111 protein-coding genes and 3 pseudogenes (1 of these 114 cut by a window edge) are annotated in these 112,744 nt (G+C 63.7%); 43 read left to right on the plus strand and 71 right to left on the minus strand.

What is annotated here, in order from left to right; all coding sequences use genetic code 11:
- Positions 1-177, plus strand: a 177-nt coding sequence (locus CXY91_RS13775) for a transcriptional repressor (RefSeq protein WP_199777439.1), incomplete at its 5' end; no start/stop codon positions are given.
- 116 nt (positions 178-293) lie between these two features.
- Here CXY91_RS13775 and CXY91_RS13780 read toward each other — a convergent pair.
- On the minus strand, positions 294-1,352 hold the full coding sequence (locus CXY91_RS13780; protein ID WP_054211097.1) for a L,D-transpeptidase family protein: 1,059 nt from the start codon (positions 1,350-1,352) through the stop codon (positions 294-296).
- Positions 1,353-1,435: 83 nt separating this feature from the next.
- Positions 1,436-1,681, minus strand: a pseudogene (locus CXY91_RS30935) (hypothetical protein).
- A 172-nt stretch (positions 1,682-1,853) separates the two neighbouring features.
- On the opposite strand from CXY91_RS30935, the gene CXY91_RS13790 reads away from it, so the two are divergent.
- The gene (locus CXY91_RS13790) at positions 1,854-2,489 is read left to right on the plus strand and encodes a DsbA family protein (RefSeq protein ID WP_100961992.1); all 636 of its coding nucleotides are present in this window, start codon (positions 1,854-1,856) and stop codon (positions 2,487-2,489) included.
- Positions 2,490-2,513: 24 nt separating this feature from the next.
- Here CXY91_RS13790 and CXY91_RS13795 read toward each other — a convergent pair whose 3' ends face one another.
- The 8 genes from CXY91_RS13795 to CXY91_RS13825 form a co-directional block, all read right to left on the minus strand.
- The gene (locus CXY91_RS13795) at positions 2,514-3,152 is read right to left on the minus strand and encodes a transglutaminase-like cysteine peptidase (protein ID WP_054211096.1); all 639 of its coding nucleotides are present in this window, start codon (positions 3,150-3,152) and stop codon (positions 2,514-2,516) included.
- An 86-nt stretch (positions 3,153-3,238) separates the two neighbouring features.
- On the minus strand, positions 3,239-3,472 hold the full coding sequence (locus CXY91_RS30175; RefSeq protein ID WP_156330400.1) for a hypothetical protein: 234 nt from the start codon (positions 3,470-3,472) through the stop codon (positions 3,239-3,241).
- A gap of 136 nt (positions 3,473-3,608) precedes the next feature.
- Positions 3,609-4,529, minus strand: coding sequence for a cation diffusion facilitator family transporter (locus tag CXY91_RS13800; RefSeq protein WP_100961993.1), 921 nt, complete (start codon positions 4,527-4,529; stop codon positions 3,609-3,611).
- A gap of 50 nt (positions 4,530-4,579) precedes the next feature.
- The gene (locus tag CXY91_RS13805; RefSeq protein WP_158673401.1) at positions 4,580-5,623 is read right to left on the minus strand and encodes a hypothetical protein; all 1,044 of its coding nucleotides are present in this window, start codon (positions 5,621-5,623) and stop codon (positions 4,580-4,582) included.
- A 188-nt stretch (positions 5,624-5,811) separates the two neighbouring features.
- Positions 5,812-6,366 carry a copper chaperone PCu(A)C gene (locus CXY91_RS13810; RefSeq protein ID WP_054211093.1) on the minus strand — a complete coding sequence of 185 codons (555 nt, stop codon included), beginning with the start codon at positions 6,364-6,366 and terminating at the stop codon, positions 5,812-5,814.
- Positions 6,363-6,902, minus strand: coding sequence for a signal peptidase II (lspA, locus tag CXY91_RS13815; protein ID WP_248307486.1), 540 nt, complete (start codon positions 6,900-6,902; stop codon positions 6,363-6,365). The genes CXY91_RS13810 and lspA overlap by 4 nt, the downstream gene beginning before the upstream one ends.
- Complete coding sequence (locus tag CXY91_RS13820; protein WP_054211092.1) at positions 6,899-7,528, minus strand: methyltransferase family protein; 630 nt, start codon at positions 7,526-7,528, stop codon at positions 6,899-6,901. Before CXY91_RS13820 ends, lspA begins: the two co-directional genes overlap by 4 nt.
- A 13-nt stretch (positions 7,529-7,541) precedes the next feature.
- Entirely contained in the window at positions 7,542-10,100 is a 2,559-nt protein-coding gene (locus CXY91_RS13825; RefSeq protein ID WP_197280852.1) for a heavy metal translocating P-type ATPase, read from the minus strand.
- A gap of 73 nt (positions 10,101-10,173) precedes the next feature.
- Between CXY91_RS13825 and CXY91_RS13830 the strand changes: the two genes are divergently transcribed.
- Positions 10,174-10,623, plus strand: a complete 450-nt coding sequence (locus tag CXY91_RS13830; RefSeq protein ID WP_100961994.1) for a MerR family transcriptional regulator — start codon at positions 10,174-10,176, stop codon at positions 10,621-10,623.
- Positions 10,624-10,681: 58 nt separating this feature from the next.
- Here the strand turns inward: CXY91_RS13830 and CXY91_RS13835 are convergent, their stop codons facing one another.
- The 11 genes and pseudogenes from CXY91_RS13835 to dsbD form a co-directional block, all read right to left on the minus strand.
- Complete coding sequence (locus CXY91_RS13835) at positions 10,682-11,467, minus strand: sulfite exporter TauE/SafE family protein (protein WP_054211091.1); 786 nt, start codon at positions 11,465-11,467, stop codon at positions 10,682-10,684.
- On the minus strand, positions 11,464-11,919 hold the full coding sequence (locus CXY91_RS13840) for a YeeE/YedE family protein (RefSeq protein WP_054211090.1): 456 nt from the start codon (positions 11,917-11,919) through the stop codon (positions 11,464-11,466). Before CXY91_RS13840 ends, CXY91_RS13835 begins: the two co-directional genes overlap by 4 nt.
- The gene (locus tag CXY91_RS13845) at positions 11,916-12,326 is read right to left on the minus strand and encodes a YeeE/YedE family protein (RefSeq protein WP_054211089.1); all 411 of its coding nucleotides are present in this window, start codon (positions 12,324-12,326) and stop codon (positions 11,916-11,918) included. Before CXY91_RS13845 ends, CXY91_RS13840 begins: the two co-directional genes overlap by 4 nt.
- Positions 12,323-12,631, minus strand: a complete 309-nt coding sequence (gene bigR / locus CXY91_RS13850; RefSeq protein ID WP_248307487.1) for a sulfite-sensing transcriptional repressor BigR — start codon at positions 12,629-12,631, stop codon at positions 12,323-12,325. Before bigR ends, CXY91_RS13845 begins: the two co-directional genes overlap by 4 nt.
- A gap of 20 nt (positions 12,632-12,651) precedes the next feature.
- A pseudogene (gene blh / locus CXY91_RS13855) lies at positions 12,652-13,994 on the minus strand (bifunctional sulfur transferase/dioxygenase Blh).
- 263 nt (positions 13,995-14,257) lie between these two features.
- A complete protein-coding gene (locus CXY91_RS13860; RefSeq protein WP_054211087.1) occupies positions 14,258-15,706 on the minus strand; it encodes a bifunctional metallophosphatase/5'-nucleotidase in 1,449 nt (482 codons plus the stop codon).
- A gap of 100 nt (positions 15,707-15,806) precedes the next feature.
- On the minus strand, positions 15,807-16,571 hold the full coding sequence (locus CXY91_RS13865) for a substrate-binding domain-containing protein (RefSeq protein ID WP_100961995.1): 765 nt from the start codon (positions 16,569-16,571) through the stop codon (positions 15,807-15,809).
- Positions 16,568-17,422, minus strand: coding sequence for a TlpA disulfide reductase family protein (locus tag CXY91_RS13870; RefSeq protein ID WP_082365446.1), 855 nt, complete (start codon positions 17,420-17,422; stop codon positions 16,568-16,570). Before CXY91_RS13870 ends, CXY91_RS13865 begins: the two co-directional genes overlap by 4 nt.
- Before the next feature lie 45 nt (positions 17,423-17,467).
- Complete coding sequence (locus CXY91_RS13875) at positions 17,468-18,190, minus strand: L,D-transpeptidase (protein ID WP_465246860.1); 723 nt, start codon at positions 18,188-18,190, stop codon at positions 17,468-17,470.
- Entirely contained in the window at positions 18,180-18,809 is a 630-nt protein-coding gene (locus CXY91_RS13880; protein WP_054211085.1) for a DsbA family protein, read from the minus strand. Before CXY91_RS13880 ends, CXY91_RS13875 begins: the two co-directional genes overlap by 11 nt.
- Positions 18,810-18,859: 50 nt before the next feature.
- Positions 18,860-20,677 (minus strand): protein-disulfide reductase DsbD, encoded by a 1,818-nt coding sequence (gene dsbD / locus CXY91_RS13885; protein ID WP_054211084.1) that lies wholly within the window; start codon positions 20,675-20,677, stop codon positions 18,860-18,862.
- A gap of 97 nt (positions 20,678-20,774) precedes the next feature.
- Here dsbD and CXY91_RS13890 point away from each other — a divergent pair, with 97 nt between their 5' ends.
- Complete coding sequence (locus CXY91_RS13890; RefSeq protein WP_054211083.1) at positions 20,775-21,437, plus strand: response regulator; 663 nt, start codon at positions 20,775-20,777, stop codon at positions 21,435-21,437.
- Entirely contained in the window at positions 21,434-22,804 is a 1,371-nt protein-coding gene (locus CXY91_RS13895; protein WP_054211082.1) for an ATP-binding protein, read from the plus strand. Before CXY91_RS13890 ends, CXY91_RS13895 begins: the two co-directional genes overlap by 4 nt.
- A gap of 187 nt (positions 22,805-22,991) precedes the next feature.
- Here CXY91_RS13895 and CXY91_RS13900 read toward each other — a convergent pair whose 3' ends face one another.
- Positions 22,992-23,687, minus strand: a complete 696-nt coding sequence (locus tag CXY91_RS13900) for a VIT1/CCC1 transporter family protein (RefSeq protein WP_054211081.1) — start codon at positions 23,685-23,687, stop codon at positions 22,992-22,994.
- A 128-nt stretch (positions 23,688-23,815) separates the two neighbouring features.
- On the opposite strand from CXY91_RS13900, the gene CXY91_RS13905 reads away from it, so the two are divergent.
- Positions 23,816-25,315, plus strand: a complete 1,500-nt coding sequence (locus CXY91_RS13905) for a multicopper oxidase family protein (protein ID WP_054211130.1) — start codon at positions 23,816-23,818, stop codon at positions 25,313-25,315.
- 124 nt (positions 25,316-25,439) lie between these two features.
- On the opposite strand, the gene CXY91_RS13910 is transcribed toward CXY91_RS13905, so the two are convergent.
- Together CXY91_RS13910 and CXY91_RS13915 are read right to left on the minus strand one after the other, a co-directional pair.
- The gene (locus tag CXY91_RS13910) at positions 25,440-25,649 is read right to left on the minus strand and encodes a hypothetical protein (RefSeq protein ID WP_054211080.1); all 210 of its coding nucleotides are present in this window, start codon (positions 25,647-25,649) and stop codon (positions 25,440-25,442) included.
- Positions 25,649-26,395 (minus strand): COG4280 domain-containing protein, encoded by a 747-nt coding sequence (locus CXY91_RS13915; protein ID WP_054211079.1) that lies wholly within the window; start codon positions 26,393-26,395, stop codon positions 25,649-25,651. The genes CXY91_RS13910 and CXY91_RS13915 overlap by 1 nt, the downstream gene beginning before the upstream one ends.
- A 118-nt stretch (positions 26,396-26,513) precedes the next feature.
- Here CXY91_RS13915 and CXY91_RS13920 point away from each other — a divergent pair, with 118 nt between their 5' ends.
- Entirely contained in the window at positions 26,514-27,080 is a 567-nt protein-coding gene (locus tag CXY91_RS13920; protein ID WP_054211078.1) for a Chromate resistance protein ChrB, read from the plus strand.
- Positions 27,081-27,228: 148 nt separating this feature from the next.
- On the opposite strand, the gene CXY91_RS13925 is transcribed toward CXY91_RS13920, so the two are convergent.
- The 12 genes from CXY91_RS13925 to CXY91_RS13980 all read right to left on the minus strand — a co-directional run bounded on the left by CXY91_RS13925 (position 27,229) and on the right by CXY91_RS13980 (position 38,561).
- Positions 27,229-28,734, minus strand: coding sequence for a Do family serine endopeptidase (locus tag CXY91_RS13925; protein ID WP_054211077.1), 1,506 nt, complete (start codon positions 28,732-28,734; stop codon positions 27,229-27,231).
- Positions 28,735-28,907: 173 nt separating this feature from the next.
- Complete coding sequence (locus tag CXY91_RS13930; RefSeq protein WP_100961996.1) at positions 28,908-30,911, minus strand: bifunctional DedA family/phosphatase PAP2 family protein; 2,004 nt, start codon at positions 30,909-30,911, stop codon at positions 28,908-28,910.
- Positions 30,908-32,281 (minus strand): sensor histidine kinase, encoded by a 1,374-nt coding sequence (locus tag CXY91_RS13935; protein ID WP_100961997.1) that lies wholly within the window; start codon positions 32,279-32,281, stop codon positions 30,908-30,910. Before CXY91_RS13935 ends, CXY91_RS13930 begins: the two co-directional genes overlap by 4 nt.
- A complete protein-coding gene (locus tag CXY91_RS13940; protein ID WP_100961998.1) occupies positions 32,268-32,945 on the minus strand; it encodes a winged helix-turn-helix domain-containing protein in 678 nt (225 codons plus the stop codon). The genes CXY91_RS13935 and CXY91_RS13940 overlap by 14 nt, the downstream gene beginning before the upstream one ends.
- Positions 32,946-32,984: 39 nt before the next feature.
- The gene (locus CXY91_RS13945) at positions 32,985-33,599 is read right to left on the minus strand and encodes a cytochrome b/b6 domain-containing protein (RefSeq protein ID WP_100961999.1); all 615 of its coding nucleotides are present in this window, start codon (positions 33,597-33,599) and stop codon (positions 32,985-32,987) included.
- A 75-nt stretch (positions 33,600-33,674) separates the two neighbouring features.
- A complete protein-coding gene (locus CXY91_RS13950; RefSeq protein WP_199777440.1) occupies positions 33,675-34,229 on the minus strand; it encodes a hypothetical protein in 555 nt (184 codons plus the stop codon).
- Between the two features lie 11 nt (positions 34,230-34,240).
- Complete coding sequence (locus CXY91_RS13955) at positions 34,241-35,056, minus strand: ABC transporter permease (RefSeq protein WP_199777441.1); 816 nt, start codon at positions 35,054-35,056, stop codon at positions 34,241-34,243.
- Positions 35,053-35,967: an ABC transporter ATP-binding protein gene (locus CXY91_RS13960; protein WP_100962000.1), complete on the minus strand. Its 915-nt coding sequence runs from the start codon at positions 35,965-35,967 to the stop codon at positions 35,053-35,055. Before CXY91_RS13960 ends, CXY91_RS13955 begins: the two co-directional genes overlap by 4 nt.
- A gap of 17 nt (positions 35,968-35,984) precedes the next feature.
- Positions 35,985-36,227, minus strand: a complete 243-nt coding sequence (locus CXY91_RS13965; protein WP_100962001.1) for a hypothetical protein — start codon at positions 36,225-36,227, stop codon at positions 35,985-35,987.
- A gap of 228 nt (positions 36,228-36,455) precedes the next feature.
- Complete coding sequence (locus tag CXY91_RS13970) at positions 36,456-37,220, minus strand: COG4705 family protein (protein ID WP_349236593.1); 765 nt, start codon at positions 37,218-37,220, stop codon at positions 36,456-36,458.
- A gap of 272 nt (positions 37,221-37,492) precedes the next feature.
- Entirely contained in the window at positions 37,493-37,846 is a 354-nt protein-coding gene (locus CXY91_RS13975) for a PepSY domain-containing protein (protein WP_100962003.1), read from the minus strand.
- Positions 37,847-37,985: 139 nt separating this feature from the next.
- On the minus strand, positions 37,986-38,561 hold the full coding sequence (locus CXY91_RS13980) for a DUF1003 domain-containing protein (protein ID WP_248307488.1): 576 nt from the start codon (positions 38,559-38,561) through the stop codon (positions 37,986-37,988).
- Positions 38,562-38,755: 194 nt separating this feature from the next.
- Between CXY91_RS13980 and CXY91_RS13985 the strand changes: the two genes are divergently transcribed.
- Entirely contained in the window at positions 38,756-39,427 is a 672-nt protein-coding gene (locus CXY91_RS13985) for an outer membrane protein (RefSeq protein WP_100962004.1), read from the plus strand.
- A 38-nt stretch (positions 39,428-39,465) separates the two neighbouring features.
- Complete coding sequence (locus tag CXY91_RS13990) at positions 39,466-40,095, plus strand: undecaprenyl-diphosphatase (protein WP_158673402.1); 630 nt, start codon at positions 39,466-39,468, stop codon at positions 40,093-40,095.
- A gap of 61 nt (positions 40,096-40,156) precedes the next feature.
- On the opposite strand, the pseudogene CXY91_RS13995 reads toward CXY91_RS13990, so the two are convergent.
- A pseudogene (locus tag CXY91_RS13995) lies at positions 40,157-40,294 on the minus strand (IS110 family transposase); the annotation flags it as partial.
- Between the two features lie 127 nt (positions 40,295-40,421).
- On the opposite strand from CXY91_RS13995, the gene CXY91_RS14000 reads away from it, so the two are divergent.
- A complete protein-coding gene (locus CXY91_RS14000; RefSeq protein WP_100962006.1) occupies positions 40,422-41,210 on the plus strand; it encodes a class I SAM-dependent methyltransferase in 789 nt (262 codons plus the stop codon).
- 63 nt (positions 41,211-41,273) lie between these two features.
- Here CXY91_RS14000 and CXY91_RS14005 read toward each other — a convergent pair whose 3' ends face one another.
- The 22 genes from CXY91_RS14005 to CXY91_RS14110 form a co-directional block, all read right to left on the minus strand.
- Entirely contained in the window at positions 41,274-42,332 is a 1,059-nt protein-coding gene (locus CXY91_RS14005) for a relaxase/mobilization nuclease domain-containing protein (protein ID WP_100962007.1), read from the minus strand.
- Positions 42,332-42,841, minus strand: a complete 510-nt coding sequence (locus CXY91_RS14010) for a plasmid mobilization protein (protein WP_100962008.1) — start codon at positions 42,839-42,841, stop codon at positions 42,332-42,334. Before CXY91_RS14010 ends, CXY91_RS14005 begins: the two co-directional genes overlap by 1 nt.
- Before the next feature lie 310 nt (positions 42,842-43,151).
- Entirely contained in the window at positions 43,152-44,075 is a 924-nt protein-coding gene (locus tag CXY91_RS14015; RefSeq protein WP_158673403.1) for a TniQ family protein, read from the minus strand.
- Positions 44,062-44,964, minus strand: coding sequence for a TniB family NTP-binding protein (locus CXY91_RS14020; protein ID WP_100962010.1), 903 nt, complete (start codon positions 44,962-44,964; stop codon positions 44,062-44,064). The genes CXY91_RS14015 and CXY91_RS14020 overlap by 14 nt, the downstream gene beginning before the upstream one ends.
- Positions 44,955-46,622: a Mu transposase C-terminal domain-containing protein gene (locus CXY91_RS14025; RefSeq protein ID WP_100962011.1), complete on the minus strand. Its 1,668-nt coding sequence runs from the start codon at positions 46,620-46,622 to the stop codon at positions 44,955-44,957. The genes CXY91_RS14020 and CXY91_RS14025 overlap by 10 nt, the downstream gene beginning before the upstream one ends.
- Positions 46,623-47,068: 446 nt before the next feature.
- Positions 47,069-48,019, minus strand: coding sequence for a ParB/RepB/Spo0J family partition protein (locus CXY91_RS14030; protein ID WP_100962012.1), 951 nt, complete (start codon positions 48,017-48,019; stop codon positions 47,069-47,071).
- 4 nt (positions 48,020-48,023) lie between these two features.
- Positions 48,024-48,767, minus strand: a complete 744-nt coding sequence (locus CXY91_RS14035) for a ParA family protein (protein WP_100962013.1) — start codon at positions 48,765-48,767, stop codon at positions 48,024-48,026.
- A 213-nt stretch (positions 48,768-48,980) separates the two neighbouring features.
- The gene (locus CXY91_RS14040) at positions 48,981-49,187 is read right to left on the minus strand and encodes a hypothetical protein (RefSeq protein ID WP_100962014.1); all 207 of its coding nucleotides are present in this window, start codon (positions 49,185-49,187) and stop codon (positions 48,981-48,983) included.
- Between the two features lie 478 nt (positions 49,188-49,665).
- A complete protein-coding gene (locus CXY91_RS14045) occupies positions 49,666-49,974 on the minus strand; it encodes a DUF736 domain-containing protein (RefSeq protein WP_100962015.1) in 309 nt (102 codons plus the stop codon).
- Between the two features lie 353 nt (positions 49,975-50,327).
- Positions 50,328-51,254, minus strand: a complete 927-nt coding sequence (locus CXY91_RS14050; RefSeq protein ID WP_100962016.1) for an ArdC family protein — start codon at positions 51,252-51,254, stop codon at positions 50,328-50,330.
- Positions 51,255-51,516: 262 nt separating this feature from the next.
- The gene (locus CXY91_RS14055) at positions 51,517-52,104 is read right to left on the minus strand and encodes a hypothetical protein (RefSeq protein WP_100962017.1); all 588 of its coding nucleotides are present in this window, start codon (positions 52,102-52,104) and stop codon (positions 51,517-51,519) included.
- A 400-nt stretch (positions 52,105-52,504) separates the two neighbouring features.
- Positions 52,505-52,828, minus strand: a complete 324-nt coding sequence (locus CXY91_RS14060) for a hypothetical protein (RefSeq protein ID WP_100962018.1) — start codon at positions 52,826-52,828, stop codon at positions 52,505-52,507.
- Positions 52,825-53,718 (minus strand): DUF7007 domain-containing protein, encoded by an 894-nt coding sequence (locus CXY91_RS14065; protein WP_100962019.1) that lies wholly within the window; start codon positions 53,716-53,718, stop codon positions 52,825-52,827. The genes CXY91_RS14060 and CXY91_RS14065 overlap by 4 nt, the downstream gene beginning before the upstream one ends.
- A complete protein-coding gene (locus CXY91_RS14070; protein ID WP_100962020.1) occupies positions 53,715-54,188 on the minus strand; it encodes a hypothetical protein in 474 nt (157 codons plus the stop codon). The genes CXY91_RS14065 and CXY91_RS14070 overlap by 4 nt, the downstream gene beginning before the upstream one ends.
- Before the next feature lie 95 nt (positions 54,189-54,283).
- Positions 54,284-55,972 carry a ParB/RepB/Spo0J family partition protein gene (locus CXY91_RS14075; protein WP_100962021.1) on the minus strand — a complete coding sequence of 563 codons (1,689 nt, stop codon included), beginning with the start codon at positions 55,970-55,972 and terminating at the stop codon, positions 54,284-54,286.
- A 279-nt stretch (positions 55,973-56,251) separates the two neighbouring features.
- On the minus strand, positions 56,252-56,836 hold the full coding sequence (locus CXY91_RS14080; protein ID WP_100962022.1) for an RES family NAD+ phosphorylase: 585 nt from the start codon (positions 56,834-56,836) through the stop codon (positions 56,252-56,254).
- A gap of 3 nt (positions 56,837-56,839) precedes the next feature.
- Complete coding sequence (locus CXY91_RS14085) at positions 56,840-57,556, minus strand: antitoxin Xre/MbcA/ParS-like domain-containing protein (protein WP_100962023.1); 717 nt, start codon at positions 57,554-57,556, stop codon at positions 56,840-56,842.
- 118 nt (positions 57,557-57,674) lie between these two features.
- Positions 57,675-62,780 (minus strand): N-6 DNA methylase, encoded by a 5,106-nt coding sequence (locus CXY91_RS14090; protein ID WP_100962024.1) that lies wholly within the window; start codon positions 62,778-62,780, stop codon positions 57,675-57,677.
- 112 nt (positions 62,781-62,892) lie between these two features.
- Complete coding sequence (locus CXY91_RS14095; RefSeq protein ID WP_100962025.1) at positions 62,893-63,288, minus strand: DUF3085 domain-containing protein; 396 nt, start codon at positions 63,286-63,288, stop codon at positions 62,893-62,895.
- 12 nt (positions 63,289-63,300) lie between these two features.
- A complete protein-coding gene (locus CXY91_RS14100; RefSeq protein ID WP_100962026.1) occupies positions 63,301-63,903 on the minus strand; it encodes a DUF1419 domain-containing protein in 603 nt (200 codons plus the stop codon).
- A 141-nt stretch (positions 63,904-64,044) separates the two neighbouring features.
- Entirely contained in the window at positions 64,045-65,100 is a 1,056-nt protein-coding gene (locus CXY91_RS14105) for a DUF3991 and toprim domain-containing protein (protein WP_465246861.1), read from the minus strand.
- Positions 65,101-65,196: 96 nt separating this feature from the next.
- Positions 65,197-65,382, minus strand: coding sequence for a hypothetical protein (locus tag CXY91_RS14110; RefSeq protein ID WP_100962027.1), 186 nt, complete (start codon positions 65,380-65,382; stop codon positions 65,197-65,199).
- A gap of 651 nt (positions 65,383-66,033) precedes the next feature.
- Here CXY91_RS14110 and CXY91_RS14115 point away from each other — a divergent pair.
- Positions 66,034-66,888, plus strand: coding sequence for a type IV toxin-antitoxin system AbiEi family antitoxin domain-containing protein (locus CXY91_RS14115; RefSeq protein WP_349236594.1), 855 nt, complete (start codon positions 66,034-66,036; stop codon positions 66,886-66,888).
- Complete coding sequence (locus CXY91_RS14120; protein ID WP_100962028.1) at positions 66,878-67,795, plus strand: nucleotidyl transferase AbiEii/AbiGii toxin family protein; 918 nt, start codon at positions 66,878-66,880, stop codon at positions 67,793-67,795. Before CXY91_RS14115 ends, CXY91_RS14120 begins: the two co-directional genes overlap by 11 nt.
- A gap of 116 nt (positions 67,796-67,911) precedes the next feature.
- Here CXY91_RS14120 and CXY91_RS14125 read toward each other — a convergent pair whose 3' ends face one another.
- The 3 genes from CXY91_RS14125 to CXY91_RS14135 are packed head-to-tail and all read right to left on the minus strand — an operon-like array spanning position 67,912 to position 73,015.
- Positions 67,912-68,211, minus strand: a complete 300-nt coding sequence (locus tag CXY91_RS14125) for a hypothetical protein (RefSeq protein ID WP_100962029.1) — start codon at positions 68,209-68,211, stop codon at positions 67,912-67,914.
- Between the two features lie 41 nt (positions 68,212-68,252).
- Positions 68,253-71,741 (minus strand): AAA family ATPase, encoded by a 3,489-nt coding sequence (locus tag CXY91_RS14130; protein ID WP_100962030.1) that lies wholly within the window; start codon positions 71,739-71,741, stop codon positions 68,253-68,255.
- Complete coding sequence (locus CXY91_RS14135) at positions 71,741-73,015, minus strand: metallophosphoesterase family protein (protein WP_100962031.1); 1,275 nt, start codon at positions 73,013-73,015, stop codon at positions 71,741-71,743. Before CXY91_RS14135 ends, CXY91_RS14130 begins: the two co-directional genes overlap by 1 nt.
- Before the next feature lie 502 nt (positions 73,016-73,517).
- Between CXY91_RS14135 and CXY91_RS14140 the strand changes: the two genes are divergently transcribed.
- The 7 genes from CXY91_RS14140 to CXY91_RS14170 all read left to right on the plus strand — a co-directional run bounded on the left by CXY91_RS14140 (position 73,518) and on the right by CXY91_RS14170 (position 81,313).
- The gene (locus CXY91_RS14140; protein WP_100962032.1) at positions 73,518-74,303 is read left to right on the plus strand and encodes an RNA polymerase sigma factor; all 786 of its coding nucleotides are present in this window, start codon (positions 73,518-73,520) and stop codon (positions 74,301-74,303) included.
- A 2-nt stretch (positions 74,304-74,305) separates the two neighbouring features.
- Positions 74,306-74,935 (plus strand): hypothetical protein, encoded by a 630-nt coding sequence (locus CXY91_RS14145; RefSeq protein ID WP_100962033.1) that lies wholly within the window; start codon positions 74,306-74,308, stop codon positions 74,933-74,935.
- A 7-nt stretch (positions 74,936-74,942) separates the two neighbouring features.
- Positions 74,943-78,359, plus strand: coding sequence for an ATP-dependent helicase (locus CXY91_RS14150; protein ID WP_100962034.1), 3,417 nt, complete (start codon positions 74,943-74,945; stop codon positions 78,357-78,359).
- 111 nt (positions 78,360-78,470) lie between these two features.
- A complete protein-coding gene (locus CXY91_RS14155; protein ID WP_100962035.1) occupies positions 78,471-78,974 on the plus strand; it encodes a hypothetical protein in 504 nt (167 codons plus the stop codon).
- Positions 78,971-79,459, plus strand: coding sequence for a DUF7665 family protein (locus CXY91_RS14160; RefSeq protein WP_100962036.1), 489 nt, complete (start codon positions 78,971-78,973; stop codon positions 79,457-79,459). The genes CXY91_RS14155 and CXY91_RS14160 overlap by 4 nt, the downstream gene beginning before the upstream one ends.
- Positions 79,407-79,928 (plus strand): hypothetical protein, encoded by a 522-nt coding sequence (locus CXY91_RS14165; protein ID WP_158673404.1) that lies wholly within the window; start codon positions 79,407-79,409, stop codon positions 79,926-79,928. Before CXY91_RS14160 ends, CXY91_RS14165 begins: the two co-directional genes overlap by 53 nt.
- 8 nt (positions 79,929-79,936) lie before the next feature.
- Positions 79,937-81,313 carry a thiamine biosynthesis protein ThiF gene (locus CXY91_RS14170; RefSeq protein WP_100962038.1) on the plus strand — a complete coding sequence of 459 codons (1,377 nt, stop codon included), beginning with the start codon at positions 79,937-79,939 and terminating at the stop codon, positions 81,311-81,313.
- Positions 81,314-81,377: 64 nt separating this feature from the next.
- Here CXY91_RS14170 and CXY91_RS14175 read toward each other — a convergent pair whose 3' ends face one another.
- A complete protein-coding gene (locus tag CXY91_RS14175) occupies positions 81,378-82,580 on the minus strand; it encodes an RHE_PE00001 family protein (protein WP_100962039.1) in 1,203 nt (400 codons plus the stop codon).
- 189 nt (positions 82,581-82,769) lie between these two features.
- Here CXY91_RS14175 and CXY91_RS14180 point away from each other — a divergent pair, with 189 nt between their 5' ends.
- Genes CXY91_RS14180 through CXY91_RS14190 form a run of 3 tightly spaced genes read left to right on the plus strand, consistent with a single transcriptional unit; the run spans position 82,770 to position 84,636 of the window.
- Positions 82,770-83,027: a type II toxin-antitoxin system VapB family antitoxin gene (locus tag CXY91_RS14180; protein WP_100962040.1), complete on the plus strand. Its 258-nt coding sequence runs from the start codon at positions 82,770-82,772 to the stop codon at positions 83,025-83,027.
- The gene (locus tag CXY91_RS14185) at positions 83,024-83,440 is read left to right on the plus strand and encodes a type II toxin-antitoxin system VapC family toxin (protein ID WP_100962041.1); all 417 of its coding nucleotides are present in this window, start codon (positions 83,024-83,026) and stop codon (positions 83,438-83,440) included. The genes CXY91_RS14180 and CXY91_RS14185 overlap by 4 nt, the downstream gene beginning before the upstream one ends.
- Before the next feature lie 32 nt (positions 83,441-83,472).
- On the plus strand, positions 83,473-84,636 hold the full coding sequence (locus CXY91_RS14190) for a tyrosine-type recombinase/integrase (RefSeq protein ID WP_100962078.1): 1,164 nt from the start codon (positions 83,473-83,475) through the stop codon (positions 84,634-84,636).
- Positions 84,637-85,275: 639 nt separating this feature from the next.
- On the opposite strand, the gene CXY91_RS14195 is transcribed toward CXY91_RS14190, so the two are convergent.
- The 5 genes from CXY91_RS14195 to CXY91_RS14215 all read right to left on the minus strand — a co-directional run bounded on the left by CXY91_RS14195 (position 85,276) and on the right by CXY91_RS14215 (position 90,364).
- Positions 85,276-85,587: a hypothetical protein gene (locus CXY91_RS14195; protein WP_158673405.1), complete on the minus strand. Its 312-nt coding sequence runs from the start codon at positions 85,585-85,587 to the stop codon at positions 85,276-85,278.
- 85 nt (positions 85,588-85,672) lie between these two features.
- On the minus strand, positions 85,673-86,902 hold the full coding sequence (repC, locus tag CXY91_RS14200; protein WP_100962043.1) for a plasmid replication protein RepC: 1,230 nt from the start codon (positions 86,900-86,902) through the stop codon (positions 85,673-85,675).
- 163 nt (positions 86,903-87,065) lie between these two features.
- Positions 87,066-88,055 carry a plasmid partitioning protein RepB gene (gene repB / locus CXY91_RS14205; RefSeq protein ID WP_100962044.1) on the minus strand — a complete coding sequence of 330 codons (990 nt, stop codon included), beginning with the start codon at positions 88,053-88,055 and terminating at the stop codon, positions 87,066-87,068.
- Positions 88,056-88,127: 72 nt separating this feature from the next.
- A complete protein-coding gene (gene repA, locus CXY91_RS14210) occupies positions 88,128-89,315 on the minus strand; it encodes a plasmid partitioning protein RepA (RefSeq protein WP_100962045.1) in 1,188 nt (395 codons plus the stop codon).
- A 323-nt stretch (positions 89,316-89,638) separates the two neighbouring features.
- On the minus strand, positions 89,639-90,364 hold the full coding sequence (locus tag CXY91_RS14215; RefSeq protein WP_100962046.1) for a LuxR family transcriptional regulator: 726 nt from the start codon (positions 90,362-90,364) through the stop codon (positions 89,639-89,641).
- Positions 90,365-90,573: 209 nt separating this feature from the next.
- Between CXY91_RS14215 and CXY91_RS14220 the strand changes: the two genes are divergently transcribed.
- From CXY91_RS14220 to CXY91_RS14300, 19 genes are all read left to right on the plus strand, one after another.
- Entirely contained in the window at positions 90,574-91,209 is a 636-nt protein-coding gene (locus CXY91_RS14220) for an acyl-homoserine-lactone synthase (protein WP_100962047.1), read from the plus strand.
- Between the two features lie 466 nt (positions 91,210-91,675).
- Positions 91,676-92,239: a lysozyme family protein gene (locus tag CXY91_RS14225; protein WP_100962048.1), complete on the plus strand. Its 564-nt coding sequence runs from the start codon at positions 91,676-91,678 to the stop codon at positions 92,237-92,239.
- A gap of 71 nt (positions 92,240-92,310) precedes the next feature.
- Entirely contained in the window at positions 92,311-92,607 is a 297-nt protein-coding gene (locus CXY91_RS14230; protein ID WP_100962049.1) for a TrbC/VirB2 family protein, read from the plus strand.
- A 12-nt stretch (positions 92,608-92,619) separates the two neighbouring features.
- On the plus strand, positions 92,620-92,961 hold the full coding sequence (locus CXY91_RS14235) for a VirB3 family type IV secretion system protein (protein ID WP_100962050.1): 342 nt from the start codon (positions 92,620-92,622) through the stop codon (positions 92,959-92,961).
- A complete protein-coding gene (locus CXY91_RS14240) occupies positions 92,954-95,323 on the plus strand; it encodes a VirB4 family type IV secretion/conjugal transfer ATPase (RefSeq protein ID WP_100962051.1) in 2,370 nt (789 codons plus the stop codon). The genes CXY91_RS14235 and CXY91_RS14240 overlap by 8 nt, the downstream gene beginning before the upstream one ends.
- Positions 95,320-96,012: a P-type DNA transfer protein VirB5 gene (gene virB5, locus CXY91_RS14245; RefSeq protein ID WP_282569381.1), complete on the plus strand. Its 693-nt coding sequence runs from the start codon at positions 95,320-95,322 to the stop codon at positions 96,010-96,012. Before CXY91_RS14240 ends, virB5 begins: the two co-directional genes overlap by 4 nt.
- Entirely contained in the window at positions 96,009-96,308 is a 300-nt protein-coding gene (locus tag CXY91_RS31305) for an EexN family lipoprotein (protein ID WP_158673406.1), read from the plus strand. Before virB5 ends, CXY91_RS31305 begins: the two co-directional genes overlap by 4 nt.
- Positions 96,309-96,314: 6 nt before the next feature.
- Positions 96,315-97,277, plus strand: a complete 963-nt coding sequence (locus tag CXY91_RS14250) for a TrbL/VirB6 family protein (RefSeq protein WP_100962053.1) — start codon at positions 96,315-96,317, stop codon at positions 97,275-97,277.
- Between the two features lie 63 nt (positions 97,278-97,340).
- Positions 97,341-97,640 (plus strand): hypothetical protein, encoded by a 300-nt coding sequence (locus CXY91_RS30575; RefSeq protein WP_068174523.1) that lies wholly within the window; start codon positions 97,341-97,343, stop codon positions 97,638-97,640.
- Positions 97,633-98,304, plus strand: a complete 672-nt coding sequence (locus CXY91_RS14260; RefSeq protein ID WP_100962054.1) for a VirB8 family type IV secretion system protein — start codon at positions 97,633-97,635, stop codon at positions 98,302-98,304. The genes CXY91_RS30575 and CXY91_RS14260 overlap by 8 nt, the downstream gene beginning before the upstream one ends.
- Complete coding sequence (gene virB9 / locus CXY91_RS14265; protein ID WP_100962055.1) at positions 98,301-99,161, plus strand: P-type conjugative transfer protein VirB9; 861 nt, start codon at positions 98,301-98,303, stop codon at positions 99,159-99,161. The genes CXY91_RS14260 and virB9 overlap by 4 nt, the downstream gene beginning before the upstream one ends.
- 10 nt (positions 99,162-99,171) lie before the next feature.
- A complete protein-coding gene (gene virB10 / locus CXY91_RS14270; protein WP_100962079.1) occupies positions 99,172-100,335 on the plus strand; it encodes a type IV secretion system protein VirB10 in 1,164 nt (387 codons plus the stop codon).
- The gene (virB11, locus tag CXY91_RS14275) at positions 100,332-101,426 is read left to right on the plus strand and encodes a P-type DNA transfer ATPase VirB11 (RefSeq protein WP_100962056.1); all 1,095 of its coding nucleotides are present in this window, start codon (positions 100,332-100,334) and stop codon (positions 101,424-101,426) included. Before virB10 ends, virB11 begins: the two co-directional genes overlap by 4 nt.
- The gene (locus tag CXY91_RS14280) at positions 101,392-103,329 is read left to right on the plus strand and encodes a type IV secretory system conjugative DNA transfer family protein (protein WP_100962057.1); all 1,938 of its coding nucleotides are present in this window, start codon (positions 101,392-101,394) and stop codon (positions 103,327-103,329) included. Before virB11 ends, CXY91_RS14280 begins: the two co-directional genes overlap by 35 nt.
- Positions 103,319-104,437, plus strand: a complete 1,119-nt coding sequence (locus CXY91_RS30185) for an LPD7 domain-containing protein (RefSeq protein ID WP_199777442.1) — start codon at positions 103,319-103,321, stop codon at positions 104,435-104,437. Before CXY91_RS14280 ends, CXY91_RS30185 begins: the two co-directional genes overlap by 11 nt.
- A gap of 185 nt (positions 104,438-104,622) precedes the next feature.
- On the plus strand, positions 104,623-105,213 hold the full coding sequence (locus CXY91_RS14285) for a GbsR/MarR family transcriptional regulator (RefSeq protein ID WP_100962058.1): 591 nt from the start codon (positions 104,623-104,625) through the stop codon (positions 105,211-105,213).
- A gap of 5 nt (positions 105,214-105,218) precedes the next feature.
- Positions 105,219-106,628 carry a cytochrome ubiquinol oxidase subunit I gene (locus CXY91_RS14290; RefSeq protein WP_100962059.1) on the plus strand — a complete coding sequence of 470 codons (1,410 nt, stop codon included), beginning with the start codon at positions 105,219-105,221 and terminating at the stop codon, positions 106,626-106,628.
- Between the two features lie 11 nt (positions 106,629-106,639).
- On the plus strand, positions 106,640-107,644 hold the full coding sequence (locus tag CXY91_RS14295) for a cytochrome d ubiquinol oxidase subunit II (RefSeq protein ID WP_100962060.1): 1,005 nt from the start codon (positions 106,640-106,642) through the stop codon (positions 107,642-107,644).
- Positions 107,645-107,718: 74 nt separating this feature from the next.
- Positions 107,719-107,922, plus strand: a complete 204-nt coding sequence (locus CXY91_RS14300) for a hypothetical protein (protein WP_158673407.1) — start codon at positions 107,719-107,721, stop codon at positions 107,920-107,922.
- A gap of 187 nt (positions 107,923-108,109) precedes the next feature.
- Here the strand turns inward: CXY91_RS14300 and CXY91_RS14305 are convergent, their stop codons facing one another.
- The 3 genes from CXY91_RS14305 to CXY91_RS14315 form a co-directional block, all read right to left on the minus strand.
- Positions 108,110-108,541 carry a DUF411 domain-containing protein gene (locus CXY91_RS14305; protein WP_100962062.1) on the minus strand — a complete coding sequence of 144 codons (432 nt, stop codon included), beginning with the start codon at positions 108,539-108,541 and terminating at the stop codon, positions 108,110-108,112.
- Positions 108,542-108,567: 26 nt separating this feature from the next.
- On the minus strand, positions 108,568-109,704 hold the full coding sequence (locus CXY91_RS14310; RefSeq protein WP_158673408.1) for an ATP-binding protein: 1,137 nt from the start codon (positions 109,702-109,704) through the stop codon (positions 108,568-108,570).
- A 314-nt stretch (positions 109,705-110,018) separates the two neighbouring features.
- Positions 110,019-110,786 carry a response regulator gene (locus CXY91_RS14315; protein WP_100962064.1) on the minus strand — a complete coding sequence of 256 codons (768 nt, stop codon included), beginning with the start codon at positions 110,784-110,786 and terminating at the stop codon, positions 110,019-110,021.
- 392 nt (positions 110,787-111,178) lie between these two features.
- On the opposite strand from CXY91_RS14315, the gene CXY91_RS14320 reads away from it, so the two are divergent.
- Together CXY91_RS14320 and CXY91_RS14325 are read left to right on the plus strand one after the other, a co-directional pair.
- Positions 111,179-112,660, plus strand: coding sequence for a TolC family protein (locus CXY91_RS14320; RefSeq protein ID WP_100962065.1), 1,482 nt, complete (start codon positions 111,179-111,181; stop codon positions 112,658-112,660).
- A gap of 21 nt (positions 112,661-112,681) precedes the next feature.
- Positions 112,682-112,744, plus strand: partial view of a multicopper oxidase family protein gene (locus tag CXY91_RS14325; RefSeq protein ID WP_100962066.1) — the beginning only. Its footprint extends 1,380 nt past the window's final position; the window shows 63 of its 1,443 coding nt (coding positions 1-63); it begins with the start codon at positions 112,682-112,684; its stop codon lies off the right edge, out of view.

Raw genomic sequence — 112,744 nt, forward strand, 5'->3', positions numbered from 1 at the left:
CATCACGACCATCTGATCGACATCGAGAGCGGCGCGGTCATCGAGTTCAGGTCCGACGAGATCGAGCGGCTGCAGGCGCTGGTGGCGAGGGAGTTAGGCTTCGAGCTGACCGCTCATCGCCTCGTCCTCTATGGCCGCCCGCTCGCCAGGAAGGCGCGCCGCACCCGGAAGCCATGAGGCAAGCCCAATCACAGGCGGCCTCCAGCCGCTGCATCGCTCGGCCCGTCAGCTCCGATCCCGCTCCGCAACGCGAAGGCTGGCGTTGGCCTGGCCTAACGCGACCGGGGCAGTGCTCACCGTGGTGCGAGGGAGCCGGTCGTATCGGTTCGGCCGGGCGCGTCGTCTCCGCCGAACGGATCGGCGAGCGCCGCATCCGGACGACTGATCTCGACCTTGCCGGCGACCATGGGTTGCATGCGCTCGGGCCCAAGGCTCTTGAGCATCGTGCGGAAGCTCTGGTGCATGCCGCCGTCCAGATGGGCGTAGCTCATCGCCGGTGTTCCGCTGCCGATCAGTTCGGCGAAGCGGGCCTCGTCACGCGCTTGGCGCTGCGACACCAGGGGCTGCACGTCCGGGTCGATCTCGTAGGGCGGACAGGCCTCGGCCGGCGCGAACGGTCCCGAGCCCTCCCTGGCATTGAAGACGTAGCGGCGACCGCAGGCCGCGAGCTTGGGCGGCTGCTTCGTCGCCTCGAAATGATCCGCGCCCTCCTTCAGGTTCCGCCAGAAGGCGATGTGAGGGCTGTTGCGATGCCGCGCCATGTTCTCCGGCGTCATGCGAAAGGGCAGCGCCTGGACCTGGAAGCTGCGCTGCCCGCCGGCGAAGGCCTCGCGCGCCAGACCGTAGATCTCGGTGACGCCCTCGTCGGTCATGGCGAAACAGCCGGCCGAGGTGCAGGCGCCGTGGACCATCAGCGCCGAGCCTGTAGCGCCTTGCGACTTCTCCAGCGGGTTGGGGTAGCCGAGATTGAACGACAGGTAGAATTGCGAGCGCGGGTTCATCAGGTCGGCGGTGACGCTGTAGAAGCCTTCCGGCGCCTGCCGGTCGCCCTCACGCTTTTTGGGGCCAAGCTGGCCCGACCAGCGGCACATCGGATAGGTTTTGAGCAGGGCGTACTGGCCGCTGCGATCGCGCTTCCAGACCTCGAGCTCGCTTTCCTTCTTGAAGATGCGCACGAGGATGGGATCGCTTTGGCTCATGCCCTTGGCCGACATGTCCGAGACAAGCCGGGCAGGCAGCGGCTGGAGATGACGTGTGTCTCCGTCGCCGGTGACGCAGCCCGAGAGGACCAACGCTCCCAGCATGAGCCCGAGGGCAAGACGCAGGGTCGAGAAGCGGATCTGTGAGAGCATGCGAGAATTTTTGCGCGAACGAAGCTGACAAAGCGTCAAAAAGGACGGTTAACGACTCTCTACAACCTGATGCCACTTGAGGTTCAAGGGGTAATCGTCGGCGTTCGCCCGACGCTCGCACGCTTGGTCCACCAGCGCCGCAGCGCGACGACCGACCAGATCGCCTCGACGACGCCGAAGGGCCAGGCGCCCTGCAGGAAGCCGTAGACCGAGCCGAGCGCGCAGGCGACGGCGAAGCCCAGGACGAATCAGGGACTGCGCTCCTCGAAGGCGTAGGTGACAAGCATGAGCGTCACGGCGACGAGGCCGAAAAGGGTAAGAACGTCCATCAGGCGATCATGTGCGGTTGCGGCGATCGAACGCCGTCATACCCAATTCCGTCCATCGGCGCAGATCCAGCACTGCGACCGCCTGTCGCATCACATTGAAGACGGAATGCCGCCGGAGGCATTGAACCTGAAGTGGCTTCGGGTGCGATCAGTGTTCCGAAGGGAGGATTCCATGTTCGCACGTCGCTCGCTGCTTCGGCTCACGGTCGGGCTCGTCGCCGTTGGTTTAGGCGGCCGATCGGCGACCGCCCAGACCGTCCTTGCTGCGAAGCTGCTGGAGCCCGGCCCGCTTCCCGAGAAGGTCTTCGGCGTCGCCGACGCGCAGGTTACCGTGATCGAGTACGCCTCGCTCACCTGCCATCACTGCATGAATTTTCACATCAAGACCTGGCCGGCGTTCAAGGCGAAGTACGTCGATACCGGCAAGGTCCGCTTCATCGCCCGCGAGTTCCCGCTAGATCCGCTCGCGACGGCGGGATTCATGCTGGCGCGCTGCTCGGACGATGCGAAATGGTATCCGATCGTCGACATGCTCTACAACACGCAGGAGGGCTGGGCGCATTCGCCCAAGCCGCTCGACGCCCTGACGCAGACGATGAAGCAGGCCGGCTTCACGCAGGAGACGGTCGAAGCCTGCCTGCGGCGCGAAGACCTCTTCACGGGCGTCAAACAGGTCCAGGAGCGCGGCTCCAAGGAGTTCGGCGTCAACTCGACGCCGACCTTCTTCATCAACGGCGAGAAAAAGGTCGGCGCGCTGACGATCGAGGAGTTCGACAAGATCCTCACGCCGCTGCTGGCCGGGCGCTGAGCGCGCCGGCCCCAGTCGGCGATGCTAGCGCGAGCCCTTGATCGCGGCGGTGACGACGTCGGGCCGGCCGAGGAAGCGGCCGAGATCCTGCCAGACGTTCTGGTTCTCCGGCGACTGCCGCCGGATGAAGGTCAGGCCGGATTTCGACCAGGGCAGAACCTTGTCGGTCTGGTTGTCGAGGACGAACTCGCCCCGGTCCGTGACGACCGTCAGCACGGCGTGGCCGCCGCCTTCCTTGTCGATCACCACGGTGATGAGCAGCGCCGAGAGGGGCCAGCCGCGCTTCACGAGTTCGCGCCGCTTCTCGAGGACGTAGTCCTCGCAGTCGCCCTTGCCGGTTTTGGCGTAGTCCCAGTTCTCGATGACGCCGAACTGGTCCTGGTCGGTGACCGGCTCGATCGCCTTGTTGAACTTCAGGTTGACTGTCAGGAGTTCGCTCCAGGACCTGTCGTCGAGGCGCATGACGGTTGCCGCCGAGCGCGGGGTCCGGCAGTCAGTGGGATTGTCCACGCAGAACTGCTGCCAGCCGATCGGCGTCCGCGAGGGCTGGCCGGCATGGAGGTGGGCGAGGTCGGTGTAGCCGGCCGCGAGGGCCTGCGTGACTACGCCGGACATCGCGATGCCGAAAACTATCGCTGCGAAGATGCTCTGAACTTTGTTCATGACGCTCCCCTTTTCGTTGAGAGCGTTTCTAGCGAAGACGCGTTGAATTGACGCGAAATCAGACGGCTAAACTGTAAGGCTAAGATTCAGATTTTATTGATATTTCTTGCGGCGCTATCAACCTTAAGAAAGGCTTCCGGGATGCCACGTTTCTCTCTACTCAAAGGATCTTGTACTCCGCTCGCCGCCGCGCCGATGCCGTTCGGTCTGGCATCATGAAGTCGCGCAACGGCGCTCTGGCTGCGGCCCTGATCGCACTGGCTGTCTTGTTCTACGCGGTTACCTTCGTGCGCATGCGCGAGACGGAAGATCGACGCCACCAGACAGACCCAAAGGCGCACTCTCAAGGCGTTTCATCGTCACCGTCTCGACCTTGACAGTCCCAAGCGGGCGCGCTTCCCAAAAAGCCGTTCTTCCCTCGCGCTCCCAAGCCCGCCTCGCTGCGGCGCCGATCGTCTACAGGCGGGTGACGTGGCCTGGGGCGCCTCTGATCGCTTCGTCCTCGATCTGGATCGTCGTGTGGGTCAGCCCGAACTCCGAGCGCATGGCCGCGCTCGCGGCCGTGAGGATGGCCGCCGACTTCGTCATGTCGTCGACGACGAGATGGCAGCTCATCGCGTCCAGCCCCGAGGTGAGTGTCCAGACATGCAGGTCGTCGACCGCCACCACGCCGGGGATATCCGACAGCTTGGCCTTCAGCAGCGCCATGTCGACCTCGGGCGGCGTGCCCTCGAGCAGGATATGGACGGCCTGCTTGAGCAGGCTCCAGGTCCGCGGCACGATGAACAGGCCGATGCCGGCGCCGACGATCGGATCCACGATCGTCCAGCCGGTCAGGAGGACGACGATGGCTGCCACGATGACGCCGAGCGAGCCCAGCATGTCGCTCAGAACCTCGAAATAGGCGCCCTTGACGTTGAGGCTTTCGGACGATCCGCCAGAAAGGAGCTTCATGCTGATGAGGTTGACGCCGAGTCCGACGACCGCGACCGCCAGCATCGGGCCGCCGATGATCTCGGGCGGGTTCTGGAAGCGCCGATAGGCCTCGTAGAGGATGTAGACCGTCAGCACGAGGAGAACGACGGCGTTGGTCAGCGCCGAGAGGACTTCCGCGCGGACGTAGCCATAGGTCTTCTCCGGCGTTGCGGGCCTTTCGGCGAAGCGGATCGCGATCAGCGCCAGAGCGAGGCCGCCGGCGTCCGTGAGCATGTGGGCCGCGTCCGCCAGCAGCGCCAGGCTGCCGGTCCACAGCCCGCCGACGACCTCCGCGACCATGAATGCGGTCGTCAGGCCGAGCGCCATCGCGAGCCGGCTCTTGTGCCTGCCGGCCGCCGTGCCCGCCGGCGCCGCGCCCGTATGGGAATGTCCCGAACCCATGATCTTGCTCCGTGTCGCGGCGCGTTGCCGTCGAGGCCGTTGGCGCGTGGCTAGAAGCCCAGAAAGATGATCCCGACACCGAGAAACATGAGCAGCGAGCCGAGAATGCCGCTCTCGTAGCGTTCCAGAAACTCAAGCCGAAGACGCTCGATCCCCGACATCGTCAGCCAGGTGAAAATGACCATTCCGGATATGGTGGCGACCGAAAGGACCGCGCTCAAGAGGAGGAATCCGGGCCAGCCATACGAGATCCCCGACAGGTAAACCGGCAGGAAGCCTTCGCAGGGCGAAAAGGTCAGGAGCGTGAACAGGCTGACGATGACCGCGCGGTCGGATTTCGGCGCCGCGCCCGTGACGCCGCGCGCCGCATTGGCGGCCGGAGCCGCGTGCGCATGCGCGTGCTCCTTGTAACTCAGCGCATGGCGATGGGCATGGGAGCCGTGCGCAAGGCTGAAGGTGGCGTCGAACTCATGCGGCTCCGGAATCTCCTCGCGGGATTCGAGGAAGCCGTCCCTGGCGACGAACGAGAAGGATTGCCGCGCTCCGTCGGGGCGCAGGGTTTCGAGCGAAACCGCCTCGACGCCGGGCAGGTCCGCGCCCGCCTCGGCCCGCAGGCGGAACCGGGGTGGGACGCCGTCCTCGAAGACCTCGAGCAGCAGCATGCCATGGCCCGTATCGATCCGCTTGGTCTCGTCCTCGTGGCCGTGCGTATGCTGGTTCGGGCCTTGGGCATGCGAATGACCGTGGCTGTGGCCGCCATGACCGCCATGGCTATGACCGCCTGAGCCGAAATGACTGTGGCCGTGGCCCTCGCCGCGCGCCTGCCGGACAAGGTAGTAGAGTCCGAACAGGATCAGTGCGCCGCCGGCGATCCAAGGAAAGACAGTGCCGGTCCACTTGCTCGTCTCGATGCCGAGCCAGACCACCAGGACGCCGAGCATGGTGGTGAACAGGACGTGGCCCGCGCCGCAGAGCGCCACCACCATCAGAGTCTTGCCCTTGCTCCAGCGCTGCCCGCGCCCGGCCATGACGAATGGCAGCCAGTGGGTCGGGATCGCCGCGTGGGCGAAGGCGACGACGAAGCCTGTCGCCATGATCGACAGGAGGAAGGGCTCATTCACCGCGTCGTTCTCCTGCTGGCTCCGCTCTCAGCTTCCGGTTCTCTCGAACAGGAGAGCGGTATCGGGCGCTTGCGCGCCTGTTCAGATCAATCGAATGGTCCGTCGATCGCGCCGATCGCAGCCTTCCCCTGGAAAGGGTAAGACGGTCGATGTCATCGCTCTCAACCATGGTCCTTGTGCTCCGGTTCGCCGAGATTCTCGACGCGGATATGGGCCGGGAGGCGGCCGGCGCGCTCGACGACGAACGTCACCGGGATGGAGCCGCCGGGCTCGACCTTGGCGTTGAGGCCGATCAGCGTGATCTGATGCGTTCCCGGCCTCAGCGACACCCTGCCGTTGCCTGGAACGGCAAGCTCGTCGAGTTCGATGGGACGAACGAGTCCGGTCTTGGTGTCCAGCGCCTTCAGGATGGCGTGATGGGCGGCGGCGGTCTCGATCTTGAGCAGCCGATCGGGATGGGCGCCGCTGTTGCTGAAGGTCGCGTAGAACGGGAACTGGTCGCCCTTGAGGGCCGACCCCTTCGCCCATGGATGGATCACGGCGACGCCGCCGCGCTGCGCCACCGGCTCGGGATGGATCTGGCCCATGGCGAGCAGCCCTGCGCCGACCAGCACGACAAGCCCACCGAGGCGCCAGACGGCAGCCCGCGAGAGCAGTGCGAATGGCTTGATGTCGGCGGAAGCCGCGGTCGCAAGCCATCGCCTGATCCGCTTCACGTCCGCTCCCCCGACTCGCTTTGAGCGGCCTTCGTCTCCGCCAGACCCGCGCCCGATCGGCCACGCCGATAATCGGCCAAAGCGGCCAGCAGCATCAGGCCGACGCCGGCTGAGATGGCGATGTCGGCACCGTTGAAGGTCGGCCAGTGCCAGCCGCCCCAGTGCAGGTCGATGAAGTCCGTCACGGCGCCCTGACTCCAGCGGTCCTTCGCATTGCCGAGCGCGCCGCCGGCGACCAGCGCAAGACCGATGCGTTCCGCCCGGATCGGGCTCCTGACGGCCCAGACCATCAGGCCGAGCGCGACGGCGACCTTGAATGCGGCCAGAAGACCCGGCCATGCCTCCAGCGTGTCGCGGCCGATCCCGAAGCTGACGCCGTAGTTAAAGCCCAGACGCAGGTTGAGGAATGGCGCGATCTCGATCACGCGCGGCGGCTCCATGACATAGGTCAGGATCAGCCATTTCGAGAGCTGATCCAGCGCCGCGGCCGCGACCGCCCAGCCCAGGACGTCTCCGAGCCGCTTTTGCATCGTCATGGCGTTGTGTTCCCCGCGCGGCGGCGCGTTCCGAGCCAGCGCCGGACGCGCTGCCGGTAGTCGCGATAAGGCTCGCCGAGGGTCTGCGAGAGGACGCGCTCCTCAATGCGGACCTGGAGGATGATGGCGATCAGGAGCACGAGCGTCAGGCCCGCCTGGATCAGGCTGGGCAGCACGATGAAAAGGCCCACGAACAGCAGGGCCTGTCCGACGAAGACCGGGTTGCGCGAGATCGCGAAGGGGCCGTCGTCGACGATCGGCCCCAGTTCGCCCTCAGCCGCGCCGATCCGCCAGGACAAGCCCATATGGCGTTGGGACAGGATCGCGACGCAGGCCCCGACCACGACGAGAAGATGCCCGAGCACATCGAGCCAGGGCCCGTCCAGGGCCTCAGAGAGGGGATCCGCCTCGACCGGGTTGCCGACCAGCGCCAGCACGAGCGGCCAGATTACCGCGCCGGCGAAAGCGAGGCGGAACAGCGTGGCGGGCAGCGCCTGTTTTTCGCGCCCCTTGTCGAAGAGCCAGATCGGCCGCCCCGCCTCTTTCGCGAGGATGGCCGACATGGCGAGGAAGCTGATGACGTAGACGACCGTCATCAGGTAGCTGGCGATTTCCATGCCCGACATGGCGCGCTGCCCGTCAGGCCGCTCGGCCGGCGTTGAAGCGCAGCAGCCGCAGGGCGTTGGCCGTCACGATCACGGTCGCGCCGGTGTCGGCCAGGATCGCAACCCAGAGGCCGGTGTAGCCGAACACGGTCGTCACGAGGAATACAGCCTTCAGCCCGAGCGCGATGGCGATGTTGACGCGGATGTTGCCCATCGTCGCGCGCGCCAGGCGGATCATGGCGGGCACGTCGCGGACGCGGCTCTTCAGGATCGCGGCGTCGGCGGTCTCGAGCGCGACGTCGGTGCCCGACCCCATCGCCACGCCGATGCCGGCGGCGGCCAGCGCCGGCGCATCGTTGATGCCGTCGCCGATCATCATGACCGAGGCCTTGGCCGACAGCGCCTTGATGGCCGCGACCTTGTCCTCCGGCATCAATTCGGCTTTGTGTTCCATCCCGAGCGAGCCGGCGATGGCCGCGCCCGTGCGGGCATTGTCGCCGGTCAGCATCAGCGAGCGGATTCCCATCGCCTTCAGCTCGGCGATGCCGGCGGCCGCGTCCTCGCGCGGCTCGTCGCGCATGGCGATCAATCCGATGAGCACGCCGTCGGCAAGAACGGCGGCGACGGTCTTGCCCGCGGTCTCCAAGTGTTCCACGGCGGCTTTCGCCTGGTCATCGAAGCTGACCCGCGAGAGCGCGTGGCGCGGCGCGCCGACGAAGATCGCGGTTTCGTCGAGCGTGCCGGTCACGCCCTGTCCGGGGATCGCCTTGGCCTCCGTCGCGTTGCGCATCGGGATCGCATGCGCCTTGGCGCGCTCGATGATCGCCAGCGCCAGCGGGTGGCTCGACCCGGTCTCGACCGAGGCCGCGAGCTCAATAACCTCCCGCTCGCTCCGTCCCAACGCGACGACCTCGGTCACGCGCGGGCGTCCCTGCGTCAGCGTGCCGGTCTTGTCGAAGGCGACGATGCCGGTCTTCGCGGCGGCCTCGATGACGACACCGCCCTTCATCAAGAGGCCCTGACGTGCGCCTGTCGAGAGCGAAGCCGCGATCGACGCCGGCACCGAGATCACCAGCGCGCAGGGACAGCCGATCAGCAGCAGCGCCAGCGCCCGATAGATCCAGACCGACCATTCGCCGCCGAGCATCAGCGGCGGCACGATGGCCACCAGCACCGCCAGTGCCACGATCGCCGGCATGTAGATGCGCGAGAAGCGGTCGATGAAGCGCTCGGTCGGGGCGCGCGCCTCCTGCGCCTCCTCGACCAGCCGAATGATGCGGGAGATCGTGTTGTCCTCCGCTGCCTTGGTGACGCGCACCCGCAGCGCGGCCTCGCTGTTGACCGAGCCGGCGAAGACCGGTTCGCCGACGCCCTTGGTCTTCGGCACGGATTCGCCCGTCACCGGGCTCTCGTCGATGCCGGAGACGCCGTCGGTGATCTCGCCGTCGGCAGGAATGCGGTCGCCGGGGCGCACCAGCACCGTCTGGCCGATCGTGAGGGCGGCCGCGTCGATCGTGCGGGTTTCGCCGTTCTCCTCGACGATCGCCGTCTTTGGCACGAGGTCCTTGAGCGCGCGGATCGAGGCCCGAGCCCTGTCTGCCGCGACGCCCTCCAGCACCTCGCCGACCGCGAATAGGAAGACGACGAGTGCGGCCTCCTCGGCTGCGCCGATGAAGAGCGCGCCGGTGGCGGCGATGGTCATCAGCATCTCGATGGTGAAGGGCATCCCGGCGCTGGCGGCCGCATAGGCCTTGCGCGCCACCGGGACGATGCCGATCACGCAGGCCGCGATGAAGGCCCAATGCGCGATCGCCGGCCAGACGAGGCTGGACGCCCACGCCCCGCCCAGCAGCACGCCCGTCGTCAGGACCAGTCGGCCCTTGTTGGAATGGTACCAGGATACGCCGTCGGGCGTCGCTTTATGAACGTGGCCCGGTAGGCCGTGGCCGGCATCGATGGGGTGCTTGCCGGCGCCTTCCGCTGTCGTGGGTTTGGACTCGTGGCCATCGTGGTCATGCCCCGCCTGATCACGGGTATGCGTCTTCGACGCGATCGCCGCAGCGGTGAACCCGAGGCTGGTGACCTTCTTCTCGATGGCGTCCTGCTTGGTCTGGCTCTCGTCGAGCGCCAGCGTCAGTGTTTCCGACATCATCGAAAGCTTGACCTCGCTCACGCCGGGCATGCGTTCGACCGCGCCGCGGATCGTCGCCGCGCAGCTTGGGCAGTCCATGCCGCCGATCTTCCAGCTCAGGGGCGCAGGCGCGGGTGCGCTCGTCGTCGCCGTCGCCGCCTCGGCCTGCCCTTGAGCATTGCAGCAGCCGCACGCCGCCGGCTCCGGGGCTGGCGTGGTTTTCGTGGCCATCATCGCCGTCGTGTATCCGAGGCTGGAGATGCGCTTCTCGATCGCCTCGCGTCGGGTCTGGCGCTCGTCGAGCGCCAGCGTCAGGGTTTCTGCGACGACCGACAGCTTCACTTCGCTCACCCCGGGCAGACGCTCGACAGCGCCGCGGATCGTCGCCGCGCAGCCCGCGCAATCCATGCCACCTACCTTCCAGCTCAAGGTCTGGAGCCGGGTGTCCGAGGTCGCTGTCATGGTCGTCTCCGCTTGCAGGCGCTATGAGACACCCCAGATACGACCTCTAGCCACTTCAGCTTCAAGAGGGAAAATGCGGATGGCTGAGAAAAACATCGCGCGCGCCATGCCGATCGGTTCGCTCTCGGACCGGACAGGCGTGAAGGTCGAGACCATCCGTTATTACGAGCAGGTTGGGCTGCTGCCGCAGCCCGAACGCTCTGAGGGCAACCAGCGTCGCTTTGGCCGGGTCCATGTCGAACGCCTGGCCTTCATCAAGCATGCCCGCGACCTCGGTTTTCCCGTCGATGGCATTCGTGCGCTGCTCAGACTGTCTGACAATCCCGGCATGGCCTGCGACGAGGCTCATGCGATTTCCGTCGCCCATCTCGACGACGTGCGCCACAAGATCGCCCGGCTGCGTTCGCTGGAGAAGGAACTGGAGCGGATCGCCGCGACCTGCTCAGGTGGTGTGACAGCGTGCGACTGCAAGATCATTGAGGCTTTGGCCGATCATGGCCAATGTCGCAACCACGCCCATTGACGCCATGGGAGCTGCTTAGGGCCAGTGGCAAACATGAAGGCAAAACGACCGCCCGTTTCTAAGACCCCTGCCAAAAGGCATCGGCGCTTCGATAGAGTACATAAGCAGCGACAATGAAGATGAGCGCCGCGAAGACGCGATTGAGCATATCCTTTTGTCCCGACAGCCGCGTTGCGAGCATCATGCCCAACACGCCGCCTAGAACCCCTCCGCCGATGAACTGGGCCGCGATCGTCCAATCGATCATGCCTGACACTGCATAGTTGAGCGCCGTCGCAAGCCCAAAGGTACCGACTGCGAGCAGTGAGGACCCAACGGCGTCGATGGATCTCATGCCGGTCGCCAAGATCAGGCCGGGGACGATCAGGAACCCGCCGCCGATACCGAAGAACCCCGATGCACCGCCGGCGATGATCGCCACTGAACCCGTGAGCAGGCACATACGCAGATCGACAGGTTTGGGCACGGTGGTGGCATTCTTGCGCGGTCGCAACATCAGGACGCCGACAACAAGCATCAGCAGGCCGAACAGAAACAGCAGGCGCTGCCCGTCCATGGCCTTGCCCAGTGTCGAGCCGATGAGCGCGCCAACCGAGCCCACCAGCGCGAAGACGATCGCGCAGGTCCAACGCACATGGCCCCTGCGGGCGTGCCCGATCAGATTGGCATAGGCATTGACCGAGACGGCAAGCGCGCCGGTTCCGATTGCGATGTGGGGCTGCGCGATGCCGACAGCATAGAGCAGCAGCGGCGTCGCAAGGATGGAACCCCCGCCGCCGACAAGGCCTAGCGCGAAGCCGACCAGGCCGCCCGAACCGACTGCGATGAGAACCTGCTCCGTCATGGCGCCCTCCGGAGCGCGGGTGTATTGGTCCGGCCTGCGATCAAGCGATCATGGATCGTCATGCCGACGAGCATGGCCACGACGAACAGCGCGACTGGAGCGAGGCCCAGCGACAAAGCAGCTAGCGCAGGGCCGGGGCAGAGTCCGGCCAATCCCCAGCCGATCCCGAAGATGGCGGAACCCGTGATCAGGCGAGTGTCGATCGGCATGGTGGCCGGCAGGTGGAATGCGTCGCCGAAGGCCGGGTTTTGCAACCGACGTCGCACAAATATCCCCGACATCACGACCGCAACCGCGCCGCCGAGCACGAAGGCGAGACTGGGGTCCCAATCGCCGGCGACATGGAGGAAGCCGCGCACGCGGACGGGGTCGAGCATGCCCGACAGCGACAGGCCAATGCCGAAGATGGCGCCGGATGCCAGCGCGGTCAGGATTTGTGCATGACGGTTCATGGCGCGACGAGCCTCATCAAGGTGACGGTAGCGACGCCTGCCAGAAGGAAGGTGACAACGGCGGCGACTGAACGCGGCGACAGACGCGCCAGGCCGACCACGCCATGACCGCTCGTGCAGCCCGAGCCCATGCGCGTACCAAAGCCGACCAGCAGGCCTGCCAGCGCGATGACGGGCAGCGAAGCTGTGATCGTCACAGGCGGCCACTGGCCGGCGCCGACCCGATATAGCAGTGGCCCGGAGATCAACCCTATGGCGAAGGCGGCGTTGGTCTCGACCTGTGCGCCTTGTGCCAGCCGGCCGAGAATGCCGCTGATCCCGGCAACGCGGCCATTGAGCAGCAGCAGCATCGCGGCCGAGAGGCCGATCAGCATGCCACCGATGAGGGATGGCCAGTAGGAGGTCATGATCCAGATTCCTCGGCACAGAAGATGGCGTGAAGAGCCTCGACGAGCTGGGCGGCTTTCTGCTCGCTCAGCCGGTAGAAGATCTGCTTGGACTCGCGCCTTGTCTCGACGATCCCGGCCTCGCGCAGCACGGTGAGCTGCTGGGAGAGCGTCGGCTGCTGGATGCCCAGCTCGTTCTCGAGCTGGCTGACGGCATACTCCCGCTCGACGAGGGTGCAGACGATCATCAGCCGGTTGCGGTTGGCGAGCGTCTTCAACAGGCTCGCAACCTCCGTCGCCCGGCCGGAGAGTTCCGCACGGGTCATCGATGGTCGTGATGGCGTCGTCATGCTGGTTCCTCGGCCCAGACCGCGCCCGCCAAGGCGTCGAGCGGAACCTTGAGATAGCGCCGGCCGTTCGACTCAGGTTCGGGCAGGCGTCCGCCACGAATGTTCACCTGCAGCGCCTGCAGCATCAGTTTGGGCATCGACAGCGTCTTGTCGCGTGCTTCGCGCATCGCGGCGAAAGCCGCCTCGTCGAGGCCGACGACATGCGCGTTCGCCTGCTTCTGCTGCGCCACAGTGCTCTCCCAGCGCGGCTCGCGCCCGCCGGGTTGGTAGTCGTGACCGGTGAACAGGCGCGTGTCGTCTGGCAGTGCCAGGATCGCCTGGATCGAGGCCCAGAGAGCCTTCGCGCTGCCGCCGGGAAAGTCAGCACGCGCGGTTCCGCCGTCGGGCATGAACAGCGTGTCGTGTACGAAGGCGGCGTCGCCGATGACATAGGTGATCGAAGCGAGCGTATGTCCGGGCGAGAACAGCACGGAGACGTCCAGCGTGCCGAGCTTGAAGCGTTCGCCATGTGCAAACAGCTTGTCCCATTGCGAACCGTCGGCCGGGAACTTCGGCCAGTTATACAAGCCCTTCCACAGCCGCTGCACAGCGACGACCTGCTCGCCGATCGCGGTCGGGGCCCCAGTCTTTTCCTTCAGGTACTGCGCCGCGGAGAAATGGTCGGCATGGGGATGGGTATCCAGGATCCACGCGACCGTCAGCCCCTTCTCGCGGACATAGGTGAGGATGGCGTCGGCGCTGGTCGTGGCCGTCGAGCCCGACCTCTCGTCGAAATCCAGCACCGGATCGATGACGGCGCAGGTCTTCGTGGCAGGGTCCGAAACGACGTATTGGATGCTGAAGGTCCGGGGGTCGTAGAAGCCTTTTACGTTCGGCCTCGCCGAGGTGGGTGCAGTGACGGTGCTCATGACTGGGCTCCTCGAACCGCCAGCCAGGCGTCAGCCGCTGCGAGATTGTGCCCATGCGCTTCGCCGAACGCCCGCACATCACCGGCCCGCATGCGACCGTCCAGGACTTCACCGAGAACGAACAGGGTCAGCGCACGGGCGCCGCTCTTGCAATGTGCGAGCACCGGACCTTCCGCCGAGGAGAGCGCAGCTTGGAATGCGCGCACATCGCTTTCCCTGATATCCTTCAACGTGACCGGAACATGAGCATAGGCGAGCCCGGCCTGTTGAGCCGAGGAGGCCTCCGCAGCTGACCCGGGCTGCCCGTCCTCCTCGCCGTCGGGGCGGCTATTGATCACAGCGGCAAAACCGGCCGCGGCAATTCCAGCAAAATCAGCGGGCGATGGCTGGCCGGCGATCGACAGCTTGTCGTTGACGTTGGTCGGATTCATGAGTGCTCCTTACGGTAGACGTTATATAATTAAGTAATATGTATAATGTCTAGATTCAAGACGCTCTCCCGACTTTCGTTCGGCGTAGCGCGATCCCATTGGCCGACCGATGACGGCAATTGGGTATGCTCGGGTGGGGGGCGCCATTAATGGTCGCTCCCTGACCAACCTATCCGTCCCCCCAGAGGGATACGATCGATGGTGCCGAGCTGGCTGAAGCCGATCGCCGCGCAGCTCCGACTTGATGCTTCATTGCCCCGGCATCAAACCGCGACAAATCGGCCTAATGTCTCTGGATCGATGTCCTTGCCTGACTGGAAGTATGTTTTCAGGGCATCGATTGCCTTGATCTGCAGGTCGAACCTGTTTGTTCCGAATTTTTGCGGCACGCCCTGCGAGGTTACGAATGAGACGCCGTAAATTTTGGACAGGTCGATCGGCGCGTCCCCGACAAAGATGTGTTCGATCCGCTCGCCCGGTGGGTTTTCCAGCTTTCCATAGATGGTCATGCCGCAGAACCGTTTGAGATAGCCGCCCATCTGCTCGAAAGGATCACTGGCGAAGGTGCGCTGTACGTTGTCCTCCATCAGCTCCCAGATATCGAAGCCCGTCAGATCGACGGTTGAGATTGGCGGGTTGGGAGGAATGATGTTCCAAAGGTCATTGACCGTCACTGGCCCTGGCGGAATCGGCGCGCCGTAGCGCCAACCATTCGAGAAGGCGATCCTGGTGCCGCCGGCCAGCGCGACGGCAGCCAGCAACAAATCGTCCATGGGAGCAGATAGCACGGTATCCCGGTGAAGCCCGATCGAAGTCCGGCCGACGACCTCGTTCAGCATCGTACGATGAGGCCGCATCACGTCATCGACCATACGAGTCATGGCATCGTCTGGCGTGATCGACGCGTCTACGGTGATGAGCTCATGACGCGTATCGACGATTTTGCCCTCAGCGATCCGAAGATCCAGCCGGCCGACGAATGCGCCATGACAACCGGACTGAATTATCGTTGTGCGCCCGACCTTAACGGGGTGCTTCAGCCGATTATGCGTGTGTCCGCTCACGATGACGTCGATGCCCGAGACGACGTCCGCGAGCTTCACATCCTGAGGAAAGCCAAGATGCGACAGCACGATGATTAGATCGGCGGCCTCGGTCTGACGCAGCCGCTCGATCTCAGCTGGCAGTTCTTCGAGCCCGAGCGTAAAGCGCAGGCCCTCGCTGAAATGCGGCGGCATGCTCTTGTCGATGATCGATGCGGCGATGCCGATAATCCCGATCCGTAGCCCAGCCCGTTCCACGACCGTCGATGCGGGAAATGGCCTGGCGCCGGTTATTTGGTCATAGCAATTGATCGCCAGCATAGGATGGTTGAGACGGGTAACGAGCTCACGAAAATGGTCCGGCCCCCAGGCGAACTCCCAATGAGCCGTCATGGCGTCGAGTTTCAAGGCGTTCAGCAATGGAACAAGCGCTTCGCCCTTGCTCACCATGGCAGGGTAAGTGCCATGCATGGTGTCGCCATTGTCGAGCGCAAGCACGCCGTCAGGGTTACCCAGCCTCGCTTGTTTGAAGAGCGATGCGATGCGTGCGTAGCCCCCAATGCGCGGATATGCGGCGTCGCTCCCGGCCCAGACCAACTCGGGATGGGCTTCGAGGTAGCCGTGCGTGTCGTTGATCTGAAAGATCGTCAACTCGTGAACTTTTGACATGTGCTTGGCCTCATGTTCTTCGCAGGGGAGGCTTGATAGCCCGCATCGATCATGCCTCGGCAACTCACGCCAAGCGGGCCGGCTGAGCGCTCCGGCGTCCTTACGGCGCTTTGGTGGCCCATCCCCAGCGCGCAAAAATGGCCGCACCGTCCGCTGATCGCAGAAAACTCACAAAGCGCTCGGCATCCTTGTCCTCACGACCTGTTTTCGAGATCACCACGCCGGTATCGCGGTAGATGCGGTAGGGTTCTTCGACCGGCACGACATCGGCAAGCTTCGGGTTTGCGACTTGCCAGATGTTCCAGATAATCCAGGCCTCAAGCGTCGGATCATCGATCCAGGCCTGACGCGCTTCGGCGCTGTTACGGGCATAGACGACAATGTTCTTTCTGAGCGAGCTAACCTTGTCGATATCGCCCGTCCGTCCAGCCATATCCTCCCAAAGGCCGTTTTGCCCGGCTCCGTTGACGACTAGAATGCGCCGACCCGGCTTGAACAGGTCCTCGAGGCCCTCAAGTTTCAGGGGATTGCCGGGGCGGACGAGGATGGAGGCGGCGCGCAGGTACAGCGGTTCAGCCTGGGACGCCTCGATGCGACCGTCCATAGCCGTGACGAAATCCGTCATCATGGTCTCAGACCCGCTGAAGACGATGTCTGCGTCTTGCTTTGCCTTATCGATCCATTGGGGAGTAGGACCGGCGACGACCGCGACAGCACGGCCCGTCTTCTGTTCGAATGCGGCTGCCGCTTCCCGCATCGCCGGCGCCGGGCCGCCCGGCCCTTTAACCCGCAGCGCGTCAGCTTGGGCAGAAAATGACGCTGCAATACCAGCAAAGACTATAGCTATGAAAAAAGTTTTATTCATTGTACCGCGCCTCTCAATTTCCTGAACAACAAGTGGATATAGCCACCCTGAATTTGAAAAATTCTCGAATCTATAGCCTTAATCTGCATATCAATCTCTTCGGGAGAGATTTCCCCGATATGCGCCTTGAACAACTGGCCGTCGGCGCTCAGGAATAATGTCACGGGAATACCGGGTGTTCCGTAATGACGGGGCAACGCTGAATTCTGGTCGAAAAGAACATGCTTGAGCCGCAGATTCTGGCCCTCGAGATATGCTCGTGCGACCTGCGGGGTTTCGCCTTGATTGACGAACAGAAACCGGACGTCCGGATTGTCCACCTCGGCCGCAGCCAGGACCGGCATCTCGCGCCGACACGGGGGGCACCAGGTCGCCCACAGGTTGATCACGGTTATCCGTCCGGAAGGGACGGCCAAATCGATAGGCTCCCCATCGGCCGACGCTAGCGTCAGCGCAGGAGGACCGATTGGCGCACCAGCGGCAACAAGCTGAAAGGCTACGTTTGCCACGAGAACGCCAGCCACGGTCGGCACGATCGCCCAGGCCATCAAGCGGCGGGTTCGCAAGAGCAGGAGGCTCGCGACAATGATAACGGGCAGAGCGCCGACCCAAACAAATCCCCCTTGCCACACCGCGAAAGCACGAAGTGGATCGTCTTCGAAAAACGACCAGTTCAAGACAACGTGGGTGAGCCGTGCCGCAGCTACGCTGCCGATCAGCACGACCGTGCTCCACAGGTTGAACAAGGTGCTGACGCGCTTGGTCTGAACGCTCGCGACCAGAATGAACGCCAGTAGGCCCAGCAGCATGGCGAGGCGTTCGGGAGACAGAACAAGGGGTCCGATCGTCATCAGATCAGCCCGTGCAGCCGTGTCGGCGGTCTCGTGGAATGAGGTTCAAAGCACCACCACCTTCGAACCCGCCGGAATCCGATTGTAGAGGTCGATGACGTCCTGATTCATCATCCGGATACAGCCGGACGAAACGGCCTCGCCAATCGTACTCGGCTCGTTGGTTCCATGGATCCGGTACAGCGTATCCTTGCCGTTCTTGAAGAGGTAGAGCGCGCGGGCGCCGAGGGGATTGGTGTCGCCGCCAGCCATACCGCCGGCCCATTTGGCGTAGCGGTCCGGTTCGCGCTTGATCATGTCGGTCGTCGGCGTCCAGCGCGGCCATTGCGCCTTGCGTTCGACGGTTGCCGTGCCCTGGAACTCCAGCCCCTCCTTGCCGACGCCGACGCCGTAGCGCAGGGCCTTTCCGTTCTCCTGCACCAGATAGAGAAAGCGCTTGCGCGGATCGACGACGACGGTTCCCGGCTGGTGCGTCGTTTGGTAGTCGACCAATTGCCTGAGATTGCGCGGCCGGAGGTCTTCCAGCGCGACTTCAGGAACGTGAAACTTCTCGTTCGTCAGGGCGGCATAGCGCTCGGCCTCCGCGGGGCTGACCATCGCGACTGGCGCAGCAGCCTGCGGCGGTGGCGCCGCGACGGTGGTGCAAGCGCCGACCGAAAGGGCGAGTGCGAGGAACGCGGCGACCGAACGAGCCGAGGGCAAAGATACTGTCATCGAATTCTCGTTTGAGGTGTTGATCGGCATTTCGTCAGAAGCGTTATCGCGCATTGAGCTTGGCCCGCGCGTCGGCGACGACTTGCTTGAAGCCGTCATAATTCTGGGTCGAAGTGCGGAACGGGCCGATCAGATAGGCAGGCGTGCCATCGATGCCGATCGAGTCGGCCTGAGCGAGGTTTCGCTTCAGCAATGCCGTGATCGCGGCGCCATGCTTGTCGAGGTCGGCCTGCAGACGAGGCATATCGACGCCCGAGGCTTTGACCGCCGCCAGCATCGCTTCCTTGCCGATGCGCATTCCCGGAATGCCCATCAAGGCCTTGTGGGCGACCTCGTAGCGATCCTGGTATTTGGCGGCGAGAGCGAGCTGCGCGCCATAGACCGAGGCTTCGGTCAGAACCGGCCAGTCCTTGTAGACAAGGCGGATTTTGCCGTCGGTCTTGACGATGCGTTCGAGGTCAGGAGCCGACTTCTTGCAGAATGGGCAATTGTAGTCGAGGAACGCGACGATCGTGACGTCGCCCTTGGGGTTGCCCGCCGTTGGCGCTTCGGGATCGTTGAGAATGGCCTTGGTGTCGATGCTTTGCGCGAGAGCGGGCGTGGCGAATGCCAGCGCGTTCACCCCTGACGCGATCACACTTGCAGTAAGCTGGAGGAAATGTCTGCGATTCATGATTGGCTCCTGTGAGACGTGGTGGAAACGAGTGCCGGTGCGCGGCGCGATCACGCGCCCGCGCGATCGAGGGCGCGGTTGAAATCATCGAGAGAGATCGCGCCGATCATTCGGTCGGAGCCGATTTCACGGCCCGACTTCGCGTCGAGGAGAAACATCGTCGGCGGGCCGGCGACCGCGAAGCGCGCCATCAGGCCCCGGCTGTCGCCGTCATTGGCCGTGACATCGGCCTTGATCACCGTGAGCCGCTGAAGCCGCGCCTGTGTGGTGGGATCGAGAAACAGTGTGCGCTCGTTGGTTTTGCAGGTGACGCACCAATCGGCGGAGAAGGCGACAAGCACGGGCTGGCCAGCCGCCTGAGCTCCAGCAACAGCGGCATCGAAGGCGGCCGAAGATGTCACCGAGCGAATGTCGAGCGCAGCCGCCTGCTGCGCCGCGCCGCCTATGAAAGCGAGCGGACGAAGAGGGTCGGATGCGCCTCCCGCAAACCCGATCAGCAAGGCCACGCCATAAACCAGAAGGGCGAAACCGGCCGCCTTTCCGGCTCGGATGACGCCTCCGCTCGCCTGAGAAATCTGGTCGAACGCCCCGATGAAGACGGCCGTGCCAATGGCTAGGGCCGCCCAGAGCGCCAGCGCGGTCGTCTCGGGGATAACACGCGAGATCATCGAGATTGCCAGTCCGATGAAGACGAAGCCGAAGGCTTGCTTGACCTTGACGAGCCAGGGTCCCGAACGGGGCAGCAATCCCGAACCGAAAGTGCCGAAGACGATCAGCGGCAGCCCCATGCCAAGTCCGAGAGAAAACAGCGCGCCGGCGCCACGAGCGAGGTCGCCGGTCTGTGCGACGTAGAGCAGCGCGGCTGCCAGCGGCGGCGTCACGCAGGGGCCGACGATCAGCGCCGAAGCGAAGCCGAGCAAGGCGGCGCCCGCAATCGAGCCTCCGCGCCCTGTCGAGGCGCCTGTCAGACGGGTCGTCCAGGAGGCGGGAAGCTGAAGTTCGTAGAAGCCGAACATCGAGGCTGCGAGACCAACGAAGATCAGGCTCATCAGGCCCAGCGCCAAAGGGGTCTGCAACGCAGCCTGGAGGTTCTGCCCCGACCAGGCCGCGGCCGCTCCCAGCGCCGCATAGGCGAGCGCCATGGCGAGCACATAGGACGACGACAAGGAGAAGCCGCGCCGCGCCGTCAGCGTGCCGCCCGATCGCGCCAGCATGCCCGACAGGATCGGCACCATCGGGAACACGCAAGGCGTGAGGGCCAGCAGCAGTCCGAACCCAAGGAAGCTCGCCAGCATCGCAGCCAGGCCGCCGGTCAGCGCTGGATTGGCTCCGCCGGTCTCTGCCTCGCGCTTCACCGCCGGCGTCGGCGCTTCTGGCGCCTGCGCCCAAAGACTGGTCGCTGCGCCGCGGCCGGCGTCGACCTCCACCGATCTCCGAACGGCCGATGTGGCCAGATCGATCGTCTTCGTCACGGGCGGGTAGCAGATGCCCTTTTCGGCGCAGCCCTGATATACGACGTCGACGGTCGTTGCGGAGCCCGGCAAATCGGCCCGTAAAATCCCGGCTTGCGCCTTGTCGCGGTAGATCTCGGTCGGGCCGAAGGTCGGGTCATCCTTGCGTTCGCCGGCGTCGGTCGTCACCGGCAGGGGCTGTCCATCGGCGGTTCTGACGGCGATCTTGTCGCGGTACAGGTAATAGCCCGGCTTGATAGTCCAATCTAGACGAAGGCCCTTCTCGGCGTCGCGGGACACGCCGAGGCGAAAGGCCTCCCCGACCGGAATCGGCGTCTGCGCGACGCTTGCTGCCGGGATCAAGGCAACGGCCCAGAGAAAAGCCGCGATGATCCTGTTGGAAATGGCGCTCGACATGGAGACCCCTGACCGGTTGATGGGACGGTCAGGTCGGAAACCAACCTTAAGCCAGCCTTAAGCCTCGGCTGCAGTATCGAGGGCGAAGGAGATCAGCATGCGCATTCTCGTCGTCGAAGATGACCCGGTCCTCGCCAATGGTCTGAAAATCGGCCTCGGACTTGCTGGAGCGACCGTCGATCTGGCCGAGACCTGCGCGGACGCGCGGGCCGCCCTCGAAACCACCGCCTATGACGCCGTCGTCCTCGACGTGATGTTGCCCGATGGATCGGGCCTGTCGGTCCTCAAGGCGATGCGATCGGGCAAGGACCGGACGCCAGTCCTGCTCTTGACCGCGCTGGATGAGGTTTCCGATCGTATCGCCGGTCTCGACACCGGCGCCGACGACTATCTGGGCAAGCCCTTCGATCTCGACGAACTGGCTGCGCGGGTGCGCGCGGTCGCGCGCCGGGGAACCGGGCGTGCCGAGCCGTGTCTGAGTGCCGGCGGCATCGTTCTCGACCCGTCGCAGCTCGCAGCGACGGTCGGCGGGACGCCGGTGAACCTGTCACGCCGCGAGTTCGCGGTCCTGTCGGCCTTGATGGAGCGCCCGGGCACGATCCGCTCGAAATCCGAGATCGAGGATCGGCTTTATGGCTGGCAGGAGGAGGTCGAGAGCAACGCGATCGAGGTCCACATTCACAACCTGCGCGCCAAGGTCGGCCGCGACGCGATCGAGACCGTGCGCGGTCTGGGTTACCGCATGAGGCCATCGGCATGACTTCGCTGCGAAAGCGTCTTTTCCTCATTCTCGTCGCCGCAACCGGGGCTATCTGGCTCAGCGCGGTCGTCTGGATCTATGTCGGTGCCAAGGCCGAGGTCGAGCAGGTGCTCGATACGCGGCTGCAGGAGGCCGCGCGCATGGTGAGCTCGCTGGTCGGTTCTGGCGAGGTCGCCGCCTCCCGCGCGATCGCAGCCGTTCCCGGCCTTTCGCCGGAGCCTGCGAGCTATGAACGCCAGCTCTCCTGCCAGGTCTGGTCGCTGGACGGCCGCCTTGTCGCCCGTTCCAGCGGCGCACCGGATGCGCGGCTGGCCGAAAACGCCAGCGGCTTTTCCGATCGCGTGGTCGAGGGCGAAACCTGGCGCGTTTACGCCGTTGAGAACGTCGCCACCGGCGTTCGGGTCATGGTCGGCGATCGGCTCGGTCTGCGTGAGCGGTTGGTTGCAGACCTGATCAAGGGTTTGATCGCGCCCGCCTTCCTGATTGTGCCGTTGCTTGGGTTGCTCATCTGGGTGAGCCTGGGTCGAGGTTTGCGGCCGCTGAACGCGATGGCCGACCAGTTGCAGGTGAGAGCCGCCGACGACATGAGTCCGATTGCCGTTGGCAACGTCCCAGTCGAGGTCATGCCACTCGCTCGCTCGCTAAACGCGCTATTCGCCAAGGTGGAGCTGGCGCGCCGACACGAACGGGATGTGACCGCCTTCGCCGCGCATGAATTGCGTACGCCGCTCGCTGGCCTGAAAACGCAGGCCCAGATCGCGATCGCTGCAACCGACCCGGCCATGAAGGAGGGCGCATTGCGGCAAATCCTCGTCTCGGTCGACCGCACGACCCGCCTCGTGCGGCAGCTGCTCGCGATCGCGAAGCTCGACGCCCATGGCGTCGCGCCAGACGGCGAACAGGTGATCGTCGGCGATCTGCTCGACGAAATTATCGCGGCCCTAAAACCATCGAACACCGCCATCCAAGTCGACGTGGAGCCCGCCCTTCATTCGTTCAGAGTTCGCGCTAACCGCGAGATCCTGTCATTGGCGCTCCGCAACCTCCATGAGAACGCGCTTCAACATATGCCGGGCGGAGGCACCGTCTCATGGCGCCTATCGCTGGACGGACAGGGCGTGATCGTGGAGGACGAGGGGCCTGGAATTCCCGATGACGAGCTTCCGCTCGTGACGCAAAGATTCTTCCGGGGCCGGCACAAGACCGTCGCGGGCACAGGGCTCGGGCTCGCGATCGTCGCCATCGCTATCAACCGTCTCAGCGCGCGGTTCAGCTTGCAAAATCGCGATGGCAGACGCGGCGTCTCCGCTACGATCAGTTTTGAAGAGGCCCGTCGCGCCAAAGAAGACGCTCTGGCAGGGCCATAAAAGTCTTGTCGCTCATTCAAAACGGCCGCGAGCGGTGTTGCACCGATGGCGTCGCCCCGCAGCTGCCTATCATGGCATTTGAGACGCCAATGCCAACCTTACCTCCTGCCAAACCGTCCATGAGCTTGATCGCTGTGCCGTCAAACGCATAACGCCGACGATCGCGGGATCGGCCATATGACGAGCGTCATATGGCTTTTCCAACAAGTGCTCCAACGCCTGCCGTGAGGGCCATTGCGAAGGCCCCCCAGAATGCTACCCGGATGGTAGGCCGCAAAATCGCAGCACCGCCGGCCTTTGCCCCCAATGCGCCAAGCGCAGCCAGAAAGATCAATGACGTCACCGACACGATCGCGACAAGCTGGCTCGGTGAAGCCAGCGTCGCGGCGATGATCGGCAGCAAAGCGCCGACCGAGAATGTCGCCGCGGATGTCAGCGCTGCCTGTATCGGCCTTGCTGTCGTAACGTCGGTAATCCCAAGCTCTTCACGAGCATGAGCGCCGAGCGCATCCTTGGCCATCAGTTGCTCGGCGACCTGACGCGCCAGGCCCTGAGAGACGCCACGTTCGACATAGATTTGCGTAAGTTCTTCGGTCTCCAGTTCGGGCTGACTTGTCAGTTCCATCCGCTCGCGTGCGAGGTCGGCGTTTTCCGTATCGGACTGAGAGCTGACGGAGACGTACTCGCCCGCTGCCATTGACATGGCGCCAGCCACGAGGCCAGCCACGCCGGCAACCATCACCTCTCCCGATGAACTCGCGGCAGAAGCAACGCCGACCATAAGACTGGCCGTTGAGATAATGCCGTCATTAGCGCCCAGAACGGCGGCGCGCAGCCAGCCGATCCGCGCAACGAGATGATTTTCGGCGTGAGTCATTCTCATGAGCGGCGGCCTTCATTACTGGGATCGCGTGGGCAGGGCGTTACAATTTGTCACTGGATCAACGACACAAAAGCAATAAACAAGGGGCGGCAAAGCATCGGCTTTCATGAAATCAGATGGAGTCTATCGTGAACCGCAGAAACTTGCTCGCGAGCGCCGGCATTCTTGCCACGGGCACCATGGCCGCTCGCTACGGCTTTGCCCAGATGTCCAGCATGCCTGGCATGCAACACGGTGGTGCGGTCCCGCCGAAAACCGTGATCCAGCCGATCGAAGGCCAACCCTTGCCGATGCTGAAGGAAGTCGGCACAGGCGCGAATGGGGAGCTGGTCGCAGAACTTCGTGCATCGCCTGCTTCCGCTGAAATCGTTCGCGGGATGAAGACGCCGATCCTGGCCTATAACGGCATGAGCCCGGGGCCCTGCTTCGTTGCCCGGGAAGGCGATCTCGTCCGGATCACCTTGGTGAACGCAATTCCAGGACAGGAGAGCACGATCCACTGGCACGGGATGCCAGTTCCCGCCGAACAGGACGGAAATCCGATGAACCCGGTCACGAGCGGCGAGAGGCGGACCTATGAATTCCGCCTTCCCGAAGGAAGCGCGGGATCCTACTGGTATCATCCGCACCCGCACAAATTCACCGCTGAACAGGTTTATAGGGGCCTCGCCGGCGCCTTCATCGTCAAGCCGCGCGGCGAAGATCCCGTTCCGGCGGCCTTTGGCGACACGCCGCTCTTTTTTACTGACATGCGTCTGGCGTCGGACGCGACCATGCCCGCGAGCACGCCGGTCGATTTGATGAACGGACGGCAGGGCGATTTCGTTCTCGTAAACGGGGCCTACAAGCCAGAGCTCAGCCTCGAAGCTGGGACCCGCCGGCGCTTTCGTCTCTACAATGCATTGAACGCCGGTTATCTGCGCATCAGTTTCGGCGGCATCAAATTCGCGCTCATCGGCTCGGACGGCGGGCTCCTGGAGGCGCCGGTTGCCGATATGACAGAGGTTCTGCTGGCGCCTGCCGAACGTGCCGAGGTGCTCGTTCCATTCGATGGAAGCCAACGATCGGTCACGGTCCAGAGCCTGACCTACGACCGCGGCTGGATGGGACCCGGCGCGCCGTCGGCCGCCGCCGTCGACCTGATGACGATCTCCGTCACCGGCTCCGCTGCGGCCTCCATCCCGCCGCTGCCTTCCAAGCTGCGCGCCATCGCCGACCTCGGCGCCTCAACGATCACCAAACGCTTCGTCTTCGGCGAGACGATAAAGATGGGTGGCCCCGGAGGAATGAGCATGACGTTTTTGATCAACGGCAAGGTCTTCGAACCGGGACGGATCGACGAGACGATGAAGGTCGGCCAGCCTGAGATCTGGGAGATCGTCAATCCGACGGATATGGATCACCCGTTCCATATTCACGGCACCCAGTTCCAGGTCATCGACACGGAGAAATCTGGGACGCGCGTCGCCGCGCCTTTCAAGGCCTGGAAGGACACGGTGAACGTTGCGAGCAAGGAAACCGTCCGCATCAAGATCGTCCAGGACATGCCCGGGGACCGGATGTATCACTGCCACATATTGGAGCACGAACATCTCGGCATGATGGGGACCCTTCGCGCAGGTGCGTAGGGACGAGATCGATCGACCAATTGAGCCAGCCAGCATGGCGTCTGATCGAGAGGCTCGCTCGGGTGGTCCTGTCGGTTTCATGTGCGCGGTAGCGTCGGCAGGCCAAACCTGCTGACACCAAATCTCATGGGGTGCGGCCAGCCCTGATCACGCTCGCAGCCAGAACAGCGACGCAGCCGCCGATGAGGGCGCTGGCGGCCCAGATCATCGGCGCTTGGAGACCGAACGCCAGGATTGCCGCCGCCGCAACGACGGCCAGGATCGCCAGCGCGAGAAATTCGTCGTCGATGAACATGCCGACGAACTCCCGCAGGACAAGGCGGAAGATCTGCATCAGGCGAACTCCTGCCGTTGGCGGCGGATGATGGCGGCGAGCCCCAAGCCCGTCGCAAGGAAGAGCGCCGCGAAGGCCAGGATGGCCAGGTCCCGTCCCGGCCATGCGATCCCGAGGCCCTCGCCGGTCCAGAACAGGCCGAAGGCCGAGAGCATGACGCCCACGCCGAATTTGAGCGTGTTCTCGGGGATGCGCGCGAGCGGCTTGCGAACCACGAGCCCGATCGTCAGCACGAGCAGGCATGCCGCAAGCGCCCCGAGGCTCGCCGGCCACAGCAGGCCTCGGCCTGCGCCGACCGCGATGACGATGAAGACGACTTCGACCCCCTCCAGCACCACTGCCTTGAAGGCCGCCAAGCCAGCGATCCAGTCGAGATGCTTCTCCTGTTGACGGGCCAGGTCGGTCAGTTGCGCCGATTCTCTGGAGAAGGCGAGCGTTTCGTCGTGAAGCGGGATGATGCCGGCCGAACGCAGGATCGCCTTTCGCAGCCAGCGCAAACCGAACAGCAGCAGAAGCACGCCGACGAAAAGCTGCAACGCCTGGATCGGGACCTGATCCAGGACGGGGCCGAGCGTCAAGACGAGGGCAACCAGAAGGGCGAGACCAGCCACGGCCCCCGTCAAGGCAGGCCGCCAGCCGCGAACCGTGCCGACCGCGAGCACGATGGTGAACGCTTCGACGACCTCGACCAAAGAGCCGAGAAAGGCTGCGGAGATCGCGGGAGCGGCAGTGGCCCATGTCGTCATGGTCGCCTACTTTCGGATGGAGATGGCCTTCTGGCCATCGGCCTGTCACGATGGCAAACGCCCGATCCGTGACGATGTCGTTTTTTATATGTTACGACCGTAACAATCAAGAGGTTCAATGCCGACTCTCGAATGGTTGCTGTTGACCTACAAGGTCCCGACAGAGCCTGCCCGCAAACGCGTCTCGATCTGGCGCAAGCTCAAAGGCATGGGCGCGGTCTATCTGCAGGGGGGCGTCTGCGTGCTGCCCAAGACCGACGACCATCTGCGCCGTCTGAAAATGCTCGAAAACGAGATCGCCGAGGCCGAGGGCGAGGCCCTGCTACTGGCAACAATCGGCCTTGACCAGAAGCAGCAGGACAAGATCATCAGTCGTTTCAATGCCGATCGAGACGACGAATACAAGGAATTCATCGAGAAGTGCGTCGCATTCGAGGCGGAGATCGCATATGAGACCACAATTCAGCACTTTACCTATGCGGAACTGGGGGAAAACGAGCAGGAGCTGACCAAGTTCAAAACCTGGATCGCCAAAATCCAGAAGCTCGATTTCTACGGAGCTCCCCTCAACAAGGAGGCAATCGAACGGTTGGTCCGATCGGAGGCCATCCTCGATGCCTACGCGCATAACGTATTTGCCGCTCAAGCCGAGAACAGGCCCGCAGGGGAGCCCGGGCCGCCTTAGCAGCCGGCGATATCTTCGCCATGGCGACTGCCCGACTTCCCGAAAAATGGCGAAGGGATTCCTCCCTCCGCCATTCTCCCCGGCGCGCTATCCTGCGATGGCATTTGGGGGGCTGTCCGCAGAACGACGCTCCAAGCGCGGCCGTTCATCATCCAGCGGCGAATGTCACCGCCATGAACCGTGATCCATCGGCTGTCTTAATTTTCAGCAGTGCGGCCTTCTTTCCGTCCTTGCGAGCCTGCTCCAGCCCCGACTTGACCTGTTCGGGCCTATCGACCGGCTTTCCCGCGACCTCGAGGATGATGCTGCCTTCCGCCAACCCCTTGGCGGCGCCCTGCCCATCGGGATCGACGCCTACGACGACGACACCGACGTCGCCGGCCCCCGGCACGGCCTTCGCAGGCGCGAGCTTCACGCCGAGGATCGACTTGGCGTCGGGGGACGAGGAATCGGCCTTCGCCTGTCGCTCGTCGTTCTGGACTGCGAGGGCCACATTCGCAGTCAGTTCCTTGCCGTCCCGCAAGTAGGTGAACTCGGCCTTGTCGTTCGACTTCATGGCGCCGACTTTGCGGGTCAGTTCCCGAGCGTCCTTGATCGTGACGCCATTCATCTTTGTAATGACGTCGCCCGATTTGAGCCCTGCGGCCGCGGCTGGCGTGCCGGGCTCGGCGGTGTCGATGAGCGCGCCGGCTGCTGTCGGCAATCCGAGACCGTCAGCCAGATCCTGAGTCACCGGCTGCACGCGCACGCCGAGATAGGCGCGATTGACCCTGCCGCCATGCTCGAGCTGGTCCACGACCGAGGTGACGGTGGAAGCGGGGATGGCGAAGGCGAGACCGACGCTGCCCCCCGACGGCGAGAAGATCGCCGTATTCACGCCGACGACCTCGCCCTTGAGATTGAAGGTCGGCCCGCCGGAGTTGCCCTTGTTGATCGGCGCGTCGATCTGGAGATAGTCGTCATAGGGTCCCGAGCCGATGTCGCGGCCATGCGCCGAGACGATCCCCGCGGTGACCGTGCCACCGAGGCCGAACGGATTGCCGATTGCTACAACCCAGTCGCCGACCATCGGGGCCTCGCGAGCGAGCGCGACAAAAGGATAGTCGCCCTTGGTGGCGACCTTCAGCAGCGCAAGATCGGTCTTTGGATCCGTGCCCACGACCTTGGCCGCGAGCTCGGTTCCATCGCTGCGGGTGATCGTCACCTCCTTGGCATTCTCGACGACATGATTGTTGGTCACGACATAGCCGTCCGCCGAGATGAAGAAGCCCGAACTCTGCGCCATAGCCGGCGCCTGCCGCGCGCGAGGAGACGCCGGCGACTGGTCCTGTTGGCCGAAGCGCTTGAAGAATTCCTGGATCTGCGGCGGAAGGTTGTCGAGTTGTTCCGACAGATCGGCGGTTTTGGTGATGCCCGCATCGAGCTTGACCTTCACCGAGACGACAGCGGGTTTCACCCGCTGCACGACCGTCGAGAACGACGGCATAGTCTGAGCTGCGAGGTCGCTGGTGACGACCTGGGCTGCGCGCGCGTCATGCGCACCCGCGAAAGTCATGACGCCATAGGAGCTGCCGGCCAACATGGCCAGTGCGGCGACGGACGCCATCCAGCGTTTACGGGATGACAAGGTTGAGGTGTTCTTCGAGACTGCCATGATGGATCTCCGTGGCGTTGACTGGTCGCCAGCGCGGCCATGAGAAATGGTCTAGTCCCGCCGGGATGAGGCGGGCTTGTCCAGTTCATGACAAATTCCCAACGCAGCTCGCGGTCTCTCCAACCGAGCGGGTCGGGCTGACCCGTCGGGCCAGCATCGATTCGGCAAACGCCTCAATCGGCAACGGCAAGAACGACGGGTTCGGTTCCAGCTCGCTCTCGCACCGCGATTGTCTGTCCGAGACGGTCAAAGAAGTTCGCACCGATGGGTGGCGCCGACACAGAACGTGGCAGCGCCAGCAGGTTCAGCGGCTGCGACAGGGTCTCGGTCACGATGGAGGCCGCCAGTACTGGCGACGCTTTCAAGTCGGAGATTGTCAGCGGCGTCAGCCAGGCGCTGAGCACGCGACGGGTCGCTCCATCCGCGGACATCTGCATCAGGGTGAGGACTGGCGATTGGCCACTGCTGAGGCGTGGCAGCACCGGCATTTCGCCGAGCGCCGGTCGAGGCGACAGAAACGTCGCCACGACATTGATCGACCACGGTTTCGGGACTGACCACCCCTCTTTCTCCAACGCGCTTTGCAGCGTGGCAGGCGACCCAGCCCATTGCAGAACGATCGGCTCTTTGGTGTCCCCCTCGAGGTCGATGCGATGTTGTGGTAAGGTCGCCCAAGTCGATGTTTCCCATTCCGCCTTGGTCGCCGCGACTTGCGGCATTGAACGCACATACCGTTGTTCGGCTGCCGGAAGCGTTCGATAAACGTGCAGCGAACCGACCACGAGGAACGCGCCACACATAGCCAGCCCGAGCCATGCGGGACGCGCCTGCGTCAGGTCGTCCTTCCGGAAGACAAGAGCGATGATCAGTGTCGTGCCGAGACCGAAAATTGTGCCGGCGAGGACGTCGGAAGGCCAGTGTGCTGCCAGATAGATGCGCGATGTTGCGATCAAGCCGACAGTGCCTGCAGCCAAGACAATGGGTAGCCAGCGCCATCGTCCCGGCAGGCCTCTCAGTGTAAGCCAGCCCACAAAACCGAAGAATGTCGTAGCGAAGGTCGCATGCCCGCTGGGGAAGCTATAAGCTTCCGCGCCGCTATACATCGCCAACGGCCGAGCGATCTGTATCGTTGACTTGAGGAGCGGCACAAAGGCGGCGGTCGCGATCAGCAGGATCGCCAGGCCACCAGCCAGGCGCCAACTGCGTCGCCAAGCTAGCCAAGTCAACGTGAGCACCGCCAGCGCCGCGATCACGACCCCGTCCCCGAAGCTTGTCACGACGATCATAATGCGGTCGCCGGCATCGATGCGCAGGCTCTGGATGAGATTGCTGATGGCTAGATCGGCGCGAGCGAGTTCGCCGCGAGCTACAACGTCCTCGACAAGATTGACGAAGCCGAGCAGCACGACTGCAAATCCGGCAACCAGCAACGCCACGGTTCGGTCGTCAGGAATATCGGGGTCCAGCAAGCGTCGAACGGTGTATGCGAACCCGCCGTTTCGGCCTCTGGCCCACGCGAGCAGGCGTTCCTGCCAAACGCTGAGCATAGGCAATACTCTCGACCAGGCCAGCCATGCCAACAGGACCGCGCCTGCAACGGCGAGGCCGACGACCACCAGAACAAGAAGGAGACGGCCGCTGGCATCGCCAAGGACCGCCATCGACGCTCCCAGCGCCGTTGCCGGGAGGACGTGGACGGGAGCCCAGACTAGCGCAGAGGACACATTGGCGGCGTAGAACCGGGCCACGGTCATTCCAGCCATCCCGGCCGAGATCGGCACGACGGCGCGGACACCAGGCAGGAATCGCGCGATGAAGACGCTCTTGCCGCCGTGGCTGTCGAAGTAGGCATCTCCCTTTGCTAGAAGGCCCGGATAGCGACTGAAAGGCCAAATGCGCACGATCCGGTGCTTGTAGTGATGCCCCATCCAATACGAGATGCCGTCACCAACGATTGCTCCGGAAATGGCCGCGATCAGGACCGGCCAGACAGAGAGGTGGCCTGCACCAACGATCGCTGCCGCAGCCAGGATGATGGCTGTCCCGGGAATGATCGCGCCGATCAACACGATCGCTTCCGAAAGGGCAGCGACGAACACGATGAAGGCGACGAGCCAGACGTTCTGGCCCGCGAAAGCCAGCAGAGGCTGGACATAACCGTTCACGAACGAGCTCATGCTTCAGCCTTCAGTGGAAAACGAATTTCGATCCGGAGTCCCGGGTTGTTGTCCTGCGCGGTCACGCTCGCTCCGTGGAGTTCGGCGATCGCGGCGACGAGGCTCAACCCGAGGCCGCTGCCGGTGGTAGTGCGACTCTGTTCCAGGCGATAGAACCGCCGGAAGATCCGCTCTCGCTCCGCGTCCGGAACGCCCGGGCCGTTGTCCCTGACCGTCAGTGTGACGTCGTCCTGGCACTTGGCCAAACCAACCAAGATTCGCGAGCCATCCGACGTATGGCGAATGGCGTTCTCGACGAGATTGACGATCAATTGCGTAAGCAGGTCACGGTCGCCCTCGATCCAGAGCGAGGGCTCTATCGTTGTCGAAATCGTTTGTCTGCGATCCTCGGCGACGGCAGCGTAGTCGCTTGTCAGCAATCTGGTCAGTTCCGATAAATCAACCGGGGAGAACCCCGCGCGGCGGGTGCCAGCTTCGATCTGGGCGATCCGGAGCAAAGCGGAGAATGTAGAGAGGATCTCGTCCACCTGCAGCGTCGCATTCAGGATGCCAGCGCGCATCTCATCGCTTGTGGCAGCGCCGCGCGCAGTCTCATCCAGATTCTGCTTCAAGCGCGAAAGCGGTGTGCGGAGGTCGTGGGCGATGTCGTTCGAGACCTGCTTGAGGCTGTCCATCAAGACGCCAAGCCGGTCGAGCATGCTGTTGAAGGCGCGGCCGAGCTGGTCGAAATCGTCGTTGCGTGTAGAAACCGGCACGCGGCTTGTTAGATCGCCGGCGACGATCGCCGCAGCGGTTCTGATCATCCCATCGAGACCGCGCAGGAAGCGCGCGCTAAGCCACAGTCCGCTTGCAAGTGCGAGGATAAGCGTCGCTCCGAGCGCCCAGGCAAAAGTCGAGAGGATGGCCTCCTGGACATCGTCTATCCAGTCGAGATCATTGGCTACGCCCAGACGGACTCCGCCCTCCAACGTGGTTGTCCGGAGATAGTAGGATGCGGACTCTCCATCAGAGGTCCAAGCCTCTTTGGAGGGCGAGATGGTCGACCAGCCGTCTTTTGGTGGAAGAGCCAACTTTCGTCCAACGACGATGCCCTTGTCGGCCGCAACCAGAGTGTATTCTAGGGCGTCGCGCTCTCGGGCGGTAAGACGAGCCGAGACAGATGCAATTAGATGCTCAAGTCCCTGCGAACGGTATTCCTGGGCAAGGGTCTCGACCTCTGCCTCGATCCGCTGCGCTGTCTGTTCCTCAAGAGCGGACCTAACCGTAACGTAGACGATCGCGCCGAGGATCCCAACGGACGCCATAAAAACGAAGGCGTAGAAAAGTGCGAATCGGAAGCTCGTCGTTCGCAAAAGCCTAGGCAGGGTCACGGATCAAATACCCCGAACCACGAACGGTTTCGATCAGTTCCTTGTCGAAGTCTCGATCGACCTTGGATCGCAGCCGGCTGACATGTGTCTCGACGATGTTGGTCCGGGGGTCGAAATGGTACTCCCAGACATGCTCTAGCAGCATGGTTCGGGTCACCAGTCTGCCTGCATTCTGCATCAGAAATTCAAGCAATCGGAACTCGCGCGGCTGCAGATCGATTTCCTTTCCGGCACGCGAGACCCTTCGCTTCAACAGATCCATTTCCAGATCGGCAACCCTCAGGACGGTTTGAATGTCGCTGATCGGCGGACGGCGCGCCAAGGCATTGATTCTCGCGACCAGCTCGGCGAATGCGAAGGGCTTGACGAGGTAGTCGTCACCGCCAGCCTGGAAGCCATCGACACGGTCATCTATGCCTGAAAGCGCCGTGAGAAACAGGACCGGTGTTCGCACGCCCGCCGCCCGGATCGTCTTGACGATTCCTAGACCATCGAGTCCGGGAAGCATGCGGTCGATGATCATGACGTCATAGGGCTCGCCGGCGGCCAACAACAAGCCGTTGCGGCCGGTCTCAGCGATATCGATCACATGCCCGAGCTCGGCCATGCCCTTCTGGATATAGGCCGCCGTCGTCTTGTCGTCTTCGATGACGAGAATCTTCATGATAGGGACGGTCCGTTTGAAGAGGTGGTCAAACTGTGCTCAGCCATTCTTGCTGAACATTTTTGGAAGAACGCGTTCGCCGATCACCTCATGCAAGACCGCCAATCCGGCATGCGCGATAAGGTACGCCCACATCAGGTTCGCGAAGAGCTTATGTGTCGAGATCAGCAATCTACCGGATTCCGGCGAAACCAAGCCCACTGCCGGCAAAATGCCCGTCAAGGCCATCAGCGTGACAGTCAACAATCCCAGTCCATGGATTGCGCTTGCAAGCGGTCTATCATCCGCTGCGGGCAAGCGCCGACGCCGAAGTTCGAGAGCGTGGAGGCGAAGATCGGTGATGACAGCCTTAACCCGGTCGCTGGAGAACCAGGGAAACAACGCGCCCAATTTCGTTTCTCCGTGCCGCACAATCGACCATATCCAAAATACACAGAGAATGCCAAAGGCGGCGTAGCCGCCATATTCGTGCAAAGTGAAGAATATATCAGCCGATCGACCGGGGCGTGGGCCTTCCATCAGCAGACTGACGGCAAGTTGGTGTACGACCGCGATCAGCAAAAAGGCATGCATGATCTTCGTAAATACGGAACGCCTACTCAAATCAGAGCTGAACATCGGCTGTTTATTAATCTGATTGTCTCGATCCGGCATGGTCGTTCTATCCTATCTTCATGGTAGTCAACGGCGCTCTCACAGCGTGTCTCTGCCCCGGGCAAAACAGCAACGCTATCGGGCATCCCGGCCCCGTCTGCGCCAGCCGATGAAGCTCATGCCGATCAGCAAGGGCAGGCCGAGTGCTACGGGCAGAACACGAGATGACTCCACCACCGGCTTGGAACGCACGACGAAATCGGCAAATGGGCTCGGCGTCAGCGACGACCCCTCTCGACTGACCGCGCTGATGACGACGCGGTAGTGACCCGACTGGATGAGGCGCATCGGCCATTGCGTGCTGATCGTCTCTCCGGGCTTGAGCGATGCGCGACTTATCGCCTTGTGCGCTGACCAGTCTTCCAGATCGATGGGCTGTTCCTTGCCCTGATCGATCTGGACAAGGCTGATCCAGGCGATCAGGCCGTCGATGGATTTGTCGCCGGTGTTGCGGATGACGGTGTTGAAAGCGAGCCGGTCTCCCATCTGTGGCGATGCGACGTTGGCTGTCGCCGGCGAAATCGCGATGCTGATCGTGCTGGTTTCCGCGACGGCCGGCAGTGCGCCTGTCGCGACCAGCAAGAGCCCTGCGAACAAAGCAGAGCATCGCTTTGAGGAACGCATGGTCATTGGAACCTCCTTCAGCGAACGAGACGGTTGGTCTGCCGAACCGCATAGGCGAGGGCAAAGAACAACCAAGCGAGGATAACTACGAGGTGGATGGACTGCGCCGCGACGCCGAGCGTATCGATGATCATGGCGTCGAGCGCGTTGACCGCATGCGAGAACGGGTTGACGGCGTCGAACCAGCGGCCGAGCGTCGACTGGCGCAGGCTCGGCCCGATCAGCAGGGGGCTGGCGGCGAGCAGCAGAACGACGAGCATGGTCATCATGGTGGTCCGCACATTGCCGAGCCGTGCGCCAAGCCCCATGGCGAACAGGCCGAATGTGAGCACGACGGGGGTGCCAAACAGCGCCAGGCCCAGGATCGAGCCCGCCAAATTCTGTCCCGTGCTGCCGACAGCCCAAAGGTAAGGCAGCGAAAGAAGGAACATCACGGCCCAAGCCACCATCTGCCCGCCGATCTTGCCGGCGAGGATGCCGCGCCGGGACACCGGCGCCAGCAGCAGGGGCGTCAGGCTTCCGCGCTCATGTTCGCCCGCAAAGGCGTCCGAACCGACGACGAGCGCCAACAACGCGCCCAGCGCAATGACGATGCCGGCCATGTCGTAGACGACCTGGGCATTGTCGAGCAGGCTGAGTTCGGTGCTGCCGACGAGCAGCAGCGAGAAGCCCGACAGAGCGCCGACCATGGCGAGGAGCCAGCCCCGTCCGCGAGGGCTGACTATGATCTCGCCAGCCTCCTTGCGAGCGATCAGACCGATGGCGTTCAAATTCCCGGGCGAGCGAAAGGGCGGGCTTTCGCTCGCCGCCTTGATGGTCGCGTGAACGGTCATGCCGCCCTCCTGTCGGTCAGATCGAGATAGAGATCCTCGAGGCCGCCGCCTTCGCGCGCGATCTCGGTCACGCGCCATCCGGCGGCGAGAATCTCGCTCCAGGCCGCCTCGGGAGGAACGGACGGGTCGACGGCGACGATCGTCCAATCGCCCTCCTGCGCGAGCACCATGACGTGGCCCTCGCGGTTGCCGGCCTTGGGCGAGACGCCGTCGAGACGCAGGCGGAAATGGCGATGACCGCGCCGCGTCCTGACCAACTCCGCGATCGCGCCCTCGGCAACGGTGCGACCCGCGACGATGATGCCGACGCGCGAACACAGACGTTCAACATCGTCGAGCAAATGCGTGCACAGCAGGATGCTGACGCCGTGATCGCGCGCCAGGCCAATTAGAATGTCGTGGATTTCTCGCCGTCCGCGGGGATCCAGGCCATTGGTCGGCTCGTCGAGGACGAGGACCTCCGGATTGGCGATCAGCGCGCGGGCCAGCCCGAGCCGCTGCCGCATCCCGCGCGAGAACTGCCCGATCGGCTGGCCTAGCTTGGGCTCTAGCCCAACCTGAGACAGGCGCTTCTGGATATCTGAAAGCGAGAGGCGCGCGCCATACAGGCCTGCATAGAAACTCAGGTAGTTTGAGGCCGTCATCCAGTCATAGAAGCCGTTGGGGTCCGGCAGGACCCCAACGCGTCGCCGAAGCTCGACGCCATCCTTGACCGGATCATGGCCGAGTACCCGGATGAGTCCGCTGGTTGCAGGCATCAAGCCCAGAGCGGCCGCGATCGAGGTGGTTTTGCCCGCGCCATTTGGCCCCAGCAAGCCGTAAATTTCGCCGGCCTTAACCGAAATCGAGACGTCATGCAGGATCTCGGTCGAACCGAGCGCCAGCTTGAGATGCTTGATGGTGATCGACATTGTGTTCTCCATCGCAATTACTCCCGGCCTGCTGGACGCATCACGGACATCGGCCGCTCGACCGTGATGGCTTGGGTCAACATGTCGAAATGGATCGCGTGGGTGCCGCGGCTCGTCTTGACGTCGATCGTGATCGTGGCGCGCCCCTGGCGCATTGCCCCATGGACCCGGATCGCACAGCCGCCCACCCGCTGCTCTGATTGGGCGATAAGCGCGCCCAGCGTGAGCCGTTTTGTCGTTTGCCGGGCAAGCGACGTCATCGACGACCGCCTGGTTTCAGACCGATGTAAGGATTTTTGGCGGTCAATCATCACGCGCTCCGATCGACTTTCTGGAGCGATCATCGCTTGGGGCACTATGGCGCGAGGTGGCGCTCGCTATACGGTTTTGTCGGAAATGTGGTCCATCAAAAAGAAGGCGGCCGGCGAGTTGTCTCGCCGGCCGCCTTCGGGGACAGGAAGTCGAGATTAGACCGCGCGCTGGAGCGATCAGGCCTCCGACTCGGCAGCGGCCCCGATCCTGTCGCTTTTGCTGAAGCTCAGATAGGCGACCACGCTCACGATCACGGCCAGAAAGATCAGGCTTGTTCCAACCGTTCCAAGGCCCAGCCCACCTGAAGCGATGGGCTTGGCGAGCAGATCGCCCGTCGAGGCGCCGAGCGGGCGGGTCAGGATATAGGCCAGCCAGAACGACAGGATCGCGTTCATCTTGAAGCGGTAGTGAAGCAGAGCGACAAATCCGATCATCGCTCCGAAGACGAGCGCAGCTGGTCCGTAGCCCAGGCCCATCGCTTCAGCCATCAGGTCACCGACCGAGGTTCCCATCGCAAAGGTGAAAAGAATTGCGGCCCAGTAGAACAGCTCTCGTTTGGTCGTCTGGATCGTGTGCACGGATAGGCTGTGCTCACTGCGCTGCCAAAACATGAAAACGGCAGAGAGGATCAAGGCGAAGCTGATCGATGTCACCGGAAGGCTGATGCCCATGCCATCGACGAGATTGTCGGACACCAGCGTGCCAACCACGCTGATCAGCACGACGACTAACCAGTAGACCGACGGGATGTAGCGCTTGGCTTTGAGCTGAAAGGCGAGTGCCGCGAGAAAGAGGCCTGCCATCACATAGGAGGTGACGGTCAGGCCGAGACCCAGTTTCGTCGCCAGCAGATCTGCAGCGGTTTCGCCGACGGTCGTCGCGAGGATCTTGATGATCCAAAAATAGGCCGTGATCTCGGGCACTTTGTTGAGCATCGTCATCGATCGATCGTCTTGAATGGGGGGCATGATCTGGCTCCTTCCGTTAACTCGTCGGGGCAGCGCGGCAGCAGCGGTTGTTTCACTGACCACGGTCAATCGCAGTCGCGATCGACCAGTTGACCCTGGCGGATGCGGCATCGACGCAAGGTGTCGCGCCCTATACGAATTCGTCGGAAACTGCCCAAACGAGAAAGCGACCGGTGCTGTCGCACCGGCCGCCCTCTCCGTCGCCCCACTATCCGGCGATCGCGCAACAACGCGATCAGCCGAATTCAGTCGTTGTCACCATCGTCGTCGTTGTCGGCGCTGGCCATGACCTGCTTGGTGATTTTGCCGGTCTGGGTGTCGATCAGCACCTTGTGCTGCAGGCCGTCCTTGACCACCTCGACCTCGAAGGCGACCACGCCTTTCTCGTCGTCGATGCCCGAGCCGGTCGCCTTGCCGCCCACCGCCTGCTCGGCGGTGGCGATGGCCTGCTGCATGGTGATCTTGGCATTCTGCATCACCTGCGCCTCGTTGGTTTCCTGGCCTTTGCTCTCCTTGGCGAAGGCCAGCCCTGCCGCTCCGAACGAGCCGAAGGCGATGGTGGCGGCCATGAGAGCCGGGATGATCTTGCGGGAATTCATTGTCTTCTCCTGGGTTGCTGCATCGGCTCGGCTTCAAGGCCGACCGTAAGACGGTTCTGACAGCATGCAGGATGGGGTGACTTGGACGGGCCTATACCGTTTGGCAATCTGAGCACCGGGATCGCCAAAAACCGTTCCCTCAGTCGGTCCGCCTCTGCTCAAGCAGCAGCGATAGCATTCGGTGCTGTTCTTGCTGTCCCGCGATCACGGCATCGACGCGGTCCATTCGCAGCGCATCTAGCTTCTCATGCAGGGCCATGATCTCGATCTCGGCCTTGAGGTTGACCTCGTAGTCGTGGGAAACCGCAAGCCGGTCCTTCTCCGCCTGGCGGTTCTGCGACATCATGATGACCGGCGCCTGGATGGCGGCGATCATCGAGAGCAGCAGGTTCAAGAAAATATATGGATAGGGATCGAACGCGTTCGTGGCCAGGATGATGCTGTTGAAGATCGCCCAGACAACGAGGAAGGCCCCAAACCCGATGATGAAGCCCCAGGAGCCGCCAATTTCGGCGACGCGATCCGATAGGCGTTCGCCGAAGGTCAACTGGGCAGAAAACTCCTGCTCCAGGTCGCGGCTGATATGCGCGCGCTTCGCAATCCGGTTGAGAACTTTCTGATCGCGTTCCGGTAAGGAGCCAGCACCCTGGTTCAGTAGCCGCTCGGCAAGCCGCTGCAGATCGGAATTCATGTCGATCTCCTTGATCGGGTTCATTTCGCTCGGTCGCCGCGTGGGCCGGTCATTGTTGATGGCTCGATGGAAAATTACGAAGATTTCAAGGCGCCTAGCCCGCGAAATCAAGAAACCGACATTGGGAATTATCAATCATAAGGACATCCGCCAGCGGTCGCGCGGGGGATATCGCTTCACTTGGTCGGTCCGACCAATTCTCGTGGAGCTTCGTACTCATGTCGATCAAGGCGTTTCCCATCGCCATCGCTGCTTCGGTGGCCGCAGTTGTAGCGGCTCACGCCGCCGATCTTCCAAGCCGAAAGGGCGCTCCAGTCGCTCCCGCTGCCTACAGTTCGCTGCCCTACAACTGGACTGGGCCGTACATTGGACTGGGAGGCGGTTACGACCGCACGCAAGGATCTGCTGTGGCGGGGCTTGGCGGCCGCAAGAACACGCGATCCCGCGGGGCTTTCGGCGGATATGCAGGATACAACGTTCAACTCGGGCCGATCGTTTACGGACTCGAGGCCAATGCGGCGCTCTTGTCCTCTGGATCAAAATCGAACGCTTTGGCTGGAGCGGCCAAGGTTCGCGAGCGCTATGATGGCTCGGTGCGAGCCCGCGCCGGTTACGCCATCGATCGATGGTTGGTCTACGGCACCGGCGGCTTCGCTTTTCGAGATCAGCAGATTACCGCACCCGGTCTGACAGCCAGGAGCAAGACGCAAACAGGGTGGATCGCCGGCGCAGGTGTCGAGCGGGCCTTGACCGACAATCTCGTCGCCAGGCTCGAATATACCCATGCGGACTACGGCAAGACGAAAGGGCTGGTTCCGGCGGGCCTTGGTCGAGGCAAATCGACCGACGACCGAGTGATGGCGGGCCTATCCTACAAATTCGGGATGTAGCTGCCGGTCAACCTCGTTAAACCAGTTGGACCACAATCTTGCTCGAAACGTTGAATCAAGGCCTGTTCCTGTCGATCAATGCCGGTCCGACCAGTTCGGCGGCCGCGCGCCTTGTGGGCGTAGCAGCCGCCGAATGGCTGTTCTGGCTGGTTCCAACAGTCCTCGTGATCGGCTGGATATTCGGTGGAAACCGGCTGCGCCACGCGTTGCTTGTCGCTGGTATAGCGGCGTTGGCAGGCCTCTTCCTCAACCAAGCTATAGGTTTGTTCTGGCCCCACCCGAGGCCGTTCGTGATTGGGCTCGGTCGGCAGTTAATTGCCCACCAACCCGATCCGTCGTTTCCAAGCGATCACCTGACGGTGGTTTGGGCGGTCGCATTCAGTCTCCTGGGAGCCTCGGGCACGGCGCGACGGCTAGGAGTAGCCGCCGCTCTGCTCGGCCTGATAATAGCTTGGGGACGCATCTTCGTCGGGGTGCATTTTCCATTCGACATGCTGGGAAGCGCAGCGGTCGGTGGTTTGATCAGCGTCATGGCCTGGATTATTGGCGGGGGTGTGGCAGTTCGAATCTTGCAACTTACTTCGAGAATTGAGCAATTTGTTCTTGCCCGCCTTCAAGCGGCGCTGCGGAAAACTCAACAACCCAATCACCAATCACAAACGTTATGAATATCGCTTAGCAATGGATATATAATGCGTGGAGAGCAGGAGTGAGCGACTTTTTTGCTGGTCAAGCATTTTGTTCGCGCCATGGTTGTTTGTCCCGGATGACGGCGTTGAGGATCGTGACGAGCTTTAGGGCGGTTGCGATGATGGCGACGAGCTTTGGCTTTCCGGCGGCACCGAGCTTGTCGCGGAAGGCCTTGAGGGTCGGGCCGGCCTGCAACAATCTGTAACAGAGCGAGGGTTGACGCCCGGCGATTTCAACTCGCTGGTCAGGCGCATCGCGCGCCTCACGTCATTCAACGGCGTCAATTGTCAGAAAGAACCAGACGATGCCCGAACAAAAAATCAGCTTCGAGGACGGGGCTGCGTACGAGCTTTTGATGGGAAAATGGAGCCAGCTTGTTGGTGACGTTTTCCTGGATTGGCTATCGCTGCCAAGCGGTCTGCGCTGGATCGACGTCGGCTGCGGCAACGGCGCCTTTACTCAACTCGTCGTTGATCGATTTGCGCCAGCTGAGGTTCAAGGGGTCGACCCCTCTTCTGGACAGCTTGTTTTTGCGCGTAAGCGATCTGCGGCGCGGCTGGCAAAATTTCAGCAAGGCGACGCGATGGCGTTGCCTTTCGATGATCATCGGTTTGATGCCGCCGTGATGGCGCTAGTGATATTCTTCGTTCCCGAGCCGGCCAAAGGTGTCGCCGAAATGGTGCGCGTCGTGCGCCCTGGCGGCTGGGTCTCGGCATATGCCTGGGACATCCCCGGCCGCGGCTTTCCGCTGGCAGCTATCCAGGACGAGATGCTGCCTTTCGGGATCGTTCCTATGCGCCCACCATATCCTGAGGTCTCTCGGATGGATGCCCTGCTTGAGCTGTGGGAAAGTGCCGGACTTGAGCATCTCGATTCTCGAGAAATCGTCGTGCAACGAGAGTTCGCCAGTTTCGAAGAATTCTGGACGATAGGATTAACCGGCGCCAGCATTGGCGAGCAAATCGCAAGCTTGACTAACATCGACGCAGAACTCCTAAAGGAGCGCGTGCGTCTGCGCCTGCCTGCGGATGCCCAAGGGCGCATTATTTATAGTGCGCGCGCCCATGCGATCGTGGGTCGCGTCCCAAAATAACTGGTGCGCGCTCATCACAAGAACTCGTGCGCGAATTGTAGACTAAATTTCGCCAAATTGATCTCATCGTTCTTGCCCATCTGTATCCCTGCCTTTGCGATCAGGAGCTTGGTCCTTACCAGCTCGAGTGCGCTGAGCTGCGGAGGCTAGTTCCCGCACCAACTGCTCGCGCCTCGTTTCCGGGTCCGGCATTTTTGCCACGAATTCCCGCACCTTCGTCGCCAGAGCCAGATCGCTCCCCTTCCCGGTCCGCTCGAGCTCCTTGGCGTGAGCCAAGTACTGAGCGCGGATCTTGGCCTGACGTTCGCGAGCCTTTGCCTCCCAGGGGCGTGCGCCGCCGACACCGGACTTCGCCGCCCGAACGACGTCGTCTCTTGCGCCCTTGTCGGTATCGGGAACGATGCCACGCCGGCGTAGCGCCACCACCGTCCCCTTGTCGTGTTTGCGTACCTTTCCCCTCGTCCGCCGCGGCGTCGCCTCGGCCGCGACGCCGCGCAAGCGTAGCTCGCCGGCGAACCGCTCTCGCCATGTCGCCAGATCGGCCTTTCGCGGGTTGAGGCGCTTGCCATTGTAGCCCTGCGAGCGAACCGTCAGATGCACATGTGGATGCTTGTCATCCAGATGCTGGACGAAGGCGTAGTCGTGGTTGGCCTCGAAAGTCTCGATCGCGAACGCCCGTACGGCATCCTTCACCGCGCTTGGATTGGTGCCCGGCGGCATCGAGAGAATGATGTTCACCGACACGCTGCCGTCGCGCCGGCGCTTATCGTCGAGCACGGCATCCTCCGTCCAGCGCGACTGAAGATCCTTGAGACCCTCCCTGCCCTGCATGAGCGAACCCTGCTCGGTCTCCGCCGTCAGCTCGCCATTGCGCATGATGTATTCGAGATGGGATTTGAGATGCCCGGCATCTTTCGTGCGCCCGGTGATCTTGACCATCACCTCCGGCGCGCGCCCGACGATCCGCTCGAGCCGCGCCCGCATCGCCGGTGTGACGCGCTGCGGCGCTACTGGATCGGGAATGTCGGCCTCGGTCACGCGCGGCCGGCGCACCGGCGTCCGCCAGACATAAGAGATCGGCGGCAGGTCATCGAGAAGCTCCTGGGCACCCTTCCCGCTCATCACCGGCCCTCCCAATAGGTGCTGGTCCGGTCCAAAACGCCTTTTAGTTCGCCCTGAAGCGCTTCCAGTGCGACGCGGGTTTCGTTCAACATCCTCCAGCTGTCGGCGCCTGGATCGAGCTCGCTACGGTTTGCTGCACGGGCGATCTGATTGATGTTGCCGCCAATCCGATTCAGCTCGCGCGCGATCGCCCGCAACGCCTCGCGCTCGCCGTCGGACTGCTGCGCCGGAGCACCAAGCCGCGACCGCACCAGCGACGTGATCCACTGCGTCCGCGTCATCCCGCGCGATGTCGCCATCTCGCCAAGCTGACGCAACTCGCTCTCCCGAAAGCGCACCGTCACCTTCTGCGGCGCCCCGACCGCGACAGGCGCGCGCTTAGATTCCGGCGCACCGACAGCGCCCTCGAGCAGCCGCCGAATGAGCGCCGACTTGCCGCCCTCCGTCGCCGCGAGCGCAGCGAATTGAAGCGCCAACTCATCCGAAACCCGCAGCGTCAGTGTCGGCATCAAAGCGCCCTCTCACGCCAGCCAAAACCAGCCACGCGCCGAAGCGCGTCGCCACGCCAAACTGGCGTAATAATTCGCTGGCGACAAGCCTATCCTGCACTAGAGACCCAACCAAGGACTCTCAACAATCCACCTCGGTTATTGTCGGTGCGCTCAATTCCGCGAACTGGGGCCGCCAACCGTGAACTGGCGCTCAGACCCGCGAACCCAGTTCACGGACTTCGAACCGCGGAAGACCGAGATGGGCCGAACGCGGATGTCGCCGCCAGCCAGGTGGACGGAGTCAGAACATCATCCTGATGCGTCAGGCCTAGCTCGTAGCCATCACCCTCAATCGAGACGCGAGATCGCTCAGCACCCATGCCAGAATGAGCAACGCGCCATAGTTCGACCGCCAAGGCTGCGTCACCCAGAGCTCGTCCGTCATGTCGATATCGTCCGCAATCCTCGCGAACAGACGCTCGCGCCGTTCATCCGACTGTCCGCTCCAGACCATAGCGAGGACCATATCGACGAAAGTGATTGTCATCTGCCAGTCCATTGGACCGAGGCCCGGCAACAAGGTCCTGCCTTTGCGCTTGCCGGCGATCAGCACAGCTTGCAGGGCCACGGTGCTCGCATGCGCCGCTTCTCCTGAACCGCCGCGCTGAGAGGAGCCGCACCGGCCGCAGATCAAGAAGTCGGCGCATCGATTCAATGCCAAGCTCCCGATCCGAAGCGGGCGTTTGCACACTCCGCATACGCTCACGAGCACCGTTCCATGGCGCTCGCAGACGGCGGTCCATCCCAGCATCCAGGAAAGCTGGAGGTGCGCCTGCGAGGCGTGCGCCAGGCACTGGCGACACACGGCGATGGGGCGGCCACGCACGCGGCTCGGCCTTTCGTGGCGCCGGGCAGCGCTGAACCGATCGGCATCCTCATCGTCGCACGCCCTCTCCCATCCCCGCAGCGTCATCGCCTCGAGCCGTTCGCGCGAAAGTCCGCCACGGCGGGCGATCAACCTCAACGTGAGATCATCCGGGCGTCGCCACCATTCCGGCGCGGCAAGCGCATCGACGCCGAAAGCACCGCGAGACAGCTCAACTGGGGAGAGACCAAGCCCGCGGCCAACGCGGATCAGCCATGACAGCAGCGCTTCGCCTTCAATGGGTTCAACGTAATGTGGCAAGCGAACGCGCGCATCGGCGTGTTCATCGGCAACCGGCTCGACGGCGAAGAGATCAGATAGCGACACGACGCCGCTCGGACGGTCGCACAAACCCGGCACCGTCCAACGTCCGCATCGTGATCGCTTCGACGCCGGAACTGATCGCCATCACCGCCGCCCTTACGACCATCGAGACGATCTCGCCAAGCACTCCTTCCGAACCGGCAAGGATTCTCGACGCGATCGCCGGCTCCGCGAGCCCTGAGGCGCGCCTGAGCGGCAGGACCGCCTCCAGCGTGCTCAGCAGCCGCCTGAAGCCGTCGTCGTCGTCCCACAGCGGCAGCGGGAACGGCTCGAAGCGATTGGCAAGCTGATCATCGCTGCGGATGGCGCGCAGCGCCTCGGCCGTGCCGACGCCTACCAACGCGATCTGCAACTCGTTGCCGAGCCATCGCAGCAGGTTCAGGAGACGGCGCTGCTGCAGGGCCGACCCTGACAGCAGATTGTGCAGTTCGTCGATGACGAGCACGCGTACGCCGGTGTCGCGCAGCACCCGCAGCGCCGCATCCTGCTTGGCTGCGACGCGTCCGTGAGGCGCATGCGGCATCCCGAGCGCGTCGAGGATCGCGCCGAAAAACCGGCATTCATCGGGTCCCGGCGGCATCTGGACCTTCAACACGGGAATGCTCGCCATGCCGCCCGGCGTCTCACACGCCTCCCGAAGCGGGTGCGCCCGCCTGAACTTCTCGACGATCATGGTCTTGCCGTTGTTGGTCGGGCCGACGACGAGCAGATTCGGCATCCGCGTCCGCTTCGGAAAGCTCAACAGGTCGTCAAGCGCTCCCAAGGCTAGCTCGGCTCGCGCGTATCCGATCCACCGATCGGTGCGGATGCGTCGTATTCGGGCAGCCTGATCTTCGTCGGCCAAATGCCGAATCGAAGGGTGCAGATGCGCATAAGCCTCGCTCACGACCATTCCTCGACCGGGAACATGCGCTCATGCGGCGCCAGCAGCGCATCAGCTTCGCGAGGTTCAGCCGGCTTCTGCGCTGTGCTGCTCGGCAAATCGGTCGACCGGTTCGGTGCATGCAGGCGTCGCTCGCGCTGGCGGCGGGCAACCTTGCTGGCGATCACGGCCGCATCGCTGATCGAACGCATGGCTTCGATCGTCCGAAAGATCGCGGGCTCGTCGATAAGCCGCCGCCCATCCTCGCGCAGACGTTTCAGCGCCAGCCGGTGCTCCCAAAGGCTGATCGGCGGCAGCCGGAGATCCCGATAAGCGAGGTCGTAATAGACGCCATCGGGACCGAGAAGATAGATTCGGCTGAGATCGCGTGGATCGTAGCGCACGATCACCGGCTCAGGCCGGCCGATCCAGGTAGTCAGCACATCCGCCCAATAGGCGATCGAGTGCAAAGCGACGCCATCGCGGCGGATGCGCCGCCGCGCGATCGGCAGGAAGTCGATCAGGAACCGTCTCGGGTCGGCGACGACGCGCAGCGCGTCGCGCCCCGGTGTCGCTGCATCGCCTTCGACGCCGCGTCGCCAAGCATCGAGCGGCGTCGAGCCAAGGGCGCGATGCAGCTCGCGATGATAAACGCCGGCAATCGCGTGACCGAGCCAGCGTTCGACTTCGTCGAGCGTCATCGCCGCTGTCTTGTCCGGGTCGCTGTTCCCTTTCGCCTGGACGTCCGAGAATGTCGTGCCCGGCAGCAGATGGACCTTGCCCATCATCGTGCCGATCAAGCGCTCGATATGCCCGCCATAATGCGGCGTCCGGACTGGGCGGTGGTCGATGCCGATGCCGTATTGCTCGCATCCTCGCGCCAGTGCTTCCGACCGGAACTCCTTGGCGTTGTCGAGATGCAGCCGCTCCGGCAGGCCTTGCACTGGCCAGTCCGCTTGGATGCCGCGTTCCGCGAGCCAGCTTGCTTTCGGCAAGGCCGCATGACTGATGCAGAGCGCGACGGAGGTCGCCGACGGCGGCTCCAGCGTCAGATGAAATCCGGCTACGCAACGGCTGCAGACGTCGATGGCGAGCGTCAGCCACGGGCGTTGGATCGGCCTGCGCGTCGTGGAGTCAACGACGATCACATCGACCAGCGTGTGATCGACCTGTACGAGCGAGAGCGGCCGCCGCACTTCGAGCGCGCCGACCACCGGGGTGAAGCGATTTCGGGCTGCCTGCCGGCCTTGGCGTTTGGCAACGAGTTCGTGGAGCGGCCTGGCGCGCAGGCGCTTGGTGATCGCCTTCCGGCCCGGCGGCTCAAGGCCGGCGATGCCGCAACGCCGTCGCACCTCGACGACGAGATCTGAAATCCGGGCTTGTTGCCGCGTCAGGTAGAAGCTGTCCGTCACCTCGTCGATCAGCGCATCCACTGCCTGATCGAGACGCGAGAAGCCGCGTTTCGGCCCGGACGAGCGCCGCAACAGGCTGGTCAGACGCGGGTCCGCCAGATACCGGCGCAGGAGCGCGTAGACATGCGTCGCACCGCAGCCGAGTTCGTTGGCGGCCACCTCGACCTGCTCTCGCGTGCGCCCGGCATGCTCAGCTAAACGCCGGATCACGGGCAGGCATCGGCAGGCCTCGTTCCAGGCAGCGGCCTCGACAGAGGTGAGGTCTGAGCCGGTCATCTAATCGCGACCGACCAAGCGCTTCCGGCAACGCACCGCGCTGCCGACGAGCAAATCGGTCGTCCATCGGCGCGCAGGCTAAGCGAGCGCGACAAAAAGCGCCAAAGCCCGCTGGCTTCTCGCCGCCAATGTGAGGAAGTGCGCAGCAAATCGCCCTCCAAGTGGAAAACGACTCAGTACGCGAACATGGCACATTTCGTAGCCAGTTCACAGATTTGGAACCGGCCGAGCGGCCCGAAATCCCTTCGTTGTCTGGGTTTTGCCAGAAGGCCAGTTCACGGATGTCGGCGCACCGACAGTTAACGATTCGAATAGGTGTAACCACTGCCGTATGGGAATTGCCCATAAGGAAGCGCCCCGCAGCGGGTCCGGGCGACCAAACAAGGACGGAGGGAAGCGTGGTTCAAACCACACCGGGGAATTGACAGCAGACGGGCCCGCGCTGCTCAGCCAACCAGCACCGCGTCAATCCGAAGCTCGCGAACAGACACGTCTTCGCTAGTGCCATCATCGAAGGCGACGCGGGCGCTTCCTTGTTCGGCATCCGGCCTTGCGTCGAGAACTAACTGGCCGACCCGCTTGCCGGCGCGCACCCGCACGATGGCAGTGCCTGTTGTGCTCGGAACGGACGGCGCTGTGGCTGAGCTTGAGGATGGCTTCGCGCGAACTGGTGCGCAACCTTTTTCCGACGGTCGGACTTCCCTCGCCGCATCCGCTGCTGCTTTGCCGTGCGCTGCCGCAGGCTCCACGGGCGACCGGACAGCGAATGCAAACTCTCGGGCCTGTGCATCGGTGAAGGCATCGCGCACCTTGACGGCTCGCTCCACCTCGGATGGCTCCTGCCGCCACGCTTGGTAGAGCTCGTAAACGGCTCGGATCGAACTGGTGGCGAGCTTCTCCTGCAAGAAGCCCGGCATCTTCGGAACTGCCGCATAGCGCGACACCCAGTCACGCGGCTTGCCCAGCCGCCGGGCAATCTCGGTCTGCTTCTCGCCAGCTTCGAGCCGCGCCGTTACGAAGCGCGCGATTTCGCTGGGCTTAAGATCGTCGCGCTGAATGTTCTCGACCATCTGAGCGTAAGGGTTCGCCCCAGCGTCGTCCTGAACGAAGACGGGCGCCTCGACCAGTTCGGCTATCTTCGCCGCGCGATAGCGCCGCGCACCCATCACGATGATGAAACGGTCGGCCTGTTCCGAGCGCCTGACCACGATCGGTTGAAGGATGCCGTCGATCCGGATCGACGCAGCAAGCTGCTGCAGTTCGTCTTCCGGAAACTCCCGGCGCGGCTGATCGGGATCCTCATCAATCAGATTCAGCGCGACTTTGAGAGGGCGGCCGTCCGACGCGTCGCCGGCAGCAACATCTGCGAGGTCCTTGAAGCTCAGATCAAGTGCCATGCGATCACCCCATCTGCTCGACGATGCGCGACAGCACGAGTCGGATTTCGCGGCCGGCCTCCTGCGCCGAACGCTTCTTCAGCTTCCACACGGGCACGCCCTCGGCGACCGCTTCCGCATAGCCGTCGCGCGCGACGATGTGGCCTGGAAAAACGTACTTGCCGGCCTCGCGCAAAAGCTGGTCGAGATGCGCACGCTGGCGCGGCGACTTCGTGTTGAAGTTCGACGGCAGGAGCCCAACAAATTTCATGTCGGATCGGCCATAGCGCTTCTGCACACCGATCACGGTCTGGAGCAGGCCCTTCACGCCCTTTACGGAATAGTCCTCGAGATAGATCGGCGACAGCACATGGCTCGCGGAGACCAGCGCGGCCACGCTGCGCAAGCCCAGCGATGGCGGCGTGTCGATGACGCAGACGTCGAACACCGCGCTCACCGAGCGCAGATTGTCGCGGAACTGTTGGATGGCGGCGGCATCGCTGCGGTCGACATCGGTGAGGGAGCTGTCAGAAGCCGCGAGCGTGATCCCGTCTACTCCACCAGTGACTGGAGCACTGCCCTGTCGAAACAGCTCGGCCGCGGTCACATCGCCACGATGACGCTTCATCGTATCGGTGGCGTTGCCCTGAGCATCAGCGTCGATCAGCAGCACGCGGCCGCCGGTTTCGGCCAGGTGCCAGGCGAGATGAACGGCCAGCGTCGTCTTGCCAACGCCGCCCTTCTGGTTGTTGATTACGATGGTCTTCATGCAAACGCGACAGAGCCCTGATGTTTTCAATCGGAGCGTGTTCTGGCGGGAGATCGCGGCGATGACGTGACGGGTGTGGTTTAAACCACACCGTTGGCGATAGACCACGGGCCTCCTGGCCTGCGCGCAGCAGAGCAAGCGCAGGCCAGGGCGACATGCGAAAAGCCGGCCCGACGCGCGTGGCGTCAGACCGGCCGTCTCGGATCGTGATGCTCAGAATGGCAGTGCGGCAAGCCCGCCGGCGTGGACTGCAGCCCAGCCCTCGACATCCGCGAAATACCCCGTCTCCGCATCGCTGCGGTCCTGCTCGGTCAGGAATTCAAGCTCGCGCTGCGCTTCGCGCCGCTCGCGCGGTGTCAGGCAGGCGTTGGCCAGCTCGGCCTTGAGTTCGGCAATCTGCTGATCGATCGGCATGGTCATGAGAACCTCCTTCGTCTCGAATGGACGAAGGCGCGCCACGCGTCGGTGGAGACCGGGTCAAGGATCGGCGAAGCCGACCGCCGGAGGCGGCGCGTGGGGGAGCCGAAATGCGCAGCATTTTGGGGGTACCGCGCGTCCTTTAGGCGGGCTCCGCCGGCCGTACCATGGCACGACCAGAGAGCCCCTCCAGTTCACGCGGGAAGCACCAGGGCGGCTGACACGGCGCAAATGGCGCGAAGGCCAAGGTGTGGTTCAAACCAACAAATGCCGAGATGTGGTTTGAACCACAAATCACTTGATCGCAGTCTATGCGAGGCGGCGGTTGTCTGAACCACAATCCGCGCGTTGACGGCTCCAGGAGCCGGCTGTGGTTTGAACCAACAGGGGGCTGACGAGGTGAAAAGCCGAGGTGGTTTCCGGCGCGGCCGGGCCCGAGGATTGGCCCCGCCTCGCGGCGGGGCCATCGTGGACTGGGGGCTCAGTTGCGGTTCGGGCGCGACCAGATGAGCTGGAGGCCTTCCGCGCCTTCGACTTGGATCAGGTTGGCGTAGATGGGGGCGGGGAAGCTCGGATCGTCGAGCTTGACCGAGAGATAATCGCGCCCTTCATCCGAGGTCTTCTGCCAGGCTGCGCCGAACTCCACGGTGCCCGCCAGGATGCGGAAGGCCGGACCCTTTTCGGATGACCGCTCCGGGCGCACCATCTTGGCTTTGACGTTGAGGTTGAGGGTCTTGATCGTGCCGTTGAAGCCGTCGCCGTTCGAGGTGAAGCTGCCGATGATCGCCATGTCGTAATTCCTTCTGGTTGCTCGAGGCTATCGCCCATCGCGACCTCGATGGCAGTCGAAAGACCGGAGGCGCTCGACCTGCATCCTGAAGGGACCGCAACGCAGTGAAGGACGTCCGGGAGCGGCTTTCTTGTCCCGCGGGGAATGGGACCGCAGGACCCAGGGGAAGAAAGTCGTGGACGGCCGTTGCAGGTGTGAGAGCGAGACGGCGCGCCAGCGACGACGGCCTCCGGTCAGACATGCCCAACGAGGACGCAGTGGACGGAAAGGCCCTTGGAAACAGCCGGGGAACGCATGGTGGTAGCGCCCTGCACTGATCCCTAACTGCATCCGGCATCATCGAGCTCGACTACTCACGCAGCCTCCGCGATCAAGCTGGTCTGCGGCTGAAGCCCGTGGAGATAGGCGACGGCCCGCTGTGCATGCGCCGCGGCCGCAAAGATTAAGCGCTTGTCGCTGGACAGAACCGCGAGCCAGGAAGCGAGATAGCTGGCATGATCTGGACGCGGCTCCAGCTCCGGCGTGATACCGAGATCGGCGCAGAGGAAGCAGCTTCCAAGTTCCGCGATCAGCTCCTCGCGCGCCCGCTCGCTCCGGTCCTTGCCGTAGCGGCTGAGATCGCGGTTCACGCGATGCGGGGCCGCCGTCCAATGCGTCACCTCATGGCTCAGCGTCGCGACATAAGAGCCCCCGTCGCGAAACATCGCGAAGGGCGGCATCTGAATGTGGTCCGTCGCGGGAGAGTAGTAGGCGCGGTCGCCGCCATGTCGGATGACGGCGCCGGTCTGGGCGAAGAAGCGATCAGCATGATCGATCCGCTCGATCGGATCACGCGACCATTCTGATTGCCCGCGATCATCGGCGGGCAGGCCGTCGATCTGCTCGGCGTTGAAGACCGTGTAGGATTTGAGGAACGGAATCTCGCGATCGACGGCGTCGCCCGAGGCATCGGTTTCGGTTTTCTTGAAACGGCTGGCGAAGACGACCGTCGAGCCGGTCTCGCCCTTGCGGACAGCGCCGCCAAGTTCGAGCGCCTGCTTGAACGTCATCCAGATCGGCGAGGCGAAGCCGCGCGCTGCGGCTTCAGACCACAGCAGGAGCACGTTCATCCCGCTATAGGGCAATCCATTATGCCGCAGCGGCCGCGACGCGCCTGCGCTGCCGTTGCCCGAATGCCATGGCTGCATCCAGGGGCGCACGCCCTTCTGCAGATCTGCGACGATCCTGTCGGTGATGCGCGCATAGATGTCCGCGCGCGACTGCTCTTCTGACCTGCTCATGTCCAACCTCCATCGTGGAGGTCGCGCCGATCGCGACCCCGTCACGGAGGTCGAAAAGCCGGGGGTCTGGCGATGGCTGCACCCGAAGGGCTGGAACGAAGTGGAAGACGGCAAAGCCGTTGCAGCCGACGCCATCCCGGCTACGACCGTCGGCCGGGACGGGTCGCGGTCATTGGGGCCAATCCGCTCTGCTCTGCTTCGCCAAGTTCGCCTCGGACTTTGATAGATGACGAGCGGGACTTGGCGCCCCGCTCGCGCCGGCTCAGCCGAACGCCGCCATCTGGGCCGCGGCTGCCTTGCGATCGACGGATGGACTTGTGGTCTCAGCGGCTCGCTCGAAGGGCTTCCACCTCTCGCCGATGACCTGCTCGTAGGCCGTGACAGCGCCCTCGGCCGCCATCAGCAGCGCATGGGCCTGGACGCCCATGTCGGCGGCAAATTCTCGCTTGCGCTGGGCGGGGCCGTCGAAGCCGACCGGGCCATCGACATCCTCGTCGCGAGCGTCGCAGGCCGATTTGGCGGTGGCGTCGCGCGCCTCGGTGACCGCGCGGGAATAAAACTGCCCGGCGCCATGAGCCGAACCGACATAGGCCCCGACAATGCGCTGCAGGTGGATCTGCATGGCCCGCTCGCCGAGCCCGTCCTGCAGGCTGGCGGCCGTCTCGACGATCAGCCGCTCGTGCATGTCGCGGATGCCGTCGCCGTCGAGGACCGGGAGCCCGAAACTCTCGGAGATAAGGATCGCCTGCTGAGCGTTGGGGCAGGCAAGCCGGGTCATTTCGATGGTCGTGCTCTTGCGGAGCGGCACGACGCGGGCGGTCTGTCGGGGTGAATGTGCAGTCTTGGCCATGGGAAAAGTCCTTTCTTCGGTTGCGCCCTTGGAGCCGGATCGGCGCTTGGCCGTCGTCCCCTCGGGTGCGGTCGACCCGAACCGTCGAAAGCTCTGGCGCATCAGGGCACGGCCTATGCCAGGCGAGCGGACGAGGCTTGCGAACAAGCAGGGCGCAAGCCCTTGCGAAGGACGCCAGCCCCGTCTGCGAGATCGGCGGAGGCCGGCCGCCACGCGGCGCGGCACGCGGCCTTGAAGCGCCTGGCCGACGGTTCAGACCGCAGCAAACCCGAGAGGACAAGGGCCAGCCCGGCCTCGCCTCAGTGACGCAACCGAAACGGACACTCGGGGCCTCGTCCACATGCGCCGCCGATTGCCTCCGATCTGACGGACCTGCAACGCCCGCCCTCCGCATCACCGGTCACGCCGCGCGCGAAAGCGCTATCTGTTGTCGCTCGTAATGGGCGGCGATGGCCTGATCCTGCCGCGAAAGTTTGCGCGACAGCGCGTCGATCTCCGGCTGACGCTCGGCCGTCAGCGCAGCATGCGTCGAGCGATAGCGTTCCAGAACCGTGCATGCGCCGGACGATTTCCCTCGGCGGTCCCCATGGCGTCTTCGCTGCTGCGGGACCAGCGCAGCCGCCCGGCGCGTGATCTGGCGGTCGATCAGCTCGAGCTGGCGCTGAACCTGCCGGCGCGCCTCCTCCATGCGCGAGAGCTGCGCCAATGCGTCGGGCGCCATCATGACCGTGACGCTCCGCGCTGCCAGCCGATGAAGCTGGAAGGCCCGCCATAGACAGCTTTACGGCTCGGATCGATGACGAAGCCGAACCGGCCGACCGCATATTCGTCCGCGGGAACGAGAAAGCGGCGCTCCTCGGTGCCCGCGCCGCGCCGGCCGCCGGGCGTGGCGACGCACTCGACAAACCCCTCGTGATGTCCGGACGCGATTGCCGAGACCACGATCCAGTCGTCGGCATGCGCCTCGTGGAAGGCACGCCGGTCCTTCTCGTAGGATTCACCCGGTCCGAGCACGACGCCGAAGATCGTCTCCCATGCGTCGGGCCAGCTATCCTTGACCGAGCGCTCGGCGCAACGCCGCTCAAAACTGGAGAAAAGGTCGGGGAAGGTGATGGTGACGATCGCCCAGGCGCAGTCCTCCTCGTACCAGCCGTCAATCGCTCGCAGGAGTGGGTGGACATGTTCGTTCCGCTCAGCCGAGAGCTTGAAACCGCCATGCCCTGCGGTCGAATGGGATTCGACGCCCTCGGTGTAGACGGTCGCGCCCTGTGAGACCCCCCATGGCGTCTGCACCCTGCTATGGACCTCACGGCGACCGAGCGCCCTCTTCTCACGCTGATGCTCAGCATGGTCCAGGACCTTGGCGCGAAACGCGGCCTCATTCTCCAGTTCGCCGGAATAGCCATAAAAGTCGGACCGACGCCATTGCGCGACTGGGCGCGCGATCCGCCAGCCAGTCGCGAGATAATGCCGCGCGTCCTGCGCCGGCAGCATGGCGAAAGCACTGTCGCCAACGCGGGCGACCTGGAAACCCTCAGCCGATCGCCCGAACTCGACCTCTGAATTTGCAGGATCTGCATCGATCGCAGTGCCGCAACAGAGGACGTCGCTCATGCCGCCCTCCCCTCGATGACGGCGGCGCCAACCTCGTCCGCTGTGACCTCCTCGCGCACCGCGCGCGGATAGCCATGACGGGAAAGCCATTCCTCCGCCGCCGGCCGATGCGGAGCGAGATGGATCAGCTCGGCATCCTCCCCGGCACGATCGAAGACACGCACGGACCCGATCGCCGGTCGCTCGACCACGCTGAAGCGCAGCGAGGAGTCGAGCGAGAAGGTGCGGTGGACCCGGATGGCCACCACACCGCCAGCACCAAAATCGGCCTTATGCAGGGTGAAGCTGGAGGACAGGCTGAGATTGCCCATGCTCTTGCCAGGCTGTTTTCGGATTAGGCGGCCCCTGCCGTTGCTTGTCTGCCAGGCCGCGAGTTTTTTGGTGAAGCGCTCGGGCGGCCGCGGCGTGCCGTCGGACCAGGCGATGGTCGAGCCGATGGGTGCATGATCGTAGATTGCGTGCGCGGACATGTTGTCCTCCGTGATGGCGTTGCGTGGAAACGAAACCGCCGCCGGCACGAGGCCGGCGGCGGGAGGTCGATCGGACGTGAGTGAGGAGGTCGGGGCTATTCCGCCGCGACGCGGTAGGCTTCGTCGATCGTGTCGGGATCGACGTCGTCGAGTGCAGCGGCATCGCCGGACCCGATATCAGCATCGTCCGCCGTGACGTCGGCGTCGTCATCCGCGCTGACCGCGCTCTTCGAGCGCCAGGTCGCGACCTCGGCAGCGGCCGGCGCAAACGCCGCCGACGAGTGGACGAAGCGCTGCTCCCTGAAGTGTTCGACGAGCGCGGCGCGCGTATCCTTCACCCTCGCGCGGGGCAGGACGGGGGTGTCCTTGCAGGAGCGCTCCAGCGCCTGGCGCGACAGGCAGGACAGGAACTCGTCCGTGCCCATCGTGGGCAGGAACCCGTCCGCGCCGATCGCGTCACCGGCAAGGCGCGCGACAATGCCGCTTTTGGTCCGGTTCTCACGGGCCGAGAGGACATCGATCAGAGCGGACCGTGCCGCGACGCGCAGGGTGTCGCGGTCGAAGGTGAGCTTGCCGTCGCTGTCGATCAGTTGCACGGCATGACGCTCCATCCGGGCAAATCCGTAGACGTCATCGGACGCCCCCGACTGGACCGAGATGTTGCGGCCGGCCAGCGCGAGCACGAGCAGCGCCATCAGCGTGTCGTCCTCGATCGGAGCCCGCGCCAGCGCCTCGTGCAACGCGTCGGTGCGCAGGTCGCCGATCATCTCGACGCCTTTGCGGGTCACGTCCGGCCGCGGCTTGGCCATGACGATCGCGTCATCGCCATCGACCTCGTCCGCGCTTTTCTTTTTCGGCTCCGGCAGCCGAAAGTTTACGCTCTGCACCTTGCCATCGCGGTCGAGATACATCGCCGTCCGGTCGCTCTTGCCGGGCTTGCCGTGGACGCGTTCGGCCTTGGGCGGAAGAACGACCTGACCCCAATTGTTGACGTCGGTGATGACGCCGCGCTTGGGCAGGTGGATGGTCATCCATTCCTGCTGGGCGCCGAGGAACCCCTCCACATTGGTGGTGTAGCGGCTGTCCTCGTCGGCCGGCGCGAACAGATCCTCGACCCATGAAATGCCGTAGGCCTGTGCGAGATCGTCGCCAAAGCTCGCGTCGCGCGCATACATGCGCTTCTTCGACAGAGCGTTCGCCACGCTCCACCAGGATACCTGCGGATCGCCCTTTTTCGGCTTCTGCGCCTTCCAGACCTCGCGCTGCTCGTCGAGGTTGGCTGCTGCGATCGCGCGCAGTTGCTGCTCATTGGGCATGTCGCCCTTCGCCATATGGTCGAGCATCGCAGGCAGCACATTCGCCAGCAGCCTGAGTTTCTTGATCTGGCGCACCGGCAAAGCGAGCGCGATGCCGATCGCTTCTTCCGTCCAGCCGAGCGCAACGAGCCGCTCGATCGCCCGCCATTGATCGACCGGGTTCAACGGCTCGCGGGCGATGTTTTCGACCATGCTGCGCATCGCGCCATTGTCGTTGGCGGCGTCGACCACGAGCACGTCGATTTCCTCCAGCCCGGCCGCGATCGCCTGCCTCACACGGCGATGTCCGGAATCAATGATGTAGCCATTGCCGCCATCGGTCTCCGGCGCGATCACCGGCGGCTGGACGAGCCCGACCGCCTTGATCGTCGCCAGGAGCAGCGCGTCGGCCTGGGGTGAGGATTTCGTCTGGCGCGACCGATCGGAATTCTCCTTCAGCGCGCGCGGATCGACTTTCATGACATGCATGGGATTGCTCCTTTTCGAGGATGCCGGACCAAGGCCTCGACCTGTCCGGTTCAGTCTTCTTCCCGAAGACCCTTCCCAGCCCGCGGACCGGACAGGCCGGTGCAACTGCGGCCGAGCATCTCGGGTCGGGCGAACGAGCGGGGCAAAGCCCTGCGAAGGACGACGGGCCGGGATCGCGACGGCGGCGGTTGAGCGTTAGCGCCACCGGAATGGCCGATCGGCGAGCAAGGCTCATTTTTCTCTCTCGCCCCGCTTTCCGCCCTTTCGCTCAGACCGTCGCTATCGCTTCGCGCGGACGGAAACGCCGATGGAGCGTAGCGCGGGAACGAGATCAGTCTGCCTGATCAGTTCGACGGCCCGGGAAGACGTCAACTTGTCGCTGACGGCCCGGTCATAGACCGCGACGCATTCGGCCGCGGTCAGACGCGAGGCGTAAAGCAGCCCATCCACGGCGAAGGACTCGTAAACAGCCTCGCTCAGTTCCCGGCCCTCGCGATGCTCCTTTGCGCGCGCCGCGTCGGTGCTGACGCCGAGCTTGAGCAGTCCGGTCGTCCGCAGATCAAGAACGGTGAGAGGCGCAATCGCCGTGACCTCGGCGACCGCCCAATTCTCGATCTCGCTTTCGTCCAGAACACGGGCGCTCTCGCCTTCAAAACGGTCGCGAACAATCGTTTCCGCAATTGCCGTGGCGAGGTCTCGGGCAAGATACAAGAGCTTAAACGCCTGGCTCGGGCTCGAAAACCGGCTTTGCCCGAAACCCAAGCCGAGCGGTGTCGTCATATGGGCAACAGGCATCACGCGCAGATAGTCGCGCGGTTGAAACGCCAGCGCGAGATCGCCGACTGTCCCGGGATCAAGATTCACGTCTCAGCCGAAGTCACGCGACGCCGCGTCCAGAACCTCATGTAGACGGCCGCTCTTGAGCCCATCGAGCGGCGTTTCGCCGAGGCTCGGCTTGGTCTGGATGAGCCATTGCCACGCGGCACGCGGATGGCCGATGATCCTCATGACCTGCGGCATGCCCTCGACCGGCCGGCCGTCCACGAACTGGGCCAAAGGAAAGACATGCTTCCGCTCGCCCTTGAGCAGACCGATCACAGCGCCGCGCTTCTGCCATTCATGCAGGGTCGAGCGCTTCGTGCCGAACATCTTCTCGATGTCGCCAGGGCCCGCGACCGGACCCGCCCAGTCCTCAAGTCGAACCGGCTTCGCGAACTCGACGAGACGACGGCGACCTTCGTCAAGATCGAGCGTGCGCCCAAGGCCGGATCCCTGGCTGATTTCGACAGGCTTCTCGACAGGAAGCTCGATGAGCTTGCGAGCAACTCCGGTTGCGAGGCCCTCAACGACGGCTTCGACGGCGCGAGCCAGCTCGCTGTCGCTTCCGGCAACTCGCCGCTGCTGCTCGACAGATAGCCGGGACGCAGCGGCCGAGACGACCGCCATGACCTTGCCCGTCGCTTCGAGAGCGGTCTTGGAAAGACCTGGATTGTGACGCGCCAGAACCTTGAGGACATCGGCGAGGGCTGCCGGATCAACGGCAATCCTCGCCTCGGTTTGGACTCTTCGCACAGATGCGACCATGACCGCCTCCCTCATTGAGCCCGATAGATAGCCTTGATTGTCCTGATTGTCCAGATTGTTCGATCCGTAGAGCCGATGATGATGATCCCCCCGGCACCGATGGGTGGTTTAAGGGCGCTCAAGCAGCCGTCGTCTCAATCGCACCTAGCCCGTCTATATCGCCGGCCAGCGCTGTCTCGATCGCGACCAACTGCCGGCGCTTCTCGGCCAGTTCGCCGCCAAAGGCGAACTCTCCGCCCTCGCGCGACCGATACGACGCCAGCCTGCGCTGAGCCTCTGCGAGACGCTGACGATACCGCTCCCGCTCGCCCTCAAAATCCCCGAGCGCGTGTTCGAGCCGCGACACCGCGCCAAGCGGCGTCACCGTAACCGGCAGATCAATCTCATGGTCGGTGCCGATGCGAAGCAACATTGTCTCATAGCGATAGCCGTCGCGCCCGCCGCGCTGGCCGCTGAACTCCAGGTCGAACCCACCGACCGTGGCGATGGTCAAATCGCCCTCCTGCCGCATCTGCACGAGGGTCAAGATCTCCTTGAGCAAGGCGCGACCGGCCTCCTTACGCTCCACATAAGCCTTCCCCGCCACGGTCATCGCGAAGGCGTCGGCGGCCGTCGGAACGAGGCGCTCGATGTCACGCCCGATCTCGTCAATGCGACGTGTCGAAACCGCAATATCGCGTTCGGCATCGCGAAGTTGCCGGCGCACGGCGAACTGATCGTCCTGATGCGCAGCGCGCAGGCGCTCGAGGCGGGCGATCTCGGCCTCCAGCCCGGCCTTCTGCATCAGCCGCTGATCGCCCGAGGCAATCGCCTTCGCCATGGCGAACTGATTGGCCTGCCCCTCGCCGAGATCCTCCAGCCGGCGGATCGAAGTGTCGCCCGAAAGCGCTGCGGCGATGAAGCGGGCCTTTCGCTCGTTGTTCTGCCACATGGTGGCGTCGAGGGACCCTTGCGTCGCGTAGGCGAAGATGTCGATCTCGTCGTGCTGGTTGCCCTGCCGCACGATTCTGCCCTCGCGCTGTTCGATCTGCGAGGGCAGCCAGGGCACGTCGAGATGATGCAGCGCTTTCAGCCTGAGCTGCGCGTTGACGCCGGTGCCCATCGTCTCCGACGAGCCGATCAGGAAGCGCACCTTGCCGGCGCGGACATCGCCGAACAGGCGCTGTTTCGCCTCCGACTTCTTGAAATCCTGCATGAAGGCGATCTCGGAGGCCGGCACCCCGCGACGGACCAGCTCGTCGCGGATCCAGCGATAGGCCGAAAACCCCCGGCTCTTCTCGACGCTGATCGTGCCGAGATCGGAGAAGATCATCTGGGCGGCGCCGGCGACCTCATACGGCTTTCCGTCCGGCCGGACATAGGCCGCATCAGCGGTCTCGCTCCAGATGCGCAGCGCGTTCCCGATCAGCAGGTTGAGCTTGTTCTCCGCCTCATTGTCGTTGTCTGGATCGACGAGGCGCATGTCGATCGCGGCATGGCGTCCGTCGGTGATGACCGAAAGCAGGATGTCGTCGCCGGGCTCCGGCGGTCGGTCGCGCATCTCGATCGCCTTGATGCGCTCGTCGAGCAGGCGCTGATAGGACTTGAAGGCTTGCGTCGGCTTTGCGGTCAGGATTTGGCGGCGGCCGGTCGAGATCGCCGGCACCTTCACATAGCGCCGCAGGTCGTCGGGCAGTACGACATCCGCGAAGGAGCGGAACATCGCAATGAGTTCGGGGACGTTGACGAAGCTGGCGAAGCGCGAGACCGGCTTATACTTGCCTGAGGGCTGCAGCTCGAGTTCGGTCGTGGTGTCGCCGAAGGTCGAGGCCCAGGCGTCGAATTCATGCAGCCCGCGTTGGCGAAGCGACGCGTGGTCCATCAGGCGCTGGACCGAGAACATCTCGCCGAGCGTGTTGGTAATCGGCGTGCCGGATGCCAGCACGAGCGCCCGGCCGGGGTTCATCGTCTCGACGAAGCGGGACTTCACATAGAGGTCCCAGGCGCGCTGCGAGCCGTTGGGATCGACGCCCTTCAGCGTCGACATGTTGGTGGCGAAGGAGAGCTTTCGGAACTCCTGCGCCTCGTCGACGATGATCTGGTCGATGCCGAGCTCCGAGATCGTCAGGAGATCGTCCTTGCGGGTCGAGAGCGCCTCCAGCCGCTCCTTCAATCCTTCCTTCAGGCGTTCGAGGCGCTTGCGCGAGACGCGGTCGTCGGTCTCGACCTTCGTCAAGAGGCTCTCATAGAGTTCGAGTTCGTCCTGAATCATCTGCTGCTCGAAGGCGGAGGGAACGTCGATGAAGCGGAACGCCGAATGGGTGATGATGATCGCGTCCCAGGTCGCGGTCGCGGCGCGCGACAGGAAGCGGTGGCGCTTCTCCTTGGTGAAGTTGCTCTCGTCGGCGACGAGGATGCGGGCGTTGGGGTAGAGCGCCAGGAACTCGCGCGCGACTTGCGCCAGGCAATGCCCCGGGACCACAAGCATAGCCTTGGCGATCAGGCCAAGTCGGCGCTGCTCCATGACCGCCGCAGCAAAAGTCATGGTTTTGCCAGCGCCGACGGCATGGGCGAGATAGGTGGCACCCGCTGTGATGATCCGCCAGATGCCGCGCTTCTGATGCGGATAGAGGGTGAAGGCGCCGCTCGCGCCGGGCAGATTGAGATGCGAGCCGTCGAAGACGCGCGGCGCGATATTGTTGAAGCGATCATTGTAGACCCGCGCCAGCCGGTCGGTGCGGTCGGGATCGGACCAGACCCAGCGCTGGAAAGCCGTCTTGATCTTGTGCAATTTCTCCTTGGCGGCTTCGGTATCGACGACGTTGAGCACCCGCCGCTCGCGGCCGTCCTGTTCGACCGTGTCGAAGATCTGGGGGATGCGGCTGTTCAGGGCGTCGGTCAAAAGCTCGCCGGCATGGCGGCGACCCGTGCCCCAGTCGGAGGTTCCCGCCGCCAGCCAGGCGAGCTGCCGTGCTTCCACCGTCCACGACGCCAGCTCCGGCATGTGCCGGATCGTGACCTCCGCGCCCGTGGTCTCCTTGATGAAAGCGACGACTTCGGACGCTGGGATCCAGGGCGCGCCAAGACGCGCGGTGATGTCGGACGGCCCAAGATCGGCCGGCTGCACTGCGGCCAGCGCGCGGACATTGCGCTCGAAAGCGGGGTCGAGTTCCGCAGCGGCTTCCGCCACCTTCAGCTTGTCGCGCACCGGCCCCGACAGATAGGCGTCGGCCATCAGCCAACCGCCGTCAGCCGGGTTCTGGAAGATCGCGTCGCCCAGCTCGGCGACGACGTCGGCGACATCCCGATGCAACAGCTCGGCGATGTGCTCGAGATCGACCCGGCCGCGCTCGTTCAGGACGACGGCAAGGGCGTCCGTGGCGCAAGTGATGACGGGTGCCGCAGGCGGCGCGATGACGCGCTGGCTGAACAGCGGCCCGGGCTTGGCCGTATCGGTGTCGAGATCGTAATCCTCGATCGAGGCGACGAGCCAGCAATCGGGATCATCGAGAAAAGGCTGCAGGTTTGGCCGACGGTGAGATTCGCGGACCTCGCCGGTCGTCTCGTCCTCCGAGATCGAGACCGTCGTGTGATTGATCGGGCCAAAGTCGCGCACAAAGCTCGACCAGGCGATGCGCAAGCCAATCTGCGCATCCTTCCAGGGCCGGTCCTGCTCCTGGCAGGTGAGGACCTCGCGCACGGCATCGCGGATCGGGATCAGTTTTTGGATGATCCGGACGTGCTTTGCCGGAACGCCTTCAGAGCTTCGACCTTTCCGAACCGTCACCGTGACAGGCTGGCCGTCGACGAGCTGCATCAGCCCGCGGCGCGTATCGACGAAGTAGCTGCCTTCGCGGATGCGCGTCTCCGGCGAGAGCGAAATGTTCGCATCCGGGGCTTCGCGGTCGTCGAGATCGACAGCTTCCGGCTCGCCGTCATAGAGGCTCTCCGGGAGGAGACGGATGGCGGCGTCCAACGCGGCATCGAGAGCAACGTCGGCCTTCGGAATGCAGCTATAGGTCTCGCCGAAGGGTCCTGAGGTGAGAGCGTGCCTGCCGAGGACAAAGTCGGGATGGCTTGCGAACCAGCGATTGACGCGGATCGCGGCCTCATCGGCGGTCCCGGCCTGGACCTCCTCCAGATTGAGCCAGACAAGATCGCCCTTCGGCTCGCCTGGCTTTCGCTTCCGGAAAAAGAGGATGTCGACGACAACATCCGTCCCGGCGTCGGCCCGGAAGCTTCCCTGCGGCAGCCGGATTGCGGCGATGAGATCGGCTGAACTGGCGATGTGCTCGCGCGCCGCGGCGTCAGCCTTGTCCATCGTGCCATGCGAGGTGACGAAGGCTGCAAACCCGCCCGACTTCAACAGATCGATCGATCGCGCGATGAAGTAGTCGTTCAGCCGCAAGCCCATCGAACGATAGGCGCGGTCAGAGCGAACCGCGCGATCGGAAAACGGCGGATTGCCGATGGCGAGATCGAAGCTCGCCGGCAGCTCGGCTCGGGCGAAATCGCCGGTGAGGATGCGGGCGCGTGGCTGCAGCAGTCGGGCGATGCGCGCCGTGGTCGGATCGAGCTCGACACCGGTGACATGCGTGCAATCGCGAAAAGCTTCCGGCATGAGCGCTGCGAACAGCCCGGTGCCGGTGCCGGGTTCGAGTACTCGGCCGCCGCGCCAGCCGAGCCGCTGCAGGCCGGCCCAGATCGCCTGGACGATGAACTCCGGCGTGAAATGGGCGTACTGCGTACAGCGCGCCAGCGAAGCGTAGTCGGCGTCGCTGACCGCGTCCTGCAGCGCGTCGCCGATCGTCTCCCAGCCCTTTCGGAACGCCGTCTTGCCCGGCCGCGGGAAAACGCCATTGGCGAGGTCGGATGCGCCGAAGCCGGTGAAGCGGATCAGCGCACGCTGCTCGTCCGACGTCGCAGGCCTCTCCTCGGCTTCGATCCGCGCGGCGAGCCGGATCGCGGCAATGCTGTCGCGCGCACGATCCTTCCAATTCGCCGCGAGGCCGCGGTCGCCGTCGAGGACAAAATTGACGCTCTGACAAAGCGATGAGGGCTGCGGCGCGGATGGAGTAATCCGCTGCGCCGGCGACGGCGGCGTGGGCTCCGGATCATCGTCGTCATTGGCTGCGACGTCGTCGGCGAAGGCCATGACGCCCAGGTTTAGGCTCGATGAGAGCGCGGTGTCGTTGAAGAGGTCGAAGGTGAAGGGATCGAGATTGAGGCGGTGATTTTGCGCCATAGCGAATTCTCCTGTGGTCGAGGCGCGCGCCATCGCTCCCGCCGGATCAGGTCCGACGGAAGTTGCGATGGTCGCGGGACGGGGGATGGGGGCGGCTGGGCAGCCCGGCGGGTCAGCGCCGGACCAAAGCGAGCGACAGGGCGTCGTCTGCCATCGCGATCTTGAGATGCGTCGCTGTCGGTGCGGCGTCGATCAACTTCACGAGCACGGCGGCATCAAGAAATTCGACGCCGTCATCGCCGCCAAAGTGTTGGCGCTTGTAATGCCAGTAGTCCGGGTTGGTCTTGGGATCGCACTCGTGAGCGTAGACCACGAGCGGACGCTGATCCTCGGCGAGCTTGCCGTTGGACATGATGTAGACGCCCTCATCGCCGACCAACCATAGGCCCGGCCGTTCGTTCTTGCCGGCGCTGAGGCCATGAGGATTGCGAAAGCCGCCATTGAGGACGGCGTCGATCCGTCCGCGCGTGATGACGGCGCGGACATCCGTGACGGAAAAGCTGAACATTGCCGCCGCCCATCACGCCGCGATCGCGTCGGGCAGGTACCGCAGATGCACGGGGAGATTTTCGCTAATCTCCTGGTCCGTCAGGCCGTCGAGTAGTTTTGACGTCGTTCCCTGCCGGCCGCCATAGACGGTGATGGTGCGCTTGCCCCGGTCGGGCGCGGGCCAGCGCTCGCCGGCATAGCCGCGATAGTCGTCATGGGTGCTCGACCAGATGTGCTCCAGACGCTCCTGCCGCGTCATCGCCCGAACGGGCCGGGTTTCACGCTCGATGATCGCCTCGCGCATGCGCCTGCCGGAACCGACATCGGCGAGATCGCAATAGGCGTGGAAGTACCGGGCCCGGCCATCGATCCACAGCGTGAAGAAGATGCTGGTGATCGAGCCGGTCAAAAACTCGCGCATCGCGAACATGTCGACCGCCAAGATGACTGGCGGCAGGACCTCGAACATGTAGTCGTGCGCCGCCTGGCCGATCTCGAACCATTCGCCTGAGTAGAGCGAGCTTGCATCATGCGGGCCGCGGTTGGGCCGATGCACATGGCGGTCGAACATCCGGAACATCTGCCGCCGATCGGCGACGCCCTGGAACACTTTGCGGATCGGAGAAGGGGTCATGGGCTGGCTTCTTGGGGCTCGTCAGACCGGAGCGCGGCTCATCCTCGCGACATTGCCATCATCTTCGGCTCTTCCTGACCCCTTCCCCGCGGCCGCTTCCCTGATCGGCCGGGTCAAGGGCCGGCGCAGCCGGGCGAAGCGTCACCCTTGATGCGGCCAGCGGGCATGCGGCAGGCCTCCTCTCCTATGTCGTCTTTCTATTTCCTCCCTCGCCTTCTCCTTCAGCGCCTCGTTCCAATCGTCGCCGGGCGGCTTCAGCCGAGACCAGTCGCAGCCGGCGGTCTCGGCGATCTCGCGCAGCCGGCCGGTATAGGCTTCACCCTGGCTGTTGGCGTCCGTCGCCGCGACGAGTATTGCTCCAGGACGGGCAGCGAGCATTTGCAGCGCGGCTTGAGTCGCCGGCGACCAGCCGCCGCCGGTGCTGAGATAGAGGCTGCCTTGCCGCAGCCCCTCGACCGCCGCGAGGCTCATCGCGTCGATCGCAGCCTCGGTGATGCAGAGCCTCAGGGCGTCGGGTACGCCGAGCCGGAACAGCACCTTCGCGCCGCCGGTCGAAAAGCCGCGCCATTCCGGGCCGCGCTCCTCCCATCCGGTGACCGCGCCTCGATCATCGAGATGGGCTGCCCACAGGCTGCCGCACGGACCTTCCCGCAGCCCGTCCTGCCGGATCGCGGCGCGCAGCACGCTTTCGGGGAGATGGCGTTCGTGACGCAGGTAGCGCCAGGTGGCGGAGCCTGGCCGAAGGGCTCGCCGGGCGCGCCAGCGTTCGGCAAGAGAGACATCCGGCCTCTGCGTGCGCGGCCGCTGCCACGCAAGTTCCGCCGGTCGAAACCCAACCAGTCCGGCCGCACGCACAAGCACATCGGTAAAGCCGACGCCGTCCAGATGCTGGATCAGCGAAAAGACATCGCCCTTGGCGTCCGACAGCGGATCGAACCAGCCCCTGCCCTCGTGGATCACGATGATGATGTCGCTGCTGCGCCGGTGCTTGACCGCGCGACGCGTGCTCTCTTTCACATCGACGGCGAAGCCGGCTTTCTCCAGCACCGCCCCGCAAAGCACCCGTCTCTTCAGTTCCTCGAGTTCTCGTTGCTCCATCATCTCTCCCGGCCTTACGTCCGGCCTTTCCTGCTGCGGCGTCCCTTCCACGTATCTCGCGGATCTAGACTCAACCGCCGCGACGAGCGGCGCCTGCAAGGGCGCGGATCGGCAATCGATGGAATGGTGAGATCGATCGGCCGCGGCGCAGCCTCCCTTGCGGGCGACTGCTCGCCAGCGGCACGAGGGGCCGGCTCAATGAGCCGGCCGGCGATCATGAGGGTCGAATTCGTGAATGACGTGCAGGTCGTCTGCGTCGTCGATCTCGTCGCTCGGCAGCACTCGATAGGCGCCGTCGATCTGGAAAACCGTGACCGCGACCATCAGCGTGCGGGCGAGTGCGAAGGCGTGGCTCTGGGCAAGGACAAGATCGTTCGACATCGTGAGGCTCCATCCGGGAGCGGGGCAATTCCCGCTCGATGGCTCCTCGAAGGGCCGGTGCCGGTCGCGATCACCGCGAAGGCGTCAGCCGCAGCGGCGGCACGCTCGCGTAGCCGACCCCTTGCGGGTTGATCGTGGAAGATCCGGAACCGGACCAGGACGCCATCGCATCAGAACGGGATTGCGCTGCTCTCGGTGGACCTGGCTTCATGGCAACGACGCATTTCGGCGAGAACAACCCGGCCGCCGCGTGCTGTTGGTCGGGGTGACGCGGCTCGTCTCAGCAAGCGCCGCCTACTGCTTGCCTTGGGTCGTGGCAGTTCGTTGTGGACGATCGCCTGGACGCTCGCCAGATTTGCGTAGCGCGCCGCCGCTCAGACCATAGTCCGAGTGCGCTATTCAGCTCGCTGTTCGTTCGATCGTTCGGCGATGGCTCCATCCTGCGTCAGGGATGGACGCCCGGATGGGTGAAGACCCGCAGGGGCTTCAGCTTCGCCGACAGCCCGGCCCGCAGGGAGACGCCTGGTGAGCTACTCAATTCAGCGGGAAGCCGCCCGCCTACTTTAAAAGTGAACCTTTTTGTCAATTTTGGTTTGACATCAGAGCGATGGCCAAAAGCGGTTCTCGCCATCACTTTGAATGTATGCCATAATGTCCATCATGGATGGACAAGGCGCGTCGAAGCTGAAGCAACTCCTCCAGACCATCCCGCCGGGGTTTCTGGTGGATATGGCCTGGATGACGCGCCACGCCATCTCGCGACAGTCGGTTTCCGGCTATGTGAAGCAAGGCTGGCTGGAGCGGCTGAGACAAGGCCTCTACCGCCGCCCCCTTAACACCGGCGCAAGTCGAGAAGCCGCGACGGGATGGAAAATCCCATTGCTCTCCGCGCAATGGATCATGGGACATGGCTTCCATGTCGGAGGGACGAGCGCCCTCGGCCTTCACGGTCATTCGCACTATCTGCAGTTGGGCGGGGACGCAGCGATCTATCTCTACGGCTCGGACATACCGACATGGCTGGTCGAGCTGCAAACCGATGCACGGTTCGTCCGGCGAAGCGATGCGCTGTTTGGGGAGCAGCCGACCGGAGTTGAAGATAGCGAATTCAGCCTGTCCGACGGCCCGGATGTGGAGCTCACCCTCAGTCCCTGGCGTTGGCCGATACGGATGTCGTCAGCGGAGCGAGCGATCCTCGAGGCACTTGACGAACTGCCAAAAAACGAGAGCTTTCACACCCTGGACATGGCGTTTGAGAGCTTGGTCAATCTGCGCCCTAAATTGCTGACGATGCTGCTCGCCCAATGCCAGAGCGTGAAGGTCAAGCGCCTGTTCTTCGTCTATGCCGACAAACACGCTCACGCCTGGCGAAAGCATATCGACATGTCGCTCATCGACATGGGGCGAGGCGATCGCGCTCTCGCCGCCCTCGGGCGGCTGCACCCGACCTATCGGATCACGGTGCCGGCCGACCTGTTGCCGCAGGAGGCTGCCCATGGCGCGTGAGCAATATATGCGGCAGGTCGAACTCCTGGTCCGGACACTGCCCTTCATAGCGCGCCAGGACGTGTTCGCGCTCAAGGGCGGCACCGCCATCAATCTCTTCTATCGCGACATGCCTCGCCTGTCGGTCGACATCGACCTCACCTATCTTCCGATCGAAGATCGTGACGCGACACTTGCCGGTATCGACGAGGCGCTTGATCGCATCCGCGAGGATCTTCTGCGAAACCTCCGGGGCGTGACGGTCCAGCGGATCGCCGGCGGCGGCAACAATGACACACGCGTGCTGGTCCGCCAGGGAAGCACCGAGGTCAAGATCGAGACTTCGCCAGTCGCGCGCGGAACGGTGCATCCTCCCGAACTGCGGCCGGTCACCGACGCCGTCGCCGACACATTCGGCTTCGCCGAGATGCAGGTCGTCGCCTTCGATGATCTGTTCGGCGGCAAGCTCCATGCAGCGGTCGATCGCCAGCATCCGCGCGATCTGTTCGATGTGAAGTTTCTCTATGAGAACGAGGGGCTTACCGACGCGCTGTTTCGGACCTTCCTGGTCTATGTTGCAAGTTCTGGCCGGCCGCCGCACGAGTTGATCAAGCCGTCCCTTGCCGAGATCGACGACGCCTTTGCCAAAGAGTTCGAGGGTATGACGGTCAGGCCTGTGAGCCTGAGCGAGTTGAAGGACGCGCGAGCGCGCCTGACCAAAGACCTGCTCGCGAGGCTCGATGGCAGGGCGATGCGGTTCCTGCTTTCGCTGCATGATGCTGAACCGGACTTCGAGGTGATCGGATTGCCGCAAGCGGCAGATTTGCCGGCAGTTCGCTGGAAGCTGCTCAACCTCACGAAGTTGAAGGAGCAGAACCCCGGAAAGCACGCCGAGCAACGCCAAGCGATTGCGGGAATGTTGTCATAGACACCGGATCTGAATCATCGATTGGCCATGAGTGACATCCCGCGTTCCGGGACATTGGGCTCCCCGACAGATATAGAGACGATAAGCAGCAAAGCCGATCTCGCGGCGATGGACCCCTAACGTTTAAATGGCCTGAACGCGCGGGCAATGGAGCTGGGCGGAGAAACGAACAGCCCGGGCGCATCGACCCACAGTTTCGCGACTTGTACGAGCTGCTCGACTTCCGTCCCGGGGAATTGATGTTTCTTCAAGATCTCGGTGCTGAAACGCTTGCTCGAAGGCTGCCGCCCATCCCCACCGGCAATCGGGTCGATATCGACGTAAAGACGCTCCGGTCCCCTTCTTCCCTTCAACATCTGCGCATGATTCGTATCATCATCGATCCAAGTGGCGATCTTGTAGCCGTTGTATTCCATAGTGACGCTGTACTCCGTACTGAAGCGGTCTGAGCGCTGGCCTATTGCTGAACACCAGCGGTCAACTGATGCACCATTGTTCCGGGGCAAACCCGTCTCGCCATCTCGCAGAGATGCGGATGATGCGTGAGGTAAATCACCTGCCCGACCAGCGCCATCTCACCGAAGAGCCGAAACGCCTCCTCGGCCCTGAAATCATCAAAAGTCTCCATGATGTCGTCGGCGATGAACGGAACCGGCTGCCGAGAGGCGACGAATTCGTAATAACCAGCCACCCGCAGCGCGAGATAAAGCTGGAAGCGCGTGCCCTTAGATAGCTCCGCGGCTTCCTTCGAGCCGCCGCCCGCCCCAAGCGCAATCAGGATCTCGCCGTCTTTCTCCGGCTGGGCGGCGAGCCCGGCATAGGCGCCACGGCTGATCGTCGCAAAGGCCTCGGAGGCTCTCGCCATCATCGAGCTGCGATGCAGGTCGCGATAGGCGCGCAGCGCCTGTTCGGCCGCGGCGGCGCCGAGCTTCAGTCTGAGATAACGGAGCGCGCGATCCTCGATATCGAGCAGCAGCGTGCGCTTCTCCTCCTCGATCTTCGCCACCGCGCCATCGCCGCCGACGGCCTCGACCCGGTCGAGCGCCTTACTGTGCACGGAGAACAGGTCACGGCTGCGCTGGTCCTGATCATCGAAGCGGGCCTTTAGCTCGACAAGCTCAGCCTCCAGGGCAGTGTGATCGCCGAGATCGAGGACAGCTTCCGCCTCGTCTATCGCGGGCAGCCGAAGTGCCGCGAGGATGTCACGCTCGGCAGCGTCGGCCTGCGCCGCCAATTCCGCCCTCTTCTCGATGACTGACAGCTTGCTGGAAACCTCCGCCAAGGTCGGGACGCTGAAGAACGCGGTCATCTCCGTCTTGCGGCGATCGTGAACCGCCAAGGTCTCGGAGAGCGTGCGGTGCCGGGACCGAGCAGCCTCGAGGTTTTGGGCAGCGGTCGCCCGCCGCGTGCGTTCGGCGTGGGCTTGCTGAATCTGAGCGCCGATGACCTGCGCCAGATCCAGGACATCGCCCGAGGATGCAACGATCCCCAGCTCATTGGCGAGCGCTTCAGCCTCATCGCGGAAGGCGGCCTGATCCTTCTCCATCTTGCCGATCCGGTCGACGAGGCCAGCCTTCTTCTCCAGCACGGGACCCAGTTCAGTGATGGCGGCGAGGATTTCGCGAACTGTGGCAAGCGTCGGCGCTGTACCGCCCTCTCCCAGCCAACAGGCCGAGCAGGCTTTGGTCCATGAGGCGTTCCAGTGCCGGCCGGCCCCCGTGGCCTTTTCGACATCACGCTCGCGGCTCGCCAGGTCACGCTGCCTTTCATCGACGCTGGCCCGCAACGCCTTCAGCTCGACCTCTCGATCGATTGCCCCCTGCCCTGCTACCAGCAGCGCCTCGAAGCCGGCATCCGTGCCCTGCGGCAGACCGGCTGCGGCAAGTGCCGTCGCCAGCCGATCCCGGACAGCCACGGCGTCGGCTGCCGCCTCCCGGAGATCGCTTTCCGCCGCTCGGACGAGCGCCCGCGCCTCCAAAGCCTTGTCTCGACGGCCGAGCCAAGCTTCGAACTGAGGCAGCGAGATACTGTCCGACAGCCCCGGGCAGGTCGTGGCTACGGCTGCCGCGATCTCGCGCTGGAGGCCATGCAGAGCCGTTGTTGCGACATCCCGGAGTTCGATGGCGCGGTGGCACTCTGCCTTCGCAATGGCCAGCGCCTGGCTCACCTGGTGGAGTTTTGCGACGTCCGCCACATGACCGAGTCGTCCACTCGTGACGATGTCGTCACGCCGAAGCGCCGCCTCGAAGCCGTCGGCCGAAGCCGTATCGAGCGTGCCGCGATGAGCGGCCCAGGCCTGCTCCCGGATTGCACGAATGCTCGCGGCCTCCTGATCAGAGACGAGACCTGAGATCCCACTGAGCGCGTCCAGCTCGGCCGTCAGGCGGACCTGCTCCGTCGTCAGGCGCTCGACCTCGCCGGCATGCTGTTCGATCCGCTTCTGAGCCTCAGCGATCGCCAGCGTCCAGCGCTGAATCTCAGCCACAGGGGGAGCAGGCAGATCGACGAGTTCATCGACGTCACCGCTCCAGGGTTGCAGCGCGCGCAGGCGATCCGCCAACGTCGCGCGGGCGGCATCACGAGCCCGTTCGGCCAGCCGGCGACGCGCTGCATGGTCGTCCGCCCGCGCGGCCGCAACGGTCGCCGCGAGCGACATCCATGTCTCTCGCCCCTGCCCCGTCTGCGGATCGCCGCCGGCCTTACCCAGCCTGGCCTGCGCCTCGTCCAATCGGCGACGAGCCTCGGACAACTCGTCGGCAGCCGATTTCAGCGCGGCCTCGATGCCGGAGCGCGTCTCGATCAGCGTGCGAAGAGCACCGACGACGGAGGCTCCCAGCACGAGGCGCTTGGGATCTATCTCTCCGGTCCGCTCGATGCGGCCCAGGATCGTGGCAATCGCGAGTTCGGCCTCGCGCAGTTGCAGGCGGCGCTCAGGGATGTCCTTCTCGGCCGTGACATGGCGAGCACGCAGATCGGCAAGCCGCTCGACCTTGTCGGCCAGCCGCAGCGCCGTCTCGTCCACCACAATCGCATCGAGTTGCCCCGACAGCTCCGCAATCTCCTCGGTGAGACCTTGCGCGCGAATGCCGAGCTCGATCTCGTCCTTCTGCAACTGCGGCAGCTCCTCTGCCCAGCCGCTCGGAGCGTCGGGGAGGTTGGCCAACGGCGCGATGCGCTGGCGGAGACCGCGCAGATCTGCCAGCCGGGGCAAAGCGTTCAGATGGCGCTGGATTTCGTCCATGCGCGCCTGGATCCTCCCGCGGCTGCCGATCGCTTCTTCGTACTGAATGGCAGCCCGATCGCGGGCTTCGATGAGCTGGGCATAGTCCGACGCTAGCGTGTCGACCCGCTCCCGCTCAGCCTTGAGCTCTACGAGACGGGCCTTGAGGTCCGAGAGCTTGCCGCTGCGGGCGCGGTATTTGTAGAAGCCCTCGGCCTCGGCCTTGAGATCGACGAGACCTTTGCTGAGATCGGCCAGGCCAGCGCTGGCGGAAAACAGGAGCTGGCCGAGATCGCCCTTGCTCGACAGGATGCTTTCGCCACCTGCCTCCAGCGTCGCGTCGTCGAGCGAGAACATGGTGCGATAGGATTCGCGATCGATGCCGCCGAGTTCTCCCAGGAGGACGCCCTCAGTAATCGGCTGGTCGCGCGCATCGAGCAGGCTGTTCTGTGGCCGCTTGATCCGAACGAGCTGCTGGGGACCGCCCGCGAGCTCCAGTGTCCCGCCGACGCGCATCGTCGGATAGGGGTGGATGAAGTTGAAGCGGCTGCGCGTCTCGATCCCGAAGAGAAGATCGAGAAATCCGGCCAGAGCCGTCGATTTGCCGGCCTCGTTAGGTCCGTAGACGATGTGCAGGTCGGGCTGACCTTCCACCCGCTCGCCAAACTCGATGCGGTGATCGGTGAACTTGCCATAGCGTGTGAGATCAAGGCACTTCAGGCGCATCAGGAAACGCCGCCTTCCGCACCTGCGTGAAGCCTGGCGAGCACGTCCTCGGATCCGTCCCTCGCCAACGCTGCGATCGTGGACTTGAACGCCTCTTCGTCCGAGCCGAGCAGGCCGCGGCATTCCTGCGGAAGCTGCGTCCTGAGCTCCTCGGCGATGCCCGCGATCTCAGCCTGGTAGGCGTCGGAGCCGATGACCTCCTCATCGATCAGGCGGCGCAGTTCGGTGAGCGGATCGGCTGATGCGCCGACGATCGCACCGGGCGCCCGGCAATCGACCTCGAGCTTCTCGACCCAGCAGCTCCCGATGACGGATGCCCGATCATCCGCTTCCGTCTTGAGGAGATCGAGATCGCGCCGGATGCGCCAGGCCAGGGGCGTTGTCCCCGTCACCCGCAGGCGGGCGACAAGATGTTCCGAGGCGACGTGGCCGCGCGCCTGCTCCAGCGCTCGCGCCAGTGCAGTGACGAGATCGCGCCAATCGTCGATTCCCGTCGCGTCGACGGTAACCCTCTCGAACTGCGCGATGCTGGTGACCCGTTCCTCGATCCATATCGAGCGATCGTCGCCGATCGTGACCAGGGTCACGGATTTGGCGCCGGCCTCGTTGATGTCTCGGCCTTGCGGCATACCGGGCATCACAATGGCGCAGCCGCTCTCGACGACCCAGCGCTTGTGGACATGGCCGAGCGCCCAGTACCGAAAGCCGGTGCCCTGCAGATCAGCGAGACTGCAGGGGGAATAGAGATCATGTCCGGGCGCGCCGGCGAGACTGGTATGCATCAGGCCGATATTAACGGCTCCTTCAACCGGGGGCCTGTACTTGCCGAGAAGGCTTTCGGGGGCATGGGGTTGCGCGAAGCTGAGACCGTGGATCGCGACAGGAAACTGGCTGGCTTCCCGCTCGATCGCAATCACCTCGGCGCGACCGCCGAACAGCTTCACGGAATCCGGCAAGATCAGTTCCCTGCTGATCCGCGACAGCGCATCATGGTTGCCGCGGATGACGAAAACCCGGATGCCGGCCTCGTGCAGCCGGCGGAGCTGTTCGGCCAGGAACCGCGCCGTCTTCATCGAGGTCTGGTCGCCATCATAGAGATCGCCGGCCAGCAGCAGCGCGTCGACCTGCTCGTCGAGGCATAAATCGATGATGCGGACGAAGGCCCGCCGAGTCGCGTTTCCGATTAGATCCGCTAAGGCGGGGTCACGCAGCGCTAGAGAGCGAAGCGGCGAATCCAAGTGAATGTCGGCTGCGTGGACGAACTGATAGGCCATTTTGCTCCGTCCCGACCTTCACGCCCCCAATACGATAACCGGAGTTTACGTGCAGATCGATAGGCTCGATTTTGAGTCGTCGTTTTGCGATCATATACCTTAGAATGCACGCCAAAATTGAGAATTCGCAATTGGAGAGGACAACGACTTAAGGGGAGACGATCGCCAACGTCTTCGGTTAAGCGAAAACGTTCTCGTTCTCGAAGCGTGATGTACCTCGGCGATTTGCAATCCTCTGACTTCGTCGGGGCAGACGCGATCCCCTGCTCGACAATCCCGAAACGGGTGGAACTGAATGCCTACACTGCCATAGCTCTCTGATTGCCTTTTCACTTCATGCTGTTTGCGGTCCACGCTGTGGGCCGATGATTCTGCCGGGCCTGCTTCGAACTTTTTTTCGATCGGCGTGGTTCCGGTTCTGGGCTTCTTCCGGAATTAAGAGGCGTAGAGGCGGGCCAAACGTGGACGCCGGAACACCACTGTTGCGCACGCGAGGCGGTAAATGGCGAGACCACTGAACAAGAAGATGGACGAAGGCGGCTTCTACACCCGCCGGCCCGAGATCGAGGCCTGCATCGACGAGGCGCTGGCCCAGAGTCCCGAGAGGGTCTTGCAGCGGGCGGCGATCCGCAACGTCCGCGACCCCGACTACATGCCGATGGAATGCCTCCTCCACCTGATGCGAGAGGCCCGGCTGAAAAAGGACAGGTCGACGGAAGGCAAGCTCTACGTCCATTTTATGTCCCGCTGCGAGGCGCGGCTGAAGCGGGCAATCCCCGATGGCAGCCGGACAGACGCCGGCAGCCTTCGCGACGAGGTGATGTTCAAATTCAACGTGATGTTCGCGCGCGTGGGCAGCAACGAGGACAGCACCGCGCTCGACTATTACGAAGTGAATTTCAATCAGGCGTTCCAGTTTCTCTGGTGGAAGCAGGTCCGCAGGGACAATGCGCGCAAGAAGGTCTTCGTCGATATCGGTCAGGAAAAGGACGAGGACGGCCGCCCACTCGACCACGAGAACATACTTGCAAAGCTGTCGGAGGCTGCACGCAGCCCCGCGCAGCAGGGTCATTACGTCTACCTGACGCAGGTCGGCAAATTCCTCGCCACCTTATCCCCGGAGGAGCGGGAGACCGTCAGACTGGTACTGATCGAAGGCTACACGATCGAATCGGATGACCCGGACGAAGTAACCGCCGCTAGGATTCTTGGCGTGGGCCGCCGAGCCATCAACAAGCGGCTCGCCAAGGTGGCGGCCAAACTGAAAACATTCCGGCAGGAGAGCTGACCATGATGACCAATAGTACGAAGGACGAGGGTGATGTGCTTTATGCGCTCGCCCTCGCCATGCCGACCCCCGATCCAAAGACGCTCGACGCGTTCGTTCGCAGACATCCGCAGCACGCCGCAGCCTTGACCGAATTTGCTGTGCAGCTTGCGCTGACCACGAGCTCTCTTGGCGACGAAGAAGGCGACGAGGCCGCCGATGGAGCGGTCAGCCCGGCAGTCTCGCGTGCCATCAGCCACTTCCAGAACGTTTCGTTCGAGTTGGAGAAGAAGGGATTGGCTGAAGCGCCAATCGCATTCGCCAATCCCTTCACATCTCTCAGCACCGACGGGTTTCGTGCGTATGCGGCGAAGCTTGGCGCCAACTCGATATTCGTCATGAAACTTCGTGACGGCAGGATTGAGCCCGAAAGCTTGAATGCGCATCCCGGCTTTTGCAGGGTCGCCGCCGCCGGCCTCGACGTCCCGGTCGAAGCGCTGATGGCGCATGTTCGCTCCGGACCGACCGTGAACGCACAGCAGCTCCATAAATCCGACAGCAAACCGGTCGCACAAAAACGCGAGACGTTCGAGGAAGCAGTCCGAAGCTCGGGCCTGACACCCGAACAGCAACGGCATCTTTTGGATATGTGAGACGCCTGTGGATTCCTTCGAAACCATTCGGGTCGTTGCCGCACAGCTGCACGACCAATTCGTGGCCGCCGGCGCCGATGCGCTGAAGCCGCTGACGCTCGTCGATGCCGCGATCCGGCATTACGGCATAGAGTTGGCGTTCCTTGAGCCGGGCAATACGGCGCTCAATGGCGGCCGCGCGGTTTTCGACCAGCAGAGCCGCACGATCTGCGCGGAAGACAAAGGCTCGGACGCGGATCGCGCGCTTCTTGTTGGGCATGAAATTGGCCACGTCGCTGTCCATACGATGTCGAGCTGTTGCAGCGCGAGCGACATCGACCCGTCTCGCTCGACCGAGTTAGCCCCCGTCGGACTGCAAAAGGTCGAGGATTATGGCGCCCGCGAACGGCGCGAACTAGAAGCAAACGTTTTCGCCCGCGAGTTCCTGTTTCCGCGCCACCTTGCGCGACACATGCATGTCGAACAGGGCATGTCGGCAGCCGACATCACCGCTGCGACTGGCCTGCCGGTTCCGCTCGTGCGCCAGCAAATCCTGGACGAACTGCTCCTGCCGAAGATCGAGCTAACCGAGAGCAAACCGAAGCCGACCTTCTCGGAAGATCCAGCCCAAGAGAACGCCGCGCGCCATCGTGGTACGCCCTATCTTTTGCGAGCGGGTCCCGGCACCGGCAAGACTCGCACTCTTGTTCGACGGGTCGAGACGCTGATTGCGGACCATGTCGATCCGCCATCCATGCTCGTGTTGACCTTCTCGAACAGGACGGCCGGCGAATTGTCCGAGCGTCTCTCCAAAGCCATCGGGGAGAATGCAGCCCAAATGTGGGTCGGCACCTTCCACGGCTTCGGCCTCGATCTGGTAAGGCGGTTTCACGAAAAGCTCGCGCTGCCATCGGACCCGACGCTGTTCGACCGCAGCGACGCAATCTCGGTGCTGGAGCAAATCCTGCCCACTCTGCCGCTCAGGCACTATCGCAATCTCTGGCACCCGGTCGTCGTGTTGCGCGAGATTTTGCAAGCGATCTCGCGCGCCAAGGACGAAGTCGTGACACCCGCAGAATATCGGCGTCTGGCGGAAGCCATGGCGAAGAGCGCCGACCCGTTGGACGAGAAGGCAACCGATCTCGCCGCCAAATGCGTTGAGATCGCATCGGTCTACGAACTTTACGAAGACGCGAAACGCAGCCGAGGCGCAGTGGATTTCGGCGATCTCATCATGCTGCCGGCCTTGCTCATCGAGCAGGACGAGGCCGTGCGCAACGCGGTGCGTCTCCGCCACCGCCATCTGCTCGTCGACGAATACCAGGACGTCAACCGCGCCAGCGTCCGGCTAGTGAAGGCCGTCGCTGGCGCAGGCGAGAAGCTCTGGGCGGTTGGTGACGCTCGCCAGTCCATCTACCGCTTTCGGGGGGCGTCCTCCGCCAACATGGCTTCGTTCGGAACGGACTTCCCCGGCGCGAAGCTTGGTCAGCTGGGCTTGAGCTACCGATCGACTCAAAAAGTGCTGGACGCATTCGGTGGGTTCTCCGCAGGAATGCCATTGCCGCCGGAGCTCGCGAACCTGCCCCTGAAAGCCGAGCGCGGCATCGGGGAGGCGGAGCCAGAACTGCGCACGCTCGACGATCCTGCCGATGAGGCCGCCGGCATCGCCGCGAGCGTTCGAGAACTGGAGGCGAGCGGCATCGTCCTTCGCGACCAAGCCATCCTCTGCCGCACAAACGACAGGCTGAATGAGATCGCGCAGGCGCTGGAAGATCTGGGCATTCCCGTTCTCCATCTGGGCAGCCTGTTCGAGCGCGAGGAGGTGCGGGATCTGCTCAGCGTCCTGAGCCTCGCGGCCGATCGGTTCGGGGCGGGCCTCGTCCGCATCTCGAGCATAGAACGATATGCGATCCCGGCGCAGGATGTGAAACGGCTGCTCGACCACCTGCGCGCCAACAAGAAGCCGGCCATCCTCCATCTCGATGAACTCCCATCCATCGCAGGCCTTTCGCCAGCCGGCGTCCAAGGCGTCACGAAACTCGCTGGCGACCTCACTGGCATGAAAGCTTCAGCGTCGCCCTGGGACATGGCGACGACCTTCCTCCTCGACCGCACCGATCTCGTCCGCAAGATGGCGTCCGGCACGGGCATCGGCGACCGCATGCGGTCGATCGCGGTATGGCAGTTCCTCAATTTCTTGCGCGACCAAAGCGCCGTGGCGACAGGCTCGCCGGTGCAGACATTGCTCGATCGCGTCCGCAATCTGGTTCTGCTCGCGGAAGAGCGGGATCTGCGCCAGGTGCCTGACGCGGCATTGCAGATGAATGCCGTGCGGCTCATGACCGTGCATGGCAGCAAAGGCTTGGAATTCGAAGCGGTTCACATTCCAGGCTTCGTGAAGACCGGCATTCCCGCCAGCTATCGCGGCCTGTCATGTCCCGTGCCGGAGGGCATGATCGAAGGTGCAATCGGCACCGTGCCGGAAGAGGCCGAGCGCGCCCACAAGCAGGAGCAAGAATGCTTGTTCTTCGTCGCGATGTCGCGCGCGCGAACTTATCTGCGCCTCTACAGCTATCAGCGGCAGGCGAACGGCACAGCACGTAACCCTTCAGACTATCTGGCGCGGATCGCAGGCAGCCTGCGGTCGGTCGCGTCTCCAGCCAGGATCCATCTGCCGCCGCGTCCGCCACGCCGCATCGAGATCACCATCGCGGATGAGTGGGAGCGGACGCACAGGCATGTATCGGCATATGAGAGCTGCCCGTTGCGCTTCTTCTATACCCACGTCCTCGGCATCGGCACCGCTCGGCGGACGACGCCATTCGAGCGCACGCACGCCTGCATCTACGAATTCATCGACTGGCTTGCCGAAGCGCGGGTCAGCGCATCACCGGACCTGAAAGCCGCTCAGGAGGCGTTCGATGCGATCTGGAAGACCAGCGCCCCGCACGACAGCCCCTATGTCGCCGACTATCGCACGCTGGCCGACACCATCATCGAGGGCCTGATCAGGGCCGGAGCCGGCCGACGGTTTCGTGAGGCTTCTCCGCTCGCCATCAACTACCGCAATGGAAAGGTGATCGTCACACCGGACGAGATCGCCGAGCGGCACGACGGCGTCATCGTCGTGCGCAAGGTGCGCACCGGCAAGCGGGGCAAGACCGAATTCGGTAAGCTCGAATACTCGCTCTACCAACGCGCCGCTGCGCAGAATTTCGGGCCCCGCGCCGTGGTCGAGGCTGTGCATCCGAGTGACAGCGGCGTCGAAGACGTGCCAGCGCCCAAAGCAAAGAAGGCTGGCGACAACGACACGGCGGTCGAGAGAATCCTCGCAGGGATCGCAGCGGGTCTGTTTCCGCCCGATCCCAACGCTTTCAGCTGCCCCCGCTGCCCGCACTTCTTCATCTGCGCATCGGCTCCGCGAGGTCCGCTCGCCATCGCGTAGAATCTTTTTTCCCAGCCCGGTTCCGGTTTCGCCCGTGACCCGGAATTAGCCCGGCAGAAGCGACAGGAACGGCAATCGGGCCCGCCCTCTCGCCACCGAAAGGGTTGGGACATGAAGATCATCGACATCTACTATCAGGGCGAGGGCGTCGGCGCGCTCGAGCATCTGGAAATCGACGCCGAGGCCACGTTCGCTGCGTTGCAGGCGGTAATTGCCGGGAAACATGCCATCGCGGGTGAGATCGTCCTGTTCCTCGAGGATGAGGACGAGCCGATCGATAGCAATGCCAAGCTTCGTGACAAGGCTGGCCGCGCCGGGATCAAGGCGCATGTGCATCGTTGCCGCACGATCGAGGTCATCGTCCATTTCAAGGACAAGACCGTGCGCCACGCGTTCGCGCCGGGTGCGACGGTCGCCCGCGTCAAGCACTGGGTGACGGTCCGCAAGTTCGGCATGACCGAAGAAGAGGCGAGCCACCACCATCTGCAGATCGCCGGCACGACCGATCAGCCCGATCCGGGCACACATATCGGCACGCTCGCATCCTGCCCGAAGTGCAAGGTCGAGTTCGACCTCGTCACCACGCCGAAGGTCAACGGTTGGGGTGTCGCATGAGCATCCCGGCACCGGCAGGGCCCGACGAACGGGCCCTGCGCGCCGACCTCGCCCGACCGGCGTTTCGGCTCGCACAATCGGAAGGCCGCTTCCGGTTGATCTCGATCACCTGGCCGATCGTGTTGCTCGGCATCTCGGCCATCGACGGTCAGGAATACGTCCTGAGGTTCGATTGCAGCGGCTATCCCGCGATCGCACCGACGGCACGCCCCTGGGACGCGGAGCGCAACGCGCCGCTGCCTTTCGACCGATGGCCGCGCGGCAAAGGCGGTCGTGTCAGCGCGGTGTTTCGGCCCGACTGGAAGGAGGGCACCGCGCTGTATCTCCCATGCGACCGAGTCAGCCGGGAGGGACACGACAACTGGCGCACCGAAACACCCACGATGATCTGGCGTCCCGAGCGCGGCATCACACAGTATCTGGAGATTGTGCATGAACTTCTCAATTGCGGCGATTATCAACCGACTGCTCGCGCCGCAGCGTGAGCTGTCATGCTCCTGGTTTCTGTGGCGGCGATTGACCGCGCGACTGCGCGAGCGTGGGCGCGGCGAAAGCCGTGAAAGCGGCGCCTTCCTGCTCGGTTATGCCGACGCGAATGGCGCCGCGCGGATCAGCGATTTCGTCCTGTATGACGATCTCGATCCACACAGTCTCGACACCGGAATCGTCCGCTTCGACGGCAAGTATTTCGGGCGGCTGTGGGCGATGTGCCGGGAGCGCGGTCTGACCGTCGTCGCCGATGTGCATGTCCATCCCGGCGATTCCGGGCAGAGCAACTCCGATCGCGCCTATCCCATGGTCTCGCAGGCCGGGCATATCGCGCTGATCCTTCCGCGCTTCGCGCGCAAGCCGATCCAGCACGACGACATCGGCATCTACCGTTACCTCGGCGCCGGCGCATGGCAAACCGTACCGCGTGCTCAACGTCGCCAATTCTTCAACATTGGATTTTGAGGATTGCGATGAACACTTTTACCCCAGCCGACGAGATGCATCGGCTCGCCAAGCGAGCCATGGACAATGGCACGGTCGCAAGCCGGCAAGAGGCCGAGGCCTTGCTGCGCGGCTACCGGATCGCCTTGTCCATCGGACCGGTCGAAGCGATCGATCGTTATCACCAGGCCGCGCTGCTGACCGCAGTGGAACTCGGCCGGCGCGTCTTTCTCGGCGGCGTAACCGTCGAGGGCGACCTCGATGTGCCGCTGACCATTCCGGTGTCTCCCGGCCCGACCCTCCGGCACGCCGTCGTGGCCGCAGGCGGCACGCCATGGGCAGCGGCCGCGGGCATCCCGTTCATCGCGATCGGCGGTCCGGCCAAGCCAAAGTCAGACGGCTTCTCGATCAGGGCCGTATTCGATGGCTGGCGTGGTGGCATCGTGCCCGGTCATGTTGAAGGTCCCGATCGCGGCGAGATCGGACCGATGGCATTGGCGCCGATGCTCGCCGCCGCATTGGCGATCAATGAAGCGTTCCTCCACCTTTCGGGCGACAGTCCCTTCGCCGGAAAGCGAACTGCCGGACTCAATCTCTGGAATCTGTCGCGGTCGATCGACTGGATGTCGTGCGACGAGCGCGCGCCGGAGCTCTCCTACCTTCCATCCCGCCTCTGGCTCATCGGTCTTGGGCATCTCGGCCAGGCCTATCTCTGGGGGCTCGGTCTTTTGCCCTACGCGGCCGACGCGAAAGTCGAGCTGCTCCTTCAGGATGTGGACGTGATCACGCCTTCGACCGAGAGCACTTCGATCCTCTCCGACAGCACGAAGCTTGGCAAAAAGAAGACACGCGTTGCAGCTGCATGGGCGGAACGGCGAGGATTCGCCACCACCATCACCGAGCGGCTCTTCGACGAGAATTGCCGCCGTCACCGCGATGAACCGTCGATCGCGTTATGTGGCCTCGACAATGCCATGGGCCGCCGCGCGCTCGACGCGGTCGGCTTCGACTTCGTGGTCGAAGCCGGGCTGGGTCGCGGGCATCACGATTTCCGCAGCCTGCTCATCCACACCCTGCCTGGAGAAATGTCGGCGACCACGCTGTGGAAAGACGAAGGTGAAGGCAGCCAATCAGCGATCGATGCCGCGGCCTATCGCAAGATGCTCGACGAGGGCTCCCTCGACCGTTGCGGCGTGACTATGCTGGCGGGCAAAGCGGTTGGCGCACCGTTCGTCGGCGCGGTTGCGTCCACACTCGTGCTCGGTGAGGTGTTGCGTCTCCTGCACGGCGGCGCTCTGCACCGGCTGGTCGACATGAATCTGGTCGACCTCGCATATGCCCGCGCCGTTCCGCAGCTTCGCGACTTTTCCGGGTTCAATCCCGGTTTCACCGCAGCGCAAGCTTGATCGCGTTCATCAAGAGCCGCAGGTGAAAGGCCGCTCAGACCTTCCCTGAGGCATATGCAGGCTGTCACATAATTCCCCAGGCGCGATAGCGCTTTCGTCCCGTCAGCTCGCGCGGCAGGCTGGCGCCGAGCTCTTTCAGCATGGCCTCGACCGCTTGCGGCGTGACCTGCAGGCGCGCGGCCGCGAGCTGCACGGTGACGAGCGGCGACGCGACGAACAGGTCGACCAGTTCGCTGAGCTTGGAATTCCCCCGCCTCTCCTCGCACCTCCGCAACATCACGATTCGCGCCAAGGTCAATCGATCAAGATCCCCCTGACCAAACGCGGCCGCCTTGGCGATGGCGCCGAGCAGCCCCGCGATCCGGAGGCTAAGCGCCTGGTGCGGGCTCCAGCGAAACTTCCCGCGCCTCAACCCCAGCCCAAGCATGGGCAAATGCCCTGCCGCTACCCCGCGCTGCCGCAGCACGGTCGCGGCCAGCGCGAACCCGAGCTCGCCCGAGCGTTCCGACGGCTCGAGCCAGAGCCAGGCATCGAGCGCGAGCGCCGCCGCGAGCGCCGCCGGCAGCTCCCTGCCATCTTCCAGAATTTGGAGCCAGCGTGCGAGCCGCCCGGCCGCGTCATAACCGGGATCGCGCAGGGTCAGATTCTTGCGGCCTTCGTCGGAGGTCAGATCGTTCCAGGCGTCGAGCTTTTTGCGCGTGCGCACCAACAGCGCGTCGATCTCAGCAAAGGCCGGATTCCCGTGATCATCCTCCTCGTCCAGATCTAGGTCATCCTCATCGGCCTGGTCGTCATCGTCGTCTTCACGATCAGTCCGGTCCCATGGCGCCGCGAGCTGTTTTGCGGCCCCTGACGAGGTCGTCGCCCGGTCCGGCCGGTCTGGTTCCGGTGCCTCCTCGATCCCGAGCCGCAGTCGCAGGGCGCTCTCACTCAAAACCTCGGCCGGTTCACGCCGTGACAGGCGCCGGCGCTCTTCCAGGATGGTCGCGGCGCGGGCGACGTCGCGTGTCGGGCTGCGCACATCCATGCCGGCGTCGTGCAGGCAAAGATCCTCGAGCGGGCACAGGCCGCCAGTGAGCCCGATCAGGGCCTGGGCTTCAAAGGCGTGGCCGCGCTGGCGCGCGCCTTCGGCCAGGACGGGCTCGGCCCGGAGCAAACGCTCGTCGAAGCGGACGAGCGTGATCGCCGTGCTCTCGGAAGCGGCTGCGCAGTCCGAAACCAGAGCTTGGCGCTCAGCGCGTGGGAAGTCATATCGGGTTGAATTCACGCCTATAAATCTATCATAGCCAATCTAAAATGCTATTCGCTTGTTTCACATCGACACCCAAAGATCCACACCTATCATTCCCGATAAGAATGTATTATCGATAATGAGCCATCACATAGCAAATCCTTGCTGGCTGAGCCGCCATCGTGCTAGGTTTGACACGTGGCCACGCGATCGAAGGCGTCCAGGATGTCCGAACCACAGCTTTCCATTCGCAGCGCCAAAGCCAGGACGCTCGCACGCTCCCTGTCGCGACGCACGGGACTGTCGATGAACCGCCTCGTCGAGCAGGCGCTCGAGCGCTACGATCGCGAATTGCGCGCAGGCGCTCCCGCCGCCGCCATCGACATCGTCTGGGATCTGGCAGCAGCGGGACGGATAGGTGTGGCTGCTGGCGCGAGTTCCGCCCACGACGATCTCTACGACGACCACGGCCTGCCGCGGTGATCGCGCTCGATACCTCCGTCATTCTGGCCATCGCCCTCGACGAACCCGAGGCCGAGGCCTTCAAGGCCCTGTTACGCCATCAGCCTTTGCTGATCGGCTGGCCGACCCTGTTCGAGACGCGCGTGGTCTTAGGCGCGAAGGGGTTCGCGAATGCAGCCGAGATCGTCGCTCGCCTCGCCGAGGCCCCTAACGTCACCGCCCTGCCCTTCGAGGCCAAGCATTATCAAGGGGCCGAGATCGCCTATCATCGCTACGGCAAGGGGCGTCACCCCGCCGGGCTCAACATGGGCGATTGCTTTTCCTATGCGGTGGCGATCACGGCAAAAGCGCCGCTCCTGTTCAAGGGCAATGACTTCGGGCGAACCGACCTTATCTGCCATCCCGGCTCCATCGTTCTCGAACGCCGTAGATGACGGATTCGCACGCCGATCGGACGGAATTCGCCATGACCGACATCGTCACTCTCGGCGGCTCCGAGAACCGCCGCGCCCTTCAGCTCGACGCCCTTGCCGGTATTCTGCCGATGGAGCGCCGCGACAAGCTCGCCACCATCCTGACCGACGACGATGTTGAGACGCTTCGCCACCTGGCCAAGGAAGGCATGGGCGAGAACTCGCTGCGCGCGCTTGCCTCCGATCTGGCCTACCTCGAGGCCTGGTCGATCGCAGCGACGGGCTCGCCCCTGCACTGGCCGGCGCCAGAAGCGCTTGCGTTAAAGTTCGTCGCCCATCACCTCTGGGATCCGGCGCGTCGCGCCGAGGATTCTTCGCATGGCATGCCGGCCGACGTGGATGAAGCGCTCCGCGCCGGTGACCATCTACGTTCTGACGGCCCCCATGCGAGCTCCACCGTCAAACGGCGCTTGGCTCACTGGGCAACGCTGCACCGCTGGAAGGGCCTTGAGAGCCCGCTCGGCACGCCGACGATCCGCACCAGCGTGCGCCTGGCGGTCAGGGCCAGCGCAAAACCGCGACGGCGCAAGAGCAAGCGCGCCGTGACGCGCGACATTCTGGACCGCCTGATCGCGACCTGCCAGAGCGACCGTCTCGCCGACACCCGCGATCTCGCCATCCTGCTCGTCGCTTTCGCCTCGGGCGGGCGCCGGCGCAGCGAGGTGGCGCGCCTGCGGCTTGAGCAGCTGAGCGAGGAAGGCGATGTGCCGCTCGATCCCGATGAACCAGTCTCGCCACGCCTGCCCTGCGTGGCGATCGCGCTCGGCCGAACCAAGACGACACAGGCCGACGAAGATGCTCGCGTGCTGTTGATCGGTGCGCCGGTCGTGGCCCTGCGCGAGTGGATCGAGCGGGCGAATATCAAGAAGGGGGCGGTGTTTCGGGCGATCGACCGCTGGGAGGCGATCGACGATCGGGCGCTGACGCCACAAGCCGTCAATCTTATCCTCAAGCGCCGCTGCGCGATGGCAGGCCTCAATCCGGTCGAGTTTTCCGCTCATGGCTTGCGCTCGGGCTACCTGACTGAAGCCGCCCGCAATGGGGTCGCCCTGCCCGCCGCCATGCGACAGTCCCAACACCGGTCGGTTCAGCAGGCATCGCGGTACTATAACGACGCCGATCAGGCGCTCGGGAAGGCTGCAAGGCTGGCGATCTGAGCTTCCTCATGGGCGGCCCTACAGCCTGCATGCTTCCGGACAATCCACGAGAGTCGCGGCCATGCCATGAGCGACGACAAGCGGCAACGATTCAGTGCGCAACTTGAACAGGCGATCGACGCGGCCAAGGCGGCGTTGGCCCCTTGTTCGACGGCGGCGCCTATGACTTGTCGGAGGTCTCGTTCAAGCTCGGAATGCTACGCATCGTCATAATCGACCGGGGTCCGATCGCCGACCAGGTCGAGGGGCGCCGAGCTGTCGCCGTGTTGCGCCTGAAACAGCGGTTCTCGCACCCGATTCGGTAAACTCTATCGGCAGTGCCGCGGATCAAGTCCGTGCGCCAAGGCACGACGCGGCGCGCACAAGCCGCCGGGCGATTGCAGCTGCCAGGTACATTCAAGGGCCCGAGGCAATCGAAGACGCGACTGCGCATCGGGACGCTCAAGCGCGGCCATGAATCACCCTCCCCGGCAGACGCCATCGCGACCTCGCCTGTCGCTACGCGGCCGGCCTGGCAGATTGCGCCATCGAACCAGCGGCACGCGTCTCGCTCGCAGGGCGCATTGACCGCTCCGCTGAAACTTGACCCGGCGGCTGCGAACAGCGGGCACATTGTTGCCGGACAGAAGGTAACATCCGTCATCCCGGTTCCGAGTTTTCTACCCTCTCCGGGCTGCATGTCCTACTCACCTCGGCAAAAACGATCGTTGACACCGAGCAATCCCGGTCGATCCGCAGCGACGAACCCTGACCCAGCAGCCAGCGCTCAACCTCCGCAGCACGCGCCGGTCCAATGCCCTTCTCCTGCTCGAGCTCAGCGCGGCTATAGGCCGCCGCGATCCGCGCCAGATTGACTGCCCTGTCACGAAACGACCGGCCGCCAAGTGCTGCGTGACGCCCAGAGAGAAGCACGGTGAGGATTGCGCGAGACAGCTTTGCCATGCTGGTCATCACAAGCCCTCGCAAGGTCTCTTGCAAGGCCGTGATCTCCTTCAGCCGAACATCCAGACGTAGGCGTGGCCATGCCGCATCACCCTCAGGCCCGCTTCTTCTCGCGCCGTCGGCTGCCGATCAGCGCCATCAGCATCGGACCGAGCGAGAATTCGGCCGCGTGCGCTTTTCGCGTTAGCTCGCGTAGATAACCGCCGGCGCTTGAAATCGCCTCGCCGCGCTGCAGGATTGCCGCCGCGACGATCGAGGCCTGAACCTCGCCCATAACGCCGATCGCTTCCTCCCAGGCGCTTGGACTGATCCCCAGCATGGGCCGGATGACAGCGACGGTCGCCAGAAAGTCGCGCCAGTTCGCGATCCCGCCCTTCGAATAGTCGATCAGGTCGGGACAGGCATCCAAAACCATCCCAAGTGGGAACGTCCCTTCCGGCATCCGCTTCGGTACCGGCACGATCTCCAAACCAGCCCCCCTGCTTTCTGGAAAGCGAGGTTCAAGATCAACAGGGGATTCTGGATTTGAATTCTGTATGTGACGCTCAATCTGAGACTCATTGCCGCTCAAATTTTTAGTTTTAACATGAGTTTCCAGCAGGTTGAGTATCTCGTCGGCAAGCAGGGAGAGTTCGTCGGCGATCGGCTCCAGCGCCGGGCGCGTTGGACTGCGCGGAATCCGCGCCATGATGCCTCGGTAAAGGCCGTGGATCTCAGCCCAGTCGGCCGGTCCGTGTCCTGCTTGCTGTGTCGCGACGCCCTCCTGGAGGCCCGTCGTGATCATCTTGACGATGTCGCGCCTGCAGATCGTGATCCGTTCTTTAACCAGCCGCAGCGCGCGAGCTTCAGCCTCAACCTCGGCCGCCAAGGCTTCGAATTCCTCGGCTCGCACGACGAGCGGCGCCAGGTCGAAACCGAAGGCGAACTCGATCTCCCCTGCCCTGCCCTTGCGGGCGTAGCGCTTGCCGTTGGGGCTGTCGCGCCGGACGATCAGGCCGGTATCCACCAAGGCGGCCAGATGGCGCCTGAGTGTCGCCATCGGCATACCGTGAGCGCGTAGGCCGAGCTGGTGGTTCGACGGGAAAACCACGAGGCATTCGCCGGTCAGGACGGTTTCCGGGTGGAAGGATAGCAGCGCATCCAGGACGGCCAAGGCGCGCTCAGGCACGCCGAGCGCGTTCTTGGCCGTGCAGATCGCGCGGAAGATATTCCACTTGTGGACCGCTTTCTCGGGCGGCCGCGTTTTCGCGCTCGCCTGGCTTGCCACATGGGCAAGCGTCAGCGATCGCCGCCCAAAAGGCGTCGTTGAGAGTCGTGGTTCCATGATCCTTGCCTCGTTTAGGGCAAAGGAAAACTGCTCACCGAAACGGCGCTGAATCTCGCAAGAGACTCTTGACGGTGATTCGTGGAAGTGCGATTCTGTGTTTGCTTAGGACACAGAGAAGGGCTTCCGGAACGTCGTTTCGGGGGCCTTTTTCTTTTGCGGGCTAATCTCCGTTTGTGGTTGCACCCGCCCGACGCCTGAAATCATCGTACAGACGATCCAGATTATCGGACAAATAACGGCCGAACGCCTTGGCATCCGGTCCTTTGGCCTTGATGGCCAAAGTGAATTTCCGTCCCTCCGCCAGCATCTCCGCCGCGACGGCCCCGTCGCGCGGTGCCCAACTTTGCCTGTCGGGTTCGCTACGGCTGCGGCTCTGTTTCGCCTTCAGACGACGTTCGACCGCAGCGAAGCGCTCATCGGTGGGCAGTTCAGCAAAGCCTTCGCCTTCGATCACGGCGATAGCCGCATCATAATGCGATGGGCGTTCGAGCAGCAGCTTCAGCTCATACCAGCGATCGCGGCCGATGCCCTTCGCGGGTCCGATTGCCCGCAGCACCTTCTCTGGAAGGCCCGCAACGGCGAGCATCTTCGAAAGGGTCGACCGGTCCAGGGCAAGAGCGGTCATGACGATGGCGTTGTCATCGTCATAACGCAGCTTCGCCAATTCGGAGGCATACAACGCCTTCTCGATGAAGGAGAGATTCGCGCGGGCCGAATTCTCCTGCCCCTGGGCTACGACATGTTCCCGGTCCTTCATCTCCTTGATGACGGCCCGGACCTTGCGGCCCAGCAGCTTGGCTACTTTCAGGCGACGGTGGCCGAAGACCACCATGTAACGCTCGCTCGAGGCCGGGTGAGGGCGCACCAGAATCGGGCTGTCCTGTCCGCGGGCGCGGATAGCTTCCAGTATCTCGTTAAAGTCCTGCTCGTTCTCCTCGAGACGATCTTTGATGAAGGAGGGATCGACGCTATCGGGATCGAGTTCGACTATGGGCTCGCCTTCCATGAGCCGGTCGGCGCGTGCCGTGATTTCGTTGAGAGAATTCAGGAAGGATTTCGACGCACCCTTGACCGCATAGTCGAGCGCGGGCTGCTCCTCGGAAGGAATATCCTTGGCCAACAAATTTGCGAAAGGATTTTTACGAGCCACTCCGCAGCCTCCTCATCGGGCGCATGCCGTTGAAATACAAGCCGTTTTCAGCCGTTTTTACGGCGGTCAACATTACAGCCGCCCCCATGCCTGATGAATGAGCCCTTGCACTTCGAAATTGACCGCATCCATGCACTCGATCGCGCGGTCATATGTCTCACGCGTGAAGTTCGCGCGCTCCACCTCATAGAGCGTCTGCTTCGTCAAACCGGCATCCGAGATCGCGGTCGACTTCACCATCTGGGCCTTCAGCATTTCCGCCGCCAGCATGCTCTGCATGAGGCCGAGCATTTCAACCTGCGGCACGTCCGTCGGCTCGAAGCGGGTGATGAGATAGCGCAGCCAGTCCATGCGAACCTCGGCGCCGGCGTCCTTGATGGTCTTGGCTATATTGCCGAGCATCAGCAGGAATTGGCTCATGGACATCAGATCCAGCATCTGCGGATGAACTGTGATGAGCACAGATGTCGCGGCAATCAGCGCCGTCAGCGTCAGGTAGCCGAGTTGAGGCGGGCAATCGACGACGACGACATCATAGGAGGAATCGACCTCCTTAAGCGCATTGCCGAAGCGCGTGAAGAAGCGCTTGCCCTCCGCAGAATTCTGCATCGCCAAGGGGGTGTCGTATTCGTATTCCTGAAGCTCAAGGTTTGCAGGAATAACATCCAGTGACGGAAAATTCGTCGGCAGGATAACGTCCCGAATGGACCTGCGCTGATCGTCGTAGCGGATCGCGTCATAAAGCGACGGGTTCTTGTCGAGCTCCGGCTGAAATCCATACAACGCCGACAATGAAGCCTGCGGATCGAGGTCGACGGCGAGGACCCTATGCCCAGTCAGGGCGAGGTGCTGCGCCAGATGCGCCGCCGTAGTGGTCTTGCCTGAGCCACCCTTGAAGTTGACGACAGCGATGACCTGCAATTTCTCACCCGGCTTACGGTGAGGGACGTATTTTTTGACCTCAGACCGGCCGTTCTTGTCGAGATAATGCCGCAGCTCGAGCATTTGTTCAGCGGTATAGAAGCGGCGCCCCCCAGCCCCAGTCGAAGGCTCGGGCCCCTTGCCTTCGAGGTGCAAGCGCTTGAGATTGTTGGGACTCACGCCGAGATAGTGGGCGACCTCCGCCATGGGGAACCGCCTTAGCGTCTTCTGGGCGTTGGGCGGAAATTTCTCCAGGCGAAGTTGATTAAGCTTGCGCGAGATCTCTGCGCCCTGCTGGAGAATTTTATCGTCAAACTCGAACGGAGCGAGAGCGTTCATATTTCGGATGCCAGACCAAATAGCGCCAATTCGGCATCTTTTGCCGATTTGGCGCCAGTATGTCCGATTCTCTCGCTCGCACAACAAAAATGAGGTTAACAGAATCTTAACGCACCAGCCTGCGCGGCAGCGCGAACGCAAACTAGCTTTTGAGTTCCTTTAACAAAATCAGCATACTAGAAGCATCCTGATCCGCCTTCGTGCTCCAGTAGCCCGCTATGAAAAGCCGTTGATCACCATGCCGCAGACGTGAGCGTTTCCGAAGAACATCTCCGACTCAGTCTGATAGCCACCAGATCCGCAGCCCAGCGGCATGGCGCGTCTCATGATATCGTCCTTCCGCGAAGAGCAATCGCGACGGCTTGCGGCAGCGTATCAGCGCCGAGGCTTGCCCGCGCATTATCGAGATGAAACTTCACCGCTCGCGGCGTGATGCCCAAGATCATTGCGGTGGCTTCCATTGATTTGCCGCGAGAAGCCCACACGAGACATTCCCGCTCGCGCTGGGTCAGTGGAACAGCCTCATTGCGTGACGAGCCCAGCGCCAGTTTCGCATCCGCGTGAGCGTGAAACGTCAGTCCAATGAGCTGGACGATGTCGTTTGCTTCCGTGACCATTTTCCCATGAGCTGAACTGACCTCGTCGACCGCGAATGTGAATGCGGCGAACCGATTGAAGCCGCCGGCGATCGCAACCGAAACGCCATGACGGATGCCAAACTCGTCGGCGTCGTCAAAGAGGCGTTTTTGGGCGCGCAGCGGAAACTGACGTGCAGCTTCGCGGGTCCACTGCATCGTGGAGCGCTTGCCTTTGGCAAAGGCCACGACGGGATCGACGTCCTGGTAGCTTTCGGCAAAATAATGCTCGCTCCATCGCTTGGGATAAGACGAGATCAAAACGGGATCGGCGTCACCAAAGCCGAGATAGGCGAAGTACCGGAAGCCCATGCTCTCGGCGACGCGTCGGCCGACGCGCCGAAACTCCGTTTCCCCAACCGATGAATGCAGGCCATCGACCAGTTCTTGATACGCCATCTCTACCGATTTCATCCCACCCCCGTTGATCCGCAGCGCCTTGCTTCACGCGCCTGATGACCCTTTTCCACTCGATGGAAACGGCCTTTGCCTCAAGGATGCGGCGAGAACACGGCCACAACTTTAGAGGGAATCCAGAAACACCCTGTCACATCCGACAGGTTCGCCGATTGGCTGCCTCTGTTTGATTGGCCTCCATATCAACGCGATTCGAAAGGCTGGCTATGCAGGTCGTCGAACTGAGCCGCGCCGGATATGGCGCCAATCTCTCGCTGCTGATGGGCATGCATCGCCTACGGCGAAAGGTGTTCAAGGACCGGCTCGACTGGTCAGTTTCGAGCACAGGCGATCTGGAGATGGATCGCTACGACACGGTGGATGCGACGTACCTCGTCGTGGCCGACTGCGGGGTGGTGCTGGGTTGCGTGCGGATGTTGCCGACGACGGGCCCCAACATGCTGGCAAACACGTTCCCGGAGCTATTGGACGGCGGAGCTGCGCCTTGCTCTAACCTCATCGCGGAAAGCTCGCGCTTTTGCGTCGATACCGAATTGACCGACGCGACGACGGATGGCGGGCTGCGGCAAGCGACGTTCATGCTTTTTGCCGCGATGCTGGAATGGGGCGACGCGCGAGGCTTGTCGTCGATCGCGACGGTCACCGATCTCCGCATGGAGCGCATCTTGCGAAGGGCAGGGTGGACCCTGCAGCGTCTGGGCGCGCCACAGCAGATCGGAGCGACAGTTGCTCTTGCCGGCTTGCTGCCGATCGAGGAACACGCGCTCGATGCGATCCGACGCAATGGCGGCCTGACCGGGCCGGTCCTTCCGATCAACATGCCACTCCCGCTTGCGGCGTGACCGATCTCGGGAGGGTTCGCATGCTCCGGATGATGGTTCTCGCTGGCGGAGTCGCCTGCATGTCGATCAGCATCGCGCGCGCCGATGATTGGGGCTGCACGGTCCTGCTGTGCCTGGCCAATCCTGGAGGGCCGACACAGTACGCCGCTTGCGTCCCGCCTGTGACGCGGCTCTGGCAGCATCTGAAGCGGGGAGGGGCCTTTCCAACCTGCTCAGCCGCCGGATCGAGTACATCCCCCGTCGGATACGATCCTTACGAGCCCTGCCAGGACGGGTACGTCCTGCGTGAGCTTGGGCGCGATGGTTCAGCTCAGCCGGCTTGCGTCTCGAGCAAGCCAGTTCGCGAATGCGATCGCACGGACGACACCTGTCAGCCGCACGAGATCCAGGCGGTCCGCCATCGCGCCCAACCCAATTTCATCGACGTCACCGGACCAGATGGCATCAGCACACGGTTGAGGTTCTGATGGAGGCCCCCGACATCACGACTTTGATTGCGCGTTGCGCGCCGTCAGATCTGACAAGGCCCGTTGCCGCGATCATGCGCCGGGCGAGCGCGTCCGAACTCTTGCTCGTCACCATCGCTGGAAAACGGCCGATCAGGGTCCTGGCCGATTCCAAACCTGAGGCAATTGCGCTGGCTAGTGAAGCCGTCGTGGCTGGCCAAACTGTCCGGATTGGGATGGCACAGCTTGATACTGAGGATCTGAAATCGGCTGGCCTCACGATCGCCACAGCCTTCGATCGGTGCGCACACATCGCCGGCGTCGGGCGCGTGTTTCAGGTGCGCAGAGCGCGATTGATGGATCAGGGCGTCCCAGAGACCATTGCGGGTGACCAAGCGGTGTCATCATTCAAATCCGCAAGGGCTGACCGCCCGTCTCGGGCGGAGGTCAAGCCTGACATCATTGCTAATCCGGCTAATCAACCTGCTCCTCCGCAGGAGGAAATCGCATCGGCCAAGGATCCACCGTCCTGGAGCGTCTATGGCGCCCGGCGTGGCTCCTCGCTCCTGATCTACAGCCGCTAATCCATTCCAACTTTCCCCACCGAGCGCGCGCTGTTGCGCGCCGTTGAAACACGCCTGTCCCGGAGATCTTCATGCCCGTGCCCCTTCGCACATTCGCCGCGCCCGCCAGCATGGCCGCCGTCTTCGTTTTCATCGCCACCGAACCGGCGTTGGCACAGACCGCCAATATCGAAGGCGTGCTGCAAAACATCGTCACGATGCTGACCGGCAATGTCGCGCGCCTACTGGCGACGCTCGCCGTGATCATCGTCGGCATCGCCTGGATGTTCGGCTATCTCGATCTGCGCAAGGCAGCCTATGTCGTGCTCGGCGTCGCCATCGTCTTCGGCGCATCGGAAATCGTCTCGACCCTGACCGGCGGCAGCTGAGGCGCGGCCGCGATGACGAGCGAACCCGAACGCCTGACCGAGGACACACTGTTCCTTGCCTGCACGCGGCCTGCGATGATCGCCGGCGTGACCATGGAAGCGATGGCCATCAATGTGATGGCGTCCTGCATCCTGTTCCTGATGGCGGGTTCAATCGTCTACGGGCTAGTCGCGCTGCCGATCCACCTGATTTGCCGCGCGATCTGCCGACATGATCCAAACCAGTTCCGGCTGCTCGTTGCCTGGCTGGAGACGCGGGGCCGCGCGCGCAACGGCTCGTTTTGGGGTGGATCGTCGCCAACGCCTTTGCGCCTGGTGCGCCGCTTCAAGGCGCGCGAGGTGGCTCATGGCTGACGCGGCTCGCCTCATGGCTCGCGAGATCGAGCCCGACGTTCATCTGCCCTATGTCCGGCATGTGACGGAGACGGTCATCAGCCTGGCGACACGCGCGCTGATGACGACGATCCGTCTCGACGGGATCGCCTTCGAGACCGCCGATATCGGCGACCTGAACGATCTCCACGCTAAACTCAATCTCACCCTGCGCAATCTCGCCGACGATCGCCTGGCGCTCTGGACGCATCTGATACGGCGGCAGGATACCGGCTATCCAGAGGGCGCGTTCGCCTCGGGCTTCGCGCGCGATCTCGACGTCGGCTATCGCGAGGCGCTTCAGGGCACAAGGCTGTTCCGCAACGAGCTTTACCTCACCATCGTCGCCCATCCCGGGCGGGATCGCGCGGAGGCTGCCGCAGGCTTCGTTTCACGGCTCGGCCAGGTGCGACGCGGGGGAGGGGAGGTCGATGCCGCCGCCTTGAAGCGACTGAACGATGCCGCGCGCGACATCTCGGCTGCGCTGGGTCGCTACGGCCCGGCACAACTTGCCCTCGTCGAGCATGACGGCATCCTGTTCTCGGAGCCGATGCGCCTCCTCCATATGCTGGCGTCGAGCGAGGATCTGCCGACGGCGTTGCCACAGGGTCGAATCGGAGCGGCGATCTACACCAACCGAATCATCTTCGGTCGCGAGGCGATCGAAGTCCGGGCGGCCGGCGGCTCGAGATTTTCGGGAATGTTCGGTCTGAAGGAGTACCCGGCCTCGACCAGGCCCGGCATGTTGAATGGGCTGCTCTCGGCCCCGTTCGCGTTCGTGCTGTCCCAAAGCTTCGCCTTCCTGTCGAAGGCCGACGCCAAGACGGTGCTGACACGCAAGCAAAACCAGCTCGTCTCGACCCAGGATGTCGCCGCATCCCAAATCGACGATCTGGACGATGCTCTCGACGATCTCGAATCCAACCGCTTCGTCATGGGCGATCATCACCTCTCGCTGCTGGTGCGCGCCGACAATCCAAAGGCGCTGTTGGAAACGATGGCTCAGGCGCGCCGTATGCTTGCCGAGGCCGGCGCCGTCGTCGCACGCGAGGATCTCGGGCTCGAGGCCGCCTACTGGGCGCAGATGCCGGGCCTTTTCAAGCACCGCGCCCGCTCGGGTGCGATCACCTCGCGGAATCTCGCGGCCCTGTCGCCGTTTCATAGCTATCCGGCGGGCAAGCCTACAGGCAATCATTGGGGACCGTCCGTCGCGATGCTGAAGACGGCGTCGGGCTCACCCTATCATTTTTCCTTTCACGCAGGCGATCTCGGCAACACCTTCATCTGCGGGCCATCGGGCTCCGGCAAGACGGTGCTGCAGAACTTCCTGCTGGCGCAGGCGGAGAAGTTCGGCTGCCAGCGCGTCATGTTCGACAAGGATCGCGGCGCCGAAATCTTCGTCCGCGCCTCGGGCGGCACCTACCTCACGCTAAAGAACGGCGTGCCCACCGGCTGCGCGCCGATGAAGGCGCTCGAGCTGACGCCGGGGAATCTCGCCTTCTTGGGCGACCTCGTGCGCAAGCTCGTCACGATTGAGGGCAGGGCGCTGTCCGTCGTTGATGAGGAGCGGATCGATTCCGCTCTCGAAGCGATGCGGGCACTGCCGCGCCAGGAGCGCTCGCTGTCGGCGCTGCGCGCCTTTCTGGGCCAGCAGGATCGCGAAGGCGTCGGCGCCAGGCTCGAACGCTGGTGCAATGGCGGTCCGCTCGGCTGGGTCCTCGACTGCGAAGAGGACGCGATCGCGCTTGATGCTGGGTTCATCGGCTTCGACATGACCGATGTGCTCGACCACGCGACCGTGCGCACGCCGCTGATGATGATCCTATTCCATCGCGTCGAGCAGCTCATTGACGGCCGCCGCATCATCATCGACATCGACGAATTCTGGAAGGCACTGGGCGATGACGCCTTCCGAGCCCTCGCCAACGACAAGCTCAAAACCATCCGTAAGCAGAACGGCGTCATGGTCTTTGGGACGCAATCACCGCGCGACGCGCTGGCGTCTCCGATTGCCCACACCATCGTCGAGCAATGCCCGACGCAGATCTTCATGCCGAACCCGCGCGGCACGCGCTCGGACTATGTCGATGGATTCCATCTCACAGAGACTGAGTTCCGTTTGATCAAGGAAGAGCTGTCAGCCGAGAGCCGGCGCTTCCTGATCAAGCAGAACGGCCAATCCGTCGTCGCCGAACTCGACCTCGGCGGGCTCGATGACGCGCTCGCCGTGCTTTCGGGTCGAACCGAGACGGTCGAGCTGCTCGACCACATCCGCGCGGAGGTTGGCGACGATCCCGCAGCATTCCTGCCCCGCTTCCACGTCAAGAGAAGGATATTCCCGTGAGAGCTTGCCGATTTGTTGTTGCCGCCCTGGTCGGCCTGTCCGTGGACGCACACGCACAGCAAGGCGTGCCGGTGTTCGATGCCGGCGCGATCGCAAGGCATGTCGAGCAAATCGGCAAGCTGACCGAGCAAATCAAGACGATGCAGGCGCAGCTCACCCAGGCCAAGCAGCTCTACGAGTCTTTCAACAAGCTGACCGACGTCAACGACATCGCCTCGCTGCTGAGCAGCTCGGAGTTCCGCAAGTACCTGCCGAAGGAGTTCGGCGAGATCGAAAAGCTGGTTTCCGGGACCGGAACCGGATCGCTGACCGGCGTCATCGATCGCTATCTCGATCAGAATCGCGCCTACCAGGGCGGGGACGCCAATTCATTCTATCGCAATGAGCTCGACCGCATCGCGCGCCAGACCGGTGCGAAGCATTCGATCGGCCAGAGCGTCTACGACACCGCGTCAAAGCGCATCGATGAGCTGGAGGAGCTGCGTCAGAAGATCACCACAGCCAAAGACGCCAAGGACGTCCTCGATCTGTCGGCCCGAATCCAGGCCGAGCAGGCCATCCTCCAGAACGAGGTCCTACGCATGCAGGGCCTCGCCATGGTGCAGCAGGCGCGCGGCGACATGGATGGCCAGCGGCAGAAAGAGCGCGAACGGCAACTTGTCGATGAGATGAAGGCGGCGCTGCAATGAAGGCCCTCCCGGCGGTTTCGTTGGCCGTTTTACTTCTGCTCGGTGGATGCGGCGAGCAGTCCGATGAGACTTCGATCAGTAGCGACAGAAGTCCTGAGCAGTTGGTCAGTCGCGCCACGGCTCCGACAGTCGTCTGGTTTCTCGAAAACTCAGATGCGCTGGAAAAAACGTGGAAGCTCTGTCGGTCCAGTCCAGGCGATCACGGCTCCAAACCTGCGTGCGTCAACGCGGGCCACGCACACGAACGCGTGCTGATGCTCGGCCGTGACCGTGCACTCAGTTCCTTGAAGCAGTGATCAGACATGGCCATCACGATTTTCGACGACTTCCTGAAAGAGTTCGAGCAGCCGATCACGACCTTCGTATCGACGTCGGTCTCGAATCTCGCATCCTTCGTCGATGGTCCGTTGCGGGTGGCCGTGATGCTCTATGTCGTGCTGTACGGCTTTGCCGTCATGCGCGGCGCCATCGCCGAACCGATCCAGGAGTTCGCGTGGCGAGCCATGAGGCTCGTGCTGATCGTGCTGCTCGCATCGAACGCAAGCTCGTTCCAGCAGTACGTGACCAATCTCTTCTTCACGTCTTTGCCACGAGAGATCGGGAATGCTTTGGCGGGATCCGCGCTCGACACATCCTCGGGCCAACCGTTCGACCGCCTCCTTACCAAAGGCATCGAAGTGTCTCAGAAAATCTATGAGCAGGCTGGGCTGACTACGATTGCGCCAGCACTGATTGCGGCCATCCTCGCGGTTTTCACCGCCGTATCGGGCTTCCTGCAGTTCGCCATCCTGCTCTATGCCAAAATCGGCTTGGCAGTCGTTATCGCGCTCGGGCCGATCTTTATCGCGCTCGCCTTGTTCGAGGCCACGCGACCGTTCACAGAAGCCTGGACTCGTCAGGTCGCGAACTTCCTGATCCTGCATGTGCTCGTCGTTGCACTGGTCGGGCTGATGCTGACGTCGGTGCAGGGCTTCGTCGAGAAGTATGGGGCCAGCACGACGACCGGCGGCGGGCTGATGGTTGGAGCGGTCGCGATCAGCGCGGTACTCGGCCTCGCCGCCTACATCGCACTGCAGCTTCCCGCCATCGCCGGTGGCCTGGCAGGCGGCGGCGCTTCGCTCGCGGCCCGTGTCGTCACCAGCGCCATCACCGCGAACGCAGCTTCGGCCGCCGTCGGTGCGTACGCTGGCACCCGGGCCGCCGCCAGCCGCACCGCGGCAAGGATTCGCGAGCAACGACAGGGCGGCGAGATCAGACGCGTCTGAAGCCAACCATCCACACCAGGAACAACCGCATCCGCGCAAGGATGCCGAGAAGGATTTGCTTCGATGAACTGTCGCGTGATTTTGAGCGTGATGCTGGCTCTGGCGGCAACGGGCTGCGCCGGCTGGAACAAGGGCGCGCCGTCCTGTGACGGCTCGGCCAAGCGCCCGCTCAACAAGTCGCTGTGGGACTGGGAGACAAACCCACCCGTCGCACCGCAGCCTGATGCACCGCCGGTCAAACGGCTTGGCCAAGCGAAGCCGACCGCCTCCGCCAACGGCGGCAAACAGCCAAGCGCGACCTGGTCGTCCTTCAATATCGCGCGATCGTTCCTGCCATGCGGGGAGGCGTCCCGCCATGGTTAGGCCCGACGATCTGAAGGACTATTTCGACAATGCGCGCCGCTGGGAGCAGGATTTGCTGCTGACGGCGCAGCGCTCGAAGCGGCTGGCCTGGTTCGTCGCGACCGCAGCCTGCGTTCTCGCGACGGCCGCCGTCGGCGCGGTCGCGGCGCTCGCTCCCCTCAAGACTGTCGAGCCCTTCGTCATCCGCGTCGACAACGCGACAGGCATCGTCGAGACGGTCTCGGCGCTCGGGACATCGCCGCGCAGCTACGACGAGGCGGTGACCAAGTATTTCCTCGGTCGCTACGTCCGCTCGCGCGAAGGCTACAGCCAGGCCGAGGCCGCCAGCAATTTCCAGACGGTGGCGCTCCTGTCCTCGCAGGCCGAGCAGGCGCGCTTTGCCGCCGTCTATCGCGGCTCGAACCCGGAAAGTCCGCAGGTGCTGCATGGGCGCTTCGGCGTCGCAGAAGTCCGCATCAAGGCGATCTCGCTCCTGGCCGACAACCTCGCCTCCGTCCGCTTCCTCAAGGAAAGCCGTAAGGGTGAGGAGATCAAGGTGACCCATTGGATCGCGACGCTGACCTTCGCCTATGTCAACGCGCCGGTCTCCTCGACCGATCGCCTGATCAACCCGCTCGGCTTCCTCGTCTCGGAGTACCGCGCCGATCCGGAGGTCGCGCCATGAACCGCTGCTCGAGCGCGGTCGCAGGCGGCTTGGTGCTGGCGCTTGGCCTCGGCGTGCCATCGCTGGCCCTGCAGCTCCCGACGGCCGGCGCGCGCGACGAGCGCGTGCGCTTCGTCGCCTATGACCCAGCCAATGTCGTCAAGGTCAACGGAGTTATCCGGGCCTCGACCCAAGTGATCTTCGCCGAGGATGAGGAAATCGCCCATGTCGCGATCGGCGACTCGATCGCCTGGGAGGTCGCGCCGGCCGGCTCGATCCTGTTCCTCAAACCCCGCGAAAAGCACCCGCCGACCAATCTGCAGGTCGTCACCACGCGTCGCGACGGACGCAAGCGCTCCTACCAGTTCGAGCTTTCGATCGCGGAAGCCTCGCTGAGGGAAAGTTATTTCGTCGTGAAGTACTCTTACCCAGCGGATGAAGCCGATCGCCGTCGCGCCGAGAACGAAGCCCGCGGCCAGCAGCGCGAAGGCGCGGTCATCGACCAGACGTTCGATCTCCACCAGCAATATGGCGCGCGCAACTGGCGCTTCTCGGCTCAAGGTCCGGCCGATCTCGAACCCGATGGCGTCTTCGACGACGGAAAAGTCACGAGCTTCCGCTTCGCGGGCAATCGCGAGGTGCCGGCAATCTACATGGTCGGCTCGGACGGCGCGGAAAGCCTCGTGCCGAAGGATGTGCGCGGGGAGGTCGTCGTGGTGCATGCCACCGCGCGCGAATTCCGGCTGCGTCGCGGCAGCGAGGTGCTGTGCATCTTCAACGAGGCGTTTGACGCCGTCGGCGTGAACCCGGGCACCGGCACGACGAGCCCCAGCGTTGCCCGCACGCAAAAGCAGCCAGCGCCCGCGCGGCGACGCTGAGGAGCATGTCATGACTGATCAAACAGCATCATCCGGCGTCGAGGGCGAACGCGGCATCACGCCGGTCTCCGGACCAGTCGAGGGCTCGGGCCGAGCGCTTGCCAAACGCGGCATTGGCGCTGCCGCGCTGATCGCGTTTTCGGTCCTGGTGATCTGGAGCACTTGGAAATCGGAAAAACCCGTCGAGCAGGGCGGCGCCAAGCCCATCATCCGCCAGACGACGACCTTCGAGCCGGCACGCGAACCGCCGGCGCCGGCTCCTGTCCAGGAGGCGGCCCTGCCGGTCCTGCCGCCTCAACTCGCACCTGCCGCTGCTCCGCAGACAGACAAGCTGATGGAGAGCGCTCGGCGTGCGCCAGTACTCGCCTTCAATCGGCCAAGTCGCGGATCGTCCAGCGACGGGGCAGGGCAGGGGGCCGCTCTCCCGGGTTCGGCTCTTCTCGCAAGCTCTGCCGAGCCGCGCAACGAGTTGGCCGACAAGCTGAAAGCGACCACCATTGAGGGCGTGCGCGCCGCGCGCCTGCCAAACCGCAATCTCCTGGTGACGCAAGGGACTGCGATCCCTTGCGTGCTCGAGACTGCGATGTCGTCGGATGTGCCGGGCTTCGTCTCGTGTGTCGTGCTGCGCGATGTCCTGTCGGATTCAGGCCATGTCGTGCTGATGGAGAAAGGCACGCAGATCGTTGGGGAATATCGCGGCCAGGTCCGAAAAGGCTCCAAGCGCATGTTCGTGCTCTGGACGCGGGCAAAAACCCCGACCGGCGTCATCGTCGCGCTGGCCTCGCCCGCCACCGATGCACTCGGCCGTGCCGGCTTCGATGGCGAGATCGATACGCATTTCTGGGAGAGGTTCGGTGCGGCTCTGCTACTCTCGATCGTCAGCGATGCTGCAGCGATCGGTCGCCAGCAGCTCGACGACGCCGATATCGAAATCCGCAACACCTCCGGAGCAGCCAACACGGCCGCTGGCATTGCCGTCGAGCGCTCGATCGATATCCCGCCGACGCTGAACAAGAACCAAGGCGAACGCGTCAACATCTTCGTCGCCCGCGATCTCGATTTTTCCTCTGTCTACGATCTCAAGCGGATCGAAAGCCGCGCGCGGATTTTGGATCGTACGGTACCTGGCATCGATGCCGGTGTGGCGTCTGGCTCGCGAGTCACGAAGCCATGACGGCATTCTCGACATTGCCGATTGATGCGCAGCCCGTCGTGACGCTTGCGCCGGCGGCGCCGACCACGCCAAGCGCTTCCGAGCGCCGCGCCAATCGGATTGTGCTGGAGCGCTATCTCGCGCCGCTCGCGAGGTTCCTGTCCCAATCCGAGCTGACGGAGATCGTCGTCAACCGCCCAGGCGAGGTGTTTACGGAAGGGCCGGACGGTTGGCAGCGCCATGAGTCAGCCGATCTCAGTCACGCCCATCTCATGCATCTGGCGACCGCTGCTGCCGGCTACACCCGACAGGATATCGCCTCCGACCATCCGATCGTCTCGACGACGCTACCGGGCGAGGAGCGCTGCCAGATCGTCGTGCCACCAGCGGTACCGGCAGGAACCGTCAGCCTGACCATCCGAAAGCCCTCGACCGTCATGATGACGCTTGAGGATTTTCAGGAGCGCGAGCTGTTCTCCGACATTCGCGTCACCAGCGACGATCTCTCTGACGATGAGAACGAGCTGGTTCGCCTGCGAGATGCTGGGCAGTGGCGTGAATTCCTGGCGCTGGCCGTGCGAAGCCGCCGCAATATCATCATCTCCGGCGCGACCGGCTCCGGGAAAACCACGCTGTCGAAGGGTCTGATCGCTCAGATCCCGTCGAGCGAGCGCCTCGTCACTATCGAGGACACGGCCGAGCTCGTGGTGCCGCAGCCCAATCATGTCCGTCTGCTCTATGCGAAGGACGGACAGGGGCTCGCCAAGGTTGGACCTCGGGAGCTTCTCGAATCCTGCCTGCGGATGCGGCCCGACCGCATCCTGCTGCAGGAGCTGCGCGACGGCACCGCCTTCTTCTACCTGCGCAATGTGAATTCAGGGCACCCGGGCTCGATCACCACAGTCCATGCCGATTCCGCGCGCCTCGCCTTCGAGCAGTTGACGCTCCTGGTGAAGGAGAGCGCGGAGGGCCGGGATCTCGCGCGCGACGACATACGCAACCTTCTGCGCCAGACCGTCGACATCGTCATCCAGATGAAACGCGAACACGGCCGCTTCCGCATCACGGAGATCGACTATGACCCCGTTCGAAAGCGCCTCGCCAGCGCGTAGGGTGGTGCTCCGGATCGCGCTCGCGCTTACCGGCATCGCCATATTCCTGTTCGTCGGCTCAAATGTCCTGCTGCTCGGCCTTCGCAGCCACGACGGCGGCTTCCACTGGAACGAGCTTGCGATCGCCTGGCCCCACTATGGCACGAATGAGCGCCTCGACCGCTGGATCACCTTTGGCACACTCGCCGGCACGATCGCGGCCTTTGGACTGATGGGTTTGATCCTGCGAACGAAACCGCGACCGCTGCATGGCGAGGCGCGGTTCGCCACCGAGCGCGACATCCGCAAGGCAGGCCTGAGGTCGAAGCAGGGTATCCTCCTCGGCCGGAAAGACGGCAAGTTCCTGTGTTTCGGCGGGCCTGAGCACGTCATGGTCTATGCCCCGACACGTTCGGGCAAGGGCGTCGGCTACGTCATCCCGAACCTACTGAACTGGCCGGACTCCGTCGTTGCACTCGACGTCAAGAAGGAGAACTTTGACCGCACGGCAGGGTTTCGGGAGGCGAGCGGCCAGGCGGTCTTCCTGTTCGATCCGCTCGACGAACAGGGCCGTACCGCCCGCTACAACCCGCTCGCCTATGTCCGCCGCGATCCGGTCGATCTCTATGATGATCTCCAACGCATCGCAGTCATGCTCTTCCCGGCCGAAAACCGGGCAGACCCGTTCTGGTTCGAGACCGCACGATCGGCGTTCGTTGCGATCGGCGGCTATGTCGCCGAGACGCCAGGCTTGCCGCTCACCATCGGCGAGATCCTGCGGCAGCTTTCCGCCTCGAGTGATCTGAAGTTGCATTTCCTGGCCACGATGAAGGAGCGCGCCAAGAGCACGGCGCCCCTCTCGTCGCATTGCATCGGGGCGCTGAACGACTTTCTATCGGCTTCCGAGAACACCATGAACTCGGTCAGGAAAACGACGACGGCGCGGCTCGGCCTCTGGCTCAATCCGCGCATTGATGCCGCCACATCGGCTAATGATTTTGACCTGCGCGAGCTGCGCTCCCGACCTATGTCGATCTATCTCGGCGTCACGCCCGACAATCTCGACCGGATGGCGCCGCTGCTCAACCTGTTCTTCCAGCAGGTCATCGACCTGAACAGCCGCGAGCTGCCCGAGCAAAACCCAAAGCTCAATCGCCGTGTCCTGCTGCTACTCGACGAGTTTCCGGCGCTCGGCCATGTCGGCGTGCTCGCCAAATCCGTCGCCTTCGTCGCGGGCTACGGCATTCGCCTTCTAACGATCATCCAGAGTCCGGCGCAACTCCGGGCGATCTACGGCCCCGATCTCGCCAAGACCATCATGACCAACCATGCCATCGAGGTCGTGTTCGCCCCGAAAGAGCAGGACGTCGCCAACGAACTATCCGAGCGGATCGGCTACGACACGGTCCAGGCAAAAAGCCGCTCGCGACCGTGGGGCCTATCGTCGGGAAAGCGCAGCGAGTCCGTCTCGGATCAGCGTCGCGCGCTGATGCTGCCGCAGGAACTCAAGCTGATCCCGTCATCCAAGGCATTCATCTTGGCAGCCAGCGTGCCGCCGATCATCTGCGACAAGATCATCTACTACGAGGACGCCGCCTTCACCGCGCGACTGAAAGCGCCACCGGTGATCGCGCCCAACCGCGGACCCTCGAACATGCTGCTTGCAAGCGAGATCATCGAGCTGAAATCCGCCGTCGCCGAGTTGCAGGCGACGTTCCGGACCCGGCCGATGACGGATGAAGAAATCGCCGACCCGTCGCTGATCCCTGACGATGCGACGTTCGACTTCGGCAACGTGCCCGTCGATCTCGAAGGGCTTTCGGAGGATGAATTGAAGGACTGGTGCTCGCAGGTGATCGATGCCGCCATCATCCCCGCGAAGGGGACGGGTCAGCCGGTGAAGGAGATGCGTCGTGGCCGATGACAAGAGCGATCCAGGCGAGTTTTCGATCGGGCGAGGTCGGGACAAAGGTGCAAACGCTAACAGTTTCGAAAAGAATGGAGCATCTCGTCCGCCGCCAGGCCAAGGAGCTACTACTCAAGCCGAGTTTGACCTGGGTGGCACCAACCAGCGCCGCTCCGACAGCGGTATGCCGCAACGGCTACGGCGCAAATACTACGTCGCCGAAGCGGGTGCCGGCGACGAGGCGAGGGTCTACGCCGATCCGAGAGGCGAATACCTTGCGTTTAAAGTCTCAGCCGAACGATTGGCGACGCGGCTCGTGGACGCTGGCGTCATCCGCGACATGGTGTCGATCGCACAGCATAGAGGCTGGGCGGAAGTGCAGGTTCGCGGGTCGGTCGAGTTCCGACGGACGGCCTGGCTCGAAGCTTCAGTGCGCGGATTGGCGGTTCGTGGTTATGAGCCCGATCCCATTGATCGGGCCGCCCTGTCGTTCCGGACGAAGTCAGATGTCGATCCAGCGCGGAGCCGATCACAATCCCAACAACGCGGACCTGAAGCGTCCGAAACAGTCTTTGTGGCGGGCGTTTCAGCCAAGAGACCCATCGACGTGACGGTTATGCCGCCTGAGCGCGGCGTAGAGCCGACCCATCCGAGGCACGCGGCCGAGGGATACTTCGGGAGCAGCGGAGATCAGCGTGCATGGTTGAAGGCCGGACGTAATCGAGCCGACCCTCCAATTGACAGATCCGCAATCACAATCGACGTGCTGCCATTTCGAGCGGCGACATCCGATCGACCCTCGCGCACTGCTGGCGAGCGGCGTGCCGATGTATTCCGGTCGGCCCATCGTCAGCAGAACGGAGGTGATGACGTCGTCAAAGCTGCGCGATCGCAAATGACGGCGATCGAACAGGCTCTTGCCAAAGCGGTTCTCGATCCGGCTTTACGACACGCGGTTTTGGCGCATGCAAAGGCTCGTATCGCTGAACAACTTGAGCGGGGCGGGGAGTTCAAGCATGCCGAAGTGAGAACGCGCACGAAACCGGAGAGGCCGTCGAAGGTGTCGAGCGTCAGTTCACCGCGCAAAAATCGGCCGGACACTCCGGAGGCCCATTGGGATCGATGATACCGTCTCGCTGTCGCTTGCAAGTCAGCATGCGCGGTGGTTGCTGTTTATACGGCTGTCGATTATCGGCGCCTTAGAGCTCCTTATAGATGTAGCAGTGCCCGCTGAGTCCCGCGACAACAGCGCACATCGCAACGTGGTACGATTTCTCTATTTTCAGGAATGTCTGAAAATTGAGAAACGCCATGAACCTGCCACCGCTCTGCGAAGCCTTCGTCCTGCATTTCGGCGAGATGGGAAGCCGCTGGGGCGTCAACCGCACGGTTGGGCAGATCTACGCCGTGCTGTTCATCGCCGAGACGGCGCTCTGCGCCGATGATCTGGTCGACCGGCTCGGCATATCACGCTCCAACGTCTCGATGGGGCTAAAGGAACTGCAGAGCTGGAACCTGGTGCGGCAACGGCCCGTGCCAGGCGACCGGCGAGACTTCTTCACGACGCCAGACGACATCTACTCGATCGTGCGCACGCTCGTGAACGAGCGCAAGAAGCGCGAGATCGACCCGACGCTCTCGATGCTGCGCGAACTGCTGATGCAGACTCCCGCCAACGCGCAGGAGCAGCACGCCCAGTCGCGCCTCAAGGACATGCATGAGCTGATCGAGCTTCTGACGGCCTGGTATGCCGACATCGAGAAGCTCGAGACCGACCGGCTGATCCAGTTGCTCAGTCTCGGCTCGAAGGTCGCCAAGATCCTCGAGGTCAAGGACCGGATCTTCGCCTTGCCCGGCGGCAAGGGCCGCCAGCCCCTCTCCAGCACACCCAACCGAGGCTGATTTCGATGGACCCGATCGTCCTGGCGCGCATCCAGTTCGGCGCCAACATTTCTTTCCATATCCTGTTCCCGACCATCACCATCGCGCTCGGCTGGGTGCTGCTGTTCTTCAAGCTCGCCTTCAACCGCAGCGGCGACGAGAAGTGGATGAACGCCTACCGCTTCTTCGTGAAGGTCTTCGCCCTGACCTTCGCGCTGGGCGTCGTCTCCGGCATCACGATGAGCTTCCAGTTCGGCACCAACTGGCCGGGCTTCATGAACACGGTTGGCGCCGTCGCCGGTCCGCTCCTGGCCTATGAGGTGCTGACCGCCTTCTTCCTGGAGGCGACCTTCCTCGGTATCATGCTGTTTGGCTTCCGCAAGGTGCCCAACTGGGTTCACACGCTAGCGACTTTTCTCGTCGCCTTTGGCACGACCATGTCGGCCTTCTGGATCATCGTGCTGAACTCGTGGATGCACACGCCGGCCGGCTACGATCTGCGCGACGGCGTCGTCCACGCCACCGACTGGGCGGCGATCATCTTCAACCCGTCCATGCCCTACCGGCTGGGGCACATGCTGCTGGCCTCGGGCCTGACTTGCGCCTTCCTGCTGGCCGGCCTCTCGGCCTGGCGCTGGCTGCGCCAGGACCGCGGGCCCGACGTTATGGCGGTCCTACGCACCGGCGTGGTGCTCGGCGCGCTGCTGATCCCGGTGCAGATCCTGGTCGGCGACCTGCACGGCCTCAACACGCTGGAACACCAGCCGGCCAAGGTCGCCGCGATGGAGGGCAACTGGGAGACGCGCGGGTATGTGCCGCTGCTGCTCTTCGCGCTGCCCAATGAGAAGGAGCGCCGCAACGACTTCGAGATCGGCGTGCCCGCCGGCGCCAGCCTGATCCTGAGGCACGAGGCCGCCGGAGTAATCCCTGGCCTGAACCAGTTCGTCGCGCCCGACGGCAGGAAGCTGCATCCGCCGGTGGCGCCGGTGTTCTTCGGCTTCCGAGTCATGGTCGGCACCGGCATGCTGATGCTGCTGGTCTCGTGGTTCGCGACCTGGCGGCTGTGGCGGCGGGGCGAGCCCGGCACCGTCCTCGGCTGGGTCCTGGTCGGCATGACCTTCTCGGGCTGGGTGGCGACGCTGGCCGGCTGGTACGTCACCGAGATCGGCCGCCAGCCCTGGCTGGTGACCGGCGTGCTGACCACGGCGCAGGCGGCCTCGACGGTGCCCGCCGGCATGATCGCCAGCACGCTGGTGGCCTATCTCGTGGTCTATGTCGCGCTGATCGCGGCCTATGTCTCGGTGTTGTTCCACCTTGCCGGCAAGGGCCTGAAGGCGGTGGCGTCGCCCAGCGGGGCCGGTGTCAGCAAGGCCGGCGGCGCGCCCCGGGGCGGCGGTTACGCCCAGCCTGCCGGCGCGACCGCGCAGGCGAAGTGAGGGAGGCTGCGATGAGCTGGCTCGACGGACACACCCTGCCCCTGATCTTCGCCGCGCTGATGGGGATCTCGATCCTCGCCTATGTCATCCTCGACGGCTACGATCTCGGCGTCGGGATGCTGATGGCGGGGGTCGACCGGCCCGAGCGCGATCGCATGATCGCCACCATCGGCCCGTTCTGGGACGCCAACGAGACCTGGCTGGTGCTCGGCATCGGCCTGCTGCTCGTCGCCTTCCCCCAGGCGCATGGTCTTGTGCTTCAGGCGCTGTACCTGCCGGTCGCGCTGATGCTGCTCGGACTGACGCTGCGCGGCGTCGCCTTCGAGTTCCGGGTCAAGGCACATGAGACGCATCAACGCTGGTGGGACGCAGCCTTCATCGGCGGCTCTCTGCTCACCGCACTGACACAGGGCTACATGCTGGGCGTCTACATCATGGGCTTCGCGCCCGGCCTTCTTACGCAGCTGTTTGCCATGGGAGCGGGGCTCGGCCTGGTTGCGGCCTATTGCTTCGTCGGCGCGACCTGGCTGATCGGCAAGACCTCGGGCGCGCTCCAGGCCCGCGCCGTGGTCTGGACCCGGACCACGCTGGTCGCGACCGCGCTCGCCATGGCCGCGGTCTCGATCGCGACGCCGCTGGTCAGCCCGCGCATCTTCGAGCGCTGGTTCTCCTTCCCCAACATCATCGGGCTCGCGCCGATCCCGCTGATGACGGGCGCGCTGTTCCTGGCGCTCTGGGTGTTCCTGAAGCGCATGCCACGCAGCGACCATTCGCTCGACTTCGTGCCCTTCGCGGGCGCGACTGCGCTATTTGCGCTCGGCTTCCTGGGGCTTGCCTACTCCTTTTACCCCTTCGTCGTGCCCGAGCAGCTGACGATCTGGGAGGCGGCGAGCGCGCCCGAGAGCCTGCTGATTATGCTGATCGGCGCGGCCTGCGTGCTGCCCTTCATCGCCGCCTATACGGCGTTCAGCTACTACGTGTTCCGCGGCAAGGCGACGGAGCTGCGCTACGACTGACGCCTTCCTTGGCTCGCGACAGGGTCTTGTCGTGCCTCTTGGGATTCGATGGGTCCGGCAGCGAGCCCATGGCGATGCTGACGCTGGTCCTCGCGATGCTCAATGCGGTTGAGATTCAAGGCCTCGCAGTTGCGCCTGTCGAGGCCGGGTTCGGAGCCGAGACCTGCGGCGGCGCGGGCGGCAAGGCGGTCCCCTCGCGCTGGCGCGCCCGTTCGACCGGCTTGCGCTCGACCACGCGCGGTTTTGGCGGCGGCCTGGCGCGGGGGGCGATGACCTAGAGTTGGACAAGCGCGATTAGCGTGCCGATCGCCGGGTGCCCGCCGCCGATGCCTGCGAGCATCGGCCGGCGCGAGCGTCGGTTCGATATCGAGACCAATGGTCGGAAAGAACCAACCGACACAGTGAACCGCCTCGGTTCAGATTATTGTCAATCTGAGCCGCGAGCGGTGTCAGTCAAACGGTCGATCAATGCTTGCCATACACGCGGGTCTGACCGTCAGCGCCGATGAGCAAAGTCTCGAATTTGTCTGGCGTGACGCCTGGAACCTCCATTCCGGGCGATCCAACAGGCATGTCGGGAACGGCTAGGCCAAGAGCCGCCGGCCTGGCTTTCAATAACTTGCGAATGTCTGAGGCCGGTACATGACCCTCGACGAAGTAGCCTTCGACAACGGCGGTGTGGCAGGACTGGACTTTATCCGGGACACCCGTAACACGCTTGATTGCAGCCATGTCGCTGCTTTCGACAACGCGCGGCGTGAAGCCGGCCTGCTCGAGATGTCGGACCCACGCCTTGCAGCAGCCGCAGGTTGGGCTGAGATGGACCTTGATCTCCTGGGCGCTCGCCGGGAGAGCCGGTAGCAGGAAGGCGAGAAGAAGGGCCGACGTAGGCTTCATCATAATCTCCAGATCAACGAGAATTCTTATGTCGAGGCAGAGTGGGATGCCGTATGCACGGTCGGTCCATGCGGCAAAACCGGATCGCCGGCGATGACCTGCGCCAGTTGCTGCTCTGGCTGGGCGAGGCGAGGCAGGGTGATAGTCACCCGAAGACCGCCTTCTGGACGGTTGGCTAGCGCGATCTCGCCGCCATGTGCGAGGACAACGGCGCGCGCAATGGTCAAACCGAGGCCGGAGCCGCCGGTGTCGCGTCCCCGCGATTCCTCGAGGCGGACGAAGGGTTGGAAGACGCGCTCGAAATCACGCTCCAGGATCCCTGGCCCGTCGTCCTCGATCGTGATCGCGAGACCATCCGGCGTCTCGGTGACGACGACCATGGCGCGGGTGCCGTATTTAACCGCATTGCCGATGACGTTCCAAAAAGCGCGCTTGAGCGCGAGCAGCCGGCCGAGCACGCGGCCATGACTGGTTCCACTTAGGCTGACCGCATGCCCCTGGTCGGCGTGGTCATCGACAATCGTCTCGATCACCGAGACGATGTCGATCGGCCTGATCGCCTCGCTCGAGACGCCGCCGCGCAGGAACTCCAGCGTTGAATCGATCATGCCCTCCATTTCGGCGAGGTCGGCGTCGACGAGGTCGCGGGTCGCCTCGTCATCCATCAGTTCGGAGCGCAGCCGCAGCCGCGTGATCGGCGTGCGCAGATCGTGCGAGACGGCCGCTAAGGCCTGCATTCTCTCGGAAACGAGGCGCTGGATGCGTTCGCGCATGGTGTTGAAGGCGCGCGCCGCGCGCCGGACTTCGGCCGGGCCGGTTTCGTCTAGCGGCTTCGGAATCTGATCCAGGCTGAACCGCTCGGCCGCAACGGCGAGATCGCGAAGCGGCCGCGTTGCCCAGCGCAGTAGCAAGACCGCCACGACAATGATCGCCACACCGAAGCAGATTGTGACGGTAAGCACGCTCCAGTCTGCATGCTGAGTTGCGCCGAGCGTGGTCGAGGAGAAGTTGACCCAGGAGCCGTCATCAAGTCTGACCGAGACTAGCATCATGTGCCGGTAGGCATCGGCGTCGCCCGAATTGAGCGCGCCGTCGTCGGCAAAACCGAGGCGGAAGGATTCTGACGCCAGATCGGGGACGAGTTCCTTGAGCTTGGCTTCCATCGCCGCCGTCCGCTCGGTGGTGGGCGCAGTGCCGAGAACCAGGCTGACCTTGCTCCAATGGACCTCAAGACTAGCGCTCGTCAGATCATGCGCCGCGCGGTCGCGCTCCGGCTCCTGGGGGATGCCTGCGATGGCGCGCTTGATCGAAACGATGCGCTCTGCCAGCCCGCGATCACGCTGCGCGCTCGCCAGGCTCTCAACCCCGACGCGATAGGCCCAGTAGCCGACAAGATGGAATGCCAGCAGCGCGGCGACTAGGATGAGAATGGCGCGGCCGGCCACGGTGTCAGGGAAACCCTTCTGGAACATGCGAGTCATGCCGGCTGACCCTCCCGCGTCTGAACAGCGGGGGTGAACATGTACCCGGCACCGCGAATTGTCTTGATCAGCTGGCCGCCATTGGCGTCGGCCTCCAGCTTGCGGCGCAGGCGGCTGATCTGAACATCGATCGCCCGGTCGAAAGGATCGCTGTTTCTAGTCTTGGCGAACTGCATCAAGGCTTCGCGCGACAAAACCCGGTTGGCGTGTTCGATGAAGGCGACCATCAGGTCGAACTCGCCAGTCGATAGATCGACGAGCGTGCCGGAGGGCGAAACCAGCTCGCGCCGCCGCAAATCCATCCTCCAGCCGTCGAAGACGACGAACTCGCTCGCGTGGCCGTCTCCTGCTCTGCGCATGGTGCGCGAACGTCTGAGCACCGCGCGAACTCGCGCCAAAAGCTCTCGAGGGCTGAATGGCTTGGTGACGTAATCGTCGGCGCCAGCCTCCAGTCCGATGACGCGGTCGCTCTCCTCGCTGCGCGCCGTCAGCATCACGATCGGAACCTGCGAGGTGGCGCGAACATCCCCGCAGAGATCGAAGCCCGAACGTCCAGGCAGCATCAGGTCGAGAATAATGAGATCGATGTCTGCCTGTCTCAGGACATCAAGCATGACGCGTCCGTCGGGCGCGCCCGTCACTTTGTAGCCGTGGCGCTGCAGGAAGCGGGCAACCAGTACGCGTATCTGCGGGTCGTCATCGACCACAAGCACATGGCCGTGGTCGTCGGCTGCGGAGGCGGTCGGGGAATTTGTCACGAGCATCTTTCGAGCGGCGCCAGCGGGCCTGCCCAACCGTATGGCCGGCGGGCAGATCGACAATATAGCTGCGTTGTGCCGGCTAGGCGCGATCGGCATTGCAACAATTTGTAACGGACAGGCTTCGTCGCCGTTGCTACCAAACTGCATCGAGGCTTTGGGGTCGAACGAATCGCGATGGCCGTAAAATTTGCTTGCACCGCTTTCGTAGCGCTCGCTCTGGGGGCCTGCTCAGTCGCTCCGGTGCCGGTCCATCTGGCTCGACCGGCCGATCCGAGCGCTCGCGTCCCGGCCGTCGGCTATCAGAGCGTCACCGCCGGCGTCACCGCGATGCGTCCGGCCGAGCCGAAGAACTGGCGGGAATTGAATCGCAGAGTAGGGCCTCAGCAGTGACCGCAATGACTCGCGCCTTCCAATCCTCTCATCCGATCTTGCAGAGTTCCATTCGCCGCTTCTCGTTGCTTGCCGGCGTCGCCGTGCTTCTCGGCGGCTGCGCTTCGTTCTCTGCCGATGGCGGCGTCGGTACGGTCCAGGCCATCGCTTACACAGAGCTGAACAAGGACGTCGTCAAGATCACCGACGACGGCGTCGCCGGCAGCGCAAAAGCGCGGGTCGATCAGCTTCTCAAGAAGTCGCTCACGGCCGACAGCGCGGTCCAGATTGCGCTCCTTAACAATCGCGGACTGCAGGCCGCCCTCAACGAACTCGGCATCGCCGAGGCGCAGATGGTGATTGCCAGCCTGCCGCCGAACCCCCGGTTTGCGATCTCGTCGCGCACGGGAACACTGTCGCTCGAAATCGAACGGCAGATCGTCGGCAGCATTTTCGCACTGGCAACTTTGCCGGCGCGCGCGGACGCTGCGCGGGATCGCTTTCAATCGGCCCAATTGCGCGCGGCTGAGGCCGTGTTGAAGCTCGCGGCCGATACGCGGCGGCAATACTTCCGCGCAGTCGCCGCTAACGCTCAAGCCGCCTTCTATTTGGAGGCCAAGGCCTCGACAGACGCTGCGACACAATTGTTCAAGCGTCTGGGCGAATCAGGAGGCATCAACAAACTCGACCAGGCCCGCGAGTTCGCCTTCGATGCGGAGCTCGGCGCCCAGCTTGCTCAGGCCCGTCTGCAACAGCGCCAGGAGCGTGAGCGACTGGTGCGCCTGCTCGGCATCTGGGGCGACGACTTGAAATTCAGGTTGCCGGGTTCGCTGCCGCCGCTTCCGCGCCTGCCGAGCATAAAAGCTGTTGAGGCTGAGGCGCTGCGCAAGCGAATCGATATTCAGATCGCGCGCGGCGATCTGAACCTTCTCGCGAAGACGCTGGGGCTGACGCAGGCGACCCGCTTCGTCAACGACATCGACCTTCTCGGCCGGCGCACCTATGATCGGAAGCTGACCGTTCTGCCCGATGGCGACGTCGAGCGTGAGGCCACGCGCACCCGTACTGTCGAGCTTGAGATCGAGATTCCGATCTATGATTTCGGGCAGTCCAAGGTCGCTCTGGCAGAGCAGACTTATATGCAGGCGGCGAATCGCCTGGCGGAGAAGGCGGTCAATGTCCGCTCAGAGGCCCGCGAGGCCTATGTCAGCTATCGCGGCGCGCATGACATCGCCCGACAGTACCTCAACAACGTGCTGCCGCTTCGCAAGATCATTCAGGACGAGGCTCAACTGCAGTATAACGGCATGCTGATCGACGTGACCCAGCTCATCGTCGATGCGCGCGGCCGCATTCTTTCCAACCTCGCCGCGATCAACGCGCGCCGCGACGTCTGGATCGCTCATACCGACTTCAAGCACGCGCTCATCGGCGGCGGCTCGGGCGGGGGCGGCGGAGGCGCCGTCGTCGCAGCGGCCGGCGGCGGCGGCGATGCGCCAGCCCATTGAACCCATCAGGAGCAAGACGCCATGACGGATCTTTCACGCAGGGGTTTCATCGGAACCTCAGGGCTTGTGATCGCAGGCGCGGCC

The sequence above is a fragment of the Allobosea sp. FBZP-16 genome, from assembly GCF_002831785.1.
Lineage (GTDB): Bacteria > Pseudomonadota > Alphaproteobacteria > Rhizobiales > Beijerinckiaceae > Allobosea > Allobosea lupini.

Excerpts from the sequence above, each read along its gene's own strand:
- CXY91_RS14135 (WP_100962031.1), bottom strand. The coding sequence starts at position 73,015 with ATGGCCTATCAGTTCGTCCACGCAGCCGACATTCACTTGGATTCGCCG.
- CXY91_RS13780 (WP_054211097.1), bottom strand. The coding sequence starts at position 1,352 with ATGCTCTCACAGATCCGCTTCTCGACCCTGCGTCTTGCCCTCGGGCTC.
- CXY91_RS14220 (WP_100962047.1), top strand. The coding sequence starts at position 90,574 with ATGCAGGTCGTCGAACTGAGCCGCGCCGGATATGGCGCCAATCTCTCG.
- CXY91_RS13800 (WP_100961993.1), bottom strand. The coding sequence starts at position 4,529 with ATGGGTTCGGGACATTCCCATACGGGCGCGGCGCCGGCGGGCACGGCG.
- CXY91_RS14090 (WP_100962024.1), bottom strand. The coding sequence starts at position 62,780 with ATGGCGCAAAATCACCGCCTCAATCTCGATCCCTTCACCTTCGACCTC.
- virB9 (WP_100962055.1), top strand. The coding sequence starts at position 98,301 with ATGAACCGCTGCTCGAGCGCGGTCGCAGGCGGCTTGGTGCTGGCGCTT.
- CXY91_RS13875 (WP_465246860.1), bottom strand. The coding sequence starts at position 18,190 with ATGCGCGATAACGCTTCTGACGAAATGCCGATCAACACCTCAAACGAG.
- CXY91_RS14165 (WP_158673404.1), top strand. The coding sequence starts at position 79,407 with ATGAACTTCTCAATTGCGGCGATTATCAACCGACTGCTCGCGCCGCAG.
- CXY91_RS13890 (WP_054211083.1), top strand. The coding sequence starts at position 20,775 with ATGCGCATTCTCGTCGTCGAAGATGACCCGGTCCTCGCCAATGGTCTG.
- CXY91_RS13945 (WP_100961999.1), bottom strand. The coding sequence starts at position 33,599 with ATGCCGGATCGAGACAATCAGATTAATAAACAGCCGATGTTCAGCTCT.
- CXY91_RS13980 (WP_248307488.1), bottom strand. The coding sequence starts at position 38,561 with ATGAACCCGATCAAGGAGATCGACATGAATTCCGATCTGCAGCGGCTT.
- CXY91_RS14320 (WP_100962065.1), top strand. The coding sequence starts at position 111,179 with ATGACTCGCGCCTTCCAATCCTCTCATCCGATCTTGCAGAGTTCCATT.
- CXY91_RS14300 (WP_158673407.1), top strand. The coding sequence starts at position 107,719 with ATGCTGACGCTGGTCCTCGCGATGCTCAATGCGGTTGAGATTCAAGGC.
- CXY91_RS14305 (WP_100962062.1), bottom strand. The coding sequence starts at position 108,541 with ATGAAGCCTACGTCGGCCCTTCTTCTCGCCTTCCTGCTACCGGCTCTC.
- CXY91_RS13975 (WP_100962003.1), bottom strand. The coding sequence starts at position 37,846 with ATGAATTCCCGCAAGATCATCCCGGCTCTCATGGCCGCCACCATCGCC.
- CXY91_RS13930 (WP_100961996.1), bottom strand. The coding sequence starts at position 30,911 with ATGAGCTCGTTCGTGAACGGTTATGTCCAGCCTCTGCTGGCTTTCGCG.
- CXY91_RS14060 (WP_100962018.1), bottom strand. The coding sequence starts at position 52,828 with ATGATGGCGCCCGACGCATTGGCGCAGCTCTCGCGCATGGAGGAGGCG.
- CXY91_RS30575 (WP_068174523.1), top strand. The coding sequence starts at position 97,341 with ATGAACTGTCGCGTGATTTTGAGCGTGATGCTGGCTCTGGCGGCAACG.
- repC (WP_100962043.1), bottom strand. The coding sequence starts at position 86,902 with ATGGAACCACGACTCTCAACGACGCCTTTTGGGCGGCGATCGCTGACG.
- CXY91_RS14035 (WP_100962013.1), bottom strand. The coding sequence starts at position 48,767 with ATGAAGACCATCGTAATCAACAACCAGAAGGGCGGCGTTGGCAAGACG.
- CXY91_RS14230 (WP_100962049.1), top strand. The coding sequence starts at position 92,311 with ATGCCCGTGCCCCTTCGCACATTCGCCGCGCCCGCCAGCATGGCCGCC.
- CXY91_RS14260 (WP_100962054.1), top strand. The coding sequence starts at position 97,633 with ATGGTTAGGCCCGACGATCTGAAGGACTATTTCGACAATGCGCGCCGC.
- CXY91_RS13870 (WP_082365446.1), bottom strand. The coding sequence starts at position 17,422 with ATGACGATCGGACCCCTTGTTCTGTCTCCCGAACGCCTCGCCATGCTG.
- CXY91_RS13790 (WP_100961992.1), top strand. The coding sequence starts at position 1,854 with ATGTTCGCACGTCGCTCGCTGCTTCGGCTCACGGTCGGGCTCGTCGCC.
- CXY91_RS14155 (WP_100962035.1), top strand. The coding sequence starts at position 78,471 with ATGAAGATCATCGACATCTACTATCAGGGCGAGGGCGTCGGCGCGCTC.
- CXY91_RS13950 (WP_199777440.1), bottom strand. The coding sequence starts at position 34,229 with ATGACCATGCGTTCCTCAAAGCGATGCTCTGCTTTGTTCGCAGGGCTC.
- CXY91_RS14010 (WP_100962008.1), bottom strand. The coding sequence starts at position 42,841 with ATGCCGACACTGACGCTGCGGGTTTCGGATGAGTTGGCGCTTCAATTC.
- lspA (WP_248307486.1), bottom strand. The coding sequence starts at position 6,902 with ATGACGATGCAAAAGCGGCTCGGAGACGTCCTGGGCTGGGCGGTCGCG.
- CXY91_RS13825 (WP_197280852.1), bottom strand. The coding sequence starts at position 10,100 with ATGACAGCGACCTCGGACACCCGGCTCCAGACCTTGAGCTGGAAGGTA.
- CXY91_RS14280 (WP_100962057.1), top strand. The coding sequence starts at position 101,392 with ATGACCCCGTTCGAAAGCGCCTCGCCAGCGCGTAGGGTGGTGCTCCGG.
- CXY91_RS13795 (WP_054211096.1), bottom strand. The coding sequence starts at position 3,152 with ATGAACAAAGTTCAGAGCATCTTCGCAGCGATAGTTTTCGGCATCGCG.
- CXY91_RS14065 (WP_100962019.1), bottom strand. The coding sequence starts at position 53,718 with ATGAGCGACGTCCTCTGTTGCGGCACTGCGATCGATGCAGATCCTGCA.
- CXY91_RS14115 (WP_349236594.1), top strand. The coding sequence starts at position 66,034 with ATGTCCATCATGGATGGACAAGGCGCGTCGAAGCTGAAGCAACTCCTC.
- bigR (WP_248307487.1), bottom strand. The coding sequence starts at position 12,631 with ATGACCCGTGCGGAACTCTCCGGCCGGGCGACGGAGGTTGCGAGCCTG.
- CXY91_RS13915 (WP_054211079.1), bottom strand. The coding sequence starts at position 26,395 with ATGACGACATGGGCCACTGCCGCTCCCGCGATCTCCGCAGCCTTTCTC.
- CXY91_RS14005 (WP_100962007.1), bottom strand. The coding sequence starts at position 42,332 with ATGAGCGGGAAGGGTGCCCAGGAGCTTCTCGATGACCTGCCGCCGATC.
- CXY91_RS14130 (WP_100962030.1), bottom strand. The coding sequence starts at position 71,741 with ATGCGCCTGAAGTGCCTTGATCTCACACGCTATGGCAAGTTCACCGAT.
- CXY91_RS31305 (WP_158673406.1), top strand. The coding sequence starts at position 96,009 with ATGAAGGCCCTCCCGGCGGTTTCGTTGGCCGTTTTACTTCTGCTCGGT.
- CXY91_RS13840 (WP_054211090.1), bottom strand. The coding sequence starts at position 11,919 with ATGAACCGTCATGCACAAATCCTGACCGCGCTGGCATCCGGCGCCATC.
- CXY91_RS13970 (WP_349236593.1), bottom strand. The coding sequence starts at position 37,220 with ATGACGATGCTCAACAAAGTGCCCGAGATCACGGCCTATTTTTGGATC.
- CXY91_RS14025 (WP_100962011.1), bottom strand. The coding sequence starts at position 46,622 with ATGACCGGCTCAGACCTCACCTCTGTCGAGGCCGCTGCCTGGAACGAG.
- CXY91_RS13835 (WP_054211091.1), bottom strand. The coding sequence starts at position 11,467 with ATGACGGAGCAGGTTCTCATCGCAGTCGGTTCGGGCGGCCTGGTCGGC.
- CXY91_RS13865 (WP_100961995.1), bottom strand. The coding sequence starts at position 16,571 with ATGAATAAAACTTTTTTCATAGCTATAGTCTTTGCTGGTATTGCAGCG.
- CXY91_RS13920 (WP_054211078.1), top strand. The coding sequence starts at position 26,514 with ATGCCGACTCTCGAATGGTTGCTGTTGACCTACAAGGTCCCGACAGAG.
- CXY91_RS14045 (WP_100962015.1), bottom strand. The coding sequence starts at position 49,974 with ATGGCGATCATCGGCAGCTTCACCTCGAACGGCGACGGCTTCAACGGC.
- CXY91_RS14195 (WP_158673405.1), bottom strand. The coding sequence starts at position 85,587 with ATGACCAGCATGGCAAAGCTGTCTCGCGCAATCCTCACCGTGCTTCTC.
- CXY91_RS14315 (WP_100962064.1), bottom strand. The coding sequence starts at position 110,786 with ATGCTCGTGACAAATTCCCCGACCGCCTCCGCAGCCGACGACCACGGC.
- CXY91_RS14095 (WP_100962025.1), bottom strand. The coding sequence starts at position 63,288 with ATGTTCAGCTTTTCCGTCACGGATGTCCGCGCCGTCATCACGCGCGGA.
- CXY91_RS14235 (WP_100962050.1), top strand. The coding sequence starts at position 92,620 with ATGACGAGCGAACCCGAACGCCTGACCGAGGACACACTGTTCCTTGCC.
- CXY91_RS13965 (WP_100962001.1), bottom strand. The coding sequence starts at position 36,227 with ATGACGTCGCTTGCCCGGCAAACGACAAAACGGCTCACGCTGGGCGCG.
- CXY91_RS13880 (WP_054211085.1), bottom strand. The coding sequence starts at position 18,809 with ATGAATCGCAGACATTTCCTCCAGCTTACTGCAAGTGTGATCGCGTCA.
- CXY91_RS14030 (WP_100962012.1), bottom strand. The coding sequence starts at position 48,019 with ATGGCACTTGATCTGAGCTTCAAGGACCTCGCAGATGTTGCTGCCGGC.
- repA (WP_100962045.1), bottom strand. The coding sequence starts at position 89,315 with ATGAACGCTCTCGCTCCGTTCGAGTTTGACGATAAAATTCTCCAGCAG.
- CXY91_RS14180 (WP_100962040.1), top strand. The coding sequence starts at position 82,770 with ATGTCCGAACCACAGCTTTCCATTCGCAGCGCCAAAGCCAGGACGCTC.
- CXY91_RS13845 (WP_054211089.1), bottom strand. The coding sequence starts at position 12,326 with ATGACCTCCTACTGGCCATCCCTCATCGGTGGCATGCTGATCGGCCTC.
- CXY91_RS13910 (WP_054211080.1), bottom strand. The coding sequence starts at position 25,649 with ATGCAGATCTTCCGCCTTGTCCTGCGGGAGTTCGTCGGCATGTTCATC.
- CXY91_RS14140 (WP_100962032.1), top strand. The coding sequence starts at position 73,518 with ATGGCGAGACCACTGAACAAGAAGATGGACGAAGGCGGCTTCTACACC.
- CXY91_RS14075 (WP_100962021.1), bottom strand. The coding sequence starts at position 55,972 with ATGCATGTCATGAAAGTCGATCCGCGCGCGCTGAAGGAGAATTCCGAT.
- CXY91_RS13895 (WP_054211082.1), top strand. The coding sequence starts at position 21,434 with ATGACTTCGCTGCGAAAGCGTCTTTTCCTCATTCTCGTCGCCGCAACC.
- CXY91_RS13900 (WP_054211081.1), bottom strand. The coding sequence starts at position 23,687 with ATGAGAATGACTCACGCCGAAAATCATCTCGTTGCGCGGATCGGCTGG.
- CXY91_RS13860 (WP_054211087.1), bottom strand. The coding sequence starts at position 15,706 with ATGTCAAAAGTTCACGAGTTGACGATCTTTCAGATCAACGACACGCAC.
- CXY91_RS14190 (WP_100962078.1), top strand. The coding sequence starts at position 83,473 with ATGACCGACATCGTCACTCTCGGCGGCTCCGAGAACCGCCGCGCCCTT.
- virB10 (WP_100962079.1), top strand. The coding sequence starts at position 99,172 with ATGACTGATCAAACAGCATCATCCGGCGTCGAGGGCGAACGCGGCATC.
- CXY91_RS14290 (WP_100962059.1), top strand. The coding sequence starts at position 105,219 with ATGGACCCGATCGTCCTGGCGCGCATCCAGTTCGGCGCCAACATTTCT.
- dsbD (WP_054211084.1), bottom strand. The coding sequence starts at position 20,677 with ATGTCGAGCGCCATTTCCAACAGGATCATCGCGGCTTTTCTCTGGGCC.
- CXY91_RS14170 (WP_100962038.1), top strand. The coding sequence starts at position 79,937 with ATGAACACTTTTACCCCAGCCGACGAGATGCATCGGCTCGCCAAGCGA.
- CXY91_RS13805 (WP_158673401.1), bottom strand. The coding sequence starts at position 5,623 with ATGGCGACAGGCTTCGTCGTCGCCTTCGCCCACGCGGCGATCCCGACC.
- CXY91_RS14295 (WP_100962060.1), top strand. The coding sequence starts at position 106,640 with ATGAGCTGGCTCGACGGACACACCCTGCCCCTGATCTTCGCCGCGCTG.
- CXY91_RS14000 (WP_100962006.1), top strand. The coding sequence starts at position 40,422 with ATGCCCGAACAAAAAATCAGCTTCGAGGACGGGGCTGCGTACGAGCTT.
- CXY91_RS14085 (WP_100962023.1), bottom strand. The coding sequence starts at position 57,556 with ATGGTCGCATCTGTGCGAAGAGTCCAAACCGAGGCGAGGATTGCCGTT.
- CXY91_RS14250 (WP_100962053.1), top strand. The coding sequence starts at position 96,315 with ATGGCCATCACGATTTTCGACGACTTCCTGAAAGAGTTCGAGCAGCCG.
- CXY91_RS13960 (WP_100962000.1), bottom strand. The coding sequence starts at position 35,967 with ATGTCGATCACCATCAAGCATCTCAAGCTGGCGCTCGGTTCGACCGAG.
- CXY91_RS14055 (WP_100962017.1), bottom strand. The coding sequence starts at position 52,104 with ATGGCCAAGACTGCACATTCACCCCGACAGACCGCCCGCGTCGTGCCG.
- CXY91_RS14020 (WP_100962010.1), bottom strand. The coding sequence starts at position 44,964 with ATGGTCGTGAGCGAGGCTTATGCGCATCTGCACCCTTCGATTCGGCAT.
- CXY91_RS14120 (WP_100962028.1), top strand. The coding sequence starts at position 66,878 with ATGGCGCGTGAGCAATATATGCGGCAGGTCGAACTCCTGGTCCGGACA.
- CXY91_RS14125 (WP_100962029.1), bottom strand. The coding sequence starts at position 68,211 with ATGGAATACAACGGCTACAAGATCGCCACTTGGATCGATGATGATACG.
- CXY91_RS13985 (WP_100962004.1), top strand. The coding sequence starts at position 38,756 with ATGTCGATCAAGGCGTTTCCCATCGCCATCGCTGCTTCGGTGGCCGCA.
- CXY91_RS14225 (WP_100962048.1), top strand. The coding sequence starts at position 91,676 with ATGGAGGCCCCCGACATCACGACTTTGATTGCGCGTTGCGCGCCGTCA.
- CXY91_RS14310 (WP_158673408.1), bottom strand. The coding sequence starts at position 109,704 with ATGGAAGCCAAGCTCAAGGAACTCGTCCCCGATCTGGCGTCAGAATCC.
- CXY91_RS13830 (WP_100961994.1), top strand. The coding sequence starts at position 10,174 with ATGCGGATGGCTGAGAAAAACATCGCGCGCGCCATGCCGATCGGTTCG.
- CXY91_RS13955 (WP_199777441.1), bottom strand. The coding sequence starts at position 35,056 with ATGACCGTTCACGCGACCATCAAGGCGGCGAGCGAAAGCCCGCCCTTT.
- CXY91_RS14240 (WP_100962051.1), top strand. The coding sequence starts at position 92,954 with ATGGCTGACGCGGCTCGCCTCATGGCTCGCGAGATCGAGCCCGACGTT.
- CXY91_RS14285 (WP_100962058.1), top strand. The coding sequence starts at position 104,623 with ATGAACCTGCCACCGCTCTGCGAAGCCTTCGTCCTGCATTTCGGCGAG.
- CXY91_RS14050 (WP_100962016.1), bottom strand. The coding sequence starts at position 51,254 with ATGAGCAGGTCAGAAGAGCAGTCGCGCGCGGACATCTATGCGCGCATC.
- CXY91_RS13820 (WP_054211092.1), bottom strand. The coding sequence starts at position 7,528 with ATGTCGGGCATGGAAATCGCCAGCTACCTGATGACGGTCGTCTACGTC.
- virB11 (WP_100962056.1), top strand. The coding sequence starts at position 100,332 with ATGACGGCATTCTCGACATTGCCGATTGATGCGCAGCCCGTCGTGACG.
- CXY91_RS14040 (WP_100962014.1), bottom strand. The coding sequence starts at position 49,187 with ATGACCATGCCGATCGATCAGCAGATTGCCGAACTCAAGGCCGAGCTG.
- CXY91_RS14160 (WP_100962036.1), top strand. The coding sequence starts at position 78,971 with ATGAGCATCCCGGCACCGGCAGGGCCCGACGAACGGGCCCTGCGCGCC.
- CXY91_RS14100 (WP_100962026.1), bottom strand. The coding sequence starts at position 63,903 with ATGACCCCTTCTCCGATCCGCAAAGTGTTCCAGGGCGTCGCCGATCGG.
- CXY91_RS14215 (WP_100962046.1), bottom strand. The coding sequence starts at position 90,364 with ATGAAATCGGTAGAGATGGCGTATCAAGAACTGGTCGATGGCCTGCAT.
- CXY91_RS13925 (WP_054211077.1), bottom strand. The coding sequence starts at position 28,734 with ATGGCAGTCTCGAAGAACACCTCAACCTTGTCATCCCGTAAACGCTGG.
- CXY91_RS14145 (WP_100962033.1), top strand. The coding sequence starts at position 74,306 with ATGATGACCAATAGTACGAAGGACGAGGGTGATGTGCTTTATGCGCTC.
- CXY91_RS13940 (WP_100961998.1), bottom strand. The coding sequence starts at position 32,945 with ATGAAGATTCTCGTCATCGAAGACGACAAGACGACGGCGGCCTATATC.
- CXY91_RS14110 (WP_100962027.1), bottom strand. The coding sequence starts at position 65,382 with ATGTCGAACGATCTTGTCCTTGCCCAGAGCCACGCCTTCGCACTCGCC.
- CXY91_RS14070 (WP_100962020.1), bottom strand. The coding sequence starts at position 54,188 with ATGTCCGCGCACGCAATCTACGATCATGCACCCATCGGCTCGACCATC.